The organism is Pseudoalteromonas sp. FUC4 (assembly GCF_008370255.1).
In the GTDB taxonomy this organism is placed as follows: Bacteria; Pseudomonadota; Gammaproteobacteria; order Enterobacterales; family Alteromonadaceae; genus Pseudoalteromonas.
The window spans coordinates 634,384-749,726 of the sequence record NZ_SEUI01000001.1 but is presented as its reverse complement, the minus strand read 5'-3'; the positions used below and the strand labels follow the sequence as shown (position 1 = coordinate 749,726).

The window sequence follows — 115,343 nt, the reverse complement described above, 5'->3', positions numbered from 1 at the left end:
GCTTGGCCTTCATTTCGTGTCATTGTATGTTCCTTAATCTATTACTGCTCAGGAGCAGAAATTTGTACAGCTATTCATTAGCGTGGAGTCAATCAAATTCTAACCCTTTTGCAGCTAATAAACAGCCTTTTCGATGAAAACATTTTAAGCATTTCAGCTATTTGGTCATCTATTCACAAATTGTAGATATAAATGGCCTTTACAGGCCATTTAGGAGCAAAATTATTCACATTATTTTTTCTGGTCAGTCCAGAGAAGACTACCAATCGCCGGTAATAACAACACTGCACCTAACATATTCACTAAAAACATGAAGGTTAATAGTATACCCATATCAACTTGGAATTTAAGATCTGAGAATATCCACGTACTCACACCAATAGCTAATGTAATCCCCGTAAACAATACAGCACTACCACGCTCAACAAGTGCATTACGATAAGCAATACTCAGTGGTACGTTTTGCTTAAGCTGCCCCATCATCGACGACAGTATATAAATACCATAATCAACACCAATACCAACACCTAACGCAATTACAGGTAAAGTAGAAACAGTTAAGCCTATTTCTAGTTGAACCATAAGTGCTTGTGCAAGGGTTGATACAATATAAAGCGGCAATACTACGGCGATTGTTGCTTTTACGCTTCTAAAGCTCATTAGGCATAAAATAATAACGGCACCATAAACGTAAAGCATCATGGGTATTTGTGCCTCTGCAACCGACTCATTAGTCGCTGCCATTACACCCACTGGGCCAGATGCTAATCTAAATGCTAGTTTTTCAGTGCCCTCTTCTTGGGCAAATTGCTTAACACTTTTAATGACGCTATCGATAGTCTGTGCTTTATGATCATCTAAGAATATAATCACAGGCATAACAGAACAGTCACCGTTGAGTAAGCCTGTACTAGTTTCAACTCGAGACGTTGACTGAACTAAACTTGCTGAATTTCGTGGCAAACTTTGCCATTTCAAATTGCCTTCGTTGTAGCCTGCGTTAACCGATTGCGCTACAGAGCTTAAGCTCACAGCAGACTGCACACCTGCTACATTCTCTACTTTGTATTGAAAACGGCTTATACGCTCCATCACATCATGCTCAGTACATGCTGCAGGATATGCCTCTACTATTACTTTTAAGATATCTGACGAAATAGTGTACTTATCCGATATTAAAAACGTGTCTTGGTTATAACGGGCATCTTGATGCAGAGATGGCGCGCCTGCGTGTAAGTCACCTATACGCATTTTATCGGCTTGCCAGTAGCCTAGAGCAAATAAAACAAGGGTAAAACCTATAATCATTTTAGCGATTTTAGGATCGGTTGCTTTTACTAAAATGTCTCTGATCTTATCAAGTATATTAGGCTTCTCAGCATCACCAGATTGAATATGTACACTGTTTTCAAAGTTCATGTACGACGCCCAAACTGGCAGCAAAATTAAATTTGTAAATATAATTACTGCCACACCTAAACTCGCTGTAATAGCAAGTTCGCGGATAATACCAATATCAATAGTAAGTAATGTTAAAAAGCCTACGGTATCTGAAAGCAGTGCAATACCACCAGGTATTAATAAAGCCCTGAAACTTGACTGACAACAAATTCGCGTACTTTTTCCTTCACCTACTTTTTTGCCAATCGCATTAATCATCTGCACACCATGGCTAACACCAATAGCAAAGACTAAAAACGGCACCAAAATAGACATAGGGTCTAGCCCAAACCCTAAGCTTGAAAGCAGGCCTAATTGCCAAATAACGGCAATAATAGAACACGCGATAGGCAAAATAGTTAGCTTTAAACTGCCACAAAATAGCCAAACCATAATAAAGGTAAAGGCGATAGCAATGGCAAAAAATAAGACTACCCCTTTTGCGCCTTCAGCTATATCACCAGCCATTTTTGCAAAGCCAATAATATGAATACTTACTTTGTCTGTACTTAAAGGCTCTCTTAAATCACTTTCTAGCTTTTGTGCGAAAGCTAACGTGTCTAATTTTTGTTGTGTTTGAGGATCTGTCTCTAAAAGTTGAGCCGTTACCATTGCACACGAGTAATCGCTGGCAATCATACGTCCTACCACTTTTGCTTTTTCGATGTTTTCTTTTACAACACCTAAACCACGGGTATCCGCTTTAAAGTTAGCAGGAATAATTGGACCGCCTGCAAAGCCATCTTCGACTACTTCAACAAAACGAGCACTGGGTGAAAATATAGAGTTAACTAATGGACGATTTACGCCAGGAATAAAATAAAGCTGATCGTGAACCGCTTTTAATTGAGTAAAGAACTCTGGATTAAATATATTGCCGCTGTCATCACACACTGAAATCAAAATACTGTTTGCACCACCAAACTGTTTTTCATGCTTAGTGTATACTTTCATATAGTCGTGATTTAACGGGATGTTCTTATTAAACGAGGCATCTAATTGAATTTGAGTTGCTTTGAATACGAGTAAACACGTTATAAGCGCAAAACTTATAAGCATAATTAAGCGATGTCTAAAAATCGCCTTTTCAATAAAATCGAGTAACTTATGCATTAAGGGGTTAACTCCTTCACTTTAATGCCATCTTCTGTAGCCATGATCAATCTATTATCTAAAATTACACCATCAAGAATCGCTTTACCGTCAGCAAGCTGCTCATGGGTGAGTAACCCATCTTGAAGATGAAAAATAACGCCACTATTAGCGAGCATGAGCCATTGTTTGTTATTATAATTAATGATGTTGTTAATCGTCGCTGTTTTAACATTTTCAAAATGCTGCCACTGCTTTTCGCCACTTTGCTTTGCAAAAACATTACCTCGTAGCCCTGCTACAATTTCTCGAGTGCTATCTGAGGCAACTGCAAAAAATGAACCGGGATAAACTTCTTCTATTCTTTGCCAACTTTTACCATCGTCAATGCTTCTGGCCATTAAACCCATTTCACCAACAAGCATTAATCCATTGTCTGTTTTTTCTATGCGATTAAAGTGCGGTAAAATAGAAGCAGTTTCCGCTTCGTATCCTTGTGGGTCATTTTCTTTTAAATCGTTTAAATAATCACGATCGTCACTAAAAAGTAGCGAATCTAAAAAGCGTTTTTGCCAATGTTTACCGCCGTCGGTGGTTTGATAAAACATGCCATATGCGCCCACTGCAAAACCTTTTAAGTCATCTTCAAATAAAATATCTAAACATGGTTTGTCTAATTCAGGTAATGCTTGTTGTAGCTGCCAATTAACGCCACCGTCAGTCGTATTTATGATTGTTGCATCGTGTCCACATGCCCAGCCATTATTTTCGTTACTAAAATCAACGGCAGTTAATAGCACTTGAGTTGGAACTAGCTCAGCTTGTTGCCATGAGTCACCCGATGTACTTTTAATAACAGTACCGTGTTTACCAACAGCAATTAAGCCATTACCCGTGTTAGTTATATCGGTGAGTAAGGTTTTAGCTGCATTTGTTGCACTGATTGCATAGTTAGGGGCTTCTTGTGCAACACTCGCACCGCTTATTATCAGGCTGGCATATACCAAATACTTCATAAATTTTAATCGCCTTGTACGAGAGAGTTGTTTGTCTTTTTACTAGGGAGTGCGTTGCGCGCTGTAAGACAAACGCGATGAGAAAGGAAAAAGCACTTAACATATATTGTTAAGTGCCTAGTTTAATACTATCTACCTGCGCGACGTAAAGCGCTTGAAGTAAATTCGTTATCGTTAAACGACTGTGAAAAATCGTACATTTTTTCTTGGTTATCTAAACCAATTGCTAAATAACGACGAGAATTCAAATCATGATAAACCTCAAGCGTACTCCACTGTGTAGGTACTTCGTAGTAGTTAAGGCCATAAGCCATGGCTACACGGTAAAGTTGGTCGCGGTTATCATAAATATCCGTAACCTGTACCTGCCAGCTATCTTCATCAATGTAAAACACACGTTTTTTATAGATATGGCGTGTATCGTCTTTTAAGTTAGCTTCAACAACCCAAACACGGTGTTTTTCGTAGCGTGTATGCTCTGGGTTTATGTGGCCAGGCATTAAAATGTCATCGTACTCTAGCTTATCACTATGAAGTTTATAGCTATTGTAAGGTATATATAACTCTTGCTTACCTTTTAACGTCCAGTTGTAACGATTTGGTGAGCCATTAAACATATCAAAATCATCGGTAGTGCGCAGGCTATCTGCAGCTGTGCCTGGTGCATCATATGCAACATTAGGTGCACGACGAACACGACGTTGTCCCGAGTTATAAGTCCATGCTTGGCGCGGCGTTAATATTTGGTCCATGGTTTCATGAACTAATAATGCAGTCCCCGCTAAACGAGCAGGCTCTGTTACACTTTGTTTAAACTTAAACAAAATATTTGAGTCTTGCAGCTCTGCTGGTGTTGCGCTTGGGTCTGAGTATTTAACTAATAGCTGCTCATCAAAGCCAACATAGTTATAAGAACCTGACGCTGTTGGCGCAGCTTGACCACCAAAACGTTCAATAGACTGACCACGGTAACGTAATAAGTGATTCCAAATTGCCTCTAAACCTGTTTTAGGAATAGGGAAAGGAATACCAATCGCCGTATTTTTAATACCGTTACCGCCTTCGATTAATTCAGCACTCGGTGCAAACTTTTTAGTCGCGTCATAAACAAACTGAGGGTACGAAGCTGAACGGCGAGTTTCATACACTGGCATTTTAAATGTGTCTGGATATGCTTCAAATAAAGCAATTTGACCCGGACTTAAATTTGCTTTGTACTTTTCGATATTACTTTTATCAATAGTGAAAAGCACTTTGTCAGTGGTATATGGGTCAAGGTGATGCATACCCGGTTCATAACCTGCTGGTGCAGATGTAATGCCATTATTCCATGCTGGAATAGAACCATCAGCATTCGCTGCTTTTTCAGCGCCTAATGGCGTTAAATTTTGACCTAATTGAGCAACTTCATCAGCGCTTAATTTAGCTAAAGCTGCGCTGCTTGCAAACAAGCTACAAAAAGCAGTAGCAATGAGGGTAGGTTTTTTAATCATAGTAATGTTACCCCTAAATAGAATATTTTAAGTTAAAAGAAACGTAATCGCGGTCTGAGAATGTATTAACACCGCCACCGCCCCAAAACGAGTTATAGCTCACATCAAGTGACCACGCATTTTGGTAGTTAAAGTTCATGGTTGCACCTAAAGATTTACGGTCTTCAATAAATAAGAACATAGGATCTGGTGTATTACCGTTTACGTCATGAGAAAATACAAAACGAGGAGAGAAGTTAATACCATTGTAAAGGTTATAATAATCACCTTTAGCAATTAAGCGATATCCCCAAGAAGATGCAGTAGCAAATGATTTTTCTTCAGCGCCGTTTGATAAACCAAGTTGCAGTGTTGAGTAATCAGTAGTACCAGGGCCTGTAATTGTGCCACTTCGGCCAGTACCGGATACATTTAAACGCGTTTCGTCATAGTCTGGCATGTTATGAATTTTTACAGCACCCACTTCACCAACTACAGCCCAACTATCAGCACCTAATGAAGGTCCAAATAAATGTGTTGCCGTGAATTGAATTTGTGATGTGTCGCGTTCAATATAGCCTTGAGCAACTTTACCCGCACCAACAGAACTAATATCATCGCCAAAACTCATTTGCGAAATACCCGCAAATTCAGGCCTTAATCCAGCAAGCGCTAATTGTTCTGGCATCGCTGTGTAGAGTAACTCTACGTCATCAATTTGTAGCGGTTCATCTTGGCGAAAAGCAAATTCACCCGCGAAGGCTGTTTCGCCGATAGTCGTATTAAAACTTAAACCATATAACTTAATATCTTCAGGGTAGTCATTTTCAGCTTTAGAAAAAGCAGTTAAATCAGCAACATTATCTGAGGTAATCTCTGTTGTCATGATCATCGCTAAATCTTGGGCAATTGCTGCCTGCGAAAAGTTTGATACGCGACCAGATATAAGCGGACGACGGCTATGGTAATTCACGTGATAGAGTGCAATTTCAGTATCATTAAATTCAGGTAAAAACACACCTAAACGTAAACCATACTGACCGCCATCTTCAGGTTCATTTTTACCATTATCCCCTTTACCTTTTAAAGCCACCTTAGTTGGATAAGCTAGATACATTTGAGCTAATAAAGCACTACCTTCTGCACTTGACGGATCAATACCTTGTGCAGCTGCAGCTAATGCAAAGTCAGATGTTAAGTTATTCAAGCTATCTGTTAAAAAAGCAACATCAATATCAGGATTAGACGTAAAACCTAATTGAACATTCTGCTGATAACCATTTTCTGCTGCAAAGTCATTAGTTGAAAAATACGTGCCTGCTGCTGGTAAACGCGTTTCTTGCCATTGGTATTGGTAGAAACCCTCAAGCGTGATGTTTTCAGTAATACCAAGCGATGCCCAAAGCATACCTACAGGTATAAATGCTTCTTTAAGCTCAGCGCCTGGGGCTTTCAATCGGTCAATATCAACTGGGTTTACGTTAATACCATGAGAGATTAGCGTACTTTCCCCCCAGTTAACTACTTGCTGACCTAAACGAACAGATAAAGGATTATTTCCGTCGTTTAAATCAAAATCGGCCCATACAAACGCATCTAGTAAACGTATGTCGGCACAACTTTGTGCTTTAGTGTCTTTATCATCACACGGATCCACACCCTGCCCAGATGTAGGATTTGAATAAGCGTGATAGCCATCCATTAATGCAAAGTCATAAAAATACATAAAGCGAGTGAACAAACCGTAGTTATCTTTATTTATTGAAAGGTCGTGTGTTCCCTTCAATAGTTTTGAGAATGAGTCACCACTGTCAAAATTTAAATTACCCGCATCACCATTGTTTGAGTAAGAGCCCGGTTGTGCCCATACATCTTGTGATGAGTAAATAGTGTTACTTAGCGCAGGGTTGTAACCTGTCCAGTCGAAAGCTGGATTATTACTTTTACCAATTAAGCTAAAGTCTCTATCTTCTACACGGACACTTTGCCCATATGAAAAGGTTGAATCGAAGGTAATATCAAACCCCCCAGCTTCAAATGTTACAGCTTGAGTACTGGCTGCAGATAAACCTAAACTAGCGGCTGCTAAACCTATAGCGATTTTATTTTTAACAAAAAGCGATCTTCTTATCATTTTGGTTCCCCCCTGTCGCGGGTCATTTTGTGTGATCAAGTTATTGTTTTTAGTGTAATCATAACGATAGAAGCGAATCTGCAAAATTACAAATACTCGCTCAAATCTGTCATATATTTTTATTCTGGTTGACGCTTACGTATTGGTAAGACGTCGTACCAGATAATTTATACACGTAATTTAACAATAGGACAAATTGAAATTAACAAAAATACAATATTTTTATGTATATATAACATAAAAACCGAGTGTCAGGCCACTCGCTCTAGGCGGATAAACTTGTTTTCGGGGGTTAATAAGAGTCTAAAACGGCCACGTACACCCAAGCTCGAAATGAAGGGCCTTAAATATGTAGCGGTAAAACGAATCGTTTTACCGCCATCCTCTACAACTTGTAATGAGCTAAAACGACCATGGTAGTAATCCATGCATTCGTTATAGCTCAATCTTAGGGTAAAATAATACTCAATCATTTATGCGAGCGCTTTTTCAACCTTTTCATACAAGTCAGCACTTAGGGCATCCAAATTGGCTAAGCGTTGTAATTGCAGTTTCATTGCTTGTGAGCGTACATCATCGTAACGCTTCCATGACATAAATGGTGTCAGCATACGCGATGCATTTTGTGGATTAATTGCATTAAGTTTTATCAGTAAATCACCTAATAACGCATAACCTTGGGCATCAGAGCGATGAAATTGCGCTGTATTAAAATGGCTAAAACTTCCTACAAGTGCACGTACACGATTAGGATTTGAAAAATCAAAACACGGGTGTTCGTAAAGTGCTTTAATATCATCTATAGCATTACTGCCTGATTGCATAGCTTGCAGTGCAAACCATTTATCCATCACTAGAACATCATGACGCCACTGACTATCAAAATGACTCAAAAGCTCGTCTCTAATAGGGTGTGAAGCTTTTACCACAGCGCTTAGGGCACCAAGTACATTAGTCATATTAGTAGAGCTTGCAGCTTCTTTAATGAAGGTTACAGCTTCTGGATTTTGTGTTTTAGCAAGGTAGTGCAGACATATTTGCTTTAAAGCACGATTCGCAACAGCGCTTGCACTTATACTGCCATCATCTTCAAGAGATTCGTAACAACTAAGCAGCTCATCAGCAAGTTCATCAGCAATTTGTTGCTCAAACTTTTCTGTTATTTTGATAATTTCATCAACAGGTATTACTTCAAATTCAGCGGCTAACGTGTCAAAACTTGGCAATTTAAACAGCTCTGCAATTAAAGCTAAATCGCCCTCTTTGGTATTTATAAGTACACGTAGCGCATTTATAATTTCGCTGCTTAACACGCTATTAGTTGTGTCGGTAATCTGAGATTTAATCGCTTTAATAAATAGCTGCTGTTGTGCATCCCAACGTGAAAAATCGCTACGTGCAAAACGCATAATATGTAATAGTTCGGGCTCTGTTGTTTGCTGATTTAAAATACAAGGTGCAGAAAAATCTTCGAGTAAAACCGCAACAGGCTTTTCTAACATATTATCAAAGCTAAATGTTTGAGTCGTACTTGTTACATCAAGCACATGATCTAGTTTTGTACCTTTGTATTGCAGAGTAATACTTTCTCCATTTGCGTCAAGTAGTTCAATAGCAAAAGGTATATGAAGTGGTTTATTGTCTGGCTGATTGACCGGTGCTGCTTGTTCTATTGTTAATGTATATGTATTTGAGCTGCTATCAAATTTTTGAATTGCATTTAAACGCGGTGTACCTGATTGGCTGTACCATTGTTTAAATTGCTCTAAATTAACACCTGATGCATCGCTCATTGCTCTTACAAAATCATCACATGTAACTGCTTGACCATCGTGGCGCTCAAAGTAAAGCGTTATCCCTTTTTGAAAGTTAGTTTCACCCAGTAATGTGTGCATCATACGGATAACTTCAGCACCTTTATCGTATACAGTTACTGTATAAAAGTTATTCATTTCGATAACTTTTTCAGGGCGAATTGGGTGAGCCATAGGGCCTGCATCTTCACTAAACTGATGGGTACGCATTACTTTAACCGCATCAATACGGTTAAGTGCACGAGAACCTAAATCACTACTAAACTCTTGGTCTCTAAATACGGTTAGCCCTTCTTTTAGCGATAACTGAAACCAATCTCTACAAGTAACTCGGTTACCTGTCCAGTTATGAAAGTATTCATGCCCTACAATGGATTCAATCGTATGATAGTCTTTGTCTGTCGCAGTTTCTTGATTGGCTAATACGCATTTACTGTTAAATACATTCAGCCCTTTATTTTCCATCGCACCCATGTTGAAAAAATCAACGGCTACAATCATATAAATATCAAGGTCATACTCTAAATTGAAACGTTCTTCATCCCATTGCATTGCTTTTTTAAGTGAGGCAATAGCATGGGGTGTTTTAGATAAATTACCTTTATCAACAAACAATGCTAACTCTACATCTCTGCCACTTTTAGTTGTGTAAGTATCTTTTAAAACATCAAAATCGCCTGCTACAAGTGCGAACAAATAACTTGGCTTTTTGAATGGATCTTGCCATTTCACAAAGTGACGACCATCTTGTGTTTCACCGCTATCAACTTGATTACCGTTAGAAAGTAATTGCGGGAATTTTTTATCAGCAATAACAGTCACATCAAATGTGGCTAGTACATCGGGGCGGTCCATATAATAGGTTATTTTTCTAAAACCCTGCGCTTCGCACTGTGTGCAATACGCACCTCCCGATAAATATAAACCTTCTAAAGAAGTATTCGTCTCAGGTGATATCTCTGTCACTATATTGAGTTGAAAACTATCCGGTAGGTTATTAATTATTAGCTGCTCACCAACAATTTCATAATCCGTTATATCAACTGTATCAACAGATAAAGACAGTAAACGCAAATCAATACCATCAAGCACTAAAGATGCTTTTTTATCACCAACACGGGTAAGTGTTAGTAAAGAGCTTACTTTGGTTGATAAAGGTTGTAAGTCAAAAGTTAGCTCTGTGTGGTCAATTAAAAAATCAGGAGCTTTATAGTCTTTAAGATATTGTGCTTGAGGTTTACTTGATTCAGTCATAGATACTCCAGAGCAGCTCCTTTTAAGTTAAAAGGAGCTGCTTAAAATTAGGCAGATTGTTTTGGTTTAATGCGTAAAATTTTAATACCTAAGTAGGCATAAACAACTGCTAAAACAGGGTTAATTAAATTAAAGAAAGCGTAGAGTGCATAATCGAAAGGGTTTATTAGTAAAACGCTTTGCATGTAAGCACCACAAGTATTCCAAGGAATAAGTGGGCTGGTAATTGTACCGCCATCCTCTAATGTACGAGATAAATTAACAGGCTTCAAACCACGTTTTTCATATTCATCTTTAAACATACGGCCAGGGACAACAATCGCTATATATTGATCGGCCGCTATTACGTTAGTTCCTATACAGGTTGCAATTGTTGCTGTAATTAATGAACCCGTACTTTTAGCTATTTTAAGTATGCTTTTAACAAAAATGTCCAGAAGGCCCGTTTTTTCCATGATGGCACCAAACATTAGTGCAGTCATAATCAGCCATGTAGTTGTAAGCATACCAGCCATACCGCCACCGCTGAGCAACGAATCCATTTTGTCATCGCCGGTACTGATACTAAAACCATCAAAGAAAGTAGTCCAAACAAGTTTGAAGTAGCCAACTAGCTGTCCTTGAGAAATATCAATTTGGCTAGCAATTAGATCAGACTGAAACAACATAGCCCAAACAGCGCCCACAACAGCACCAATTGAGATAGCTGGAAAAGCGGGCATTTTTCTAATTGCCAACACTAAAAGTACAATTAACGGAATGAGCATTTCAAAACCAATATTAAAGTTTTGTTGTAAAATAGCCGTTATTTCATCAATGCGCCCTGCTTCGCTTGAAGCCGTTGCATTAAACCCCATGAATATAAATATAATCAGTGCAATTACAAAACTCGGTACTGTCGTCCACAGCATATGTTGAATATGCTCAAACAAATCAGCGCCAACAACTGCTGGTGCCAGATTGGTTGTTTCTGACAACGGGCTTAGCTTATCACCAAAGTATGCGCCAGATATAACGGCACCTGCGGTTACTGTTTGCTCAAGTCCAAGACCCGTAGCAACGCCTAATAAAGCCACACCTATCGTAGCAGCCGTGGTCCAAGAACTACCAATACTCATTGCTACAATGCCACAAATTAAGCAACTCGCTGCATAAAACCAACTTGGATTTATAACTTGTAAGCCATAATAAATTAAAGTGGGTACAGTCCCAGAAAGTAGCCAAGTACCAATTAATGCACCTACCATAAGTAAAATTAAAATAGCACCAAGTGAAAGCGTTATGCCTTCGATCATAGCTTGTTCTAATTTTTTCCATGTGTAACCGTTTTTAAGGCCAATTAAAGCCGCTGCAAAAGTGGCAAATAAAAGTGCTATTTGGTTAGGACCTGAAGAAGAGTTATCACCAAATAAGTATACGGCTGCACCAAGCAAACAAATTAATACAGTGATAGGAATTAATGCATCAAAAAAAGAGGCGGGCTTGATTGGTTTATCATCCAATGGCTTCAAAATAGAGACTCCTACACACACTTGCTGTGTGTTTAATTATTATTTTTAGCACGTAAAGCGCATTAATTGAGCATGATTGATCTAGCTCAACTTTATGTAATCAAAGATTATAACAATTTAGTAAATTTTAGGTAGTAAAAAAGGCGCTAAAGCGCCTTTTTTATGGAGGTAAAACCAGTTGTTACTTCTTAGCTATACGACCATAATTAATATAATCTTGAGTAATTAATGCTGCTTCTTCCAAAAATGGGTCAAGCTCTTCAATTACTTCTGGTAAATCGTCTAAGTTTTCTACCGGCTCTTTACCTAAGCGCTTAAGACGTTCGTTAGTACGTACAAGTGCACGTGCTTCACCTTCGTCCTTTTCTTTAATACGGTCTGCTTCAACTAAAGAGATAGTTTTACGGTCTTTCTCTTCGTTATATAAAGTAATATCGCTAAATACATAACCAAATTCTGGCTCTGATTTAATTCGTACTTCGTGTTGTTTTTCAAGGTACGTAATAATAGGTGTTAAATTACCTAGTTTTTTGTATTTCGCTTTAACGATGCTATCCCATGGAAGTGCATTATCTTGCTTACTTTCGCCCCACTCTGCAGGGTCGATTGCTGATGGAAACGAAATATCAGGGATAACACCTTTATGTTGCGTACTACCACCGTTAATACGATAAAACTTAGCAATAGTATACTGTACGCTACCTAGCGCATTATCGTATAAATCGTAAGCACGGCCTAAGCCTTTGTGCTGCTGTACAGTACCTTTACCAAATGTTTGCTCGCCAATAATTACTGCGCGACCGTAGTCTTGCATTGCTGCTGCGAATATTTCAGAAGCAGAAGCACTGTAACGATCAACTAACACAGTTAAAGGGCCGTCATAGTAAGTTATACCATCACGATCTTTTTGTTCTTCAATTCGGTTATTTAAGGTATGAATTTGAACAACTGGGCCTTGATCAAAAAACAAACCTGACAATTGTGTTGCTTCGTATAAAGAACCACCACCATTTTGGCGCAAGTCGATAATAATACCATCAACTTTTTCTTCTTTAAGCTTAGCCAGCTCAACTTTTACATCTTTCGAAAGATTATTGTAAAAGCCTGGAATTTCAATCACGCCAACTTTACTTGTTAAATCAGAGTATTTTGCTTCAAATACTTCTGATTTAGCTGCTCTATCTTCAAGTCGAATTTTATCACGCGTGATTTCAACAACTTTAGGAGCACCGTGAGCGTCAACACCTTTTAAATACTGTAGACGTACTTTAGTCCCTTTAGGACCTTTAATTAAATCAACTACGTCATCTAAACGCCAGCCAATTACATCGACAAACTCTTCGCCATCTTGGGCAACACCAATAATGCGGTCATCAGCTTTAATTTGATCTGTTTTATCTGCAGGGCCTCCCGGCACTAAGCTGCGAATAACAGTGTAGTCTTCGTCAGGGCTTAGTACGGCACCAATGCCCTCAAGCTCTAAGTCCATATCCATTTTGAATTGCTCTGCACGACGTGGCGATAAATAAGACGTATGCGCCTCAATACTTCGTGCTAGCGAGTTCATAACAATTTGAAAAGCATCTTCTGAATTAGATTGTACTAAACGTTTTTCTGCATTTTTGTAGCGTTTGGTCAGCACCTCTTTAATGCCTTCCCAATCTTTACCTGTCATTTTTAAACGCAGTGCGTCGTATTTTACACGCTCGCGCCAAATTTCATCAAGCTCGGCTTGTGAAACAGGCCATGCTGAATCTTCACGGTCAAAAAAGTATTCATCTTCTTTATCAAACGTCATTTCTTTTTCAAGTAGAGTAAGTGAATACTCGTAACGTTCAAAACGGCGTTTAAGACTTAAGTTAAAAATATCAAACGTAAAGTCTAATTTGCCGGTAGTAATAGCGTTATCAAAGTCATCACGGTATTGCTCAAATGAGGCGATATCGCTGGCTAAGAAAACGCTTTTATTAAAATCAAGGGATTCGATATAACGATCGTACACTTTACTAGAAAGCTCATCGTTAAATCGAACCGGTGTATAGTGTGAACGAGCAAATAAGCTAGCCACTCGTTTGCTAGCAGTACCATGTTGACTCTCTTGCTTAAGCTGGGGTAAATCGTCAATGGTGACGGCTTCTACAGCAGCAAATAATGAACCTGAAAACAGGGCAGCAACTAACGGAATGAGCGTAAACTTTTTACTCATACACAACTCCTTAATTTATTGACAACTTAAACGATGTATAAGCTGTCAGCTTTGGTTTTAACTTGCATACCTGTTACTAACTCAACATGAACATCATCTTTGTTCACTTCAGTTATTACTGCATTTACAAGTGCTTGGCCAAGTTTAACCTTAACCTTATTATTAACCTTGACCTCAGTTGCTGGTAAAGGTTCAATTTTTCCTGAACGTTTAGCCGGCGCTGCTTTAGCAGGTTTGTTAGCTGCAGGTGCGTTTTTATCGCCTGTTTTGCTAGCATGAGCAGGTTTTTTCTTGAAAGATTTAGAATCTGAATCTTGACGTGGACGCTGTTGTTTTTTGCGTTTAGCCATTTTAGCGCGGCTTTCTTCCAATGCTTTTTGCGCATGGTCGATATGCTCTTGCTCAACTTTTTCACCTTGATTGCCATCAAGATCAATACGAAACTCTGACTTAGTCACAGCTTCCAAATAACGCCAGTTAGACGTGTATTTTCTAAGCGCTTGACGAACTTGAGTCTTACTTACTTTTTCAGACCCTTCAATACGCTCAGCAATATCTTTAAAAATACCGACTTTAAGCGGCTTGATGCCATCTTTTTGTTTAAAACATTGTGGAAATTCTTGATATAAAAATTCCAACACTTCATTAATATCTTTTAGCTTGTTTGTGGTTTCCATTTTAGAACCTATTTTTCACATCTTTTCATCAAGGGACGAATCGACGTAGTGTATTACCCAGTCGACCAACTCTTCGAAATCGGCTTCTATAACAGCCATATCACCTCGAAGGTGTTCCCAAATACCATTAATTGTTTCATCAATAAATTCACATTCTGAATCATCTGGAAGACGATCCCATGCAATATGAATCAAATCATTGAGCGTTTCCGCTACATGTTCTTCATCGCCTTCCCAGTCGCCAACATCTTGTACAGCAAATAGGTAGTCTTGAACATTTAGCAAATCTTTCATTACAAGCTCGCCTCTAAGCATTTTACTAATGCTTCTAGACCCGCTTTATCGTCAGCATCAAATCGGCCAATACTTGGACTATCAATGTCTAGAACTGCAAATACTTTACCATGTTTCATGATAGGTACAACTACTTCAGAGTTAGACGCTGCATCGCAGGCTATATGCCCGTCAAAAGCGTGAACATCTTCAATTAGTTGTGTCTCTGCGTTTGCAGCGGCAGTTCCACATACCCCTTTTCCAACTGGAATACGGATGCATGCAGGGTTGCCTTGAAACGGGCCAAGTACTAATTCAGTAGGAGAATCCATAAAGTAAAAACCCGCCCAATTTACATCTTCTAAAGAGGTAAATAACAGCGCGCTTATATTTGCCATATTGGCAATTACATTAGATTCACCAGCTATCAGCGATTGCGTTTGCTTAACTAATGACTGGTAAAAATCGTGCTTTTGCATACCAAACTACTTCTTATTAAACATACAGTAGCTAAAGGTACTCTTTGTCGTGAAAAATTGGAACCTTTTGGAGGTAAAAAAAAGGAAATCGCACCGTTTATCAGCGTGCTTGGTTAATAATGCTGCGATTATTTTTTTGCTGTTTTACGAAGACCAAACAAAAACAGCCCTGCAGCGAATGCTGACATTACACTATTGATCAAAAATATCTCGCCAGTTGTGGCACTTAATAAGTAACTAAATATCGCTCCGCCTAGTAATCCAAGAGTTAATACCCCTGAATAATTAACTTTAGAATACTTAAACATGAGTAAATACCCTGGCACAACAAAAGCAGCCATTGTTAAGCCTACTATGTGTGCATTTGATATAGCGGTCATTAATAAGGTAAGAAATATTGATACAAACTCGCCTTCAAGCGTAAGAGAGTAATAAACACCAAGTAAACTGCCTACAATAACAGGCGATAATAACGAAAGCCCTACGCTTTTTGCTAGCTGATGTTTCATTTAAAATCCTTAATACACAAATCTAAATTCTGTGTATAAAGCATGCACCAAGATCTAAAGGTTAGAAACAGAGACTATGGTCGTAATTTATGATGACAAAACGCACAATTTCTATTTGCACTTATTTATTTTACAGGCACAAAAAAGCCCGCTAAATTAGCGGGCTATTTTGTTATATGGTGGAGAGATAGGGATTTGAACCCTAGATGGGCTATAAACCCATGCCGGTTTTCAAGACCGGTGCATTCGACCACTCTGCCATCTCTCCGATACTGCTAAGTTAAAAGTAAGAGTGTACTAATAACTTTTAAATGAATGATAAATAAATTACCACACACTCATAAATAAGTGGTGGAGAGATAGGGATTTGAACCCTAGATGGGCTATAAACCCATGCCGGTTTTCAAGACCGGTGCATTCGACCACTCTGCCATCTCTCCGCACGGCCTGCATAATAGGGAAACCCATCCCTTTTGTGAAGCTTTTTTTTAAATTAATTGTTTAAGTGCTTAAAAAACAATTAATTTGTTTAAAGATAAAACAAAGTGTTTTTAATTTAGCCGTCAATATACTTTTATTTAAATATTTAACTCTATTGATCTACAAAGGTTTGCCCAAACATATAAGAGTTGGTAATCTAATTTTAGTTAAATTATCGAAACACACACGTTTCACTTAAAGGAGCTCTACAATGGCGTTTAATCAATCGTACAATACCGCGAAACCGGTAATGTCTACCATTGAAACAAACAAGGTACTTAAAAACACCTACTTTTTACTAGCTATGACACTTGCATTTAGTGCAGTTACAGCTGGTATTTCAATGGCACTGCAATTACCTTACTTTATGGGAATTGTGTTTACACTCGTTTCGTTCGGTTTATTATTTGTTGTAAATAAAAAAGCAGATACAGCATCTGGTGTATTTTGGGTGTTTGCTTTCACAGGTTTAATGGGGGCTGGCTTAGGTCCATTGCTTAACCATTATGCTGCATTACCAAATGGCCCAATGCTTATTATGCAAGCCTTAGGTTCTACAGCGCTTATCTTTTTTGGTTTATCTGCTTATGCACTAAACACTAAAAAAGACTTCTCATTCATGGGTGGCTTTTTAACTGTTGGCTTAATCGTTGTGATTGTAGCAAGCATCGTTAATATTTTTATTGGCAGTTCATTGATGTTTATGGTGCTTAATGCAGCAGTTGTACTGATTATGTCTGGTTTGATTTTATTTGATACAAGCCGAATCATAAACGGTGGTGAAACTAACTACATTCGTGCAACAGTGTCTTTATACCTAAGCGTATATAACTTATTTACTTCTTTGCTTGCTCTACTTGGCGCAAGTGATGACTAATTAAATAGTTCTGTTAAAATAGCCCCTTTATTGGGGCTTTTTTATTGGAATTGTTTTGGCACGCTTTGTTCTTTCATTACATACACCACCATCCGATCACGATACCACGCAACGCATAGTTAAATTTGCGAATGCATGTTTAGCCCAAGGGCACACCATTGATGCTATTTTTTTATACCAGCAAGGTATTTATCATGCATCTACCCACTTTGATTTATCCTCAGACGAACTTCAAATTTCAGCACTTTGGCAGCAACTCGCTGATCAAGAACTAAATTTAATGCTGTGTGTTACTGCCGCTGAAAAACGCGGGTTAGATATTAAAAACACAGGTGTATTTAAAGTCGCAGGGTTAGCTGAATTTGCAATGCTTGCAAGCGATGCAGATAAATGGGTGCAATTTAAATGATAAACGTATTAGTAATGAGTCAGTGCAGTCCATTTGACGATTTAAATATTCGTGATGCACTAGATATGACATTGATATTTGCTGCTGTTGACCAAAATGTAAGTTGGTTGTTTAGCGGCCCCGCCGTTTTGACTTTAAAAAAGCATCAGCAACCAAACAAAATTGGCTTAAAAGACTTTTTTAAAAATATTAAAACGCTCGAAATTTATGATGTTGAAAATATTTTTGTGTGTGAAAAATCATTGCTTGATTATGGTTTAAATAAACATGATTTACTCATAGAGGCAAAAGTCCTTAACTTTAGCCAACAACAAACACTAATTAAAGCGCAGCAACATGTGGTGAACCTATGAGTACGTTACATATTTTTTCAAAGCCGCTTAACTATTACTGCGCAAATCAGCTTGAGAATTTAATTTTATCAGGCGATAAGGTACTACTTGTTGGTGATGCCTGCTTTGCAAAAAAACAATTTAGGCAATTTGCAGATACACTGTTAATACTTGAACAAGACGCGCAAATACGTGCAATAAAATTAGCCGATAACGATAAAGCAATTAGCTATGAAGACTTTGTGGCACTCACTTTATCAACTAATCAATCCATTACGTGGTAACCCATGCTTGAATTTAACAACCAACAGATTGAAACTGACAAACAAGGCTACTTGCTCGACCATACTTTATGGTCAAAGGAGCTGGCGCCTGTAATTGCTACTCAAGAAAACATCACACTGAGTGAGCAACACTGGGAAGTCATTAATTTTGTTCGTGATTTTTACATTGAATATAACACCAGCCCAGCAATTAGAATGCTTGTAAAAGCAATGGCTAAAGCACTCGGTGAAGACAAAGGAAATAGCCTTTATTTATATAAATTATTTCCTAAAGGCCCAGCTAAACAAGCAACAAAAATTGCTGGATTACCAAAACCAGCTAGGTGCATATAATGAGATCTAAATCAGGCAATAATCAAGTAACTGAATCCAAGCCAAAAAGAAGTACAGGCCGAACTTATTCACGCAGTGCACTTAACAAAACGCCTTCAGGTAAAAGAGGAATAAAGCCGCAAATAGCATCTAAAGACAGAAAGATAGTGCTATTCAACAAACCATTTGATGTGCTATGCCAATTTACAGATGACGCCGACAGACAAACGCTTGCTGAGTTCATCCCTATTAAAGAAGTTTACGCAGCGGGCAGATTAGACAGAGACAGTGAAGGTTTATTACTTTTAACAAACTGTGGAAAATTGCAAAACACCCTAACAGCACCTGATAAAAAAACCAATAAAACCTACTGGGCACAAGTTGAAGGTGAACCAACAAGTGAATCAATTAACGATTTATGCAATGGCGTAAAACTTAAAGACGGGCTAACACTCCCTGCTAACGTTAAAATAATAGATGAGCCTACAATTTGGGCGCGTAATCCCCCTGTACGCGAGCGAAAAGCAATCCCTACCACTTGGCTAAGTATTACCATTAATGAAGGTAAAAATAGACAAGTTCGTCGAATGACCGCGCATATTGGCCACCCTACACTTCGCCTCATCCGCTATAGCATTGGCAACTATACGTTGGATGATATTAATTGTGGTGAATACAAAGTAATTAAGGGCGTAGTTGATGCATAAACCGCATGTTACGGTTGCAGCAATAGTAAAAAAGCAAAATGAGTTTTTACTTGTAAAAGAGCGCGATAAATTTACAAAGCAAATTTGTTACAATCAACCTGCGGGTCATTTAGAGAAAAATGAGACGCTTGCACAAGCTGCAAGCAGAGAGCTACTTGAAGAAACAGGCTTAGCGCTTGAGCCTATTGGCTTTTTAGGTGTGTATAATTTGCATGCCGATAACGCAGTGCACTATTTACGGTTCTGTTTTTTATTTGAAGCGCCTAATAATATAAAAGCACCAACACCAATGGATTCCGACATCATCAGCGCTAACTGGCATACATTAGAGCAAATAAAATCATTACCGCTTAGAAGCCCTTTAGTGCTCAAGTGTGTTGAAGATAGCTTAAGCAAAAAGGCTTTGAGATTAGATACAATTTACGACGACTAAATTATAGTTTCCTCAACTAACCTCTAGTTTATGTATTTTGAGGAATTTGAAAGTATTGTTTTTCATCAAAAAATCGATAAATAAATTTATACAATACTTCGTAAGGTTACTTTGCTATTTGTTATACAAATAAAATAGTGACAAATTATGTCCTTTGCCGCCCTACGCTCTTTAAGCTCAAACAAAATACATGCTATAATCGCGGCCTTTCCAAGTTAACAGCAATCTGTATAAGCGAAATTATTCATGAGCGAAAATAGTCACATTAAAGTCATTGTTGGCATGTCCGGCGGTGTTGATTCTTCTGTATCTGCATATTTGTTACAACAACAGGGCTACCAAGTAGAAGGCCTGTTTATGAAGAACTGGGAAGAAGACGACAATGATGAATACTGTGCTGCCGCTGATGACTTAAAAGATGCACAAGCCGTATGCGACAAATTAGGCATTGAGCTTCACACAGTAAACTTTGCTGCTGAATACTGGGATAATGTATTTGAATACTTTTTAGCAGAGTACAAAGCCGGCCGTACACCAAACCCAGATATAATGTGTAATAAAGAAATTAAATTTAAAGCCTTTTTAGAATTTGCGGCTCAAGCACTCGGTGCTGACTTTATTGCAACCGGACACTACGTTCGCCGTGAACTTCGCGATGACAAATACGTAATGTGTCGCGGACTTGATAACAATAAAGATCAAAGCTACTTTTTATATACCCTAAGCCATGAACATATTGGCCAAACGTTATTCCCTGTAGGCGATATCGAAAAACCAGAAGTACGCCGCATAGCAGAAGAACAAGACCTAATCACTCACGATAAAAAAGACAGCACCGGAATTTGCTTTATCGGTGAACGTAAATTTAAAGACTTTTTACAAAAGTTCTTACCAGCGCAACCTGGCGTTATCGAAGACACTGACGGTAACAACGTAGGCGAGCACGAAGGCTTAATGTACCATACACTTGGACAACGCAAAGGCTTGTTAATTGGTGGTATGAAGGAAGGTTCTGGCGAACCATGGTACGTAGTTGATAAAGACTTAGAACGTAACGTACTTGTTGTTGGTCAAGGTAAAGATCACCCTCGCCTATACAGTAATGGTCTTAATGCAAACCAATTACATTGGGTAGACCGCGTTGGCCCTAAAGGCACCACTCGCTGCACAGTTAAAACACGTTACCGTCAAGAAGACTTAAGCTGTACCCTACTTGTAGGTGAAGACGGCATGGCTCGTGTATTATTCGACGAACCACAAAAAGCAGTTACGCCAGGTCAATCTGCCGTATTTTATGCAGAAGATGTGTGTTTAGGTGGTGGTATTATTGACTCGGTGATTAAGTAATGAATGAATACCAAGTCATGGCGCTTGCCGCCATGTGCCAGGTTGCTAAACAAGTTCAAAAAATTGCCCAATACGGCAGCAACAACGAACACGATTTAGAAATCTTACTTTCAAGTATTATTCAAACATCTCCTGAATCTCCAGAGGACGTTTATCAAGGTACAGATAACCTACGTGATGGCTATAAAACATTAATGGCGCAGCTTACTGCAGGCGCTCAAAAAGATGTTGAAATAGTAAAGTACGTAGGTGGTTTAATGCAGCTTGAGCGTGCACTAAATGCAAACGACAAGAGCTTAAACGAATTAGGCAAACGAATTGATGATATTCATCGTCGTTTAGACCATTTTGCTATTACCGACGAGAGCGTTGTTGCCGGTTTAGCAGATATATACTCGTCGGTGCTGAGCCCCCTTGGGCACCGAATACAGGTTTATGGTAAACCCGAGTTATTAAAACAGCAGCTCACTCAAAATAAAATCCGTGCCCTATTACTAGCCGGTGTTAGAAGTGCAGTATTATGGCGACAAATGGGCGGTAAACGCCGTCACTTTTTCTTTTCAAAAAGAAAAATACTCGCCATTGCTAAAACAAAAATTTAACTATCGTTCAAACTAAAATTTAGGAGTTATTATGGAGCTTTCAGCGTTAACGGCTATCTCTCCAGTGGATGGTCGCTACGGCAGCAAAACCACTGAACTACGCAGTATTTTCAGCGAATTTGGCTTAATTAAATACCGCGTAATTGTTGAAGTGCGTTGGTTGCAAGCGTTAGCTGCAGCAAGCGATATAAAAGAAGTACCTGCATTTAGTGAGCAAGCAAATGCACTACTTAACGCTATTGTAGATAACTTCAGCGAAGCTGATGCACAGCGCGTTAAAGATATTGAACGCACTACAAACCACGATGTTAAAGCGGTTGAATATTTATTAAAAGAAAAAGTAGCCGATAACAGTGAGCTTCATGCAATCAATGAATTTATTCACTTCGCTTGTACTTCAGAAGATATTAACAATCTATCTCATGGTTTAATGCTTAGCGAAGCACGTAACAAGGTTTTACTCCCTTATTGCGATGAACTTTTAAGCGCAATTAAAGAAAAAGCGATTGAGTACAAAGCAATCCCAATGATGACTCGTACGCACGGGCAACCAGCTACACCATCAACGATGGGTAAAGAGTTTGCTAACGTATACATGCGTTTAAAGCGTCAACGCGACCAAATTGCACAAGTAGAAATGCTTGGTAAAGTTAACGGTGCTGTTGGTAACTACAACGCTCACCTTAGCGCATACCCAGATTACGACTGGCATACTCACGCAGATAAATTTGTATCAAGCTTAGGTTTAACACTTAACCCATTTACTACACAAATTGAACCGCATGACTATATTGCAGAGTTGTTTGACGCAATTGCACGCTTTAACACTATTTTGCTCGATTTTGACCGTGACATGTGGGGTTACATCGCACTTAATCACTTTAAGCAAAAAACAATTGCGGGCGAAATTGGCTCATCTACAATGCCGCATAAAGTTAACCCAATTGATTTTGAAAACTCAGAAGGTAACTTAGGTTTAGCAAACGCTATTTTTGCTCACCTTGCACAAAAATTACCAGTTTCTCGCTGGCAGCGTGACCTTACCGATTCAACGGTATTACGTAACTTAGGTGTAGGTATGGGCTATGCTATTATTGCATACCAATCAACACTTAAAGGTGTGAGCAAGCTTGAAGTAAACGAGCAACGTTTAGCAGACGAGCTTGATCAAAACTGGGAATTGCTAGCCGAGCCGATTCAAACCGTTATGCGTAAATATGGTATTGAAAAGCCATACGAAAAACTTAAAGATTTAACACGCGGTAAACGTGTAAATCAAGAAATAATGGCTGACTTTATCGATGGTCTTGACCTTCCAGAGCACGCTAAAGTAGAAATGAAAAAACTAACACCTGCTAATTATATTGGTCGTGCTGTTGAGTTTATTGATGACTTAGTTTAAAAACTAAATTACTCTTTTAAAAAGCGAAAGGATTATCCTTTCGCTTTTTTTGTTTTAACCCCATTGCACTAACTAGTAGGCATAATGTATGTATCAACTAAAAATAAATAATTTGTCTGAGCAAGAGTTTTTAAGCCATTTTTGGCAAAAAAAGCCGCTTTTAATCAAACAAGGTTTTGCAGATTTTCAAGACCCACTTGATGCTAATGAACTTGCCGGCCTCGCAATGGAAGAAAGCATAGAGTCACGTATTATTACCAATCATAAAAATGATTGGCAAACCTACCAAGGTCCATTTGAAGACTTTGAGCAGTTAACAGACGATCATTCTACATTACTCGTGCAAGCAGTTGATCACTGGCATAGCGAAGCTGCACAACTACTAGAGCCATTTAGATTTATTCCAAACTGGCGCATAGATGATTTAATGATCAGCTATTCAACGCCAAATGGTGGTGTCGGCCCACACTTAGACCAATATGACGTATTTATTATTCAAGGCGAAGGTAAACGTCATTGGCGCGTAGGCCTGCCCGATCCAACACTTAAGCAGTTTGCTCAAAACAAAAAATTACTGCAAGTAGAAGCATTTGAAGCCGTAATCGATTGCATATTAGAGCCTGGCGATATTTTATATATTCCACCAGGGTGCCCTCACGAAGGTTACGCCGTAGAAAACGCGCTCAATTATTCAGTTGGTTTTAGAGCGCCAAATCAACAAGATTTATTATCGAGCTTTGCCGATCATATTATTGATACCGAAAGCGGTCAAAAACGTTATACCGATCACAACATCACACTAAGAAAATCTAAAGGTGAACTTACAAGCCTTGAAGTTGATAAAGTTAAAACACTGATGGCAGCACTTTTAGAAAATGACGATTTATTTAAACAATGGTTAGGCTCAACACTTAGTCAGCCCAAACATGAAATGGATTTAGCGCCAGTAGAGCCTCCATTTACGTCAGAGCAAATAAGCGATGATTTAAGTGATGAAGAAACAGTATTTGAACGCTTAGGTGGCACACGCGCTATTTATCAGCAACTCGATACAGAAGTTTTACTAAGTGTAAATGGCGAAAATTACGCTATGCCGCTAACCGACTTAGCTGCGGTAAAACTACTTACCGATCATACTGAGTTTGAAAGTTCAGCATTAAATTTAACAAATCCAAGTTTAGTTTTTACTCAAACTTTTACTACACTTGTTAATGAGGGGATCTGGTTTAATATAGATCACGAGTAATAATGCCAATTATATTAATAATGATGAGCATTTTTCAGCGTAAAATATGATTTATACAGGTCAGTTAAAATTTTTAATTTTCATCTGATATTGGCTTGAATAACTTTGCTGTGATTGCTTACTCATTTTAATTTGGTATCAATAGGAGTTTGCAATGGGCTATCTGGTTGATAAGGTTGAATGGGATATAAAAAAAGATTTGCTACAAAAAATTCGAGAGCGAGTTTTTGTTTACGAGTTACATATCCCCAAGCATATCGAATTTGATAGCCTAGATAAAATTGCATTACATGTACTTGTTACAGACGATGCAAACTGCCCAATAGCAACAGGTAGATTATGTAAAGATGGCTTAATCGGCAGAATAGCTGTATTACCTGAGCACCGTAATCGCAAAGTATATACATCGCTTCTCAACTTTATTGTTGAATTAGCGTCAAACCAAGGTATTGAAGAAGTAAGCATTAATTGTATCTTAAATGAAGTAGAGCGTTTTAAGCTCAATGGCTTTATTCAGCAAGGGAATGTATTTATGGAGGCAGGAATTCCTAGGCAACGTATGCAATGCCCTGTTTCAGCGTTTAATACAACCCCCTTCACACTTGTCCATTAGATAAAGCAAAGGGCAATAAATAAGCTATCACCCTCTACATAGTTACTTAACCCAAACTGCAGCTACTTTGGTTCATTTGCCCAAAGCGGTTCATTATCATACATTTCGTACAAGCCATGTGCTCTATTTATAAGTAAGTTAGCAAAATCTACCTGCGTTTTATCACGCGCGCCTGTACTCATAATTTGATCCGCTTTTAATTGCCACTGCAAAGAAAAATAACGCATTGCATCGCGTGCATCTGTTGCTGCACTTACTTCAGCGTGATCAGTAGGTAACCGCCCTGTTACTACCCAATATGTTTTACCGTTCTGTGCTTTAAATTTCCACATTGCACAAAGTGGTGCTAAAAATCGACTGTCTTTATCAACTACTGCTTTTGGCATAATGCCCTTTTCGGCTAAATGCTTTTGCGCTGTTTGGAAACATTCGCGTTGCCACTGCATTCTTTGCTCATCAGTTATAACTTGTTCTTTTGCTGCTAACGGCTTTTTTTCTTGTTGTTCCATTTTAATAACCTTTTTACTTCTTTTTTTACACTCTAAGGGCTTAGTAAATAAGGTGCAAGTATAAAACAGTCGTTTGCACCTTAAAGCATTCTGTTTGCCGTGTTTTTAGACAAATTGCTATTTTATATTGTGATCAAACGAACCCACATCACCCGGAAAAACTACTGGCGACTCAATACCGTCTTTACTAACAGAGGCAACACCAAAGTAATAATTATCAATCACAACATTTTCAAGCGTATACTTTGAAACCCTACCAACGTATTTGCTGAACTGCCATTGCGGCTCGCTCGTGTAACGCCAATAAATTTTATAGCCAGCAACGTTTTCGTCACTGCTTTCTTGCCATGAAAACGACGTATCAGCTGTAACTGCTCCCTTTATTTTAACTTCTTTTGGCGGTGCAGGCGCCCACGCCATAGATGCCATCGTTACCGCATTAAGTGAAGTTAACTTAGCCGTATAATCAAAATCAACACCTTCAATAGTATCGCCATACTCAACGCCATTTTCAGTGCGTAGATCTTGATGCTGACGATCATAGTGCTCATTAGTTTCCATAATACGCACTGCTGCAAAACCTGCATCATTAAATGGACGATGATGCCCACCACGGCCAAATCTATCTAATCGATATACAAGCATTGTATCTAAGTTAGGAATGTATCTGTCAGCAATGGTATCTATGTAGCGAGCTAAATTTCGACTCGCCGAATCAACTTCACCACCCGTAAAGCGCCGAGTATTAGCTTGCTCTTTTGTTTCGACAACACGAGTACCTTCTGAAAATATACGCGCAGTTGTATTATCAGTTACCCCATTAATACCGGTAATATTACCAATCATATCGTTGTTTAAAACGCCATGAACTTGCCAGTCATGCTTTTGTGCATAAGCCGTTAATATTTTTCCGCCAAACAAACCCTGCTCTTCGCCCGAAAGCGCCGCGTAAACTACTGAGCCATTAAATTTGTATTTACTTAAAACACGAGCTGCTTCAATTACTCCTGCTACACCTGATGCGTTATCATTTGCCCCAGGTGAATCACTCGTAAAATCCATAACATCACTTACACGAGAGTCTATGTCCCCTGACATCATAACCATTCGATTAGGCTCGCTTGACCCTCGTTGAATAGCCACAATGTTAACCACTTCAACAGGATTAGGAATGCGTTTTTCGCCCGATATAGTGTCCTTTACTTCAATAATTTCTAGACAACCGCCACACTGCGCGGATATTTTTTCAAATTCTTTTTTTATCCAGCGCCTAGCCGCACCAATACCTCGAGTATCCGATTTAGTTTCTGAAAGCGTATGGCGAGTACCGAAATCCACCAGCGTTTGAATGTCACTACCAATACGTGCGGCTGATACTTGAGCTGCTATATCATGTAATTTTTGCTGTTCTGTGTATTGTAGTTGCGTTTCACTATGTGCTGATAATGCAAGTGTGCAGGCGCCTGCAATTGCAGTAAATTTAAGTAACGTTGTTGTGGTTTTCAAAGGTGTTTTAAGCATCTATTAGCTCCTAATTATTATAGTGTAACCATTACTTAACTAAGATTTTATGGCAATACATTTGAGGTAGATACAGAAAAGAGCACGCTAAAGCGCAGTTATAACAATAGTTAGAGAATTAATTGAGTCGCACAATTAACATAATGCCGGTCATAGGGATTAAACCAAACATCCAAAGTTTTATCCCTAAAATATATTTTTTAAAGCTCCCTTTATTTATACGAGCCCTAACTCTACTTCTATAACCGTTAAATTCACCCAAAATTAAAAACACGATTCCAAGTACTACTGCGTAAAATAAAGCACCGATAAGTAAAGGATTTTGCTTAAAAATACTGATTATTTTATCTAAGTGGCGAACATTGAAGGTCATCGCTAAAAGAAAAATATATAACGTTGATATCATCGCTAACAATGTTGCCGCATTAATGGCTGTATTTTTATTTCTTGAATCTAACTTTTTTATCCACTGAGCGCATACAAAATGTACTGCACAAATAAATGTTCTCATTTCCAATCCTTGAATAACGTCTAAGTAACTAATTGCTAATACAATATTATGTTTAGAGGTTAAATTACAAACCTTGTTACACAATAATCTATAAAAAAATGTGATTTTCGTGGCACACTGTAATTGTGTATACATTAATAGTTTAAGTTATGCGTCAGCTAAAAAAAGATACAATTAAAAGTAACCTTATTGAGTCGCAGCAAAGTGCATACGGCCCCGTATGCGTATATCAAAATAAAGAATATCGTTGGTTAACGCTTGCACAAAAAACCAATGAAGACATAACAATTCAAGGCGTTATGAACCTTATACACCCAGAACAAGTAATAGTACCTGTAAACCAGTGTATGATGTTATTTTTACTTAAACCGGTAGATACACTAAATATATTAAATTTAGGTTTAGGCACTGCAGGGTTTGAGCGAATTATGTATCACTTGCAAAGTAGTACGCCTTACATTAACACCATTAATACATTTAGTACGGTAGAAATAAACCCAAGCATTGCCTTAATTGCTGCCCAGCACTTTAAATTACCAATTAAGCACAGCAACTATTTACAGTGCGCCGAGCAATATATTACCCAATGCTCTGATCACTTTAACGTAATCACTATCGATATTTTTAGTGGTGAATATCATCAGCCTTTTTTAACCAGCGATAGCTTTTGGCAAAATATAAATCGCTGCAGTGAGAAAAATACGCAAGTAATCATTAATTTAAACCCACAAACTGGCCAAGAGCTGCAAATGCTTTTAGTGCTTTTAAGGCGACATTTTAAGTGCTTAGCGATAATAGAGTTTAACGAATACAAAAATATAGTGATCATACTAAGCCAACAAACATTAATGCATATAAACATTGATGAAATACAAAACTCACCTGTGTTTATAAACTTTGCGCCAACCCTTTATAAAAGTATTAACAGCATTTACCACATTGAATAAAACGCGTTACCGACCAGGTTCATGTTTTTCATAGCACGGTAAGCTTGTTTCGAGCAGCTCCCAGTTAGCTTTAGACGTAACAAAATTATGCGATAATACCTGCTCAGTAATATCGCTATCGAGTATTCCTAAACGAATTCGTATTCTGCTTTTGTCATCATTTTTGCTACTGTAAACAGGCGAGCCACAACATCTACAAAAATAACGTGTGTGTCCTGCTTTAAAACTATATTCGCTAAGTAGTGCTTGCCCTTTTGTTATTGTAAAGTCACCTGTATTTACAAAGCCATTGGTTGCAAATGCAGTCCCACTGTTTTTTCTACACAGTGAACAATGACAATGAATAATGCTGTACTGCCCGACACTTCAACGCTTATCTCACCGCACAAACACGAACCCGTATACATAAAACGTCCTATTAATTTATGCTCAGCGACAGTTTGCCGAGTTGTTTGAATGCAAAAGCTATATTACATTTTCAAGCTTTATCAAACCACACCTATTACTTTAATGATTGACATAAAAACATTAAATTGGTTACATATCTTTTACTTTAAAGTGATAGCCAAAAAAATAATTGGTTAACCAAAAAAAACTAAACTTACTGAGAGCCAATTATGCATTTTAAACACACGTTACTTTTATGTTTGTTAAGCACGTTAGCGTCGTGTTCAACCATTTCTAAAAACACGTCAAACAAATGGCTGCTTATTGATAATTTTGAAAACTCACTTAGCAATTGGCAAAGTGTTGATACACAAAATGAAACTAAGCCACAGGTTAAAAATCCACAAATAACAGTTATACAATCAGAGCAAGTAACGGCATCCACAAATCATTATTTACTAAAAAAGCCCGCACGCGATAGTATTGTTGGCAATCGTAAAGCGCTTTCTTATACAAAGCTTCCACAAGCGGTTGAAATTGGTGAAATCTACACTTTTTATATACGTATAAACGTAGCAGCTTTTCCTAATAACCATGCTTTTGGGTTGAGTAATCTTACTCCAGATCTCATTAATAAACATGCTTACGATGCGTTTGAACCCACACTTCGCGTAACCGATAAAACAGAATCAAACGGTCTTGTAAACGATGGCGCATTAATGGTTAAAACCGACAGCGGATATAGCAATATTCAAAACTACACTACAAAACAGTCAGCTAAACCTCTGCAAACAAATACCTGGTACGACGTATGGTACGTTGTTAATAACGCAGCAGCTTCAGAGCAAGGTCAGCAATATGATGTTTACGTAAGAGGTGGTGAATTTAAAAAGCAAACATTGGTATATAAAAATGCACAATTTAGAATGAAGCGCGAACAACCTCTTATATACTTTTTAGCAAACTGTAATACAGGCCCAATAAAAAAGCCTTACGGAAATGGTGGTCTCAGATATGACGATTTATACATGAGCGAAGGAATAAATCTAAGTAGCCCAACGCAATAAATAACAATAATACTCATAATTAATGCCCTACAAAACTGCATTTAAAAATACTTAAATGGTATGATACTCGTCATTATTTGCCATTTAAGTTTTTAAAATGTATCGATTATTTGAAAAAATGACAAAAGCATTTCCTGAGGACCAACCCACTCAGCCGCCTTCTACTTTGTTTGCTTTTTGTCGTCACTACACCAAAGGAATGGAACTGTCGTTGGTGCTAATGTCAATCAGCGCCGCCATGCTCGCTATTTTAGAGGTTTCTTTATTTAGCTATATGGGGCAGCTTGTTGATTGGTTAACGGCCTACACACCCGAAACCTTGTTTGTAGAGCAAAAATCAGAACTTATCAAAATGGCTGTCATGCTCTTACTGGTATTGCCCGTAGTCGTATTTTTTCATTCTGCTATTTTGCACCAAGCATTGCTGGGCAATTACCCTATGTCGATTCGCTGGTTAGCGCATCGTTATTTACTGCGCCAAAGTGTTAGCTTTTATCAAAATGAATTTGCAGGAAGAATAGCCACTAAAGTACTGCAAACTTCTTTAGCCGTTCGCGAAACAGTGACCAAGCTACTCGACGTATTAATGTATATCGTGGTTTACTTTGGCTCTATGGTATTTTTAGTTGCCGAAGCCGATTGGCGCTTAATGATCCCTTTATTAGTTTGGTTGGTTTTATACATTTGCGTACAGCTTTATTTTGTACCGCGCCTTAAAAAGATTGCCAGCTCACAAGCCGATGCGCGCTCAGAAATGACCGGTCGAATTGTTGATAGCTACACAAATATTTCTACTATTAAATTGTTTTCGTATACCCAGCGAGAAGAGCAATACGCAAAACAAAGCATGGATGTATTTTTACAGCCTGTGTACAAGCAAATGCGCTTAGTAACCAGCTTAAACTTTGTTATTCAAAGCTTAAATTACCTATTAGTATTTTCGGTTGCCGCTATATCACTTTATTTATGGTCACTTAGTGCAATTAGCGCCGGCGCCATTGCAGTTGCTGTTAGCTTAGCGCTCAGATTAAACGGTATGGCGCAGTGGATCATGTGGGAAATAAGCAGCTTGTTCGAAAACATTGGCACCGTAGCCGATGGCATGAAAACACTGTCAAACCCTATCGAAGTTGCCGATAAACCAAACGCTAATACGCTTAACGTAAGCCAAGGTGCCATTGAGTTTAACAACGTACACTTTAATTACGGTAAAGCTGCAAACGAGACTAATCGCAGCCCTGTAATGAACGGTTTAAACTTAAATATTAAACCTGGCGAGAAAATTGGTTTAGTTGGTCGCTCTGGCGCGGGTAAATCAACACTTGTTAACTTATTACTGCGCTTTTACGATACCGACTCTGGCAGCATAAAAATTGATGGGCAAAACATCACAGACGTCAGCCAAGAAAGCCTACGCAGATATATAGCCATGGTAACGCAAGATACCTCCTTGCTTCATCGCTCAGTAAAAGACAATATTTTGTACGGTCGTCCTGATGCAACCTACGATGAAATGATCAACGCGACCAAACAAGCTAAGGCGCTTGAGTTTATAAACGACTTGGTAGATAGCAAAGGCAATAAAGGCTTTGATGCACAAGTGGGCGAACGCGGTGTTACGCTTTCGGGCGGTCAGCGCCAACGTATTGCTATTGCACGTGTGCTACTTAAAAATGCACCCATACTTATACTCGACGAAGCCACCAGCGCACTCGACTCTGAAGTAGAAGCAGCAATTCAGGCAAGCCTTGATGATTTAATGACAGGTAAAACAGTTATTGCCATAGCGCACAGGCTATCAACCATTGCACAAATGGATAGATTAATTGTACTTGATGACGGCGGCGTAGTTGAGCAAGGCACTCATGAAGAACTAATAGCTAAGGGTGGAATATACGCAGCTCTATGGACACACCAAACAGGCGGGTTTATAGGCATCGATTAACCATTAATATTGCCCTACTGTAGACGTGGTTTATATTCCGCTGCTACTTAAACAAAAAAGCGAAGATGCCTTAGAGGCTCTTCGCTTTTTTGTTTATCGTTATAAATAAATTTTATAACTTTTTTATAAATTAAGAGATTAGCCTTAACCCTATCATTATCAGCATAACCACATTAGCAAGCACACCAATTAAAAAGAAGTAACTACGTGGGCTTGGGTTTTTCTCCGTTGCAATAGCGTAGTACAGCGCCATATGAATTAAACGCGCAATTAAGTACACCCAAATACACATTGCAAAAATCGGGCTTTGATAATTAATTATAAACGCAAATAACACCGTACCTATAAATAATGCACTGTTTTCAAGCGTATTATGAAACGTACGGTGTGCTCTAAATATAAAGCTTTCGTGCGATAAATCCTCGTCAATTTTACCTGGTACAGCATTTGGCTCTTTAGCTTTGCTAAACGTCGCCACAGCCCACTGTACAAGCAACATAATTAAATAGAGGTAAAATGCCAAATAGGCCGAAAGTGCAACTTCAGTCATTATTAAATCCCTTCTTTTGTTTTTAATTGGTACTATATAGCAAGTTTTAGGCCGCACTTAATTAATTGAAAAATATAAACTTAATTTAGTAAAGTTATTTATAAATGTAAGTAATTCCATCTATTTATAAAGATTACCTAGTACATAATCCCTATCAACCCAACGCGACTGATTTACGAAACCGCGATAACGCAAATATAAAAAATACACTTCCGATAGCAAATAAAGCCAAAAAATAAGGCCAAACTACATCCCAACCTGCCCCTCTGTACAAAATAGCTTGAGCAAATTTCACAAAATGAGTAGTAGGTGCAAATAGCATAATATTTTGTACTATATCAGGCATACTTTCACGCGGTGTGACTCCGCCCGACAACATTTGTAATGGCAATAATATAAGAATCATCAATAAGCCTAATTGCGGCATAGTCCGTGCTTGAGTGCCTAATAATATACCCAATGATGTTGTAGCAAATAAATGAATTGCCGCGCCCAGCAAAAATAGTGCTGCTGATCCATGAATCGGTACTTGTAAAATACCTTCAATCACAATAAAAAGTGAAAACGTGGTCAGTAATAAAATAACTAAACCATTAGCCCAAATTTTAGACATTACTATTTCAAATGGCGTTATGGGCATAACAAGTAAATGCTCCAGCGTGCCGTGCTCTCGCTCTCGTATAACCGCAGCTCCTGTTAAAATAATTGATATCATAGTAATTACGTTCATTAATTCCATAACACTTCCAAACCACACACTCGTTTTGTTTGGATTAAATAAGATGTGTGATGATTGCTCTATCGGCAGTGTATAGGTAGTTCGATAACCTTTTACAAACTCATTAATTTCAGCACTTATAATTGTTTGAATATAGTTATCACCAATAAATGCTTGAGACATGCGGGTTGCATCGATATTTACTTGTAACGTAGGTTGTTTACTAGCGAGTACATCACGTTCAAAATCTGGCGGAATATTTAGTACAAAAGTATAACTACCATTATCAAGTGTTGGGTCAACGTCTGTTAACAAAATTACATCTGGTGTTTTAAAATAAGGACCATAAAAGGCATTTATTATGCGCTTAGATAACTGTGATTGGTCACCATCTACAACAGCTACTGGTGCATTATTTAATTCTATAGATGTTGCTGAAGAGACAACATAAATTAACCCGGTAAAAGCAAAAAACACAAAAAGTAGTAGCGCTTTATCACGCCATAAACTGCGTAGTTCTTTAACACCTAAATTAAAAATATTTCCTCGACGCTGCATAATTATTTATCCTGCTTGGGAAGTAAAAATACACTGGCTAACGTCAATACCGGTATAAAAGCAAGTAAAGGTAGAAGCTGTGCTGATAATTCGTAGAAATTCAGCGCTTTATTAAATACACCACGGCAAGCTTCTAAAAAATAAGTTGTCGGGAATAGCTTTCCAATAATGGCACTGATGCCATCAAGTGATGAAACTGGATCAATAAGACCACAAAAATTTACGGCTATCATAAGTACAACTATTGTCGATGCAGCTAAAGCTGATATTTGTGTTTTTGTAAAAGCTGAAATTAGTAACCCAACACCTGTGGTTGCTGTAACGTATAGCAATGCCGCAACACTTAATGCCCAAAAACTTCCCTTTAGTGGCACACCAAATACCGTTATAGCAAGTGCAACTAAACCAAAAAAACTCACCATACTGACCAAAATATAAGGCAATTGTTTACCTATAATAAATTCAAGCCGAGTAACTGGCGTAACATATAAATTAGTTATTGAACCTAATTCTTTTTCACGCACTACACCAAGGGCCATTAGAATTGCAGGTATAAAAACCAATAAAAGTGGAATAACAGCAGGTACCATAGCTTCAATACTTTTGAAATCTTGATTATACCGATAGCGCGATTCTATATTCGCAGGTACTAAATTAGGCACAACACCATAAGTGCGCAATGATAGATCTGTTAAATAACTATAATACGAGCTGGTCATATAACCATTTATAGTTTCCGCCCTAAACGGCATTGACCCATCAATCCATACTACAATTTCGGGCTGGCGTCCGCGTTTTATTTTCCGTCCAAAGTTAGGTGGAATTTCAACTGCAACACTTAATTCACCACTTTGCATGCGTTTATCGAGTTCTGTAGGGCTTGTTATATCTGCTTTTTGAACAAAGTAGCGTGAACCAGCTATATTTTGAATATAATCACGACTTTCAGGCGTTTGATCTTGATCCATTACCGCAAAACTCAAATCTTCCACATCAAAGGTAATGCCAAAACCCAAAATAAACATTAGAATTATAGAGCCAAGCAATGCAAAAGTTAATCGAATAGGATCGCGCCATAATTCGATGCTTTCACGATGTGCATAGCCAAATAATCGTAATAAGCTAAAAGCTGGATTCGTTTTTTTCTTACCAATTAAAGGCGCTTTAATTACCGTATCAGTATTATTCCCCATTGATACGACTTCAGGTTTCTCTAATACAGGTTCAATTGCCGCTTCTTCTAGGTAAGTAATAAATGCATCTTCAAGTGTATCTACACCTCGTTTTTCACAAAGTGAAATGGGAGTGTCACTTGCGAGAACTTTACCTGCATGCATTAATGAAATTCTATCGCAACGTGCCGCTTCATCCATAAAGTGAGTAGAAATAAAAATAGTAACGCTTTGTTCACGTGAAAGTTCAATAAGTAACTTCCAAAAATCATCGCGAGCAACAGGGTCTACCCCTGATGTAGGTTCATCAAGTATTAGCATTTCAGGGTTATGCACAACAGCTACAGCAAGTGATAAGCGCTGTCTAATCCCCAAAGGTAAATCAGCAGGAAAGTCCTCACTGTATTTTTTTAGGTTAAAGCGCATAATTAGCTCTTTTACTCGCGACTTAATTTGATCAGCAGGTAAATGAAACAGTCGCGCATGTAACTCCATATTTTGCCTAACACTGAGTTCACTATAAAGTGAAAACGCTTGCGACATAAAACCAACGCGTTTACGGGTTTCTATATTGTTAGCATCAACAACTTGACCAAATAATTTTGCTTCCCCACTCGTTGCAGGCTGCAATCCAGTAAGCATTTTCATAGTTGTGGTTTTACCACATCCATTTGAACCTAAAAATCCAAAAATTTCACCTCGTTCAATACTTAAGCTAACATCACTTACTGCAGTAAAATCACCATATGTTTTAGTAAGCGCTGTTGCCATTATGGCAATGTCTGCTTTATTCGTATTTTGTTTTCGAGGGGGGACTACTAATGTATGGTGATCATGTCGCTTAGTATCGGGGAGTAATGATATAAACGCTTCATCAAGTGATTTTCGTCCTGTTTGGGTTTTGATGTTTTGTGGGCTGCCCGTGCCAATTACTTTGCCATCATCCATAGCAATTAGCCAATCAAAGTCATCAGCTTCTTCCATATACGCGGTAGCAACCAGTATGCTCATACACTTATTTTGAAGACGAATACGCTCAATCAATTGCCAAAACTGGCGACGAGAAAGAGGATCCACACCAGTTGTTGGCTCATCTAAAATCAGTAATTCGGGATCGTGAATTAAAGCACAACATAAGCCAAGTTTCTGTTTCATCCCACCTGACAGTTTTTCTGCAGGTCGGTCAGCAAACTCGGTTAGCCCTGTACTTTTTAATAAATTTTTGATTCGCTGTTTGCGCTCTTTTTTTTCTTGTCCAAAAAGGCGACCAAAAAAATCTATATTTTCAAAAACCGAAAGGCTTGGGTATAGGTTTTTACCCAAGCCTTGTGGCATATACGCAATACGTGGAGAAACCGAAGTCCTAAAATTGCTATTGCGCATACTGTCTTCTAAAACTTCAACCTCCCCATCTTGCACAGCACGTGCCCCCGCAATTAAAGCCAATAAGCTAGATTTCCCAACCCCATCAGGCCCTATAAATCCAACTATACTTCCTTTAGGTAATTCAAGATTAATACTATCAAGCGCCAAGTTATCACCATACCGGTGCACAACATTTGTAAGCTTTACAGCACAAGTAACATTGTGAGCTTTTTCATTATTATTTACATCAGCCATTATTCAGGCACTCTTACCTGTAATTGCGTAGGCCAATTAGTCTCAGGCGCAAGTAGAACATAAGCAAGTCCTGGTACACCTGTTTTTACTTGCTCAATATGATCTTTTAATAATTGTGCATCCAACTTAACTTTTACCCTAAACATCAGCTTGTCTCGCTCGTTTCGAGTCTCAACTGATTTAGGTGTAAATTGCGCCTGCGCAGACACAAATGTTACTTTCGCTGGTAATGTATATTGCGCAACCGCATCTATAATAATACGCGCCTCAGAGCCTATTGTTACTTTACCGGCTTGCGCTGTTGGCAAATAAATACTCATGTACACATCGGTTAAATCAAGCAAAGAAAAAACCTTCCCACCACTGCCAAGCACTTCACTTGGCTCTGCTAATCTATATAATATTCGGCCACTAATAGGCGCTTTAAGGGTGCTATCGGCAATATTACTTTGTAATCGCTCAATACGCGCTTGTGCTGCGTCTATTTCTGCATCCGACTGCACCACTTTCACATTTGCCGCTTTTAAAGCCGCTTGCGCTGTTGCAGCGCTTGTTCGTTGCTGATCAACTACTTCTTTTGAAATATGCCCTTGTTTGAGCAGTGCTACAGAGCGACGTAACTCGGTTTCTGCAAAAGTAAGTTCACTTTTATGTTGTTCTACAATTGCCAAAGCATATTTACGTGACTCTTTTGCAACACGTAACCCTGCATTAGCTTCACGCAGCTGCGCATTTAAATCATCGGTATCAATAATTGCTAAAGTTTGACCTGCCTCAACCATATCGCCTTCTTGGGCCAATACTTCAACTAAACGACCAGGCAGCTTTGTTGCAATATCGTATTCAGTGGCTTCTATACGACCATTTCCATAAGCTACGCTCTCTGGCAATTGTTCAGATAGCAGTGCTGGTTGCTGAGTTTGCCAAACATACCAACCACCCCCACCCAATATGATCACAGCAGCAATTGTACTGAGAGATTTGAGTGTCGATTTAATCGTCATGCGGTAAAACTCCATGTATATAAAAGTAGGTAAATGTAGCCAGTCTTGGCCTATTTATAAGATTAGGCTAATACTGCACTATTTTTGGTATTAACTATCACTGTATGAGTTAATTGTAATATAGGTGTGACTCTACTTTGTTACTTCACGATAGTAGATGATTTTAATGAATTTTAAATGTCAGTATCCCTATTAATAATCTATCATTACCGCCGCTTATAAGCTTGATTCAGATCAAAAAACATTCAACTCAATAATAAAGATTTCAAATAAGCTAACAACCAATCAAAATTGTTAATATTTTTAAACGAAAAAAATATAATTAAACAGCCCGATTATTTACGTATATTTTTTACCAATGCCCTTATCGAACTTATAATTTCTTCTATAAGTCTCAATATTTTTTAGCTTTTTTATAATTGAAATTAATCGTAACCATCTTTAATGCCAAGCCAATGGAAACACAGTAATCATGTATCATGAGTTTACAGCTAGTTCGATTATGAATACCCCGTGTTTACAAGAGACTCTGTAACTTGAGAAACTGAAGCTATGAAAAAATAAAACCGCTGTACATCAAAATTTCGTGAACGTGTAATTAAGCTAGTTACTACAACATGAGTATCCCTTCTCTTTGGGATGCGCTAGTAGGATCTGATTTGGTTACATAGCCTTTGTGAAAGACCGATTCTCACGGAACATCGTAGATTGGTGTGTATCAACGACGATGCACACAGTCCTTATTTTTGATGCAATTGAATATGCAAACTGAGAATGGGTAAGTCGGTTTAACAATCAACGGTTATATTGTTCAATAAAGTACGTTTTAACAACTCAATATGAGGAGAACTACTATGGCAATTTAAACCAGTCAGTTAAAGTGACCCGACTTAAATAAACTGGTCTGCGATGAACTTGGGGCTATTCACCATTTTATTAATTGATTTTTGACATCCCATAGCGTTAATCATGACTAATCAGCACTATATCTCAAGGAATGCTGCTAACGGCTAAGAATATTCTCCTTAAACAAAGGCATAAGATCATACCTTTAAGTCAAAGTATAGTTCGTAATCTTGCCTAATAGTACAGTTGCCATCCACATAGTTAATTGACCGTTTAAATAATATTAAATATACACGTTATTTATTTCGTTAAAGTAATTTACAGATTTCAAAACTCAGAATAACAAGGAAAAATAATGAATAAATTATCTGTACTACCACTTATCGCGGTTTCGCTATTATTTAATTCGCATATTACAAAGGCTAGTAATACCCAGTCACTTCAAGGCAGCTGGGCAGGCGAGCTAAAAATATCTGAAGATAAGAAAATGGAAGTTGTTTTTAACTTTAATAATGTAAAAACGGATATAGAAGCCACTATAGACATTCCTCAGCAACAACAATTTGGTTTAACGTTTAATAAAGTAGAATTTAAAAATAATAAAATTACTTTGGCAATGGATATGGCAAATATGAAGTACTCTGGACAGTTAAGTAATAAGAAAATTACAGGACTATATTCACAAGGTGGGTTTTCGGCTCCTTTAGATTTATTTCCTGTAACAAAAATCTTTAAGCGTGAGAAAAAACCACAAGATGTATCAAAAAATGTTCCATACACAATAGAGCACGTTAACTTTAAAAACCCTGATGGCTTACATTACCTAGATGGAACACTAACTTACCCAAAGACTGGCAATATAAACACTGTAGTCATTTTACTTTCTGGCTCAGGACCAACAACTCGAGATGCTGACGTATTCGGTCATAAGGTTTTTGCAGTACTTGCGGATCAGCTAACTAGAAAAAATATTGCCGTATTAAGATACGACGATCGAGGTGTAGGAAAATCCACTGGCAATTTTACTACTGCAACAAGTGAAGACTTTGCAAGTGATGCTAATGCCGCCTATGACTTTTTATCAAAGCATCATAATTTTGAAAATAGTAAAGTTGGTTTTATTGGGCATAGCGAAGGTGGTCTAATAGGTGCAATTGCAGCAGCTAAAAACCCTCTAATTGATTTTTTTGTAAGCTTAGCTGGACCAGGAGTTGACGGTGGGCAAATAATAATTGATCAGTCATATTACATACAAAAATCTAGAGGGCTTGAAATAAATAAACTTAACGAGGACAACACACAACAAAAACATATATTAAGTGAAGTTAGGGCTGGCATTTCTGAGCAAGATCTAACTGAATTACTGATTAAATATAATATTCCTAGTGAACATGCTAAAGCACAAGCTATTCAAATGACCTCACCATGGTTTAAGTATTTTGTTAAAACGGATCCAAAAGATTTTCTAGCAAAATTAAACATACCCATGCTGGCATTAAATGGTAGTTTAGATGCTCAAGTACTTGCAGAACAAAACATAGCTGGAATTAAACAGTCAGTTAAACCAAATAAACTTACAACAAAAATATATAACGGGTTGAACCATTTATTTCAACCGGCAAAAACTGGTTTACCTGAAGAGTACAGTAAAATTGATATAACCTTTTCTGAAACTGTAAGTGACGATATAAGCCGATGGATAAAAGAGCTAAACTAATTGCTTAGTACAACCTAAAAGGCTTTAACATTATTTAAAGCCTTTTTTACTTATAGCTCTTATTTATTTTATTAAAAAGAAAATAGAGATGAATATATTAAAAAAACACCACACACAAAACACGCAAGCAAACACATTATTTTGGATGATTCAAATTACTGGGTGGGGGTTATTCACTTTATTAAATTTAGCTACTCGGCAATATTTTGTATATTTTCATTTCTCAGAGCTAATTAATTCTGTAGTACTTGGATTATGTTTGTTAATTACAACCAGTGCACTAAGAAAATATTACCAATATAACTTGGTCAATAAAAGCGGTTTTTCTGGGCTTGTGCATATATTATTGGGCTCTGTCGTTGCTGGATTTTCAGCTATATTTTTGTATGCCCTAATTATAGTCCCTAATCAAGCTTATATATTTCAAACTGTTACGCCTGACTTATGGCAACAAATTTTATATAGCTCACCTGTAATTATGCTGCTATTACTTTTTTGGTCTGTGATTTATGCAATAGTAAAAAAACAACAACTTTTAAAGCAAACACACAACGATAAAGTTACACTTGAACAGTCATTAAAAACGGCCAAGCTTGATATTTTGTTAAGCCAAATTAATCCACATTTCATATTTAACGCAATAAACAATATACGCGCACTTATATTAGAAGACTCTGACAGAGCACGAGATATGCTAGCCCACCTTAGTGAAGTAATGCGTTACACAATGCAAATAGATAAAGAAAAACTTATCCCCTTATCAAACGAACTCGAAGTGGTTAAACAATATATAGCGCTTAATAAATTACAATTCGAAGATAAATTAGAGGTTGAATACAAACTTAATCCTGAAACCTTAGAGTTAGCAGTTCCTCCTATGATTTTACAGCTATTGATTGAGAACGCAGTCAAGCACGGTATAGGTAAACTAAAAAACGGTGGCACTATAATTATTTCAAGCCAAATCGTAGATACCTATTGGTTACTAAGTGTAGAAAACAGTGGTGTGCTATCCCCTGTTAACACAAAAAATTCAACTTCTGTTGGGCTAAATAACATTAAACAGCGCCTTTTACTTGTGTTCGCAGAGAAAAGTAGCTTTACACTTAGCTCTTCTAAGTTGGGTGTATTAGCAAAAATAAAGCTACCTTTACAAAAATAAAACACACTACTTCATACTAAAAATAATGAATGAGATCACCATGATAAAAGCAATAATTATTGAAGACTCCAGACTGGCACGATTAGAGCTGAAATCACAACTAAAAAATATACCTTATATTGAATGTGTAGCTGAAGCAGAAAACATTGAACAAGCTCTAGAAGTTTATAAATTATACCAACCCGAGCTTATTTTTTTGGATATAGATTTACCAGATGGCAGCGGCATTGACTTTTTAACCAAACTTGAACAACCGCCAACTGTAATATTTACAACAGCATTTGAAGAATACGCGCTAAAAGCATTTGAACAAAATGCTATTGATTACTTACTCAAACCCTACACCAAAGAACGCTTAGAGCATGCGTGCAAAAAAATAGAGACATTAACACTACCTAAACCCATTGAAAAACAAACTATATCTGATGTAACTATGACCCTGAACAGCCAATTTTTTGTTAAAGACGGGCACAATTGCTGGTTAGTTAAGCTTGCCGATGTAGAGCGATTTGAAGCGATGGGAAATTACACCCGAGTTTATTTTGAAAACAAAAAACCAATGATTTACAGGACATTAGCACAAATTGAGCCCAGATTGCCCTGTGATTTATTTTTTAGAATCAGCCGTCAAAATATTGTACAGCTAAATAAAATCGAATCAATAAATCCATGTAGTTCAGGAGGTTTAGAACTAACACTGTCAAGCGGAGTGATTGTCGATGTATCTAGGCGTCAAACGAGTTTATTTAAATCAACTCTTACACTTTAGTTGTTACGCCCTCAGTTTAAGCGTAACTAATACAATCCCGTGATCAGTACTTAAATCATCACGCTCGAACTCGGGATTTATCAAATGCCTGTTGTAAGTACTGTAGTCACTTACTTCAAAAAAACTGTCATCGCAACTAGTATCAAACTCACACGATAATAAAATGTAATCAAGTACTGAGCTACTAGCGCCATAATAATGTGTAGGTGCTCTTAACGGTGTTGCTTTTGTTGTTACTTCACTGTTAGAAACCTCATCATTGATTAGCTGCGATTTAACAAACAAATCCCATGAATCATTTAAACAATATTTTGCTAAGTAGGTTTTAGCATCAAATGCAGGCGCAAAGCGTAACGTACTCGTTAGTAAATGGCTTAATACGCCATCCGCAAGTTCATTATTAAAGTCCCCCATTAATAGCATGGGTTGTTGTGTAGCTTCGCGACGGGTAATCATTTGTATCATTAGTAATGTAGCTTCACTGCCACGTTGAATAGTTGAGCCCCACCCACCCGCTACATTCGCTTTTAAAATTTCAATTATGTTTTGCTCGGGTGTAAGCTCTTTATTATGCTCATCAACATTAATCATTGGGCGCTTAGATTTAAAATGCACCACGTAACAATCAGTATTGCCTATATGCGGCAGCGTTATAGTTGCTCTTAGTACTTTGCGACTAAAAGTAAACTCACTATTAAGGCCAAGCGCATTTGCAAGCTCACTATCGTGCTCAACCGCTGCTACTTCAACTATCGGGTATTTAGAGGCGATTGCCACTACGGGGCGTTTATAAATAAAGTCATCAATCACCTCTGGTGTATCAACTACAGCAAAGTCATTATAACCTTGCTCGCCTACTAGCTCTTTTAATGAGTCAATACTAAACACTTCCTGAAAACCAATCACATCAGGCGCATGTCCTGTTAAGTAATCAACAATCCAACGCTGCTTTTTAGCCCACTGCTGCGCGGTATAAATTTTCTCAAACTCATAGTATGCATTGGGCGGCTCAAGATAGTTAAACAGGTTAAATGTGGCTATTTTTAGTTGGGTGTTAATAATTCCAGATTCATCACGGTTTAAATCTGTATCTAACTGTTTAAGATCTTGATTGCTGATGGGGTTCGCCTAAGTAAAGTTGAAAGTGTTGCTGGCTTATAAACTATCATTTTTATTACATGTTTACGTAATAAATCAGCCAGCTTAATAACAATTTTATACAGTCTTTTAATTATGTATTTATTATATCCCTCAATAAATAGCATTAACGTGCTTAACCAGATAAAATTCGCGGCAATTAAATATGAGCGAAGCGACATTGTAATGAGTAGAAAGATTGAACTATTAGCCCCAGGCGGTGATGTAAACGCGGTAAAAGCCGCCATTGTAGCCGGTGCTAATGCGGTTTATTGTGGGTTAGATACCTTTAATGCACGTAACCGAGCGTCTAATCTTTCGTTTGATGAGCTTAACGGCGCACTTCGCCTAGCCCATGAATACGGCTGTGAAATATTTTTAACGCTAAATGTAGTTATATTAGAGCACGAAATGGGTGCACTCTTTAAGCTACTAAACCAGCTAGTAAATACCACGCTCGATGGCATTATTGTGCAAGATTTAGGGTTGTTCAATATAGTTAAAAAGCACTTTCCTACTTTACATATTCACGCATCAACTCAGTTAACCACGCATAACGAATCACAAGTTGAGTTTTTAGCGCGCATTGGCGCTACACGTGTAAATTTATCGCGCGAGCTTAACTTAACTGAAATTAAAATACTGACCGACGTAGCGCATAAATGCGATGTTTTAACCGAAGTGTTTGTACATGGTGCTTTATGTATCGCGTTTTCGGGGCAATGTTATTCAAGCTCAGTAAGTGTAGGTAACTCAGGTAACCGTGGTCGCTGCTCACAAGCATGTCGTGATGAATACGAGCCAACGGCTATGGGTAACAAGCATCCGTTAAACTTAAAAGATAATTCAGCCTATTTTGATTTACCGGAGTTGGTAGCCGCAGGTGTTGACTCATTAAAAGTAGAAGGTCGCATTAAAGGTGCTAACTACGTACATACCGTTATTGATAGCTGGCGCAAACAAATAGATACCTTTGTACAAACCGGTAACTTAATTGAAGACGATTCAAGCTTATACAAAGTATTTAACCGTAATTTTACTAATAAGTTTTTGCAAGGTGACATGACCAAAAACATGTTTACCGACAACCCGCGCGACCATAGCTTTGATCACGCTAACGAAAAGAGTAACGCGATTTCGGTTGTGCAAATTTACGATGCACAACAAGAGCTCGCCGCAGAAAAAAATGACATTGATACGTTAGTTAAAAAGAAGATTGAGTTTTTAGATATTTCAAAACGAGAACTACGCTTTGAGTTTGACGGCCAATTAAACCAGCCATTTACAGTAACACTGATAATAAACGATAAACACGACAACACCCTAGCAGAGCAAAGCGCTCTGCAACCTCAGCGCTTTGAAGTTCAATCACAAATGCCTATGCAAGCCGCTGATAAATCAATTGTTGATATAGCAGCTATTGATAAACGCTTTAAAAGCTTTAGTAATGCCAATTTTGAAATTAAAAATATGGATTACTCAAACTTAGGCGATAACTTGAGCATTCCGTTTAAAGAGCTTGCCCGTATTAAGAAGCAAGTCGCGTTTTTATTAAACGAAGGCAAAGACGTACTCGCCCCTGTTGAACTGCCAAACCTAGTAAACCACCCTAAAGCCGATAACAAAACAACACTCTCTATTTTAATATCGGACATAAAAGACGTTCACCTATGTGATTTAACAGGTGGCGATGTTTACTTTAAATTACCAGAGAGCTTTAGAACCGATAACGATAAATATATTAATGTATTTTTAAAGCACCCACAGTTAATTCCGTGGTTTCCGGCGGTGTTAATTGGTAAAGATTTTGAAGAAGCGGTACGTTTGCTCGAGGTTGTAAAACCTAAGCTTATTATTAGTAACAACACAGGCGTTGCATTTAAAGCAGTACAAATGGGTATTGATTGGATTGCAGGCCCGTTGTTAAACACCACAAACTCTTATGCATTACTAACACTACAAGAAGATTTAAACGCAAAAGGCGCGTTTATTTCAAACGAAATAAACAAACCACAAATGCGTAATATTAAACGCCCTAACAATTTTAAAATGATGTACAGCATTTATCATCCAATACTAATGATGACTAGCCGACAGTGTTTTTTCCAGCAAACAGTAGGATGTAAAAAACCACGCATTGACGCAAGCTGTATGCTGAGCTGTAAAAAAGAAACCACCGTTACCAATGTTAAAGGTATTAGCTTTGCTATTGATAAACAAAAAGGCGGCTACCCAAGTATTTATAACCATGAGCAATTTTTAAACATGGATATTGTGAGTGACTTTGCCGACAAATTTGACGAATTTATGATTGATTTAACCGACATTGGCTCAGGCGATAAAGAAAAACTGGATAAAGCCGTGTTACTTGCGCATTTTCAAGATTTAATCAAAGGGCAAACACAAGCGGTTGAACACTTAAATAGCTTGGTTAAAGTACAAACCCGTCAGCAGTATGTTGAAGGCCTAAACAGCTAAGGTAACTAACATGACATTGCCATTATTATATTCATTACAACACTGCCCATACGCAATGCGTGCACGAATGGGTATTTTAATGGCAGAGCAACACGTGCTACTACGCGCTATAAAAACTAAAAATAAACCGCCGCATCTTTTGCAAATATCGCCAAAAGGCACGGTGCCAGTTTTATTACTGCCGAATAATCAAGTTATAGATGAAAGCCTAGATATTATGCTGTGGGCTTTAAAGCAAAACGATCCGCATAATTTACTGCATACTCAAGACCCATTAGCACTTGAGCGGATGCTTGAGTTAATTAAGCTAAACGATACGCAATTTAAACCTGTGCTCGAAAAGTACAAATTTTATGCGCGTACAAAAGACATGGCACAAATTTATTACCAAAAAGCCTGCGAAGAGTTTATTAAGCAATTTGAAGTAAAACTAACCACACATAAATACTTAATAGGCGATGAAAAAAGTCTAGCCGATTATGCCCTGCTGCCATTTATTAGACAGTTTGCCCGTGTAGATAAACATTGGTACTTACAAAGTGAATACACGCATGTTCGCGCATGGTTAAACGAGTTTTTACACGCCCCCATGTTTACCAAAGTTATGGCCAAATTTGATTTGTATATGGACTGCGGCGAAGAGTTTTTGTACGGCGTTAAAAAGCCTTAACTTAGCCTTTGTTTTATAAAAAATTACATTGTCATAGCCAACTACAAAGCTAAGCATTGAATTATTCTCATCATCGAATTTAAGCCCTTTATTTACGCTATACTGCCCTCCCCATTACTAACAAACGCTATGTATTATGAACTACTCAAACTTTGGCACTAAATTTACACAACCCAACGGCATTACTCAGTTAATGGAAGATTTAGGCGGGGCTAAAAACAGTAACAATCCTAATATTGTTATGCTGGGTGGCGGTAACCCCGCATTAGTACCACAAGTAAATGAGGTTTTTTTAAGTGAATTACAAAATCTTGTTGCCAGCAATAAAGTATCGCAAGTATTTGGCCTTTACGATGGCCCAACCGGTAACGACGAGTTTAGAGCAGCATTAGCTGGCCAGCTAAGTAAAGAGTATGCATGGGATATTAGCGCCGATAACGTAGCACTGGGTAATGGCAGTCAAGCTAACTTTTTTGTGTTGTTTAATATGTTGGCAGGCGAAATGCCTGATGGCAGCCACAAAAAGATTTTATTCCCCCTCGCGCCAGAGTATATAGGTTATGCCGATCAAGGTTTATCTGCTGATATGTTTGTTGCCATAAAGCCTGATATCGAAACTTTAAATACAGGTAGTGCATCAAAACAGTTTAAATACGTCATTGATTTTAAAGCGGTTGAAAACACATTAGCAAACGACAGCAGCATAAGCGCGCTGTGCGTATCACGCCCTACCAACCCAACAGGTAATGTAATTACTGACGATGAAGTAAAACACCTTGATTTGCTTGCTAGGCAATATGGCATTCCACTCATTATTGATAACGCATACGGCGATCCGTTCCCAGGTTGTATTTACACCGATGCAAACCTAACGTGGAACTCAAACATTATTTTATGTATGTCACTTTCAAAACTGGGCCTACCGGGTTTACGCAGCGGTATTGTGGTTGCCAATAATCAGATTATTAAAGCAATTGGCCGCGTAAACGGCAGCATGGTTTTATCGCCAAATAGTATTGGTCCGAGCTTAGTGACACGCTTAATTAACGACAACGAACTACTGCCACTGTGCCGCAACGTTGTACTGCCTTTTTATCGTAATAAAGCACACATAGCAATTGAGTTGTTTGACGAAGTGTTTGCTGAACTGCCTGTTTATTTGCACAAAGTTGAAGGCGCCTTTTTTATGTGGCTGTGGTTTAAAGATGCAAAAATGACAAGCGAGGTGTTGTATCAAAAGCTTAAAGAGCAAGACGTTTATGTAATTCCTGGGCACAACTTTTTTATCGGCATTGACGACAGCTGGGCGCACAAGCACGAGTGTATTCGTATTAACTATGCTACCGATGCAGATACCCTAAAAAAAGGCTTAGAAGCGATTAAAAACCTAATAAAGTAAATATAATGATGCCGATATAAATATCGGCATCAGTTATTTAATTCGCTTATATATTCGTTTGAAATTCATGCAAACGCACTTTAACCCCTTTAAATTTATATACAAGTTGGTATCCTACGCAACCTTTTTTAATAGCAATTCGCTTAATTAAGTGATCTATTCTGAGGTGAGAAAATCGTGTCGATGACCAGGCAAAAATTTCGTTATTTAGTTGTTCTCAGCAATTGCTCCTGCATCCATGCAGTCGTATATCAGAAATTTTTAACGCAGTTAGCGTCAGATTTAGTCCCTCAAATTGATTAAGTATTATTGTGGATTGGTATAACTTATGCTTATTAAAAAAGAGCCAGTCAAGGGGCGACTATCGTTGCAGGGCACTTAGTTTAAGTGGCAGCAATAACACAATCGGCATCGCGTATAAATATTGGTTTTAAACGTTAGATGTAACTTTAAATAGCAACATGCAATAGCACTATTAAGGTCAATTATGCGATTAGGACCAGGACTACTTGTCACCGCCGCCTTCATTGGACCAGGGACTATTACTACCGCCAGCGTGGCAGGTGCAAACTTTGGTTTTGCACTTATATGGACATTACTGTTTTCAGTTATTGCCACTATATTATTACAATCTATGGCGGCGCGCCTTGGCGTTGCTACCGGGCAAGATTTAGCTCAAGCGCTCAGAGCACATATTCAAACGCCCTTATTTAAATCTTTAGCCATATTTTTAGTCATTAGCGCGATTGGTGTGGGCAGTGCAGCTTATGAAGCGGGTAACTTAAGTGGCGCTAGCATGGGGTTAATTGAAATATTCCCTCAAGTTAACTCCCAACTATGGACACCACTTATTGCTTTTTTAAGTGCAGCTTTACTTTATAGCGGTAAACATAAAGTGGTTGAAAACGCGCTAATTTTACTCGTTATTTTAATGAGCTTAGTGTTTATCTCAACACTTGTAATGGCCGCGCCTTCACTGGGTGATGTATTTGCTGGTTTTATTCCTAGTATGCCTGAGGGTTCGATTACAACCATACTCGCTTTAGTTGGTACTACCATTGTTCCGTATAACTTATTTTTGCACTCTGGCGTACTCGCTGCTAGACACGACAGTAACAGCGACATGCAAAAAGTGATTAAACAAACAAATGTTGATACAGGCCTATCAATCACTTTAGGCGGTGTGATCACTTTAGCTATTTTATCTACAGCTTCAGTTGCATTTTATGGCACCGATGCGGGGCAAATTAGTGCTGCTAACATGGCCGTACAGCTAGAGCCATTGCTTGGCGACGCCGCTCATTACTTTTTTGCTATTGGTTTATTTGCTGCAGGTTTAACAAGCGCGATTACAGCGCCACTTGCGGGTGCTTACGCTGTGTGTGGCATGTTAGGTTGGTCAAACGATATGGGTAACGCACGTTTTAAAGGCGTTGCTATTGTTATTTTATTGTTTGGTGCTGCGGTGGCATCACTCGGTTTAGACCCTGTCGCGGTCATTATATTCGCACAAGCGGCTAACGGGCTATTACTTCCTATTGTTAGCACCTACCTTGTATGGCTGGTTAATCAAAAAGGGGTTATGGGAAACTACACTAACTCTTTGATGTTAAACCTGGTAACCCTACCCGTTTTAATCCTAATTTTTGGGCTAAGTAGCTACAAACTAATTAGTTTAATTTTTTGATTAAATTCTAAAAACTATATTTAAAGGCCGCTGTTTACAATAAACAGCGGCCTTTATTAATCACCAAATAACGTATAAGCCGTACTTATATTCACACATCTAACACGCTTTTTGGTTTTTAGTTGCTTTAAATAATTGCGAAAACGCAAAACCACCTACCGCACCTGCAAGCAGTTGAGCATAAAAACCCCAGCCTCTTGCGCCCGCTATAATATGAATATTCATAATTGATTCAATGGCAATTAACACAATAGCAAATGCCACAATGCCAGCAATAACAAATAGCTGAGTACTGTATTTTTGAACCTTTTTATTAAGCTTTGCGGTAACAAAAAAAGCGATGGCAAGTGCTACGGCAATAATAGCGCCGTAGGTAGGTAATAGGCCTAACCAATCATCAAGCGTTAAACTAGCACGATCACTAAAGCCCACCACTACACCTACATTAACTAATTGATTGACAACGTATTGGCTATGAAACAAGCTAGCAAGTGTGAATGTAAGTAACCAAGAAACTAAAAATGAAGGCAATATACGTGTTAAAAACGACATGGTTATCTCAACTTAAAATAAAACTTTTTTCTTATACTAGCCATGCTAGCAAAGGCTTGCCCCGTAAACAATGTATCTCTTTTTTTACTCTGCTTTCGCTTTTTTCGTTTTCTGTTAATGCAGATGCTACGTTACCAAAAAAGCAATACAGTACAAAAACCCTTGCTACACAATTACAGTCTCCGTGGAGCATGGTTGAACTACCAAACGGCACATGGTTAATTACAGAGCGTGATGGCCACGTCGTTATAGTTAAAAACAACGCGCAATCAAGAGTTAAATTAAACCTAACAGGTTTATACGTTGCAGGCCAAGGTGGTTTACTCGACATTGTATTATCACCAGATTATAACGACTCCAAAGAAATTATTTTTACCTATGCCCAAGGTGATGCAAGCGAAAACAGGCTGGTTGTTGCGAAAGCCACGTTTAATGGCATTGACTTTTCAAAGCCTAACGTTATTTATAAAGTAGCGACTGATAAAAACACACCGCAACATTACGCAGGACGCGCCCTTGTCCTACCCGACAATACGTTATTAGTTTCAACGGGCGATGGGTTTGACTTTAGAGAGCAAGCACAAGTTATCACCAGCCAACTTGGTAAAATATTACGTATAAACCTAGATGGTACCATTCCAACAGACAACCCATTTATTAATCACGAAAACCTAAATGCACATGCTGTTTACTCACTTGGTCATCGTAACCCTCAAGGCTTAGTTTATGATTACGATACGCAGCAAATTGTTAGCCACGAGCACGGCCCTGCAGGCGGTGACGAGCTAAACTACTTAACCGCTGGCACTAATTACGGCTGGCCGGTAATCACCTATGGCAAAGATTACTCGCAAGCGCGTATTTCACCATTTACCGAATATAAAGGCATGCAAAAACCAAGCGTTGATTGGACGCCTTCAATCGCCCCTTCTGGTATGGCGTATTACGGCTCTAAACATACCGCCTTCCCTTCATTGCAACAACATGTGCTTATCACCACACTGGTCGATAAAAAACTCTACGCCGTTAATTTAGCAAATGGTGAATTTACGCAATCTCACGTATTTCCTGAGGCCGCAGGAAGATTAAGAGATGTGTTTGTTACAACTGAGGGGAATATTGCGATATTGACAGATGGTAAAGATGCAAAGCTAATGTTGATGACATCAAACTAATTCATAAAGCAAATAAAAGCCGCTGCGCTTTAAAAGTAACGTAGCGTCTTTATTATGTTCTTTATAACGTTCTTGTCTCCAACTGCCTTTGCATATACTTACTGTGCTTGTTATTTACCTGATTCTAATTGCTGTCTCAATAATTCAATAAGTTGAGTGTTAAGCCCTGTAATTTCGGCTTCTAGTACCTTCACTTTAGCCTGCGACTCTTCATCATCTTTACTGCGTAATAATGCAGCTTCTTGTAGTAGTTTTTCTATCTTTTCTTGTATTTCAGCAATCTGTTCATCAATAGGGTCACCTTCTGATTGTGATGCCTGACTTGCATCTTCATTGCCTGACAATTTACGTAACGCCTCTCGATTTTGATCTTCCAGACTTTTTTCTTTTCCTTCTTCGGATATATCCACTTGGTCACTTTGAACCGCTGCTTTGTGCACAGTCGCTTTTTCGGTTACTTCATCAGCCACCAACTTTAAAGTTTGTTTTTGCGGGTAAGTTTCTAAAGGTTTAGAGGTTATGTGAACTGACATTTTATCCATTTTAATATTCCTTGTTCCGTCAATTATTGGCGAGAAGTAGTTAACTATAAATATAATGCTTTATCAAAAGCCAATTGTAATAGCCCTTGTTTGATTCTTTATTAGATTACACTTTACTCACAAGCTTGCCCATTGCTGTTTTAAACCAACAAGGTGAACAATACCAAAAGATAAACAAATAATAGAACTCCAAACCCAAAACTCAGGCGAGCGCCCCATAGGGTTATTTATTAAAAAGAACCCTGCAACACCGCGGGCTAAATAAATAAAAGTTATTAATACAAGAGCTAGGCGGATGAATGGAAGTTTAAAAATAACACCTGCGGCTGAAAGTGCATACAATGACCAAGTTGATAGAATCAGAACAATTACACTAGTAATAAGGGTTGGCTGGATACTTCCTTGCTCAGAAAGTAATGCCATTTGCTCTCCTGCACCGAAGAACCGATACCAAGAACCTCCAAAATAGATACAACCCAAATGCAAAGTTGCTACAACAGCACTTAATGTACCTGCAATTATTAGAAGAACATTCATAGAGCGATAAAACCTTCGTGAGACATAGCGAACCTGTAAATTAGCTGCTTTATTTATCTTGATAAACAAACCATAGCCGGGTTTTTATCTGGGTACAATCGGTTGTTGAATGTTTACGCGTAATATCAAAGCTCGGCTTAGACTAGACAGCCACTCCAATTGTAAATTAATCTGGCTAATGGTGAGTTTACGCAGTCCCACATATTCCCAGAGACCGCAGGATGATTAAGAGATGTATTCATAACTGATAGAGGCAATGTAGCTATATTAACCGATGGGTAAGATCCAAAGCTTATATTGGTTATATCGAATTAATCTGCATGAAATAATCAATAATAAAGCTAATGGCAAAAAGAAAGACCTGACCCCATTATTTTTGTTATTGCCTGTATAAGAAAGTTAGTAGTGATCATAAATTCAATGGTGAGAGATGGTGTCATGTGGGATCCTAAAATGGTTTAAATTTAGGAATTGACACCATAGTCACTTGTTATACAAATTTTTCAACCACAGCTTGCATGGCTTTTTCTCTATATAAAGGATGTTCATGGCTTTGAGCTCTTGGGTGAGCAATTCTTATGCACTCAATCCCGTTAAACTCAAATCGCCAATATTTACCACTTACGACTTCTAATGAGTTGTAACCATTAAAGTAATCGTTACACATATTTTTAATTGTTTGATCATTATTTTTGTTACAGCCAGCAGCAAAAATTATAATATCAGGTTTACTGTACTTAATACTTTCACTGATAAGTCGAATAGATAAGTTCTGAATAGTATTAAATTCTGACATTCCTCTATTTACAGGTGATTTTCCGTTAAAGTCCCATGCAAATAAATTTTGATATATAAGAGCACGAGGGTCTAAATCAAGGCGCTTTGCGACATCTGCGTAAAAACGCTGAAACCAACTAGAAGACTTTTTCCTTATAATTCCGCCTTTCTTATCAAGTAAATGCCAAGAGTAGCGTTCAAAAGATTCACTTATCACTGAAGACAAGCTATTTGAAGCATTTGCTTCGACAATTCTAGATATAGTGTTTAGTTTATTTTTTGTATTCCAGCCAGCTGTTTCTCGGCCAACAATCATAACCCTTTTATCTGAAAGCCAATATTCATCGAAAGGTTGAGCCAAAAAAACTCCTGAATACAAATCTTTTCCCAAAATAAATTCTGATGAGGTTATTGAAGACAGAACTCCTTCATAATTACTTTTGAGTTGAGATAACTCCATGCCTTCTCCATTTGTATAACAACTTTGCGTCCGACATTTTTCGCTTTATAAACCGACAAATGTCCAAATATTACAAAGGCTCTAATTTAACCAGCTAATAAGCACTTGTAAACAACTAGTTAGCCGATATTTAAGTTTCCTTGATGCAGAAAAACACCAAAATGGTGGAGAGCAGTAATATTAGACAAAAAAGTAATACACTAATAAATAACAAAACATAGACTTTTTCCTTCGCCTTTTAGCTGTTACCTTTAAACTAAAAAAAGCCGCTATTCATTACAAATAGCGGCTTTCGTCTTAAGATTTACAAGCTTAAAGCTTGCTTAACTTAAACTTGATTTTATTGCTTACCAATTACTTCAAGTCCACCCATGTATGGGCGTAATATTTCTGGTACTACTACTGTGCCATCCGCTTGTTGGTAGTTTTCTAGGATGGCTACTAGTGTACGGCCAACGGCTAAGCCTGAACCATTTAGTGTATGTAGTAACTCTGGTTTTTTAACACCTTCACGGCGAAAACGTGCTTGCATTCTACGCGCCTGAAAGTCAGCCATGTTTGAACATGATGAAATTTCGCGGTATGTGTCTTGAGCAGGTAACCATACTTCTAAATCGTATGTTTTAGCTGAGCCAAAGCCCATGTCGCCCATACATAAAATTACTTTACGGTACGGAAGTTCAAGCGCTTGTAGTATTTGCTCTGCGTGACCTGTTAACTCTTCAAGCGTTGCCATTGAGTCTTCTGGTCTTACAAGCTGTACAAGTTCAACTTTATCAAACTGGTGCTGACGAATTAAGCCACGTGTATCGCGGCCATAGCTGCCTGCTTCACTTCTAAAACACGGAGTGTGAGCAACTAAACGAATTGGTAAATCGCTTTCGTCGTAAATTTCGTCGCGGGCGCTGTTTGTAAGCGGTACTTCAGCTGTAGGAATTAAGCTAAAGCCGGCTTGTTGTTCGCCGTCGTCATTTACAAGGCCTAATGTGTGGAATAAATCGCCCGCAAATTTAGGTAATTGGCTTGTGCCGTAAAGGCTTGCGCTATTTACTAAGTACGGTACATACATTTCTGTATAGCCGTTTTTGTCTGCGTGTGTATCTAGCATAAATTGCGTTAGTGCACGGTGCATACGCGCTACTTGGCCGCGCATTACAGTAAAGCGTGCGCCACTAATTTTAACGCCCATTTCAAAGTCTAAGCCGTTTAAGTCTTGCCCTACATCAACGTGATCTTTAACTTCAAAATCGAATTTTTTAGGCGTGCCCCACGTTAAAATTTCAACGTTGTCGTCTTCGTCTTTACCCGCAGGTACTGACTCGTCTGGCAAGTTTGGAATTGCTAAAGCAATGTCGTTAATCGCGGCTAATACTTCATCTTGCTCTGTTTTAGCGGCGTCTAGCTCACTGCCTAAGTTAGCTACTGCATCAAGTAATGGTTGTGCGTCTTCGCCTTTAGCTTTGGCTTGACCAATTGCTTTTGCGCTTGCATTACGTTGACTTTGAAGTTCTTGCGTTTTTACTTGTAATGTTTTGCGTTTTTCTTCAAGTGCCGTTACTGTCGCGACATCGAGTTCGTAACCGCGAGCTGCTAAACGTGCTGCAGTTTGTTCGATGTCTTGACGTAAAAATTTAGAATCTAACATGTTAGTTTTTTAACCTTTTTGCATTACTAGCTGAAGGCCCAGCCAAGCCATAAAAATACACACCATCACGTTTAAGATGATATTGAGGGCCATTTTAATAAAGTGACCTTGTTGTAATAACAACAACGAGTCCATTGAGAATGTTGAAAAGGTGGTTAATGCACCTAAAAAGCCAATACCGATAAGGGTTTTGGCGGGGCTTGCGGTGATAATTTCTTTATCTATCAAACCGTACAAAATGCCCATTAACAATGAACCCAGAATATTAACCGCCAACGTGCCAAAAGGGAATCCCCTACCGAGGAGTTTTAGCATGCTTTCGCTAATAAAAAACCGTAAACACGCACCTGAGGCTCCGCCAAGGGCGATCATCATATAAAGTTTAATCATTTTCGTATCGTTTAAGTGGGCTTTGCGCATCGCGCTCTTTTAGGTAATCAAGTTTTTGTTTAATTTTTTGTTCAAGTCCGCGCTCGCTCGGTAAGTAATATTCTTTGCCGTCCATTTCAGGTGGTAAGTATTTTTCACCTGCGGCAAATGCGCCTTCTTCATTGTGCGCATAACGGTACTCAGCGCCATATCCTAAGTCTTTCATTAAGTTGGTTGGCGCATTGCGTAAATGTTCAGGCACGGGATAACTTGGCTCGTTTTGAGCGTCTGCTTTGGCTTGATTAAACGCCATATACACTGCATTACTTTTAGGTGCGCTGGCTAAATATAGAGTGGCTTGTGCGATTGCACGCTCGCCCTCGCTTGGGCCAACACGTTGAAATATATCCCACGCATTTAACGCCACTTCCATCGCACGCGGATCGGCGTTACCTATGTCTTCTGTTGCAATGGCAAGTAAACGCCTTGCAACATATAAAGGGTCGCCACCACCGGCTAAAATTCGGCAATACCAATACAATGCACCATCGGGGGAACTGCCACGAACTGATTTGTGAAAGGCCGATATTAAATCGTAAAACTCATCGCCGCCTTTATCGTATTTAGCTAAGTGCGTTGGTAACACTTGGCTAAGTACGTGCTCATCTACGTTGTATTGACCGTTTTGCTCGGACGTTAAATCAACTGCTTGTTCAAGTAAATTTAGTACTTTTCGGGCATCGCCACCACTTGCTTGACACAATGCCTTTTTAGCGTTGTCGGCAATAGTTATGTGCTTTTGGCTTAACTGCTCGTCTTGTTTAAGTGCCCGTTCTATTACAGTGTATAAATCTGTATCGGCAAGCGACTTTAAAACATACACACGCGCACGCGACAATATAGCGTTATTAAGTGCAAACGATGGGTTTTCGGTGGTTGCACCTACAAATATAAAGGTTCCGTCTTCTATGTGCGGTAAAAACGCATCTTGCTGAGATTTATTAAAGCGGTGAACTTCATCGACAAACATAAGGGTGCGTTGGCCGCGGCTTTCTAGGTTATCACGCGCTTGCGTTACGCTGTCACGTATATCTTTTACGCCTGCGGTTACCGCCGACATTTGAATAAGTGAGGCATCAGCGTGGTTGGCAATTATTTGCGCAAGTGTTGTTTTACCCACACCCGGCGGCCCCCATAAAATTAAACTATGGCATCGCCCCGCGACAATGGCTTGATACAATGGTTTATCAGCACTTAATAAGTGCTGCTGACCAATGTATTCATCAAGCGTTGTGGGGCGCATACGCGCGGCAAGTGGGCGTACATCGGGCCCAAAGTTAAAACCTAAATTATTCACCGTTACTCTGATCGTCTATTTCAACACCCTCTGGCGGGGTAAATTCAAAGGTACTTGTTTCAAGCTCGGTATTTACTTGTGCATCGCTAAAACTAAATGATGAAAGCTGGCCTGAGTTATCTGTCACTACTAATTTAGCAAGGCCTTGCTGGTTACCTGCAAAGGTAATATCAAGTTGCTCTACTTGGCTTTCTACGCCTTTATTTGGCTTTACGCTAAAGCCTGTATTTGTTGCAAGCACGCTGTATTTTTCCCATTGTGCTGGGTCTTTTGATGTAAGTAGCACAAATGGTGTTGAGTCGATTAGGCTGCTGGTTTTCATAATCGTTACTTGCTCAGCAAAGCTGTCGAAGTAATAGGTTTTATCGCCGTTTGATACAAATAACGTATCGTCTGGATTAGTTTGCTGCCAGCGAATCATCATAGGCTGTTGAAGGGCTATTGTGCCCTCGCCTTGCATCACTGCTTGGCCTTCTTTGTCTGTTACTTGTTGTGCAAACTGCGCTTTAAAGCTTTTTAAAGTGGCAAGTCTGTCTTGTAATGCTTGGCTGTCGTCAGCAAAGCTTGGTGCGGCAATTACGCTGCCTAACACTAATAATAAGGCGTTAACTTTTTTCATGAATTTGCTCCATTAGGTACTAATACATCGCGAGCGCCGTTATGACCTGGTGAACTCACGATACCCGATGTTTCCATTTGTTCTACTAAACGTGCTGCGCGGTTATAGCCAACACGTAATTTACGTTGCACTGAGGATACCGATACTTTGCCGGTTTCAATTACAAACGATACAGCTTCGTCGTATAACGGATCAGATTCTTCATCTGCGTTTTCGCTAGCTTCACCCGGCAATAAAATATCTTCAGTAGCATCGCCATTGAGTATTTCGTCAATGTAATTTGGCTTAGCACGTGCTTTCCAATCGTTTACTACGGCGTGTACTTCATGGTCGTCTACAAACGCGCCATGCACACGCTCTGGTACGCTAGTACCTGGCGGTAAATAAAGCATGTCGCCCATACCTAGTAAGTTTTCTGCACCTTGTTGGTCAAGTATTGTCCGTGAATCTATTTTGCTTGATACCTGAAACGCCATACGTGTTGGTATATTAGCTTTAATTAAGCCGGTTATTACATCAACCGATGGGCGCTGCGTAGCAAGCACTAAGTGAATGCCTGCCGCACGTGCCTTTTGGGCTATACGTGCAATAAGTTCTTCTACTTTTTTACCTACAATCATCATCATGTCGGCAAATTCGTCAATAACCACTACTATACTTGGTAGTTTATCTAGCTCGTCTGGGCCTTCTTTCATGCCGTCGGTGTCTTTAAATAACGGGTCAAGAATTGGGTAACCCGCCTCCTTGGCTTCCATTACTTTTTGGTTATAACCTTTTAGATTACGTACACCTAATGCTGACATTAATTTATAACGACGTTCCATTTCGCCTACACACCAACGCAGTGCATTAGCGGCTTCTTTCATGTCGGTCACTACTTCACACAATAAATGCGGAATGCCTTCATATACTGAAAGCTCAAGCATTTTAGGGTCAATCATGATCATACGCACATCATCAGGACCCGATTTGTACAGCAAGCTTACTATCATGACATTAACGCCCACTGATTTACCTGAACCGGTTGTACCGGCTACCAATAAATGTGGCATTTTACCTAAGTCAGCACATACCGGCTGACCGGCTATATCTTTACCAAGCACCATGGTAAGTGGTGACGGGTTTTGCTCAAATTTAGGGGCGTTTATAACTTCAGACAAACGAACTATTTCACGGTGTTTATTTGGAAGCTCAATACCAACATAGGTTTTACCTGGAATAACTTCTACAACACGTACACTAATTGCCGAAAGCGAACGGGCTAAATCTTTAGCTAAGCCTGTAATTTTAGACACTTTAATACCTGGCGCTAAATCTAGCTCAAAACGTGTAACAACGGGGCCTGGGTATACCGCTACTACAGTTGCCTGTACATTAAAGTCGAGTAATTTTGTTTCTACTAGGCGCGATACGCTATCAAGCTCTTCTTGCGAAATTGGGTTTTTAGCTTTATCTGGTCTGTCGAGTAAATCAAGCGATGGTAATGGCCCTGGTGGTGGCTCTTGTGTTAATAATTGCTCAAACTTTTCTTTTGCCGTTGGTGGTGGTTGATATTGCGCTTTTGGTTTAGGCATTGGTCTTGCTGGCGATACCACCGTTGTAACTGGTTTTTCAGGTTCTACAACTGGGCTTTGATCAAGCGCATTTAATGCAGCAGCCGTGTCCATTGGTTCGTCGTCTATTGCGCTAAAACCAATTTCTTGATCGAGTATATCGTCAAGTTCATCAAACGGCATAAAGTCATCACTAACTTGTGGTTCACTAAACGGTGTTTGAGGTTTATCTATCGCTTTTTGTTTATCTGCTTTTTTAGCTGATGTAGGCAGTTCTATTTGTTCTTTTATATCGTCTTCAAAATGGGCGTCTACTTCATCGTTATTATTTACTTTACCTGCAGCGTGTTCTCGGTGCATCCAGCCTTTTGCATACGACACAACATAGCGGTAAAGCCTAACCATTAAATCGCCAAGGTAATCAACAAAATCAACCCACGATACCCCAGTCAATAATGTAAGCCCTGCAAAAAAGAAACACAGCAATAATATAGATGTACCAGTAAAGTTAAATGCAGGCATCATGGCTGATGCAATAACATCGCCCACTACCCCACCCGATGAAAAGTTATAAATATCGTCAAAATTGATACTACTAATAGCGGTAGCTGAGGTAATAAATAAAGCAAAACCAATAACACGCAGCGCTAAGGTCGTGTAATCAAGCTGTAAAATGCGGTGAGGTTGTTTAAATAGCAAGTAGCCAAATAGCTGAATGGCCGCTGGCACTAAGTAAGCCAACCAACCAAAGGTGAGTAATAAAATGTCGGCTATCCATGCACCGGCTGCCCCTGTGATGTTGCTTACTTCGCTAAAACTAGTTTGCGACCATGCAGCATCTGCTGGATCAAAGCTGATCAAGGCACATAAAATAAATATTGCCGTAAAGGTGCTGATGATCAGCCCTGTTTCTAATAGTCTTTGCACACCGTTTAGGCGCATAGTTCCCTATTCCTCTTTATTATTCTATTTCTATTCACACTTACTTAGTAGTGAAATACCTTAGCAGGAAATGCAATTTGTTGCACTTTATCTTAACCTTGATGGCCTGATTATGAACAAGTTTTTATAATTTGAGCTTACTATAAGCAAATGACGCAGCTAATATAAATAACCTCAAGTAATATAAGGGCGAATAATTACGCCTTCTTCACCTTTTACTTCTTCCATTACTACATAAGTTCGGCTTTCACTTACGTTTGGCAATTTCAATAGTATGTCGCCTAATACGCCACGGTATTCTGACATATCATTTACGCGCGTTTTAAGTAAAAAATCAAAATTACCCGATACCAAATGACATTCGATAATTTCTTCGTGCTTTTTAACGGCCGCACTAAACTCATCAAATACGTCGGGAGATGTTTTAGTAATTGTTACTTCTACATACACCGATAAACCTTGCCCAAGTTTAGCGGGATCGACCACGGCTTTATAGCCAAGTATGTAGCCTTCTCGTTCTAGCTTTTTCACTCGCTCCAGACAGGGCGTGGCGCTTAGGCCAACTCGTCTGGCCAGTTCTACGTTCGACAAGCGCCCATCGTGCTGTAATTCCATTAAAATTTTACGGTCAATTCTATCTAATAACTGATGCATAGTGCCAACTAGTTTTTTATGCTGTTTATTTTTGTTATATAGATGATAACACTAGATTTGACTTTAAAAAAGGTGAGACACACGGGCTTATGATGAATATAATAGTGGAAAATGTTAATCCGTTCTTAATAAGGCAAAAGTTATGATTATTGGTGTTCCTAAAGAAATTAAAAACCATGAATACCGTGTAGGTATGGTTCCTGCAAGTGTTCGTGAATTAGTAAACCACGGTCACCAAGTGATTGTAGAAACTGATGCAGGCATGGGCATTGGTTTTACTAACGAAGATTACACACAAGCAGGTGCTGAAATTTTAGCAACTGCTGCTGATGTTTTCGCTAAAGCAGACATGATTGTAAAAGTAAAAGAGCCACAAGCTGTTGAACGTGCAATGCTACGTGAAGACCAAATTCTTTTCACTTACTTACACCTTGCACCTGATCTTCCACAAACTGAAGACCTTGTAAAAAGCAAAGCTATTTGTATTGCATACGAAACTGTAACTGACTCTCGCGGTGGTTTACCGCTTCTTGCTCCTATGAGCGAAGTTGCTGGTCGTATGTCTATTCAAGCTGGTGCACAAGCGCTAGAAAAATCTAACCACGGTCGTGGCATGCTACTAGGTGGCGTACCAGGCGTTGAAGCGGCTAAAGTTGTTGTAATTGGCGGCGGCATGGTTGGTCGTAGCGCAGCTCAAATGGCTGTTGGCCTTGGCGCTGAAGTTGTTGTTCTTGATCGCAACATCGACGTATTACGTGCACTAGACGCGCAATTTGGTAATAAAGTTAAGGCTATTTACTCAACTGCTGATGCACTAGAAAAACACGTACTAGAAGCTGATTTAGTAATCGGTGGTGTACTAATCCCTGGTGCAGCTGCGCCTAAACTAGTAACAGCTGAGCACATTAAAGCAATGAAACCTGGTTCTGCAATTGTTGACGTTGCAATCGACCAAGGTGGCTGTATTGCTACTTCTAAAGCAACGACACATGCTGATCCTACTTTCATCGTTGATGAAGTTGTTCACTACTGTGTTGCGAACATGCCAGGTGCTGTTCCACGCACATCTACGTTTGCACTTAACAATGCAACATTGCCTTTCATCATTAGCCTTGCAAACAAAGGTTATAAAAAGGCGCTACTAGATGACGCTCACTTCTTAAAAGGCTTAAACGTAATTAAAGGCCAAGTAACTTATAAAGAAGTAGCTGAAGCGTTCAACATGGAATATGTTGACCCACGCACAGCGGTAGAAAACGCGTAACCACTATTGTTACCGCTTATACTTAAATAATTATTTAGGTATAAGCATTAAAAAAGCAGCTAATTAGCTGCTTTTTTTATGTCTGATTTATAGTAAATTTATATGAAACGCTTAATTATAAAATCTACTTTTACGCGCTTAGCTTGGCCCAGTAGTTTTTTAACTGGCTGCGGATAATCATCCATGGTTTCTAAATCATCTGGGCCTGTTAAACGGCGGCAGTGTTGTAAAATTTCCTGCTTTTCGTTATCAATAGCATCCATAATTGTTTGCTCTGGATCTTCTATTAAAATACCGTTTTCGATATCAAGACCCCATGCACGCGGATTTAAGTTATGCCCACTCAGTAAATGTTTTGTTCTATCTGAGCAAATACCTTTTAAATGAAACGAATTACTTTCATCTTTCCACAGATACACATTTAAATTACCGTTATCGATGTGGCGTTTTTGCGTTTTTACAAACTTATGCAAAATAGTTTCGTATAAATAAGGCAACGCCCCTATTTTACTAAACGGCTCGCTTGGCGGTAAATAAAAGTCATTGGCTGTTTTATCGCCTACCACAATCGTAACTTGCTTGCCTTGCTTTAATAATCGGCGCAGTGATCGCATCAGTGGCGCCGGAAAATTAAAGTATGGCGTATACAACACAAGTTCTTGCTCTGTGGTATCAAATAACGCTTTTATTAAACGATTTAATTCGTTATTACGACGACCAAGCCCTAAAAACAAACGAATACCTAATGCTTGCGTATTTAGTTGCTCTGCTGCGTTGTAACTTGCGACTTTTAAATCACGCATTAATTGCTTTTGATCAAGTTTAAAATCGTGTAAACGCTTAAGTGGTCGTGTGTCTATGCGTGGCACAGCAACGGAGCTAATTAGTTTTGTCTCAATAAAATCAACCACTGAGTCACACAGCTCGCTCTGCGTTATTAAAAAGTAGCGATCGAGTCTGTAACGCTCGTTATACTGCAAATACACGTTGTTTAAGCTTGCGCCGCTGTAAAGTAAGGTATCGTCAATGACAAAACCCTTTAAATGTAATACGCCAAATAATTCTTTAGCTTTTACAGGTACACCATAAACTTGTACGTTCGATTTAAACTTTTCTAAATCGTCACAGTATAAACTTGCGTTACCATCAGATTTCTCTGCACCAATTAAACCACGTTGCGCACGATGAAAATCCACAAGCACTTTTACATCAAGCGCAGGGTTCTCTAATGATACTCGATGCAGGGCTTCTAAAATCTCGCGGCCTGCTTCGTCATCCTGTAAATAAAGCGCTGTGATATAAATTCGTTTTTTTGCATTAGCTATCAAACGTAGCAATTGCGTTCGGTAATCTTGCGCATTGGTTAAGACGTTAACGTCTTTTGAAGTCAACCCGAATGCGGGTTTTTCCTGCCAAAATAACATAGTTGCCTATTCGCTTAGGTCACATAATCTATCAGTGACAAATAAAATTAGGTAAAACATAACAAAAAAAATCAAAGGGGTCATGAATTAACGCTGTTTTGTTGCCTGTTAGTCTATTTATTGAGCTACTTGGGTGTTTTAACTGTAAAAGTACTGAGCTCTAGTACACAATACTGCACAGCTTTTCGATTTGATAAAAAAAATAATCGCGGATTTTGTTTACATCTGCCTTGTTTTTCTTAGAATCGAGCGCATTAAAGACCGTATTAAACGTTTAGGAAAAAATAATGACTGAAGCAAAACATTGTAAGCTACTAATTTTAGGCTCTGGCCCAGCTGGTTATACTGCCGCAGTATATGCAGCACGTGCAAATTTAAACCCTGTTTTAATTACAGGTATTCAACAAGGTGGTCAATTAACAACCACGACTGAAGTTGAAAACTGGCCTGGTGATGCACACGGCTTAACGGGCCCTGCATTAATGGATCGTATGAAAGAGCACGCTGAGCGCTTTGAAACTGAAATCATATTCGATCACATCAATAAAGTAGATGTATCTAAGCGCCCTTTCACACTAACTGGCGACCAAGGTACTTACACATGTGATGCGTTAATCATTGCAACAGGTGCTTCTGCTAAATACTTAGGCTTAGAGTCTGAAACTAATTTCCAAGGCCGTGGCGTTTCAGCCTGTGCTACATGTGATGGCTTTTTCTATAAAGGTCAGAAAGTAGCGGTTGTTGGTGGTGGTAATACAGCGGTTGAAGAAGCGCTTTACTTATCTAACATTGCTGACGAAGTGCATGTTATTCACCGTCGTGATAGTTTCCGCAGTGAAAAAATACTTGCAGACCGTCTTGCTGAAAAAGCAGCTAACGGTAACGTTGTTTTACATTACAACCGTACGCTTGACGAAGTATTAGGCGACCAAATGGGCGTAACTGGCATTCGTATTAAAGATGCACACTCTGATGCAACAGAAGAGCTAGATTTAGCCGGTGTATTTATTGCTATCGGTCATAAGCCAAATACAGATATGTTTGAAGGCCAACTAGAAATGAAAGATGGCTACTTAGTTGTAGAGTCTGGTCTTCACGGTAACGCGACTCAAACAAGCGTAGAAGGCGTTTTTGCTGCAGGTGATGTGTCAGACCACATTTACCGTCAAGCAATCACATCTGCGGGTACAGGCTGTATGGCTGCCCTTGATGCTGAACGTTTCTTAGATAATTTATAAGCAATTAAATAAATTATAATAGGGCTGATTATTCAGCCCTTTTTTTATGTCTAAAATATAGTTACACTTTTACGATAAATTATAAAATAAGTACTGTATGAGAAATCAGCTATACCAATTAAGTGAAACCGATATAGCATTCCCCAATCCGGAATACGCATTAGAATCTCCTGATGGCTTGTTAGCAATTGGCGGAGATTTAAGTTTGCCTCGCCTAAGTAATGCCTACAAAAGCGGAATATTTCCTTGGTTTAGCGAAGATGAACCTATTATGTGGTGGTCGCCAAGCGAGCGAGGCATTTTTGAACTGGATGATTTTCATATAAGTAAGAGCCTGCGTAAGCATTTAAAAAAACACCCTGTAAAAGTAACCATTAATAATGCCTTTGAGGAAGTAATAGAAGCTTGTCGCGATCAACGCCTTGATACCGATGGTACCTGGATCACCTCTGACATGCTCAACGCTTACGTTAATGCACACAATGCGGGCATTGCACACAGTTTAGAGGTGTGGAGTAACGGAGAGCTTGCAGGTGGCCTATACGGTATTATGCAAAATGGTGTTTTTTGTGGCGAGTCGATGTTTCATCATCAAACCAATTGCTCCAAACTTGCTATGTGGGCACTGGTAAATTGGCTTAAACGTCATAATGCGCATTTTATTGATTGCCAGTTAGAAAACCCTTATTTAATGACTTTAGGTGCACAAGTAATCCCCCGCTCAACATTTTTGACTAAACTAAAAGCTGCACATAACTATATTATTAATCCTATTATGTGGGAGCCACAAGAACTTGACGCAATCTATGAATGAGCAACTTCCTTCACGTGTTGGTTTAACCCAAGAGTTTGACTGTAGTTATTTACCCAACAGACAAGAGCAACTTTTAGTTATTCTAGATCCTAGTTGCTACAGCACAGACAAATTTGAGTCATTATTAGGCTTAGGGTTTCGTCGCAGTGGTAACCAAATATACCGTCCACACTGCCCAATATGCAGTGCCTGTAATTCTGTACGTGTATTAGCACAAGACTTTATCCCTTCAAAATCGCAAAAACGTAAACTAAACAAAGCAAAAAATCAGTTTGAAGTGAAATACTCGACGCAAGAACGCCCTGAGTATTATCCGCTGTATAGTAAATACATAACGATGCGCCATCAGGATGGAAGTATGTATCCTCCTGAAAAAGAACAATTTCAAAGCTTTTTACTTTGCAGTTGGCTCAAAATCACATTTATTGAGCTATGGCACCAAGATACTTTAGTTGCAGTTGCCGTAACTGATTGTATGAACAGCTCTATTTCTGCAATTTATACTTTTTTTGACCCCGACTTTGAACACTATAGTTTAGGCTCTGTGATGATATTAGAGCAGCTTAAATTTGCAAAAGAGCAAAATAAGCAATACGTGTACTTAGGCTATCAAATTGATGAATGCGATAAAATGAAGTACAAAACTCAGTTTTTACCAGCTCAAAAACAGCTTAATGACGAGTGGGTGGCTATTTAATTTGCAAATATAGCCCCTGCGCCTTTACTTATTGGTGTATTTTGGGCAAAATCTGCAGCGTTTAACTATTAAAGAGGTGTTACGCTAAACATGGCGAAAGAAGACGTAATCGAAATGCAAGGGACAGTCCTTGATACTTTACCAAATACAATGTTCCGAGTTGAGCTAGAAAATGGTCACGTAGTTGTGGCTCATATTTCAGGCAAAATGCGCAAAAACTATATCCGTATTTTAACCGGCGATAAAGTAACGGTAGAAATGACTCCTTACGATTTATCAAAGGGTCGTATCGTATTCCGTGCTCGCTAAGTAAGTGCGTAAACGAGATTTAGTTTTTGGCTAGTATTTTACTAGCTTTAAGCGTTTATTAAATGTAATTGATAGACATTGACTAGCAATTACATTTAATAAACAAAAAACCCAGTTTTTACTGGGTTTTTTGTTGCCTATAAAAATGGCAAAAAAATGGCCCGCTATTATTTAGCGGGCCATTTTTATTTAACTTAATTATGTAATTAACGTTTACGCTGGCGTTAAATTGCTCTCGTAATCAAAGCGAATTTTCTTGTCTTTAACCGATACTTTAACCGTACCGCCATCAACAAGTTCACCAAACAGTATTTCATTAGCTAATTGCTTTTTAAGCTCTTCTTGAATAACACGTGCCATTGGTCGTGCACCCATAGCCTTGTCATAACCTTTATCTGCGAGCCATTCACGCGCTTTAGGTGTAAGCTCAAGATTAACTGATTTTTTATCAAGCTGAGCTTGCAGCTCCACAATAAATTTATCAACCACCAGTAAAATAACTTCACGTTCGAGGTGATTAAACCAAATGATGTTATCTAAACGGTTTCTAAATTCTGGCGAGAATACTTTATTAATTTCGCCCATTGCATCATGCGTGTGATCTTGCTCTGTAAAACCAATCGACTTACGTGTGGTTTCTTGCACACCAGCGTTAGTTGTCATTACCACAACTACATTTCTAAAATCGGCTTTACGACCGTTATTATCAGTTAACGTACCGTGATCCATTACTTGTAGTAAAATGTTGTAAATGTCTGGATGCGCTTTTTCAATCTCATCTAGTAGTACAACTGCATGTGGGTTTTTAATCACAGCTTCTGTTAATAACCCGCCTTGCTCAAAACCAACATATCCTGGTGGAGCACCAATTAGTCGGCTGATTGCGTGGCGCTCTACATACTCAGACATATCAAAACGAATAAACTCAACACCCATACATTTAGCAAGTTGCTTAGTTACTTCTGTTTTACCAACACCTGTTGGGCCTGCAAACAAGAACGAACCCACTGGTTTTTCTTCGCTTGATAAACCTGAGCGAGATAAGCGAATAGCCGATGTTAGCGCATCAATAGATTGATCTTGTCCAAACACAAGCATCTTAAGATTACGGTCTAGATTTTTAAGCGTCTCTTTATCTGTTGAAGACACATTTTGTGGTGGAATACGTGCCATCTTCGATATTATTAGCTCTATATCAGCCACACCAATGGTTTTTTTACGTTTAGAACTAGGCTGTAAACGTTGGTTAGCACCCGCTTCATCAATTACATCAATTGCTTTATCTGGCAAGTGGCGCTCATTAATGTATTTAGCACTAAGTTCAGCAGCTGCTTTTAATGCTTTTTGAGTGTAGCGAATACCATGGTGCTCTTCATAACGCTCTTTTAACCCATTTAAAATTTTAGTGGTATCGGCAACACTTGGTTCAAGTACATCAATTTTTTGAAAACGGCGTACTAATGCACGGTCTTTCTCAAAAATATTTTTATACTCATTGTAAGTGGTTGAGCCCATACAACGTAACTTACCACTTGAAAGAAGTGGTTTAAGTAAGTTTGATGCGTCCATAACACCACCAGACGCTGCGCCAGCACCTATTATGGTATGTATTTCATCAATAAATAAAATAGACCCAGGTTGTGCTTGTAGCTCTTTTAATAAACTTTTGAAGCGCTTTTCAAAATCGCCACGGTATTTAGTACCGGCAAGCAATGCCCCCATATCTAGAGAGTACACAACGGCATCAGCAATTACTTCTGGTACTTGCTCATTCACAATACGGTACGCTAAACCTTCAGCAATGGCTGTTTTACCAACGCCCGCTTCACCAACAAGTAATGGGTTATTCTTTTTACGACGACACAATACTTGTACCGTGCGCTCTACCTCGCTGTCGCGCCCAATCAGTGGGTCAATATTACCTTCACGAGCCTGAGCGTTTAAGTTAGTTGTAAAGCTGTCTAGCTTACTTGCTTCTTCGTTTTGAACTTCTTGCACTTCTTCATGTATATCATCGCTGTCGTCGCCTAGTTCATCATCAGCTTTAGAAATGCCGTGCGAAATAAAGTTAACAATATCTAAGCGCGATACATCATGCTTTTTAAGTAAATAAACGGCTTGGCTCTCTTGCTCAGAAAAAATAGCAACCAGGACATTGACACCCGTCACTTCGTTTTTTCCTGACGATTGCACATGAAACACAGCACGTTGTAATACACGCTGAAAACCAAGCGTTGGCTGAGTTTCACGTTCTTCTTCTAAATCTGGGATGACGGGTGTTGTTTCGTCAATAAATTCTAATAATTCGGTTTTTAAGCCTGAAAGATTAACACCACACGCGTTTAATGCTTCTCCTGCAGAAGGATTATCTAATAGCGCAAGTAAAAGGTGCTCTACGGTCATAAACTCATGACGGCGAGTGCGCGCTTCACGAAACGCGGCATTTAAAGTGAGTTCTAAGTCTTTGTTTAGCATTGGCAACCCCTTACTGAGATAATAATTTATACCACAACAATCGGATGTTTGATCACCCTAATTGGTATTTATACCAATTGTATTAAATTGGTATTATTCCTGCTCACAACTACAAAGCAGTGGATGCTCGTTATCCCGTGAGTAACGGTTAACTTGTTCAACTTTGGTGTGGGCAACATCGGCGCTGTAAACACCGCAAATACCCTTACCTTTTTCATGAACCTGAAGCATCACATCGGTTGCTCTATCGCTATCCATATTAAAAAACGTCGTTAAAACTTCAATTACGAAGTCCATCGGCGTGTAGTCGTCGTTATTTAAAACAACTTTATATTTTCGCGGCGGCTGTAGCTTTTGCTTTTCACTGTCGCGAACTGTGTCGATAACACCTGAATCTTTCATACCACTCATAATTAAATATAGTCTTGTCTTTGTAACTCAAGCAAACTTGAATAAAAAATAAATAAAATGTTAAAAAATAACTCAAAACACTTGACTGGTTGGCTAAATAAACTACAGTCAAACATAGATTGATTAAACCTTAGTCAGTCTAGCAAATTATACGGTTTAGAATAACTAAATTAGTCAACTTATTGAAGGATGTAGAAGTATGGCTTGTGGTAAAGTTAAATGGTTCAACAACGCCAAAGGTTTTGGTTTCATCGTAGAAGACGGCTGCGAGAATGATATCTTCGCTCATTACTCAACAATTGTAATGGACGGCTATAAAACGCTTAAAGCTGGTCAAGATGTAACATTCGAATTAGAACAAGGGCCTAAAGGCCTACACGCTAAAAATATTGCCCCAGATGGTGACATTATTGAGTGACGATTGTTTTGTTCGACTAAAGCGAGCGACCTTTTAAGATCCTCGCTTAATTCCTTAAGCATACTAACTTATCTCTTCTTCCCTTATTTATTGCCTCTTTTCATTCAAATTCAACCCTTTTCCTTGAATTTATTTTATATACCCCAATGTTCTAAGAGTTGATTGTTTAACTGCTTATTGGGCATGCTCAAACTCTAGGGTCTGTTGATTTTTCAAGGTTGAATTTGCAGCAGTCTGTTTGGTATTTAGGCAAGGCAGAGCCTATGCAGTGTGGTTATTCCCCATTAATGGGCGATAACGTAGCATTAATGCCAAACAGGCGCTGCCCAGAGGGTTCTTCCTAGGGACTATTTACTCTTTGTTGCTCGGTTTTTACTTAGCCCACTAGGTTACAAATCTCGCGCCGCGATTAAATAGCCCCTAGTTTGAACAAATTTCAATCCGCAAAGATCAACAGACCCTAGCCCTTTTTATTTAAGCTTGTTACACTCTTGGTGCTAAAAATTGCGCATAACACCTTATCGCCTCTTTTATATGTACTAGGCTAAAGGCTGATTTATTTTTGTTAATTTTTTAGCTATAAATACGATTTCAGTTCGTCAGGTGTGACTATTCTGCTTTTATAAAAGAGCAACGCTGAGTACCAACACCTAACAAACTATTCATTACGAGCGTACGTGTTCATTAACTTGTTTAATACTATGTACTCACTCATAAGTAATGATTTTCTTTGCATTGTTGAATAAGACCTTATCGGTCGACTATCTAGGAATGATGATGACATCAAAAATTATCTATACAAAAACGGACGAAGCTCCGGCACTAGCAACTTATTCGTTGCTACCGATCATCCAAGCATATACAAATGCGGCCGGTGTTGAAGTTGAAACTCGCGACATTTCATTAGCAGGTCGTGTAATTGCTAGCTTCCCTGATTATTTAACACAAGAACAACGCATTGGTGATGCACTTGCTGAACTTGGCGAGCTTGCTAAAACACCAGAAGCAAACATCATCAAATTACCAAACATCAGTGCATCTGTACCACAGCTTCGCGCTGTAATTAAAGAGCTTCAAGCAAAAGGCTACGCTCTTCCAGAATACCCTGTTGAACCTAAAAATGATGAAGAAAAAGCAATTCAAGCGGTTTACGACAAAATTAAAGGCAGTGCAGTAAACCCTGTACTACGTGAAGGTAACTCAGATCGTCGCGCGCCAGGCTCTGTAAAAGAATATGCACGTAATAACCCACATTCAATGGGTGCGTGGAGCAAAGATTCTCAGTCTTACGTTGCAAGTATGAACGAAGGCGATTTCTTCGGTTCAGAAAAATCAGTAACTGTTGATACAGCCACTGATGTGCGTATCGAACATGTTGCAACTAACGGTGACGTTACTGTTCTAAAACAAAGCACACCTCTTTTAGCTGGCGAAGTTATTGATGCATCAAGCATTAGCGCTTCTAAGCTTCAAGCTTTCTTAGCTGCAGAAATTGATGCTGCTAAAGAAAAAGGTGTTTTGTTCTCGCTTCACATGAAAGCGACAATGATGAAAGTATCTGATCCAATCATCTTCGGTCACGCTGTAAAAGTATTCTACAAAGATGTATTTGCTAAACACGGTGAGCTTTTTGAAGAGCTAGGTGTTGATGTAAATAATGGTTTAGGTGACGTATATTCTAAAATTCAAACATTAGACGTTGCTAAGCGCGAAGAAATTGAAGCAGACATTCAAGCTGTTTACGCTAACCGCCCTGCTATTGCTATGGTTGATTCTGACCGTGGTATTACAAACTTACACGTGCCAAGTGACGTGATCATCGATGCATCTATGCCTGCTGCAATCCGTTCAAGCGGTCAAATGTGGAATAACGATGGTAAATTACAAGACACTAGCTTTGTAATTCCTGATCGTTGTTACTCAAGTGTTTACCAAGCAACTATCGATTTTTGTAAAGAAAATGGCGCGTTTGATCCAACAACAATGGGTAGCGTTCCAAACGTTGGCCTTATGGCTCAAAAAGCTGAAGAATACGGTTCACACGACAAAACATTTGAAGCTAAAGCGGACGGTTCTATCCGTGTTGTTGATGCAAATGGTAATACATTACTTGAGCACAGTGTTGAGCAAGGCGATATCTGGCGTATGTGCCAGGTTAAAGATGCACCAATTCAAGATTGGGTTAAGCTTGCAGTAAACCGTGCACGCGCAACAGGTGTTCCAGCTATTTTCTGGTTAGACAAAAACCGTGCACATGATGCGCAGCTAATCAAAAAAGTAAATAAATACCTACCAGATCACGATACAGCTGGCCTAGATATTCAAATTTTAGCACCGCTTGAAGCAACATTGTTCTCATTAGCGCGTATTAAAGAAGGTAAAGACACTATCTCTGTAACAGGTAACGTTTTACGTGATTACCTTACAGATTTATTCCCAATTTTAGAGTTGGGTACAAGTGCTAAAATGCTTTCAATTGTTCCGCTTATGAATGGTGGTGGCTTATTTGAAACTGGCGCGGGTGGTTCTGCACCTAAGCATGTTCAACAATTCGAAAAAGAAAACCACTTACGTTGGGATTCTTTAGGTGAATTTTTAGCACTTGCTGCATCACTTGAACACTTAAGCGTAACTGCTGGTAACAACAAGGCACAAGTACTTGCTGATACCCTAGATAAAGCAACAGGTACGTTCCTTGCTGAAAACAAATCGCCGTCACGTAAAGTGAAAGAAATTGATAACCGTGGTTCTCATTTCTTCCTATCTTTATTCTGGGCACAAGAACTTGCTAAGCAAAATGATGACAGTGAACTTAAAGCACAGTTTACTCAAATCGCTAGCGACCTTGAGTCTAATAAAGAGCAAATCGTAAGTGAGCTTAACGATGCGCAAGGTCCTGCAGTTGATTTAGGCGGTTACTTCCAGCCTAACGATGATGCAGCCTTTAAAGCGATGCGTCCAAGCACTACATTTAACGATATTCTTGCTAAATTAGTATAAATATTAGTTTAAATTTAAAAGCCGCTTACTTGTAAAAGTAAGCGGCTTTTTTATGTCTAAACTTTACAAAAAAAGGCCGCTATCATTAGATAGCGACCTTTTTGATTAACCAAAACTATTTAAGTTATTTAAACTCTGATTACTTAGTATAAGCTCGTGGCATTTTTGAATCTGTCGTATAACGGTCACGCAGTTTATCTTGGCGAGATTGTGTAGATACCTCAACGCCATTAATAAACATTTTATTCACGTGGCTGCTAAGTTCAAACGGGTCATTACTCCACATTACTACGTCAGCTACTTTACCTACTTCAAGGCTACCTGCATTAATGCCAAATACATCAGCAACATTTGATGTAACCGCTTTTAACGCGCCTTCTTGGCTCATACCGTACGATACAGCATTACCAGCATCAAAACGTAGCTGGTAAATGTTGTGGCTTGCATCGCCACCTACCGTTAATAATACTTTAACGCCCGCTTTTTCAAGCACACTAGCATTATCTAAACTTGCATGAAGCGAATCAAAGCTCCCTGGTAAGCTATCCATTGCACTAATAATCACTGGAATATTTGCTTTAGCAACGCGCTCTTTTACTACTACAGCATCTTGTGCGCCGTTAAGTACTAAGTTAATACCAAATTGCTCTTTTACTTTAATTAGCTCAATAATATCTGCCGCACGCGAAACGCCAACCACTAATGGCATTTCACCACTGAGTACTTTAGCCATTACTTTATCTTCAGTACTTGGCTTGTCGTCATCTTTTTTCGCTTTTTTACCGACTTTAGTTTTGTGCTCATCAAGCTTATTAATCAGTGTTTGCAAAGTAAAAGCACGTGAGCCTTTACTACGCTCACCTAAGTAAACAATTAAAGCCGCTTGTTTTTGCATGTCGCTGTCAAAACTACCACTTAAATCAACAACACTCGCAAGGCCTGAAAAAATGCTATCGCCGCCATGAGGAGTAATTACATCGCGTGTTACGCCGCCTTTACGAGCATAAGGAATTAAGCTCGAATGTGCGTTGTAAGCCAAGCTTACATCAAAATCAATACCTGCTTTTTCCTCGCCTGCATCGCGAGAACCTGCAACGGCACTTACTTCAACTAAACCAAGTTGATTAATACTTGCTATAAAGCCAGGAGTTACAATTTGGCCCTTTGCATCAATAATTTGATCTGCTTTAATTTCAGTTGGGTTAATCGCTGTAATTTTACCATCTGTCATTACAATGCTTGCCGCTTCTAATACACCTTGATCAGATGACGTATGTAATGTTGCATTAATAATTGCTAGTGATTGTGCGCTTACAGCACCAGATGCTAATAATCCTGCAGCAACCAGAGAAAGCGAAAACGAACGTGATAAATTTTTCATTCTGGGTGCTCCTTATTGTTGACCTAACATAAAATCACTTGTTGCTTGGTACGCGCCATCGTTTCTATCGTAAACTTTTGCACCATCAACAAACACTTGTTCAGCTTTAGCATAGACACTAAATGGGCTTTGATTCCAAATAACCACATCGCCCTGCTTACCGGCTTCTAGTGAACCTGTTTTGTCATCAATACCTAGTGATTTAGCAGCGTTAGACGTGATCCATTTAATTGCGTGTTGCTCAGAAATATCAAAACCATTTTCGTTAGCGCGGTACATTACCTTGCCGGCTTCTTGGTTTAAACGCTGAATAGTAGTATCTGAATCTGAGTGAACAACTGCACACGAGTTTTTAACCGCATCAACAATAGCCACGTTTTCTTGAACCATGTCGTAGGCTTCCATTTTAAAGCCCCACCAGTCTGGCCAAAGTGCAGCACACGAACCATTTTGCGCAAGTAAGTCAGCAATTTTATATGCTTCTACACCGTGATGAAAAGTACCCGCGTGGTAACCAAATTCTTTTGACAGGTCAATCATCATTGCCATTTCTTCAGCTTTATAACAATGATTATGAATACGTACTTCGCCTTCAAGCACACCGCGTAGCGTATCGTGTTTAATATCACGTACTGGTGCTTCTGGGTTTAAACCGGCTTCATAATCGGCGTCGTACTTATCCCACGCACGTTTGTATTCAGCGGCCTCAGCCCACGCCATACGGTAACCAGCCATATTACCCATACGGGTTGAAGGCAATACTCCTTGACGACCATAAACACGTTTAGGGTTTTCACCACACGCCATTTTTAAACCATACGGCGCCTCTGGAAATTTCATCCCTTGCATAGTGTGTGCAGGTACGTTTTTAAGCGTAACGCCGCGTCCACCAAATAAGTTAGCTGAGCCTGGTAAAATTTGTAGCGAAGTAATGCCGCCTTCGCGTGCACGATTAAAGCCTGGATCTTGTGGCCAAACAGAATGTTCAACCCACACTTCTGCAGTGTTAGGGCTGGTCATTTCGTTACCATCTTGATGCGACTCAACCGACGGGCTTGGGTATGCGCCTAAATGTGAATGCACGTCAATAATACCCGGTGTTACCCATTTACCTTGTGCATCAATTGTAATATCAGCAGTGGCTGTTAAGTCTTTACCGACTTGTTGTACTTTACCGTCGACAAGTAATACATCAGCCTCATCTAAACGCTCACCAGTACCTGTAAGTACTGTTGCATTTGTAATAAGAGTGCTTGATGTAGAAATTGGCTGATAAGTACTTGGGTAAGGATTTTTGTTAATTGTTATTTTATCGTCTTGCGGGCCGCTTTCTTGGCAACCTACAAGTGCAGCAGCTAAGCCAACCGCTAATAAAGAAGGTGCAAATTTTTGCATGTTGTTTGGATCTCCTGTTTTTTTGCTACTTTAGCGAAACCTAAAGGATAAAGCCAAAAAAACAGGTGAAAACGCAGTTAATTAAGATGAATTTCTGTAATTATTTCTTTATATAATTGTTATACAACTTTTCAAGCGCACCTTCGGTGGTAAGCGAGAGATCTTTACTGATAAAGTGCTTAACCGTACGCGTTACAAAATCAGAATTTTGCTTATGTAGCTTAGAAAAATCTTTAATAAGTGTATTACCGTCTTTAGCCGCAGTTACTTTGTCATGACGATGACGATACTGGCTCAATGCTTTATTAAAATCGCCTTGGTAGTCTTCAACCAAAATTTTATAAAAGTCGCTTTTTTGAACATTTAAATCGTTAATGCAGTAATTTAACGCTTCTTTAAAGTCGGTAAATATCATGCCCTCTACATCAAACTCTTTTGTTTTTTCGCGCACGGCTACTTTGGCATCTTCTGTGGCATAGCTAAAACCCGTAAAGGCTAAACGCTCAGCGGCTTCTTTTCCTAATTTCATACCCGCTTGAATACTATGGGCAAACTCGTCGCTCATGTCGCCAAGTTCGCTTTCTTCCCACATGTTATAAACGCGCAGTGGTTTAGCATATTTATTTGAGAGCTTTTTTTTAAGCTTGGTAAAGCGCTCATCAATCGTCATCAGCCTTTCGTTATGTAAAAGTGCGTGGCACTCATAACACGCAGGGATAGAGATAAAGTCAGCCTCTTCACCTAAATCAACAATACTTTGTAGCATATGCAGTGGCGGACAATGATCGCGCTCTGTTGCTTCACAGCCACAATAAAAACACTGATTAAAATGCTGCTGATCGCACGCGTATGCTTGCTGATAATAACTGGCTAACGTTTTGCTCACCGTTGCTCCTAAAAAACACGACTAAATTATGGGGGCGATAATAACAGTCTGAAAAAATAAGTCAGCCGCAAAAAAGCATTTAATTTAATTATTTTACAGATATCACTTAACACAAAACAGCGCTTAAATAAGCGCTGCAATTAAACCAAATAAACCACCAAACACACCGCCCCATACTACAAGCCAGCCTAGGTGCTCGCGGATCATGGTTTGAATAATCTCTTTAACCATTTTAGGAGTAAGCTCATCTAAGCGCTCATCAACTAGTTTAAGCACCGTTTTATGTAGGCTTTCTGCGCTATTACCTTGTGAAAGTGTTTGGCTTACTAATGCTTTAAAGTCGTCAGTTTGAGAAATCTCACTAAGCGACAATTGCATTTTTTCAATAAATTTTTCACGCATTGGCTCTATTGCCGCTGTGCCACCAAACATTCCTAACATACTACCAAACTGAGACTGCTCTATTACCTCTAACAAATTGTCGAATGCAGGGTTTAAATTAACATTGCTGATTATTGGCTCAAAGTCGATATTGGGCTGCGCTTTATTAAGTAAATTATTAATTTTTTGCTCTGAAAAAAACTCCGTTAATATCAGGTTTCGTATAGCGACTTTAAAGCTTTCAAATTTAAGCGCTATAACACCTGAACCATATAAAAACGGGACCTTTTCAAATAACATATGAATCGCTAATAAATTAGTTACCGCGCCAGAAAGTGCAAATAAACCAACAGACAACACAATTGCTTGGTTAAACATAAAACCTACAACAACACATAAACCCGCTAGCAAATTGGTTATTAAACTTTTGTTCATTTTAACTCCACTACAGTAAGTGTAATTTTATTCAATATAGCCGTTAATTTTACAACGTTTAGATTGTTAAATTAATACCTTTTTGCCATAGTTTAAGTATCTGTTTAAAAGGCGAGCAATTGTTATGTGGAAAACAGTAAATGAGCACATCAGCCGAGCCATCAATTTTGACTTTAAGCACACCTATAAACGCCAATTACAAAGTACAAACACCGACAAACTATTTCATATTACTAATGGTACGCATAACTACTTCGTTAAAATAGCACTAAAAAGTGAGCTCGAGCGTTTAGAAAGTGAATTTATTGGCTTAAAACTTTTGGCGCAAAATAGTGATTTTAAAGTACCTGAATGTATTACAACTGGCGCAAATATAGAGTTTTCGTTTATTGTTTTACAGTGGCTTGTTTTAGATAAACAACCCCACGACACGTGGACTAATATGGGACGAAACCTCGCTAAAATGCATCAAAAACATGACCAAGCTATGTTTGGCTTTGATGTAGACAATTACCTAGCCACAACCATACAGCCAAACCGCTGGCACAAAAAGTGGGATGTATTTTACGCCGAAGAACGTATAGGGTGGCAACTACAGCTACTCGCTGAAAAAGGCATTAACTTAATTGAGCCCGAACGCTTAATTAATACCGTAAAAGAGCAACTACATAGTCATCAAGTACAACCTTCATTACTGCATGGCGATTTTTGGCGTGGAAATATGGGCTTTTTAAAAGCAGAACCAACGGTATTTAACCCGGCTTGTTATTATGGTGATCGGGAAGTAGATATTGCAATGAGCGAACTATTTGCCCCCCTGCCTAAAGACTTTTATAGCGCCTATAACACGCACTACCCGCTTTCTCAAAATTACGAAAAACGTAAGTTAATATACCAGCTATATCCTATTTTAAATCACGCCAATATCTTTGCAGGTCACTATCTTACTGAAGCTAAACAACATATAGAAAAGCTGGTATTTGAAGGTATAAAATAAGTGCCATAAGCTGCATTTCAACACTATATTTAATGAGTAAGTAGGGGTTCATCTGTAAGCGATTAAGTTGAACCTAACTTAATTATTTATAACTGGAGTGATTATGAAAGATTTTTTATCACAACGAATAACGTGCCCACACTGCGGTCACCACATACATCTAGACCTAGACGCAAGCAGCGGCGATCAAGATTATATAGAAGATTGCACTGCCTGCTGTAACCCAATTCATTTAAATATGCATATAGACCATGCTAACAATAAATTGGAGCTACACGTAGGCAGTGACGACGAACAAATATTTTAACTTAAGCCTGATGGCGTAAGTAGTTCTCTACCGTATTTACAATAGTGTAAGTTTGCTGATCAACTTCAATATTAAACTTGTCACCCACTTGCGCTGCACCAATATTTGTAATGGCGAGCGTTTCCGGAATTAGGTGTAACCAAAAACCTTGTTCATCAACTTCGCCTACGGTTAAGCTTGCGCCATTTATCGCAACAAAACCTTTATATAACACATACTTTTGCCACTCTTTTGGCAGACTTAACTGAATTTTACAATTGTTCTCAAGCTTCACTATTTGAGAGATTTGTGACGTACAATGAATATGCCCAGACACTATATGCCCACCAAGCTCAGTACCAAACGTAACAGAGCGTTCGTAATTTACTAAACTACCTAGCTCAAGCAGGCCTAAATTAGTTAACTTTAGCGTTTCGTCAATCACATCAAAATGCACTTGCGCCACCACATCATGATTACTTAGCTCAACTTGCACCACCGTTAAACAACAGCCATTAATAGCAATGCTTGCGCCTAAATCTAAATGCTTAACGTACTCATCGCTCACCGATACAACTAAGCGTAACACACCATCAGTTTGAGTTTTAGAGACCACTGTTGCTTGTGTTTGCACTATTCCTGTAAACATAAAATCACTTAAAATTATTACAAAGTGCTAGTTTAACGTATCAACTCATAAAATCATTCACTACTATGATTTTTATTTGAAACGCAATGGATTACAATTGTCGCCTGTTTTATTCAGTAGCTTTTTTTATGACCTTTTGCAATTGGGAAGCCAAGCGTTTACTTTCCCTAGCCTTACCTGTTTTTTTAGCACAAGTTACACTTATTTTAATGTCGGTAGTCGACACAATTATGGCTGGCCAAGTTAGCCCTACTGACTTAGCTGCACTTTCTATTGCAACAGGGATATGGAACCCATTATTACTGGCTCTGCAAGGTATTTTATTAGCGCTCACTGGTATTATTGCGCAGTTTTCGGGCAGCGATGACCGCAAAGGCATTAGCCACTATTTTCAACAAGCGCTTTATTTAACCGCTATTTTAAGCTTTACAGGTTTTGGTATTGCCCATTTAGCAGATGCCATTATTTTAAAGCTCGATACAACGCCTGCTATTGCAAGCCTTGCTATTGACTACATCCATTTTGTGAAATGGGGTGTGTTTGGATTTTTAATTTTTACGGTATACAGAAACGTTACCGAAGGCATGGGGATGACCAAACCCGCCTTTTACATAAGCCTATTAGGTTTAGCCGTTAATATTCCAGTAAATTATATTTTCATAAATGGCTTATTTGGTTTTCCCGCTTATGGCGGCGCAGGCTGTGGCATTGCCACAGCAATTGTTTTAACTGTTATGGCAATAGCACAAGTCACTTACTGCCAAATAAGTAAAAAGGTAGATGCTAAAGGCCTTCTTTCATCATTCGAAAAACCTAATTTCACTACCATTGGTATTATTACTAAGCTAGGTATACCAATTTCACTTGCTACCTTTTTTGAAGTCACTTTATTTGCGTGTATACCGCTATTTATTGCGCATTTAGGTGCAGTGGCTGTATCGGGGCATCAAATAGCAGCGAGTGTAACTACATTGCTGTTTATGATGCCGCTGAGCCTCTCTATCGCTATAAGTATTCGTATTGGTAATCTATATGGTCAAAATAATTTACAGCAGTTAAAAGTTGCCGTATCGACTAGTTACATATTAGCTATTGTAATTGCACTATTTTTGGCACTTATTACTTTTACAGGTCGTGATCTAATTAGCCAACTTTATACCGACAGCCCTGCGGTTATGGCTCTGGCTTCATCAATTATGATATTAGCGTGTGTCTACCAATTACCCGATGCATTACAGGTTGCTGCAAATGGCATACTCCGTGGTTTAAAATACACCACGCCTATATCGTATATTACGTTTATATCGTATTGGTTAATCGGCTTTTGTTTAGGTTACGTATTGGCAAGAACAGACATAATTGTGCCAGCTATGGGGCCACATGGCTTTTGGGTTGGAATAATAGTAGGCCTTAGTGTCGCTGCTATTTTATTAATGCTAACAGTAAGAAAACGTCTAAAATATGAATTTGTTAACAGTGATGCACTCAATCAAAACTAATAAGCTCAGCCTTAAAACATTACCAGCTACTTTGCTGGTAATGTGTTTTTTAATACTTACTGGCTGCAACAAACCACAAAGTACTGTAAACACTACTTATATTGAGCGCTTAATTAGCACAGTTGATACAAGCCCAACACAGCCTGAGCCGCTCAAGCAACTCCCCTTACTGCAGCCTCCCCCGATAGCACAAAGCGACTTAACACTGAGTATTGTTGAGCTTGCAGGCATTAGCCAATGTAAGCTTAACGTACTTATAAGTGAGCACAACAACCAATTAGGAAAAACCGCCAGCGCTGCTGGGCAATTAAAGTATCAAATAAACTTTATTAAAAGTGCGCAGGTTTGCTTAAATACGCTTGATAAAAATAGCCCTAGTTACACAAAAATACGTGCAGCCAAAACTTACAAAGAAACACACTTAATACACTTTTTTAACGCCATGCTATTTAAAGAGCCCGAGCTTAATAAAACATGGCTGTTAACATCAAACGAGCTAAGTAGCGAACCCGCAGGCTTCAGCGATACCTTGCAGGCGCTAAAGCAACTTGTACTTATTAAACAGCAAATTAAGGCTAAAGAATTTAGTGAAATTAATAGCGACTCTATTTTTAGCGCACTCGAACAGCTTAATAAATTTCAATTTAACCAAGCACTCATTCAATCAGTCCGCATGCAGGTGGTGTTAAACAACAACGCCACACAGTTTGTAAAAAAACTAAACTTTAATACGCTGTGCCCTCAGGGTAAAAATAATAAAAACGCAAAAATCATAAGCAACGTATTTCAAAAGTTTTACCTAAAAGAAATTCAGCCCTATCAAGCGCAATTAACTGGTTATCTAGAGGTACTACAACCGCTTTATAACGAACTTTGGTTTAACGAAAGTATCTCAAGCCCTCAAATTAATAACTTAGTCAAAACGGGCTCGACAAGTAACTTACTGAACTTACTTAAAAGCTCAGCTAAAAAACATGTGGTTTGGTGGCAAGGTTTTTATAAAACGTGTGAAATAAGCCCAATATGAATAAAAAAACGGCAAATAAACTCAAAAACAACAAACTTGCTTGATTCACCAACCGCCACGCTATATATTAGCCGCCGTTGTTAAGCAATTAACACCTACTTAAATAAAGTAATACGACTGTAGCTCAGTTGGTTAGAGCACTACCTTGACATGGTAGGGGTCGGTGGTTCGAATCCACTCAGTCGTACCAACATTTAAGTAAAATAAATAAAAGTACATCTAAAGGAAAGAGCACTACCTACTCTTGACCAACCGGTCCAAGGGTCAGTAACTCGAATCCACTCAGTCGTACCAACATTTAAGTAAAACCTCAAAAATTGTACGACTGTAGCTCAGTTGGTTAGAGCACTACCTTGACATGGTAGGGGTCGGTGGTTCGAATCCACTCAGTCGTACCACTTCAAAGCAATAATAAATTCAAAGAAAAAGCACTACCCATTCTTGATCACCCGGTCCAAAGGTCAGTGATTCGAATTTACTCAGTCGTACCAATTCAAAGTAATAAAAACCAAAGAAAAATACTACCCACCCTTAATCACCGTTCCAAAAGTCAGTGATTTAAACCCTCTCGTCGTACCAATTCCAAGTAATAATAAATCCTAAGAAAAAAACTAACGTAGCCCATAGAGCTGCTACTTTGTACCGTTTTGACATAAACCTATATGAAAAATTAAGAGAATTTTGTTTACGTTTGAGTTTTAAATAATTTGATTTTTGTTTTACCGTAAAACCAAAATACACGTATAGGTTAGCTGTACAACGTAATTTAAAAGCGTTTGCTAACCTACAGAACCTCATTGTATCAACATGAAAATTCGACTGTAATCTCTCCTAAACCTTCGTACTTTATTGATGTTTTTTTATTTATATCTAATTGCATTAGGCCGTTATAAGATCCTGTAATAAAAATATGGCCTGCTTTTAATTCAAACCCATTCGCCGTTAAAAAGTTAACAGCCCAATATAAAGGAAGTTGTGGTAAACCTGCAGGATGCTTCCCTGCATAGCTTTGTAAATCTTCGCCCTGCTTAACATCAATATTTATATCACTGCTTTCGTATGCTTTTCTAACGTCTAATTTAGGGCCTAAATATACACCTTGATTAGATAATCCATCGGCCAATTTTTCATAGTGTGTTGCTTGATAACCCTCTGGAAATCTGTTTTGAATAAGCTCCAACGCTAAATGTGCGCTATCAATGGCATTATCTATTTCCTCATCTTTATATTCTTCATAGCTTGCTAGGTCTTTGTTTAGCACAAATGCAATTTCTGGCTCAATGAGCGCTTTATTATTTTTTGTAAAAAGAGCACAACGCCTCATAGATTTAACCGGTGCATGCAAAAGTGGCGCGAGAGCAATCGTGCTATCACCTGATGGAAGCATACATTTCCAACCATACACTTTTTGGTTATTTAGCTTAATCATCAACTTCTGAACTGCTAAAACGTCGTCTATGGAATTAAGCGGTATATCTGATGATAAGTCAGGTATCGCAATGCCTTGCTCTCTTTTATTTAGTAAATACTTAGCGATATGTTCAAGCAAGATTGAGTTATCCACTGTAGTTCCTTTTTTGCTATTGAAAGTTATTTGCATAGTAATAATAACAGTGTTCTTGACAATTAAACATATGATGTTTAGATTTATCGAATGTTAACTTTTTTGCGAATTTACTTCTTGTTAAGTGAGTAAACTCTCAAAGGTTGAACTTTATCTGACGACACGACACACAAATATATGGAGATCACTATGCGTTCAAAGAAAAAAATTGCACTCGGTGTTTTAGCCGCTCTCTCAAGCTGTTCATTTGCTCAAGCTGCTACAAACGATAAAGTAAAAGACGATACTGAAGTTATTGTTGTAACGGGTGTTCGTTCAAGTCTCGAGGCCGCATCATCTCTAAAACGTTACAGCGATAGTGTTCAAGATAGTATTGTTGCTGAGGATATTGGTAAGTTTCCCGATCAAAATGTGGCTGAGTCTTTACAACGTGTTCCTGGCGTTTCAATTAACCGTGTAAATGGTGAGGGCTCAAAAATAACCGTTCGTGGTTTTGGCCCAGAATTTAACGTTGTTACATTAAACGGACGTACATTAGCCACTTCTGAAATTGGTCGTTCGTTTGATTTTCAAGTATTAGCAGCAGAGCTAATATCGGGTGCTGATGTCGTTAAGTCGCCTACGGCTAAAACGCCTGAGGGCAGTATTGGTGCTTATGTAAACGTTAAAACAGCACGCCCATTAGATAACCCCGGATTGCATGTGTTGGGCTCTATAAATGCTAAATACAGTGAGCTTTCTGGCGAAACAAGTCCTGAATACTCTGCGTTATTTAGCAATACGTTTGCTGATGAAACATTTGGTTTTAATATTGCCCTTTCACAACAAAAAAGTGATAACCGATACGATTCAATGGGTACAACCCGTTGGTTATTGCTTAATAATGAGCCTGGTGTTATTGAAGGCGATATTCATAATCAAAATGGAGATGTGGTTACGCCAACTATGCTTCGCCATGCCGGGCGAATTGAATACGCATTAGGGCAAGAGCATCGCGAACGTACAGGCATTAATACCAGTTTTCAGTGGGCACCAGATTCAAGCTTTACCAATACCTTTGATTACATGTATACGGATCTCTCAGTAGAAACTCAAACTCAAGGTTTGCAAGCCGGTTTACAGTATCCTAATTGGCGAAATGTGGTTGTATCAGACAACGGTACTATTTTATCAGGCACTAAGTTTTCGGGTAAAACACTGGGCGGAACTGGTGAAAATGTAGATTTTAGAATTGATGGTTTATTTCAAGAGCTGGAGTCAAAATCAAAAACACAGGCATTTGGGTTTAATTCTATAAAAGAATTTGATGTATTAACGCTTGAGTTTGATATAAGCCATTCAACATCAAAATCAACGCCGCGTAGCGACTTATTAGTTCCTAATTATATTTCACCAGAGCGAAACGATAGTTTAAATTTTGATTTTAGAAACACTGATACCGTTAATTTAGACACAACCATTGATTATGCTTCGCCGACAAGCGTGAGAGCACATTGGAATCAAGTTTCACATTACGAATTAGAAGACACGATTACGGAGCTACAAACAAAAGGGAAATACCTACTCGATTTAGAGTTCGCTGAAAGCCTAACCTTAGATTCAATCGATTTTGGTATTGCGTATTCAGATCGTAAAAAAGTAAGAGATCGTTTTGAAACATTCCATGAAGATAACTGTGGTTTAGTGGCACCGAATGCCGATATTTGTGGCGAACTTAGAGATATGCCTGATGACATATTTTCAGCGAGTCCCTATTCAGATTTTTTAAGTAGTGAGCCGGGTAATTTTCCGCGTGACTTTTTGTTTGCTGATATAAATAAATACCATAGCGCTATTCGTGATATGACCAAAAATCCAAATTGGCCAAACGAGCAATATAACGAAATCGCATCATCAAGCGTCACCGAAGAGAAAATAAGTGCTTATTCGCAATTTAATCTCAGCGGTTTAATTGGTGATTACGATTGGCGCGGTAATGTGGGAGTCCGTTATGTAAAAACGGATACAAGTTCAAGTGGTTACGGAAAAAGGCGCCTAGGCTATACGGGCGAGCTTGATAATGGCCAACCTTTATTAGTTGTTGATTACACAGACTCAGGAAGCCTTAAAGCCAAAAATAGTTACACTAACTGGCTACCTAGCGCTAATTTTAGTATTAATTTAAGTGATAACTTATTGGTAAGAGCCGCAGCGGCTAAAGTTATGTCGCGCCCTGCCATTGACGACATTGGCGTACAAACAACGTATACCGATATGCAAGCAGGTAGCTTTTCTCAAACAGGTGGCAATCCTTATTTGGCACCTTATAAAGCTAATCAATACGATTTATCTTTTGAATATTATAGTGATAGCGGCGATTCTTACGCGGTTAACTTTTTCAAAAAGGATATATCTAGCACAATTGCACAAATAACTTATCTAGATAATACGCCTGATATTTGGGATGGGTCGCAATACGTTGATTCATCAGTAAGTATTGATGGGTACGGCAATGTAAACGAAACTATTAATACTAAACAAAACCAATCAGGCGGCTCAATTACTGGAGTAGAACTTGCTGTACAACATAATATGGATTATTTACCGAGCTTTTTAAATGGCTTAGGTGTGCAAGCAAACTATACATGGGCTGATACTACAAATAAAAACACACAAAAAATAGAGCTTCCAGGTGTGACCGACCCAGGTGATAAATTAGAGGGATTTGCCGAAAACTCTTATAACATTGTTGCATACTACGACAAAAATGCATTTCAAGCGCGTTTAGCCTACAACTGGCGAGATGACTTTTTAAGTAGCCGAGCTGGTATACGCAGTGGTGGATTACCAGAGCATACTGCGGCTTATGGTCAGCTCGACTTTAGTATGTCTTATGCGGTTAACGATAACTTTACGCTAACAGGCGAAGCAATAAATATAACTGATGAACGTACCTATCAATATGCCGATGTAAAAGAGCGCATTATTAATACCCAATATACTGGTCCGCGTTACCGTATAGGTATACGCGCTAAGTTTTAACGCTTAATTGAAATAACCCAAATTGCTATAAAGATCGCTCATCAGCGATCTTTATTATATTCCCACTATGTCAGTTTTAAACATATAAACAACGATTAAAATTAGTTACCACTCCCCCTTATTTTGTGCACATTACATTGACCAGCCAAACATAATATGTTTATATTTAAGATATGAGCGAACTTATATATTACGACCTAAAACAAACATCAGGAATGGCAGCAAGCCTTTCTGTTCAAGTGGCTAAAGAAATTGGCAGACGCATTGTGTCTGGATCATTTGAAGCCGGGAGTTTAATTGATGATGAAGATGCACTCGCTAAACGCTACCAAGTAAGCCGCGTAGTAGTACGCGACGCAGTAAAAATCTTAGTAAGCAAAGGCCTACTTGATGTACGCAGAGGTATTGGTACGCGTGTACTACCTCGTGATAGATGGAATATGCTAGACGATGACGTATTAGCATGGCATTTGTCAGCACCACCTAATCGTAAATTTTTAGAACAACTAATGGACGTGCGCCTAGCCTTTGAGCCAAAGGCAGCACGTTGGGCAGCTGAACGTGCGCGCCCTGAGGATTTAATTGAAATTGCAGCCGCATGCGAGCGCATGGCTAAAACAGATAACAGCGCAGAAGATTTTATTATTGCTGATTCTTTATTTCATAAGGCAATTATAAGAGCAGCACAAAATAGCTTTTTAGCTTCTATGGAAGGCGTTATTTATTCTGCACTTTTGGTTAGTATTAAAGTAACAAATAAAGACCCTCGCGATAACGGTGCATCTATTCCGTTTCATCGTGAAGTGTACGAAGCCATTGCTGCAAAAGATGGCGATAAAGCCGAATTCCTCACCGAAAAACTCCTAAAAGATGCCAGCTTTCGTCTTTCTGCGACAGTAAATAACAAATAGCCATTGTTTATTGTCGCAAATTCATATAAATAGTACGTATAAATAAATAATACGGACACTAAGATACTATGAGCGAATTAACATACTATGATCTAAGACGCAGCAGTGCCATGTCACCTAGCTTACCGGTACAGGTAGCTAAAGAATTAGGCCGTAGAATTGTTGCTGGCACATATACTCCTGGCACACTGATTGATGATGAAAACCGTTTAGCTGAACGTTTTCAAGTAAGTCGAGTTGTTGTTCGTGACGCAGTAAAAATTCTTGTTGGTAAAGGGCTTTTAGATGTACGCAGAGGCATTGGCACTCGCGTAAAAACCCGTGATAACTGGTCGTTGCTTGACGATGATGTTCTTGCGTGGCATTTAAGCGCCCCACTTAATCCTGAGTTTTTAACTCAATTAATGGAGTTTCGCTTAGCCTTTGAACCAAAAGCCGCAAGTGTTGCAGCTCAGCGTGCAACTCCTGAAGATATTAAAGCCATAGAAGATGCGTTGAATGAAATGCAAAGCTCAGTAAGCGATTTAGATAAATTTGTTATTGCTGATGCACATTTTCATGGCGCTATTTTACGCGCTTCTCATAATGAGCTATTTATTTCGATGGAATGTGTTATTTTTTCAGCGCTACTAGTAAGTATTAAAGTAACTAACCAAAGCGCAGAAAGTAATCATGCTTCTATTCCGTTTCACCGAGAAGTATTTGATGCAATTGCCACCGGTAATAACGAAAAAGCACAATCCCTTACAGAAAAGCTTTTAGCAGATGCTAAAGCAAATTTAGCTAAGTTAATGGATATTTAATTTATTTTAAATAGCACCGCTAACTCATCATTTAATGTGAGAGGAATGATGAGTAGCGATGCAAGCACAACAACGTTTTATCGCAATTTAATTAAAGATAATATTCAGCATAATTTTTAGCATTAGTTGTAAATTCTTCTAAACCCATTCCGGCTTTATACAAGCCGCTTCCTAAACCAAAACCCGATGCCCCAGCATTAACAAATTCATCCTGGTTTTGAGGCGATACACCGCCCACAGGGTAAATATCAATACCCGAAAGCACTGTTGTAATTGCTTTTAAGCCTTTTGGACCTGCTGTATCTGCTGGAAAAAACTTAAGTGCGTCTGCACCGGCATGCAATGCAGCAAACCCTTCAGTGGGTGTATAAAATCCTGGTACGCAGTACAATCCTTTTAATTTACTAAAACGGATCAGCTCTACATCGCTATGCGGAGATATAATAATACGACCGCCTGCTTTAATTACCTGATCAACTTCGTCTTTAGTAACAACCGTGCCTGCGCCAATAATGGCTATATCTGCGTATTTATCACTTAATAACTTAATACTTTTTAATGCATCAGGAGAGTTAAGTGGTACCTCTATAACGCGGTAGCCAATATCAATAAGTACCTTTGCATAATCAATCACTTCACTTGGTGTAATGCCGCGTAAAATAGCAACCAGTGGTAGTTGCTTCATAGCATGTGTTAACGAAATTAATGACATAATTGAGTTTCCTTTTCAGTGACTAAACCGGCCTGTACAGCTAGTGTAAACATGCCTTTAGTCGATGCAGTTGCACTGCTTAAAATAGAAGAAGTAAAGCCGAGTTCTTTTAATGCTTCACAATACAGAGTGTTTAAACTTGAGTTACCAATTAAAAAAACATGCTTAATGTCGTTTAGCTTACTTTTAATACCCGCAAGCTCAGCGCCAATAAGTAAACCAGATAAGTAACTAGGTACGTTTTGCAGCGTTAATTGTTTATCTAGCTTTAAAGTACGCGCACTAAATAATGCACTTAATAAACTGCTTTGAACTTGACTCACACCAACGCCTTTTAGAAAACTTGGCATATCTGTTGGTGTTTTATCTAGTGACTCTAACCCTTCACCTAAAATGCTTTGTTTAGTCAATAAATCAAACATTTCGCCGGTCATGAACGTACTAAGACTTGTAATAACCGTTTTTTGATCAGTATCTTTTGCAACTTGGACCCACTTAGAGTGAGTACCGGGTAAGCAAAACATAGTCTCACTTAAGGTTTGACTACTTAGCTCACCCGCTGTTTTCTCTACATCTAATACGGCACCAAATACTTGTACTTCTTCACCGCGCATTACATCGCAAACATTATTTTCCATAACGTATTTAACACCCGGCACAATACTAATTTGTAAGCCTGCTTTATTATTTGCTTTACAAAGGTTTACGCTCATACTACCGAGATTAGCTGGCGCATTTACATAGCCTGTATCTTGCCAACCAATAGCACCGCCTACCATACCCGCCATAATAATCGGCGTTTTATGTTTTGATAACCAGCCTGATATATAACTAAGTAATACGGTTTCTAAACAGTTGTTTTTAATACAAAGTACGCCCTGCTCACCATTAACAGTATCTAAAATGCTGCCTTTGCCATCGACTAAAAAAGCTCTAAAGTTAGAGCTCCCCCAATCAACCACAATTAATGCTGGTAAGTTGCTTTTGTTATCGCTCATAAGCTTTGCCCTTATTTATTAAATTGATACTTCGTAATGTTTAATAAAATCAAGGTCGGGCTCAATACCAAGGCCTGGACCTTGTGGTAGCGCAACAGTTCCGTTGTTATTTTTAACTTGCTCATTAATGTTTAGAGACTCTTGCAATAATTGCTCTCTAAATAAGTTTGGCGTTGTATCGTACTCAAGCATAGGTTGTACTGGGTGTGCAGCACCTGGTAAATCAGGTAATGCGGCCAATAGGTGTAGGTTTGTGCCAACCGCAATAGCCGAGCCCCATACATGGTTTATTACAGGCACAAAATGCGCGTGTGCCATGGCTAATACTTTTTGATATTCGGTAATACCACCGAGTGCACACACTTCTGGCTGGAGTAAATCAACGCAGCGGTTTTTAATTAAATCTCTAAAGCCCCAGCGAGTAAATTCTGCTTCGCCACCGGCAATACTCATATCAAGTGCTTCACATAAATCGCGATAGCCTTGATGATCCTCTGGTGCAACTGGTTCTTCAAACCAGTACACGCCTAAATTTTGCAGCTCTCGACCTAGCGGAATAGCTTCGCGCGCTGTATATGCATGGTTAGCGTCAACCATTAGGCGCATATCGCGGCCAATACCTTTGCGTACAGCTTCAACAAGCTTTATATCGCGGTCTGGCGAAAGGCCTATTTTCATTTTCATGGCCGTGAAGCCCATTTCTTTAATACGTTGGCTTTCTTCAGTAAAGCGCTCTTCCAGGTTTGGAAACTTTTGTAGCATCATGCCGTAACCATAAGCCGGAATACGGTCTCTAAAAGCCCCCCCTAACAACTTATAAACGGGTTGATCTAAAAACTTACCTGCGATGTCCCACAGAGCAATATCTACACCAGATAAAGACTGAATAGGCATGCCTTTTTGGCCATGATCGCGCAATAAATTATAAACTTTATGCCAAATCACTTCTCTGTCGAGTGGATCCATGCCCAAAATCATAGGCTGAATCACATGCTCAACAATTGTTTTATTGGCAAACGCAACGCCGCCACCGCCAAAACATTCGCCCCAACCTGTAATACCTATATCGGTACGAACTTCAACTAAATGTGCGGTACGTTTAGCGTAATACTGCTGCGAATAACCAAGTTCTTCTTCTAGGTCGTACTGTAAAATGTGGCTAATAATTTGTGTGATTTTCATAGTCTGTTCCTTAAACCTTTAACGCGCGAGAAACACGTTTATATGCAAGGTAGTCATCTAAAGCTAACAACGAACAATCAACACCCACGCCCGATTGCTTAATACCAAAATGAGGTAAATTAATGCTATATTTAATGCCGTTAACCTGTACTTCGCCAAAGCGTAAATGTTTAGCAAAGTAAGAAATGGTCTCTTCGTTACTACTAAAAATAAATGAACTTAAACCAGCTTCCGTGTCATTTGCATCGCTAAGCACTTGTTCGTTATCACTAAATATAATAATGCTAATAACGGGGCCAAATATTTCGTCTTTGTATATTTTCATGCTCGAATCAACATTTGTGAGCACGGTTGGTTCGTAAAAATAGCCATTAACACTGGCAGGTTTTTTACCACCTAATTGCAATTGTGCGCCATTTTGCTGAGCATCTTTCACTAGCTCATCAATACGTTGCCATGAGTTAGCATCCATAACGGGGCCCATATCAATAGCCTCGTTTTTATCAAAACCAACTTTTACTGCTTTTGCACGAGTAAGTACTTTTTCAATAAATTCATCTGCAACGCTTTCGTGTACAAATACACGATTTGGGGTAACACAAATTTGCCCTGCGTTGGCAAACTTAACACCACAAATTACATCGGCTGCGTTATCTAAATTCGCATCGCTGCATACAATGGCAGGTGCGTTACCACCAAGCTCCATTGAATAACGCTTGATTGACGTAGCACCTGTTGCAATTACATGTTTGCCCACATTAGTAGAACCAATTAAAGTAAGTACAGAGGGAATAGTTGACGCTGAAATGGCATCGCCTACGGTGCTATCCGTGCCCGAAAGTATGTTAACCACACCTGCTGGCAAGCCGATTTGTTCACATAATTCGCCTACGGCATAAGCAGACAAAGGCGTTTTACTTGATGGTTTTACTACAAGCGGACAACCCGCAGCCATTGCTGGGCCTAATTTATAAGCCAAGTTTAATAATGGAAAATTCCATGCTAAAAATGCAGCCGCTACACCAACAGGCTCACGCGAAAGAACGTGGCTGTGCGTACCTTCATTATCTTTTAATTCTTCATCGGCGATATTAACAATGGCATCGGCGTAAAAATTAAGGCTATCAACTAACATTTGAAAGTCGTCAGCGGTTGACTGCCATGGTTTAGCCATTTCTAAATGCACGCATTCACGTAAGTGTTGCTCGTTTGCAATTACTGCATCACGCAGTTTAAGCATCCATTGAGCACGCTCTGTTGCAGGCGTTGTTGACCAACTTGAAAATGCTTCTTGCGCAGACTCTAAGGCCATGTTTGCTTCATTAATACCTGCAGCCGAAATTTCGCCTACAACTTCGAGTGTTGCAGGATTGATAATTTCGGTCGTTGCGTCACTCGTTATTAATTTTCCACCGATATACAGTTGTTTAGAAAGCATTCTGTCGCTCCATTATTATCTACAACACCCTAAGGGCTAAATGACTAAAGTAAGACACACCGGCCTCAATACATAATAACTATTTAAACATATGATGTTTGATTGAGCAAACACAAAATACATTTAGTTAACAAAAAAACTCATATGCCAAGATTTATGAGCATTGCCTTTAATTAACCCTTCCTCTTCACTCGCCATGGCTTTATGTAAAGAATCGCTATTGCCTATGCAAGGTTCTATCCCAAGTACAAAAGGGGGTAGCTGCTCATTGGCAGACCAACCGTTGTAATTAAACCAAAGCCCTAAGTGACTTATGTTTGTTGATGAAAATTCAAACCCGCAGCTTTGCTGAGCTTTATCATCAACCAGTTTTACAATTATATTTTGATCTTTATGAGTGCCCGTATTTAAGTGTTTGCTAAAAACCTTACTTGCAAAACTACTGTTATAGGGCATAACTTTATTTAGCGGAGGGACTTTAGTTGATAACTCACTCCAGTTAATAAAGGCGCTATTAACGTTATAAAAACAACTAAGCCCTTCATCAACTTTAAACTCCATATGTTTATTATTTATTAAAATACGCATCTCTGGTTTTATGGCAAAAATAGGATGCGCTGACCAAACAAAAGGGAGATTGTGAGTTGTGTTATTTTTTACGTGGTAATCAACAAGCAGCCGCTTACTGTGTTTTTTTAAGGTAAACGTTCTTATAAATGTAAAAGTAGAGTCAAAAACCTCAGCTTGTAAGCTAAGTATTATTTCTTCATCGCTAATGTGGGTATTAGTTATTTGCCATGCTTGGCACCACAACTCACCATGATCATGTGAAAAATTCGTTTTATTGGGGATATGTTCGTACAGCTGAGGAGAAATACCCGGAAAACATTCATCCCAACCACCGCTATCATGCTCAGAGAAATCATTGTTTTTTGCAGGTTTTAAAGTGATTTGTTTATCATGAGCAAGCCACTCTCTATTGTGTTTTAAGCTTACAATAGAGATGACTTTTGCACCCAACTGAGGAATGACTGTAATAGCAAGCTCACTATTTTTTAGCAAAATAGCCTCAAAACCATGAGCCTTACAGTGTGTTAAGTTAAGCATTTTAATCGTGATAAATTACAGAACGGCCACCATCAATGATTAAGCTTTGCCCTGTCATAAAACTCGAATCTGAACTAGCTAAAAACACGGCTGGGTAAGCAATTTCTTCAGTTGTTCCATTTCGTTTTAGAGGATGTACATCGCCCATTGCTTTACGTGAAGCTTGCGGATCGTCTGTTTGCTCCCACGACTTAAACGCCATAGGTGTTTCTATCATGCCTGGGCACAATGCGTTTACTCGTATGTTGTGCTTTGCGTATTCAACGGCTAAGTTTTTAGTTAACCCTATAACCGCATGCTTAGTTACCGCATACGGAAAATACCCTGGTACAATTTTATAAGAATGCACAGAACCTACATTTATAATGCTACCACGGCCTAACTCTTTCATATGCTCAAGTACGGCTACAGCACACTGCCACATTCCTTCAACATTAACCGCAAAACTATCACGCCACATTTGTGGAGTAACGTCATTTACGTTTCGCCCGGGGCTAATTAAAGCGGCGTTATTAACTAAAATACTGGGCTTACCGAGCTCATTAACTACTTTTTCAACCATGTTTTTTATAGCCGTTTCGTCGCTAATATCGGTATGAGCAAAAATAGCATCAAACTCTTTGCTTTTTAGCTCTGCTACAACACTTTCGCCCATTTCTTTATTTATATCAGCAACACACACTTTAGCGCCTTGCTCACAAAATACGCGTGCTACTGTTTTTCCAATTCCATCGGCTGCGCCAGTGACAATAGCAACTTCGTTTAATAATCGTGATGACATAGTTATATTCCTTATTTATTGAGCTCAGGGACCAAATCGCGTTCAATGGCCTCAATAGACTTGCCCTTAGTTTCGGGAAGTATGAATGCCATAACGATACAGCCTACAACAGCGACGCCTCCGTAATATAAAAACGTATTTGCTGCGCCCATGTTCTCTAATTGCCAAGGGAAAAACTGCTGAATACTCCAGCTAGAAATACTCTGTACTAAGGCGGCAAAGGGTAGCGCAACACTGCGTACTCGGCTTGAAAATATCTCCGAGAATATCACCCACATTATTGGCCCTATCGACATATTAAAAGCGGCTAAAAATGCAAATAATCCAAATAGAACATACGCAGGGCTAATATTTATAGAAGCATTAATAATTGCACCGGTAACAACTGGTAGCTCTTTTTTACTGTAAATAGTGGCTAAATCTGCTTTTAGCGCAACATCAGTGCTGTATATTTTATTTTCGAAAACGTGCAGCTTTGTAATATCTACTTTTTGATCTGCAACTTTGGTTATTGCTTCACTGTTGAGTGAGTAGGTGGCATTTTCAAAGCCATACCAAATTGATACATGCGCAACAGCAATAAGCAGTAAACCGCTAATGGTTAATGTTCTTCTGCCGAGTTTTTCAACAAAGAATATGGCGACCAATGTAAATAATACAGATACTGCACCAAGTACTATTGTTTGTAAAAATGAGTTTTCGACACTCATACCTATTTGTTCAAACACGGTAGGCGCATAAAACAGTACGGCGTTCATGCCGGTTGCGCCCTGCACTACCGCGTAACATACAGCAAGTAATACAACAAAACGCATAGGCTTACTAAACAATACTTTAAGTTGCTCTAGTGCACTGTTTTTTGAATCTTCTTGAATGGTTGCTTTAATATCATTGAGTACTACTTCTGTATCGGCGTTATTAATTCCCATACCTTTGAATACAGCGCGTGCTTTTTCATCACGTTTTTTGCTCATTAACCAGCGCGGCGATTCAGGAATTGTCATTAATAACGAAAACCAAATAATATTAGGCACAATTTCAAAGCCAAGCATATAACGCCAAATATTGGCTTCATTTAACCATTCAATTGAGCCCATGTTTTTAACAAAAAAGTAATTAACAACAAACGCAAATAAGCTGCCCAAGGTTATAAGCAACTGATTAACTGATACAAATTGGCCGCGTTTATTAGCGGGTGCAATTTCACCAATATACATGGCTGAGACGGTTATGGAGGCAAATGCGACCCCTCCTATAAAGCGTCCAACAACCAGCATGGGGTAACTTACCGCAAGAGCAGAAATAACTGTAGAGAGTGAATACGTTAAAGCAATGCCAATAAGTACCTTTTTACGACCAAATTTTTGGCATAAAGTACCTGTAAAAAACAGCGCGATGATTACGCCAACTATGGCGCAACCCACTACATTACCTGTTTGTAAACTGGTTAGCTCAAACTGCGAGCTAACATAGCGTAACGCCCCCGATATATTGGCCGCATCTAGGCCAAATACAAATCCACCAAATGCTGCAATGAGGGAGTACTTAATTGCTTTTGTTGATTGTGTGTGTGTGTCTTTCAATGTATTACCCTTAGTTTTATTTTTATACTTTTACTGTGTTGCTAATGAGTGCTCTACAACATATAAAAGAATAACATTGATAGAATTAGTAAAAACAATATAAACATATGATGTTTGTATGTGCAATGTGTTTTTCCTCTCACATCTAATTAATGTAAGAAGAAAAAACACAAAATTAATATTTAAAGTGAATACGTAAAATTAAAAGCCGTCTATTTTAACACAAGGCTCAAATACGCCTTTTACCGCATTTTTAAATGCAAGCGTAGCGCCGTGAGGCATAGCATCAAATGGGGTATCTTCTAGGCCACATTGTGCTGACGTTACGTAAAGTGTTGTACCGTCATCGCCAAACGCTGGGCAGGTAGGGCGAGGTGTTTGAGTCGCTAAGCTTTGAATTACCTTTGCTTTGGGCGATATGCAATCTACACGTGCGCCATCCCAAAGTGCAATCCACATGTTGCCTTCGCTATCAATTACAGCGCCATCAGGTGATACAGCTGAGCTTGAATAGTCAAAAAACAACACACTCTCCCCTATTGGCGAACCCGTAAGTGAGTCGACGTCAAATCGGTAAATTTTTTGCGTTTTTGAATCTGCGTAATAAGCTCTAGCACGCGACTTATCAAAACAAATACCATTGGGTATGGTTAAATCACTAACAACTTGAGTAAGTACGCCGTTGTGAAAACGATATATTGCCCCTTCGTTTTCGTGAGCATCGCCGTGCATTGTGCTTATCCAAAACCCACCCCACGGATCGGCACGCCCATCGTTACTGCGGTTGTCAGGTTTATCTGCTTCAACGCTGCACAAAAAACTTTGCTTATGCGTGCTGGTATTATAGGTATTTAGGCCTTTGTCACTTGCTAGTAATAAGGTTTCATTGTTTACCCAAGCCAGAGCGGTAACCATATTATTTAAGCGTTGCTCAACTTTATGGTCGCCTTTTTTGCTGTGCAAAATGTGGTTTGGAAAATCAACCCAATAAAGCGTTTGTGTGATCGGATGCCACAAAGGCCCCTCGCCTACAAAATTTAGTGTGCTGTCAAAAACAGTCGCTGTAAGTGTATTCATTTAATTCTCTAAACAAGTTACCAGTTAGTATGAGAACCATCACGCTTTGATAAATGCGGCGCTTCGGTTTCTACAGGGGTTGCCAATCTAAACGCGGCTTCATTCACTTCAACACCTAAACCAGGTACTTCAGGAATAGTAAACTTATTGCCTGTTAACACATGCTGCTTAGGAAAAAGAAGTGGATCATGAGCGCCAAACTCACTAAACGGACCTTGGTGTGTTTCCATTAAACCTAAATTTGGCAGCGCTGCTGCAAAGTGATTTGTGGCTGCTGTACACACAGGGCCAAGCGGGTTATGTGGCATAACATCTATATAATGTGCCTCAGCCCAACCAGCCACTTTCATCGCCTCTGTTAAGCCACCAATATTACACACATCTACACGCAAATACTGAGTAAGCCCCTGCTCTATATAAGGCTTAGCTGCCCATTTAGAACTAAACTCTTCACCAATAGCAAAAGGAATATGCGTTAAAGTACGCAGCGTTTTATACGCATCAGGAGATTCATGACGAATCGGTTCTTCAATAAAATCGAGTGTATCGGGCTTTAAACGTTGGCAAAACGAAGCGGCTTCAGCCACGCTTAATCTGTGATGGTAATCAATACCGAGTGTAATATCAGGCCCAAGTACTTTACGCAGCTCATTTAAGCAGCGAGCTGTGCGCGTTATAGATTCTTGTGGTTCAAAAAACTGTAAATCGTCAAAACGGCTCGGTATCACTCTTATTGTAGTCCAACCAAATGCAATAAGTGCTTTTGCTTCTTTAACTAAATCGTCAAATTTATCCGGATCGGCTTCTGTATAACAACACGCAAAACACTCTATATGCTCGCGTTGTTTGCCCCCTAACAACTGATAAACAGGCACTTGTAGTGACTTACCTAAAATATCATAAAGAGCAATATCAATGGCTGAAATAGCAGCCGTAATTACACGGCCCCCTTCAAAGTAATGGCTGCGGTATAATTCTTGCCAAATACGGCCAATTTTACGTGGATCTTGCCCTTTTAAAAATCCAGCAAAGTGATGTATCGCGCCAATAACTGCTTGCTCTCGATTTGATAAGCCCGATTCGCCCCAGCCAACTATGCCACATTCGGTTACTACTTTTACTAATAGCTGATTACGTTTTCCTACGCAGCCTAAAAGCGCTTCAACAGATTCTATTTTCATTATTATTACCTATGCGTTATTAAGGTTGAGTTGCTGGTAAACGGTATTTATCCATGCGGTCTATATCGTATTTTTCGTATTTTCTTTTTAATAACCAGCGCGGACGCTCTAACGTCAATTCCCATTCAAACAATGATTTAAACATAGTTTTAACACGTTCAGGATTTTTTGCTGCTAAATCTGTTTGTTCACTAATGTCTGTGCTTAGGTCGTATAGCTCTGCTGGGCGGTCTGGGTAACGAATAAGTTTCCAATCGTTATCGCGTATTACAGCTCTGTTTTCTTTTTTCCAGTACATCACTTTATGTGGGCGTGCTGTATTTTTACCTTGAATATAAGGGAGTAAGTCAACGCCATCAATATCATTAACTAACGCTTTACCTTGTGCGGCACTGTAAAAAGTAGGCAGTAAATCTAGTGTGCTTACTGGGTAGTCGTAAGTCGAGCCTGGTTTAATATACTTTGGCCAGCTAATTAAAAATGGTACACGAATGCCCCCTTCTAACTGGTTTGATTTAGTCCCTGCAAGTGGTGCATTATTTGAGGCGTTTTTATCAGATGGGCCACCGTTGTCGTTTGAAAAAACCACAATAGTATTATCATCTAAGCCTAGCTCTTTAAGTTTATCAAGTACATAACCACTGGCTCTGTCTAACCCTAGGGTCATTGCAGCAAGCTCTTTACGTTTGCCCGTTAAGTTTGGAAACTTAGCTAAATCTTTAGGATCTGATTCAAGCGGAGTATGTACTGCGTTAAAAGCTAGATAGATAAAAAAGGGTTCATCTTTGTTTTGTTCAATGTACTTAGCGGCTTCTTTACCTAACTCGTCAGTTAAGTACTCTTTTGGCTCTTCGTAATTACCAAAGTCGCGCTCTAATTTTTTATCAAAAAAATGTTGGTTTCCATTTTTCATTTCTTGTTCTGAATAGTTAAAGTAGCTTCTGTCGCCACCTCTAAACCCTAAAAAGGTATCAAAACCACGCTTTAAAGGATGAAACCTGTCGGCGTCACCTAAATGCCACTTACCAAATACCGCTGTTTTATAACCTTGCTCTTTAAGGTAATCTGCCATCGTTTTTTGATCTAGCGGCAAGCCCATATCTGCACCTTTAAGTGCTGAGTTATCGCTCATAAAACCAGGTACGTTAATTTCTTCGTAACCAAAACGTTGCTGGTACTTACCCGTCATTAAACCTGCGCGTGAAGGGCCACAAGTAGAATCACTTACGTAACCTTGAGTAAAACGAACACCGCTTTGGGCAAGTTTATCTAAATTAGGTGTTTTGAGCTGCGTACTACCTTGAAAGCCAAAATCACCAAAACCTGCATCATCAGCAAAAATTAAAACAATATTAGGTTTTTCTGTTTGTGCTTTTGCCATTGCATTAGTACTAACGCAAAGGCCTAAACATACAGAAAGAAGAACAAGTAGCTTATTCATCACAGTTTCCTATTTAATATAATAGTTAAGCACATAGCTAAAAAATATTAATTACACCATAGCTAACATATTGGTTATATTAGACTATTACGGCTAGTTAATTTAATGGTTGAGTTGTAAATAGTGCGTTTATAAATCACAATATCGCTACACTAAACAAAACATAACAATATTGCAAACATATGATGTATGATATTTTAAAATTAATTTTTCAATTTCTCACTATTACTTAAGCCTAATAACAGTGTCAGTTTAAAGACAAAGGCTATTTACTGTGTGCTTAGCTGCGGCCTGTTATTTAGTTTTAAGCATGCATTGGTGTGCTATTAAAGGTGGATTCTAAAATGATAAATATAATAAAACACTTATTTAGTATTCTTTTTTTATGCAGTTGTTTTTCAGCGATTGCAAACGAGGAATGCCAGTCTTGTCATCAACAACAAACCCTCGATTGGAAGCAGTCAGACCATGCAAACTCAATGGCTTTAGCCAATAAAGATACCGTGCTTGGTGATTTTAATAATATAACCGCGACCCATTTTTCTCAAAAAGCCGTTTTTTATAAAGAAAAAGATGCCTTCTTAATTGATTTGACCGAGCAAGGTACCAAAAAAACGTACACCGTAAGTTATGTATTTGGCTTTGACCCATTGCAGCAGTATTTAATTGAAGTTGAAAAAGGCAAATACCAAGTATTTCCTTTTGCATGGGATAGTCGCGCTAAATCACTAGGCGGAAAGCGTTGGTATGCTAACTACGCTAACGAGGATGTAAAACCCAACGACCGCCTCCATTGGTTGCAACCACTGCAAAACTGGAACGGCATGTGCGCCGATTGCCATTCAGATAATTTAAAGCGTAATTACATTACAGAAAAAGAAAGCTTTGATACGCACTTCTCGAATATAAATGTGGGTTGTAAATCGTGCCACAGTGAGATTACTGACGAACACAAAACTAAAAAAGTGACTAAATCGCCTGAAACAAGCCCCACCAATATGTCGCAGTGGAAAATAATCGGTGATGACACCATTGCCACGTGGCAAGGTGAGCCCCGCGATAACAGCTTTATGCAAGGTTGTTATGCATGTCACTCGCTTAGAAGCCCGCTGACTGATGGCTTTGATAACAGCCAAGCGTTTTTAGACCAATTTAGCCCTTCATTTTTAGAACCTAATTTGTATCACGCCGATGGCCAAATTAAAGAAGAAGTGTATGTGTTTGGCTCTTTTGCACAAAGTAAAATGTACAACGCCGGGGTTAACTGTGTTGACTGCCACGATAAACACACCATGAAAGTTAAAACAAAAACGAATGGGCTGTGCTTACAGTGCCACAGTGCCAGCGAATATAACAAACCAGAGCATCATCGCCATAAAGAACAATCAACCGGGGCGCAATGTGTTAACTGCCATATGCCAACCAACAGATACATGGGCGTTGATGACAGGCGCGACCACAGCTTTAAAATTCCGCGCCCTGACATATCAATAAAATACGATACACCCAATGCGTGTGTGCAATGCCACGACGGCCAAACAAACGAATGGGCAGCAAGCACACTTGAAAAATGGCATGGTAAAGCACCGGCTTTGAGTGCAAGCGAGCACAGTATGCTTGAACTGCGCTCATTAAAAGCGATATCGCAAAATGCACATATGAGCTTAATTAATGACTTTTCGTTAAATGAAATAGACCGTGCCAGTGCAATTGCATATCTAGGCAACTCAGGTGCTGAGCTAAACGATGCCACAGTAAAAAGTTGGGTTAATTCGCCGCTTCCGCTTATTCGTTTAGCTATTGCTAAAGTGGGCTTTTTACTCCCCGAAGCAGAGCGCTTAAAAAGCTACAAGCAACTATTAACCGACAAATTAAAGTCGGTGCGTGTTGCTGCAGCGCAAAACCTAAGCCAAACAACAGCGCAGTTAAACGGGCTTAATCAATCAATTATAGAGCTTGCACACGCCAATACCGTCAATACATGGCGCGGTGAAGGTAACATTAATCAAAGTATGCTCGCGCTTAATAAACAAGACATAAACGGTGCTATAAAGTCGTTACAAAAAGGTATTAGCGTTGACCCTTACTTTGATGCGAGTTATGTCAATTTAGCCGATATTTATTATCGCCTTGGTCAAACAGCGAAAATGCAAAGCACGTTAAACAGTGGTTTAAACGCAGTACCTACGTCTGCGTCGCTGCACTATGCAAACGGTATGGCACTTATCAGAAGCGGTAACAAACCCGCTGCGGTTGATTCGTTTAAACACGCAATGGCACTTGAGAGTAATAACGTGCAATACGCTTATTTATACTTTTTAGCACTAGATAGCATTGGCTCAACAGCGCAAGCCGTGAGTGAATTAAAGCTCAAAATCGGTGCTTATAATAATGCGCAGCAGCTTAAAACCTTAGGAATGAGCTTTGCACAAAAGCTGAAAAATTCTGAGGATTACCACTTTTTTGCTCGTTTAAAATAATTTTTAAAAATTGAATTATTTTTTCAACCTAAATTTGTAATTTAGATTAGAGATTAAAATTCAGTCACTTAACTTAATAATCTTGTGTTACTTAAACAGCAATACAAGGTTACAACCTCAATATTACAAGCAACATTTAATAAACAAGTAATCAACACATTGCACTTACAAACATCATATGTTTAAATTGTTAGAATGAATCGTTCGTGGTTATTTACACTTCTTGATTGCTTATAGCTTTATCGCAATTAAGAGTCGCTGTTTAATTAGCCTGATTCTAAATAACAGATACTGCCGTTGCATTATCTGCACACACAGTAATTATGAAGAAACGGAGTGGTTAAAATGCTTAAACACAGTAAATTGCATACAGCAATATTACTTGCATGTTGTTCTTTATCAGCTTTCACACACACTGCATATGCACAAGAAGAAACAACCGCAAAACAAGCTAAAAGCAATTCAGACGATTTTGAAGTTATTTTAGTGAGCGCACAAAAACGCGATCAAGCATTAAAAGAAGTTCCCTCTTCAATCGAAGTGCTAAGCGGTGATTTAATTGAAGAAATTGGTATAGATAATGGGTTTGATCTAGTCACCTACTTACCTGGTTTTGGCATTGATGACAGCAGTGAAATACGAACTACAACATTAAAAACACGTGGTATAGGCACTTTTACAAATTCAATTGGCTTACAGTCTTCAAACCTAGTCGTTATAGATGGTGAAGTATTACCTCGCCAATCAATGCTTAACTTACCTATTTCAGATGTACAGCGTGTAGAAGCAATGCGCGGCCCACAAGGCACTTTATTTGGCCAAAACACATCAACAGGCCTATTGCATTATGTAACTAAAAAGCCGCAACTAGATGACCGAGTTTCAGGCACGGTTAGAGCACAAGTTACTGAGTTTGATGGCACTGATTTTAGCGGCACCGTAAATGTACCACTTAACGAAAACTGGGCAGCTCGATTTAACGCACAATACAGTGATATTGATGGTTGGATAAAAAACACCATGCCTGGTGAAGAAGATTACACTATTGGCGCAAAAACAACGAAAGCTGGTCGCGGCCAACTTTTGTACGACAACGGTGAAGAGCTAAACGTACTATTTCGCTTAGAATATTCAGAGACAGACACAAATTGTTGTTCTCTTACTCGTTTAGGAGGAATAAACCCAGATTTTGGCCCTCGTCCAATTGTTAATGTAAAAGATGATGGCACTATTGAAGGCACTACTTATAACCGTGTTAATCCTGAGTCTACTTTTGAAGAAGCCGGCGGCCCGGTTACATCACGTAATGCAGAAGGTAACTTTGGTAGAACAGAAAATTTTGGCTTTTCAATATCGGCTGATTACTACCTAAATGATGAAATTACACTTAGCTATAATGGTAGCTACAGAGATTTTGATTTATATAACAGTTCAGCATTTTTCACTATTAACTTTCCTGTAGAGCGAACCGCTTTTGGTGGTAACGAATCGGTTGATGTTCTTCAACAAGAGTTTCGTATTTCGTCATTTAATAATGAAAAATTTGATTGGGTATTAGGTCTTTTTTACCATGATACCGACGGTCAGCGCTCTGAAATACGTGACGGCTGTATTGCAGGTAACCGTGGCTTTATTGAAGGCGGCGAATTAACAGGGTGTTATTCAAAGCAATCTACCGATGCTTTTTTAGCTAACTATGTAACTACTGGCGATGACGACCGCTCATTACTAACGCCTTCTCGCTTACTAAATAGTGGTGATTTTACAACTGGTTTTGAAAACGTCGCTATTTTTGGACAACTTGAATACCAAATAACTGAGCAATTAGATGCTACTTTTGGTTTTAGATTATTACACGAAAAAAGTGATGCAACCTTTGCTCGTACAGATTTAGCAACACCTTCTACGGGTGTTGGAATGGAAACATTCAATGAAGTATTAGAACTTGCTCAAACAGATCCATCGCTTATTTTACGCCAAGATGCGCCAACCAAATTTGATAACTCAGACACCGCATTTATTTACAAAGCGGTTGTAGGTTATGACTTTACTGATGATATTCGCGGTTATGTGAATTATTCTACCGGCTATAAAGGGGCATCTTACTTTGTAACAACAAATACAGACCCTGCCGATGCAGACAACTTCCCTACCGATCCTGAAAACTCTTCAAACTTTGAAGTAGGTCTGCGTTCAGCGTATTTTGATAACGATTTACTGTTTAACTTTACGTACTTTGATATGAAAGTTGACGATTATCAAGTGCGTGCCAGCCGTGTAATAGATGAAGAAAATAACATTATTTTTGCAGGCTATGTAAACGCAGCACAAGCCCGCTCAACCGGTATTGAAGCCGATGTGGTGGTTAAAATATCAGATAAATTAAAGTGGTCTTTTAACTACGCTTATTTTGATGCACGCTACGAGGACTTTGCTGATACACCTATTAATTGTCCTGCAGATGATGGTGGGTTACTTGCTTCTCGCTGTACAACTGATTCAACAGGCCGTCAGAGCTTTGATCAAACGGGTTTATCTTTCCCTAATAATGCTGAGCAACAATTTTTAAGTACTATTTCATATAATACACAAATTGCTGATACAGGCTGGAATGCTAATACACGTGCGGTTTGGCGTTATAATGGCAGCCATACACAATCAATTAACGAACTTGCCTTTGGCGAATCAGCTAACCCATCGTCAAGCATTTGGGATGGTTACTTAAGCGTAAGCAAAGATAACCTGCAGTTTAGTGTATTCATTAAAAACTTATTTGATAAGTCGTACACTACTCGCCAACGCATAAACTCTGAAGGTTTTGGGGAAGCATTTTATCCTCGTGACTGGAGTCGTTATGTGGGTGCAAGTGTGCAATATAGCTTTTAGTAAATAACGAAAAACTAAATACAAAAAAATAGCGCTTAATAAGCGCTATTTTTTTCTTAACTTTATTACTTACAGCGGCTCTTTTCTTCCAACTAACTCCCCGTTAGCATCATTTATAACCGTATTGCTAATATCTACATGTTCATTATTACTCCAACGAATCGATACATTATTTATCTGTGTACACGTACCTAAACCAACGTGTAGCTTGCTGTTTTCGCTTTGTGAAAAGCCGGCACCTGTTGCACCTACAACTCGTTTATAAATTTGCCCACATGCTTTTATAGTCGCAGTAGCTCCCAATGACGACACACCTGCTTTAGGCGAGTAACCAATATTAGTGACTAAAAAGTTATGCTTCGCGTCTAAAGCTGTGTTGTTGGTGAATAAATGCCAACGGCCGCGCTCATTTGAGTAAATTAAGTCAAGGTCGCCGTCATTGTCGTAATCAAAGGCCTGTGCACTGCCCCCTGTTGCTCCAAGTTCAGTTGAAATAACACCATGATTTTGTATAGCCTCAAAGCCTTTACCTTGCTGATTTAAATACAGTACCTGCTCGTTAGCTTTTGCAGGATTTCCGTAACGTAATACAAATAAATCGCTCCAGCCATCATTATTAAAATCCCCGGCTACAGCACTAGTTGTAGGTTCGCTTAAATTAATATTGAGCTTGGCTGTTGCATCAACAAACTTACCTTGTCGGTTTTCTAATAATACCGCTGGTAATGCTTCAAGCCCTTTTACTTTGGGTGAATTAGTCACTCTTTTAATAACACCAGCGGTCGGCGATTTAGTATCGCCAGCTACTCGCCAAGTATCGTTACCTAAGTAACCTATATATAAACCTTTGTTACTTAGCTTTTTAGGCCAGCCAGCAGCTTGTTCTTTTGCTACCTGTACCGTACGTTCACTACCGCCATGACCTTTAAGTTTTAACGGCTCACCATTTTTACCAATAAACACATTAAAATGAGGATATGCCATTTGCAGGTTTTCTATTTCAAAATTACCTTCGATTTTAAAATCTTCAAATTTAAATGCTTCGTTACGAGTAAAGAAAGCAAAATTTTGAGATTGAGCATCATAAAAGGTGTGTTGTTCAAATTGATGTTTAGCGCGGGTTAAAAATAAATCGAAGTCACCGTCATTATCAAAGTCGATTTCTGTCATGCTGCTTACATGGCTAGTATTACGATTATTCCCTAATACAGCCTTACTTTTATTTTTATAACCTAAATCAGATTTACTCTGCGCTGCAACAATGTCATCTCCGCCGTAAAAAAATAAATCATCGTGCCCGTCATTATCAAAATCACTAACTAAGGCCTTATATCCAAGCCATTTTGCAGTAGGTAAGTAATCGACAAACTTAAACTGATTATGTCCTTCGTTTTTATATATGTGGTTGGCTCCCTTTTTTTGCTTCTTAAGCGGAAAAGCTGAGAGCATTAAATCTAAGGTGCCACTGTTATTGCCATCTATTAATTTAACTGCACGTCCGCGCGTACGTTCAAAATCATTAAACGTTTCTCCACCTTCAACAGTCCGGTCGTGATTTATTTGAAACGATACAGGTAAACGAGGCTTTAAGCCGCCGCCACCGCCTTGAGCTATTATTAAATCCATTCTTCCATCAAGGTCATAGTCAGCAACAGCGACGCCGTGAGTGTCGCCTTTAATAATTATCTGAGGTGCTGAAAAGGTATTGTCTTTGTTATTCCAAAAAATTTTTACTGCGTGGGTGTGCTCAGTAATTAATACATCTTGATAGCCGTCTTTATCAAAGTCTGCAATCAATGCGCTGTCCCATTTACGTCTCGACAAAGGTTCAAAAGGAATAACATTTTTAGTTTCCGTGAACATATTCTCCTTTGTGAAACTATTTTTGTAGGGGTCAACTTTCATATAGCTGCAACCGCCAAGGACAATACTTGTAGCAATAAAAGTTAAGCAAAAAGTTTTATTTACTGGCTTATAATTATTTTTCATTTCTTTAATCCTTAATTAGCTAATTGAGCCGGCTTTTTCTGCCAAACACGGACATACTCAATTTCAAAATCAACCACGCCATCCTCTTTTTTTCCTTCAGGGCTATTACGCTCAAGCTCCTCTTTGCTAGTCGGTACACCATGCCAAGGAAATGTTTCCTGATCGAACCATAAAAATAAAGGCTTAGTGGCTACATAACCTTTATCAACCCCACGATGCTCTTTAGCCCATGCATCTGCTTGTTCTGCGCTAACTTCACTAAATAACTTGCCATCAACATAATACTTAATCCCATCAGCACTCCAATCAATTCCATATACATGAAAGTCATCAGCGACTCTAAATCCTAAATCTTTGCGCTCTGTATAAGTGGGCTTACCCATTACCTCTTTATTCCAATCGCGAATTGACCACCATAGTTCACTGTCTATATGGTCTTTTTTAGGGTCAAGGGAGTCTCCAAACAGTTCAAAAAAATCAACTTCTAGCTTTTCACCCATCGACCAAAATGCACTGCTTATCTGCGCATCAGCGGCTTTACTTTTAATTTCTATATATCCGTACTGAAAAGACTTTCTGCCAATAAAACACGCTGTTGTTATATTTTCGTATTTAAGTGCATCACCAAAAACAGGTTTGTGAATTTTTTCTTCAAAAGGAAAATCGGGCTCCCAACGGGTCTCAAGTTTTAATTTTCCATCTTCTAAGCGATAGTTATTACCCGAAAACTGCGAAGGTGCTCGGCCTTTCCATACTTTTTTATTTGGCTTATCTGGGTGCTTATAAACGGGTTTACCGTTTTCTAGTTTACCCACAATGTACCAACGCTCTTCATCGATGGTACTGCCTTCAAATTCATCACTTACTTGGGTGTTAAGTACCCACTTACCTGTATTTTGCGGATCTGTTAAAGGCAATAAGTTATTTTTAGTTTGGGGAAGCTTTTGCATGTTAGTCGTCGCATCGCTGCTACAACCGCCAATGGTTATTACCGACAATAATGCTGCTGTGAGCGTTAATTTATGTGTTTTTATATTTTTTTGCGTGTTGTTCATGATGTCTCATTATTTTGTATGTAATACCAATTCCAATAAATAGCTGATCTACTTTACTTGCTAAAACAACCCATTTCTTTGTTATAAATTTCGCAAAGGGAACACCATTTACATCAATTTATGCCTAGAACTGAATTATTTTTTCGGCGTAAAATTTAGATCATATACTTAATGGAATTGGTATAAGTTTGTGTGAAAGTTAAAAATTAAAACGTAAATAAATAGATTTTTTAGTGGCTTATAAGCAAACAAAACGACTTTAAACCTATTTAGTTTAAAGCCGTTTTAATTAATATTATGCTATGCGTCTAGTGCTCGCTTAAATATCGGTACGTGTAACGGCGTAATCGTCAATCAAGATTGAATCACCCGTTGGCAGTCCATACACTTCCCAAAGGGTAAACACATCGGTAATTGAGCTCCATGTAGCTGGAATAGCCCAGTCCCGTTGATTAGTTGAATCCTCTACAAACTCGATGTATTGCCACTGCGTAGTAGCTGCGAGTGCTGCGCTAAATAGGCCCGCTTCTGAGTAACGACCTGTAAATCCATTTGCATCCTCAGGTATGCCGTCATAAACCCACGGTACAACCACATGGCGTAACGTAACGGGTTCAACAGGCACTTGATTTAACTTAACCCACACGGCATAACGGTATGTTTTACCAACAGACTCAGCACCACGCCCATAGTTGGCGCTATACCAGTTGCGTTGTTTATTCCAAACTTGCTGAGTTGCAAAAGAGTACGGTGTATTCGCTTCACCTTGAGTAGCAGTACCCGCTGTAATTTCAAGCGATCGACCATTACCCGACACAGAGGTTGCCGATACGCTATAAGTAGCATTGCCTTTATAAGGTGCGCCTTCACCATTGAGGTTAAAGTCGGTGTTAAAACCTGCTTCGTGTTCAGACACACCCGGCTCACACATTTGGTTATTAACGGTATTAACCGTAATACTTTTTTGCGAAATAAGTGATAAAGGTGTACTTGCTGTATCGCCATCAATAAGCTCAACCGTTACCGTATTTGAGCTGTCTATTGTTGTAGGTGCTTTAATGGCAAGTACTTCTCCAAAGCCGCTTTTTGCGGTTAAGCTTTTCGTAAATGAAACTTCATCGTTAAGTGTCCAATCAAAAGTATATTCGCCGCTTAACTCTGCGTTTAGTAAAGCCGGCTGTACTTCTACACCACTGGCCACACAGATTGGAACGTCCTTGTTACCTGAAGAAGCGCCTAACTCGTTTTTATCGTCGTTTGTTATTGCAAGACTAAAAGCACCTGTCACTGTAAGTGTGGCGCTTGCTGAAGCTTCGGGGTTATCAACACTTGTGGCTGTAATAGTCGTTTCACCGGTATTTTTAGCGCTAATAAGGCCATTTTCATCAATGGTTGCAATATCTTCATCTGCAATTGAATAAATAAGTGCGGGGTTACACGCGTAACTTGGTATCGCTGATGCGAATACACTTGCTTGACCACCAGCAGGGATTTCAATCGGCGATACATTTACCTCAGTTACAACATCATCAATCGCATTGACAGTTAATTGTAATGTACGTGTAGGCAGTGCGCCGCCCGCAGCAATAGCTGCACCATTATTGATAGAATATGTAATGTTATAAATAACTTGGCTTGGAAAATCTAAATTTCCATCCGCAATGGGATTACCATCGCCATCTAATGCGCCTCTTATATCGGTTAGGTCGCATTGTCTTAATGCCGCCGAAAACGCATCGGTATTTACAACTAATTTAGTGCTATCACTTGATTGCGTGAAAGGTGAAATTCGGTGCGATGCAATAGTATTAGCACTTGTTTGTGGGGTAGTGAAATTATTATTAACAACAAACTCTAACTCACTCACGTTTATGGTTGCACCTGACTCAGAGGCTGGTTTACCGTCAATTGTTACGCCTTGCAGTAAATCAATTTCTTGAACTCCGGTCTCTTCATTTAATGTGCTCGTGATCACTGCGGTATCGATTACAAGTGCTAAATCAGATTTAAACTGCGGATCATAACCTTCATCCGTTCCACCGCACCCTGTTAATACTGAAAATATAACACCGCTAATTGCTGTTTTTATTAGTAAGTTATGTTTCATCTTACTCTCCAAAATTTGTAAGACAGCACGCCTAATGTGGCCCGCTGCTAATAGTTTCTCAATTAAAAGGTACCGCGAAGACCAACACGGAACTGACGCCCTGTTTTCCAAACTGATGCTGTACGTGAAGTAGTTACACTGCCATCTTCAATTGCATTACCTTCATCAAGCACAACCTCTTGCGAGTTAGCTTCAAACGCATTACGACTAAATGAACTGGTGTAATAAATTCGGTTAGTTTCATCAGTTAAGTTAAGTGCCTGAAAAGTTAAGCTAAAGTTTTTATTAATTTTATAACTTGAGCTAAAGTCCAAACGATGGGTTGCCTCTTGCCATGTAGCGCCGCCAACTAAACCTCGGTTAACTAATTGATCCCCGGTGTAGCGACTCGCTAAACGTAATTGAATCCCTTTTTGTTCCCAATACAGTGTTGTATTTAGGGAATGCTTTGGAGTGAAAGGTTGTGGTAGTGGTTTTAAAAATATATCGGTATTACCTACCTGCTGACGATCAGATTCTGAATCTTGGTAGGTATAGTTCATGTTTAAACCTAAGCCACCCCAATAACTTGGTAAAAAGTCATAGTTTTGGTTGTAACCTAGTTCAACACCTTTAATATCGGCGCCTTTACCATTGGTTACTGTGGTTACGTTTACAACGTCACATTCAATGCGCCATTGGTCAAAAAAGCCCGCAACTTGCCTAAGTGGCATACAATCTTCTTCGCCACCTGGTGCTCTATTCTCATCGTAATCAAGTAATAAATCGGCTGTTTGTAAATCGTATTCGGTCCTAACATCTTTGTAGTGATACGGAACAACAACCGTTTCTTCAAAGTCTTTCATATCTTTGTAAAAGAACGCAGCTGAAAGTAAACCTGAATCGCTAAAGTACCACTCATAAGACAAGTCTAGATTGGTTGATTTAAGGGGTTTTAAATTTGCATTACCTGCTGAGCCATTAGCAGAGTCCCATTGCTGCTCAAAAATTTGTGTACGTGGGTTTAATGAATCAAAACGAGGACGCGTCATTGTTCTACTAACAGCAAAACGTGCAATCATTTCGTCGTTAACTGCATAATTTAAGTTTAAGCTAGGTAAATAAGCGTCATGTCCGCCCTTTTTAGTTACCCATGCAACGCGGTCTTGTACTTCACGTCCGCTACCTTGTGTTCCTGTAAATGAGGTTGTTCTGTCTAAAAATGGCCAAATTTGTCCGTTACTTGCAAAGTGTGCCCATGCATTAGCAGAGGTAGGAACCAGGTTCCCGTTGCTGTCGTAAATTAAAGAAGGCAATGCATTGTTAGCTATAATGTTGCCATTTTCATCTACAAACACTTGCTGATTTACACCCAGTCCGGTGTTGCCATCAGCCCCGGGAATTACAAACTGACCCGTTTGCGGATCAACAGGGAAAGTAGCTGGGTTTGAGCGGTTATACGCATGAGTGATTTGCCATGCCCAACAGTTTTGTAGCTCAGCATCGTTTGCTGGTGTGTAACGATGATCAGGCTGACCCGTGTCAGAGACCCCCATAACAGCTGCCGGGCAGGCATCTAAATTTGTATTTGCTAAACCACGCTCAACTAACAAATTATACGCATCAACCATTTGTGGAAAACGCGTATAGTTAATACCGCCTACGCCTATTGCTGTTGTGTCATCTTTTACATACCTAAGGCCTAAGTTACCTGTTAGCTTGCCATCCATCAGCTCAAAGTTTGCTTTAAAATAAGCGGCTTTTGTTTCGGTTTCAATATTACGACTGCCTGTAATGGTTTCGCGTATACCTACTTCGCCTGCATCTTTACCTGAAACAATCTCAAGCGCTTTTTCGGCATCAAGTAACGGCCAGCCATTAAAAAACTGTGCAGAGCGGTCTGATTGAATATCTTCACCAAAATTATCGTAAGGATAGGCGCTATCAGCCACTATATCGGCTAAGCGAATTGTACCAAGCCCACGTACTTCAAACGCTTGATCAGGGTCTTCTAAATCTATTAAGTCACTGCCATTTGTGGTTGCTCTATTTTGAATAGAGACATCTTTTTTACGATTTGACCACTTAACCCCAAACTCGAGCGATCTAATAAAGTCACCATCAAGCGCATAGTCAAAATCAACAAAAAGCGACTTGTTTGTATCCGCTAATTTATTTTTACGAAGCACTAAACTACCTAAGTGATTGTGCTGCATGTCATACGGATTAAAACGGCTATATACCGCATTAGACGTACCATCAAAGGCATCAAACTCCCCCGGTGTAACACCAGTTGAGTAACTACATTCTCCATTACTGCCACAGTCGTAGCCAACCATTTCGTGGCTGCCATCGGGCATTGATTCAACTATCTGACGACCTGCCGTGCCCCATGTAGCTGTACTAATAGAGATGTAACGGTCTTTTTCATCATCGTCTGGTGTTTCATCTGTCGTTTTAGAAAAACCTGCGCGCACATTCATATTTAATGAATCGGTAACCTGATAATCAATATCGAGTGACGCTACATTAGTATCAATTTCTCTAAGTCCGTAGGAGCGAACAAAGTTACCACCTGTAGAGCGGCTACTTGATTGCTGCAAGGTATTGGTCGATAAATCAACCCCGTTTAGTGCTGTATTGTCGTCACCGGCATAAATTAAAGGTGTTACAGGTCCCATGTTTAAACGCAGCCGTTGACTGTCGGTTAATACATCCTGCTCTGTGTGGGTAATATCAAGCTGAATATCGAGTGACTCTGTTGGTTGGTATTGAAAACCTGTAGACACTGATAAGCGATCTCGTTGGTCATTATTTAATGTAAAATCAATAACCTCACGCGCTAAAACAAATAAATCACCTTCATGTAATATTTGCGTTTCAGGGTCGTAATTATTAAGTGAACTCAGTGGATTTAATAATGCTTCTCCATTTTCACCAAAAAGCTTATTTCCATCAGCATCACGTTGATTGCCAAGTACCCTGATTGCTTTGCCTGTAACGGTGTCATGTGCTGTACGGCCCGTTGCATCATCTAAATCAACAATAGGAATTGCGCCGTTAGACCAATCAGTATTAATACGATCTTGTCGTGTTTTTTGTGTATCTTTAGAGGCGGTTATAATAAAGCCAAAGGTGTCGTCGAAGTATTTATCAGAAAAGCTAAAATTAATGCGTGAGTCATTTTCATCAGAAAACTCGTTGTAGCGCCCTTCAACCGTAAAAGAACGACGTGGTTTGTTTAAATTTAGCGGTTTTACAGTTCTAAGCACAACACTTGCGCCGAGTGAGCCTTCATCGTTATCAGCAGAAGATGTTTTAATTACATCGATAGATGACAATATATCTGACGAAAAAGAGCTTAAATCAACACTATTATCGTTAGTAGCACCCGCACTAGAGCCATCGGTACTTAGTCCGCCTGTAAGTGCTACACCATTCATTGATATTTGATTTAAAGAAGGTCCGGCACCACGAATTGATATACGAGTTCCTTCACCGCCTTCTTCTTGAATGCTCACCCCTGTTACTCTAGATAGTGCATCAGCGATGTTTTGATCTGTTGATTTACCTACATCTTCAGCATGAATTGAGTCACTTACGTTGTCGGAAAAGCGCTTTGCGTTTACCGCTTTTCGTAAGCTACTTTTGATCCCTTGGACTTCAATTATTTCGATATCTTTTTGTAGTTTTATTTTCTCTTTTTCTTCATCTTCTTGTGCGAAAGCAGATGATGAAATAAGCGAAGCAATAATAGCTGCAGAGACTGCTGATAACCTAAAGTTATGCTGCATTGTGTGCTCTCCTGTTTATCGGCATCGTTTTTCTCAATGCCAGTGTGTGATGATGTCGTCTGTTTTTATTGTTAGTTAAGCGTCACAGATAAAATGAATGAACGTCCTGGTATCCTAATTTCGTTTCAGAGCGCTGCTTAACTTGCGATCAAGTTAAACATATGATGTTTGTATTTACAAGTCGTTTACTTTGATTTTTACATTTTTGTTTCTTTTTCAAACGAAGTAATTTAAACCGCTGTTTTTAAACAATTTAAATTCATTAATATTTAAGTAAAAGTAACGTAGATATTTTTATTTTTAATACAAAACAAAAAAAGAGACCCAAAAGCCCCATTAATAAATAAAGAATGTTGTTCAAAATGATTAAAATTGAGTTGTTCAGAAAGAAATTTACGAGGGTTTATAATATTAATTTATGCTCATTAGAGTATTTACAGCTTTCAAAAACTGCCAATCAGCAGTTTTGAAAGCGGTAAACCAAATGTATTGCTCATAAATCTAAAGCTCAAACATACACGGCAATACACACGATTTTAATTTAAGAACCTAATTTAAGCGCTTAACTTAAATTAAAACCTTACTTATTGTGTAACTTAATTTCACTTACCGTATAAGGTTTGCCATGCCCAGTATTGGTAATGCCTGGACCTGTAAGCAAGTCAAAATTCGATATAAGCAAAGAGCCTTTATAATAAATAATATCGGCGGGTTGGTCTAATTCACCATTTTCTGAATTGTTATCGGGGTACGATGCAATAACGGTTACATTTTGGTTTGTATCAATTTTTATAACTTGATTAGTTAAAAAACCTGCAGCGTATAAATTGCCTTGAGGGTCTATAGTTAAGCCATCAGGTCCACTTCCTTTTGGAAGTGTTGCATAGGTACTTTGGCTAAGCAGGTTGTTGTTTGTATCAAACGTTAATTTATAAATTAAGTCGTCACCTAGGTTAGTTACAAACAAGTTACCCTGTGAGTCGAACACTAAGCCATCAAGTCCAAATTTACGTTGCTTATTAATTGTTTTAGCCAAAAACAATAAATGCGGATCATCTGTACTGTTAGTCACTAATATATTGGTATCTGTGGCCTTAAAACGATATATCCCACTGAGAGTCTCGGTCTTATTTTTACTTGGCACACGCAGTTGAGTTACGTAAATATAGCCATTTTGATAGCGCACACCATTTGGCGAACTCATACCTTTGGCAACGACTTGAGTGTTAATAACTGCATTATTTTTTAAGGTAAGTTTAAGTAATCGGGCTTTGCCAGCACCTTGGTTATCGGCTACAAATAACGCACCATCAGGAGCATAGGCAAGGCCCATAGGACGACCCTTCCCTTTATTATTTGGCCCCGACAACTGGGCTATTTTAGTAAACGTTTTGTCATTATTAATATTAACCAGCACACCCGCTTGTAGCCCTTTATTGGCATAGTTAACACACGATAAAGTAAGCTCTCCTGTAGGAGAGGCAGCAAAAGCGTCTGGGGTTGGGCAATAGTCAGGGAGTAATGCAAATAAACTCGCACTCTCAAGCAGTGTATTAGACGTTTTAACAGACGCTAAAGATGCACTTACTCCCCCTTTATTTATGCTTTGATTATTGCTTTGAGCCGTGTGGGTACTACAGCCAAACACAGTAAATAAGCACACTAAACCCGCTAATTTATTTTTATTCATTATTGCTCTCTTTTATTCTTAATTTTTTGCGAAAAAAAAGCAAGGCTTGTTACCAAACCTTGCTTTTTACCTCTCATAGTTAACTTTGTCGTAATCAAACG

At 38.9% G+C, this 115,343-nt stretch carries 94 protein-coding genes, 4 tRNA genes and 2 pseudogenes (1 of these 100 running past the window's edge); 42 read left to right on the top strand and 58 right to left on the bottom strand.

The window, feature by feature from the left end; translation table 11 throughout:
- The 15 genes from EU510_RS03380 to EU510_RS03310 form a co-directional block, all read right to left on the bottom strand.
- On the bottom strand, positions 1-23 hold the beginning of the coding sequence (locus EU510_RS03380; RefSeq protein ID WP_149592254.1) for an NAD-glutamate dehydrogenase. It extends 4,819 nt beyond the left edge of the window; 23 of the gene's 4,842 nt are visible here — the first part of the coding sequence; the start codon lies at positions 21-23; its stop codon lies off the left edge, out of view.
- Between the two features lie 208 nt (positions 24-231).
- Positions 232-2,553 (bottom strand): efflux RND transporter permease subunit, encoded by a 2,322-nt coding sequence (locus EU510_RS03375; RefSeq protein WP_149592253.1) that lies wholly within the window; start codon positions 2,551-2,553, stop codon positions 232-234.
- Entirely contained in the window at positions 2,553-3,548 is a 996-nt protein-coding gene (locus tag EU510_RS03370) for a WD40/YVTN/BNR-like repeat-containing protein (protein ID WP_149592252.1), read from the bottom strand. The genes EU510_RS03375 and EU510_RS03370 overlap by 1 nt, the downstream gene beginning before the upstream one ends.
- Before the next feature lie 128 nt (positions 3,549-3,676).
- Positions 3,677-5,041 carry a DUF1329 domain-containing protein gene (locus EU510_RS03365; protein ID WP_149592251.1) on the bottom strand — a complete coding sequence of 455 codons (1,365 nt, stop codon included), beginning with the start codon at positions 5,039-5,041 and terminating at the stop codon, positions 3,677-3,679.
- Positions 5,042-5,054: 13 nt separating this feature from the next.
- The gene (locus EU510_RS03360) at positions 5,055-7,154 is read right to left on the bottom strand and encodes a DUF1302 domain-containing protein (RefSeq protein WP_149592250.1); all 2,100 of its coding nucleotides are present in this window, start codon (positions 7,152-7,154) and stop codon (positions 5,055-5,057) included.
- Between the two features lie 251 nt (positions 7,155-7,405).
- Entirely contained in the window at positions 7,406-7,627 is a 222-nt protein-coding gene (locus tag EU510_RS03355) for a DUF2835 family protein (RefSeq protein ID WP_149592249.1), read from the bottom strand.
- Positions 7,628-10,222, bottom strand: a complete 2,595-nt coding sequence (pepN, locus tag EU510_RS03350) for an aminopeptidase N (RefSeq protein WP_149592248.1) — start codon at positions 10,220-10,222, stop codon at positions 7,628-7,630.
- 47 nt (positions 10,223-10,269) lie between these two features.
- Positions 10,270-11,733: a Na+/H+ antiporter NhaC gene (gene nhaC, locus EU510_RS03345; RefSeq protein WP_188085395.1), complete on the bottom strand. Its 1,464-nt coding sequence runs from the start codon at positions 11,731-11,733 to the stop codon at positions 10,270-10,272.
- Between the two features lie 181 nt (positions 11,734-11,914).
- Positions 11,915-13,939 carry a carboxy terminal-processing peptidase gene (prc, locus tag EU510_RS03340; protein ID WP_149592246.1) on the bottom strand — a complete coding sequence of 675 codons (2,025 nt, stop codon included), beginning with the start codon at positions 13,937-13,939 and terminating at the stop codon, positions 11,915-11,917.
- 26 nt (positions 13,940-13,965) lie between these two features.
- A complete protein-coding gene (proQ, locus tag EU510_RS03335) occupies positions 13,966-14,616 on the bottom strand; it encodes an RNA chaperone ProQ (RefSeq protein ID WP_149592245.1) in 651 nt (216 codons plus the stop codon).
- Between the two features lie 15 nt (positions 14,617-14,631).
- On the bottom strand, positions 14,632-14,910 hold the full coding sequence (locus EU510_RS03330) for a hypothetical protein (protein ID WP_149592688.1): 279 nt from the start codon (positions 14,908-14,910) through the stop codon (positions 14,632-14,634).
- Positions 14,910-15,368 (bottom strand): GAF domain-containing protein, encoded by a 459-nt coding sequence (locus EU510_RS03325; protein WP_149592244.1) that lies wholly within the window; start codon positions 15,366-15,368, stop codon positions 14,910-14,912. Before EU510_RS03325 ends, EU510_RS03330 begins: the two co-directional genes overlap by 1 nt.
- 128 nt (positions 15,369-15,496) lie before the next feature.
- Complete coding sequence (locus EU510_RS03320) at positions 15,497-15,877, bottom strand: hypothetical protein (protein WP_002961912.1); 381 nt, start codon at positions 15,875-15,877, stop codon at positions 15,497-15,499.
- A gap of 177 nt (positions 15,878-16,054) precedes the next feature.
- A tRNA-Ser gene (locus tag EU510_RS03315) sits at positions 16,055-16,145 on the bottom strand.
- Between the two features lie 81 nt (positions 16,146-16,226).
- Positions 16,227-16,317 (bottom strand) — tRNA-Ser (locus EU510_RS03310).
- A gap of 251 nt (positions 16,318-16,568) precedes the next feature.
- On the opposite strand from EU510_RS03310, the gene EU510_RS03305 reads away from it, so the two are divergent.
- The 12 genes from EU510_RS03305 to EU510_RS03250 all read left to right on the top strand — a co-directional run bounded on the left by EU510_RS03305 (position 16,569) and on the right by EU510_RS03250 (position 24,921).
- On the top strand, positions 16,569-17,234 hold the full coding sequence (locus tag EU510_RS03305) for a Bax inhibitor-1/YccA family protein (protein WP_008133668.1): 666 nt from the start codon (positions 16,569-16,571) through the stop codon (positions 17,232-17,234).
- A gap of 55 nt (positions 17,235-17,289) precedes the next feature.
- Complete coding sequence (gene tusD / locus EU510_RS03300; RefSeq protein ID WP_149592243.1) at positions 17,290-17,643, top strand: sulfurtransferase complex subunit TusD; 354 nt, start codon at positions 17,290-17,292, stop codon at positions 17,641-17,643.
- A complete protein-coding gene (gene tusC, locus EU510_RS03295; protein WP_149592242.1) occupies positions 17,640-17,996 on the top strand; it encodes a sulfurtransferase complex subunit TusC in 357 nt (118 codons plus the stop codon). Before tusD ends, tusC begins: the two co-directional genes overlap by 4 nt.
- The gene (locus EU510_RS03290; RefSeq protein WP_149592241.1) at positions 17,993-18,259 is read left to right on the top strand and encodes a DsrH/TusB family sulfur metabolism protein; all 267 of its coding nucleotides are present in this window, start codon (positions 17,993-17,995) and stop codon (positions 18,257-18,259) included. The genes tusC and EU510_RS03290 overlap by 4 nt, the downstream gene beginning before the upstream one ends.
- A 3-nt stretch (positions 18,260-18,262) precedes the next feature.
- Positions 18,263-18,592 (top strand): TusE/DsrC/DsvC family sulfur relay protein, encoded by a 330-nt coding sequence (locus EU510_RS03285; protein ID WP_007375712.1) that lies wholly within the window; start codon positions 18,263-18,265, stop codon positions 18,590-18,592.
- On the top strand, positions 18,592-19,278 hold the full coding sequence (locus tag EU510_RS03280) for a pseudouridine synthase (RefSeq protein ID WP_149592240.1): 687 nt from the start codon (positions 18,592-18,594) through the stop codon (positions 19,276-19,278). The genes EU510_RS03285 and EU510_RS03280 overlap by 1 nt, the downstream gene beginning before the upstream one ends.
- Positions 19,271-19,711, top strand: coding sequence for an NUDIX hydrolase (locus EU510_RS03275; protein WP_149592239.1), 441 nt, complete (start codon positions 19,271-19,273; stop codon positions 19,709-19,711). Before EU510_RS03280 ends, EU510_RS03275 begins: the two co-directional genes overlap by 8 nt.
- A 246-nt stretch (positions 19,712-19,957) precedes the next feature.
- The gene (gene mnmA / locus EU510_RS03270) at positions 19,958-21,058 is read left to right on the top strand and encodes a tRNA 2-thiouridine(34) synthase MnmA (protein WP_002962705.1); all 1,101 of its coding nucleotides are present in this window, start codon (positions 19,958-19,960) and stop codon (positions 21,056-21,058) included.
- Positions 21,058-21,660 (top strand): high frequency lysogenization protein HflD, encoded by a 603-nt coding sequence (gene hflD / locus EU510_RS03265; RefSeq protein ID WP_024594681.1) that lies wholly within the window; start codon positions 21,058-21,060, stop codon positions 21,658-21,660. The genes mnmA and hflD overlap by 1 nt, the downstream gene beginning before the upstream one ends.
- 31 nt (positions 21,661-21,691) lie before the next feature.
- Positions 21,692-23,062 (top strand): adenylosuccinate lyase, encoded by a 1,371-nt coding sequence (gene purB / locus EU510_RS03260; protein ID WP_002962710.1) that lies wholly within the window; start codon positions 21,692-21,694, stop codon positions 23,060-23,062.
- Between the two features lie 88 nt (positions 23,063-23,150).
- Positions 23,151-24,308 carry a cupin domain-containing protein gene (locus EU510_RS03255; protein WP_149592238.1) on the top strand — a complete coding sequence of 386 codons (1,158 nt, stop codon included), beginning with the start codon at positions 23,151-23,153 and terminating at the stop codon, positions 24,306-24,308.
- Between the two features lie 154 nt (positions 24,309-24,462).
- The gene (locus EU510_RS03250; protein ID WP_149592237.1) at positions 24,463-24,921 is read left to right on the top strand and encodes a GNAT family N-acetyltransferase; all 459 of its coding nucleotides are present in this window, start codon (positions 24,463-24,465) and stop codon (positions 24,919-24,921) included.
- Positions 24,922-24,983: 62 nt separating this feature from the next.
- Here the strand turns inward: EU510_RS03250 and EU510_RS03245 are convergent, their stop codons facing one another.
- From EU510_RS03245 to EU510_RS03235, 3 genes are all read right to left on the bottom strand, one after another.
- The gene (locus tag EU510_RS03245; protein WP_149592236.1) at positions 24,984-25,430 is read right to left on the bottom strand and encodes a DUF4826 family protein; all 447 of its coding nucleotides are present in this window, start codon (positions 25,428-25,430) and stop codon (positions 24,984-24,986) included.
- Positions 25,431-25,547: 117 nt separating this feature from the next.
- Entirely contained in the window at positions 25,548-26,951 is a 1,404-nt protein-coding gene (locus EU510_RS03240) for a M28 family peptidase (RefSeq protein ID WP_149592235.1), read from the bottom strand.
- Positions 26,952-27,069: 118 nt separating this feature from the next.
- The gene (locus EU510_RS03235; protein WP_149592234.1) at positions 27,070-27,462 is read right to left on the bottom strand and encodes a hypothetical protein; all 393 of its coding nucleotides are present in this window, start codon (positions 27,460-27,462) and stop codon (positions 27,070-27,072) included.
- A 149-nt stretch (positions 27,463-27,611) separates the two neighbouring features.
- On the opposite strand from EU510_RS03235, the gene EU510_RS03230 reads away from it, so the two are divergent.
- A complete protein-coding gene (locus tag EU510_RS03230; RefSeq protein ID WP_149592233.1) occupies positions 27,612-28,409 on the top strand; it encodes a hypothetical protein in 798 nt (265 codons plus the stop codon).
- Between the two features lie 6 nt (positions 28,410-28,415).
- Here the strand turns inward: EU510_RS03230 and EU510_RS03225 are convergent.
- Positions 28,416-28,816: pseudogene (locus EU510_RS03225) on the bottom strand (GFA family protein).
- Positions 28,817-29,026: 210 nt separating this feature from the next.
- Here EU510_RS03225 and EU510_RS03220 point away from each other — a divergent pair.
- Both EU510_RS03220 and EU510_RS03215 read left to right on the top strand, forming a co-directional pair.
- Positions 29,027-29,863: a hypothetical protein gene (locus tag EU510_RS03220; RefSeq protein ID WP_149592232.1), complete on the top strand. Its 837-nt coding sequence runs from the start codon at positions 29,027-29,029 to the stop codon at positions 29,861-29,863.
- Positions 29,864-29,960: 97 nt separating this feature from the next.
- Complete coding sequence (locus tag EU510_RS03215) at positions 29,961-31,808, top strand: ABC transporter ATP-binding protein (protein ID WP_149592231.1); 1,848 nt, start codon at positions 29,961-29,963, stop codon at positions 31,806-31,808.
- Between the two features lie 130 nt (positions 31,809-31,938).
- Here EU510_RS03215 and EU510_RS03210 read toward each other — a convergent pair whose 3' ends face one another.
- From EU510_RS03210 to EU510_RS03195, 4 genes are all read right to left on the bottom strand, one after another.
- Positions 31,939-32,358 (bottom strand): MAPEG family protein, encoded by a 420-nt coding sequence (locus EU510_RS03210; protein ID WP_149592230.1) that lies wholly within the window; start codon positions 32,356-32,358, stop codon positions 31,939-31,941.
- A 154-nt stretch (positions 32,359-32,512) separates the two neighbouring features.
- Positions 32,513-33,634, bottom strand: coding sequence for an ABC transporter permease (locus EU510_RS03205; protein WP_188085394.1), 1,122 nt, complete (start codon positions 33,632-33,634; stop codon positions 32,513-32,515).
- Positions 33,635-33,636: 2 nt separating this feature from the next.
- Entirely contained in the window at positions 33,637-36,426 is a 2,790-nt protein-coding gene (rbbA, locus tag EU510_RS03200; RefSeq protein ID WP_149592228.1) for a ribosome-associated ATPase/putative transporter RbbA, read from the bottom strand.
- Positions 36,426-37,430 (bottom strand): HlyD family secretion protein, encoded by a 1,005-nt coding sequence (locus tag EU510_RS03195; RefSeq protein WP_149592227.1) that lies wholly within the window; start codon positions 37,428-37,430, stop codon positions 36,426-36,428. The genes rbbA and EU510_RS03195 overlap by 1 nt, the downstream gene beginning before the upstream one ends.
- Before the next feature lie 1,201 nt (positions 37,431-38,631).
- Between EU510_RS03195 and EU510_RS03190 the strand changes: the two genes are divergently transcribed.
- The 3 genes from EU510_RS03190 to EU510_RS03180 all read left to right on the top strand — a co-directional run bounded on the left by EU510_RS03190 (position 38,632) and on the right by EU510_RS03180 (position 41,924).
- Positions 38,632-39,993 carry an alpha/beta hydrolase family protein gene (locus EU510_RS03190; protein ID WP_149592226.1) on the top strand — a complete coding sequence of 454 codons (1,362 nt, stop codon included), beginning with the start codon at positions 38,632-38,634 and terminating at the stop codon, positions 39,991-39,993.
- An 88-nt stretch (positions 39,994-40,081) separates the two neighbouring features.
- Positions 40,082-41,155, top strand: coding sequence for a sensor histidine kinase (locus tag EU510_RS03185; RefSeq protein ID WP_149592225.1), 1,074 nt, complete (start codon positions 40,082-40,084; stop codon positions 41,153-41,155).
- 40 nt (positions 41,156-41,195) lie between these two features.
- A complete protein-coding gene (locus EU510_RS03180) occupies positions 41,196-41,924 on the top strand; it encodes a LytR/AlgR family response regulator transcription factor (RefSeq protein WP_262501186.1) in 729 nt (242 codons plus the stop codon).
- A gap of 3 nt (positions 41,925-41,927) precedes the next feature.
- On the opposite strand, the gene EU510_RS03175 is transcribed toward EU510_RS03180, so the two are convergent.
- The gene (locus EU510_RS03175; protein WP_149592223.1) at positions 41,928-42,950 is read right to left on the bottom strand and encodes an endonuclease/exonuclease/phosphatase family protein; all 1,023 of its coding nucleotides are present in this window, start codon (positions 42,948-42,950) and stop codon (positions 41,928-41,930) included.
- Between the two features lie 297 nt (positions 42,951-43,247).
- Between EU510_RS03175 and EU510_RS03170 the strand changes: the two genes are divergently transcribed.
- From EU510_RS03170 to EU510_RS03155, 4 genes are all read left to right on the top strand, one after another.
- Positions 43,248-45,539 carry a peptidase U32 family protein gene (locus EU510_RS03170; protein WP_149592222.1) on the top strand — a complete coding sequence of 764 codons (2,292 nt, stop codon included), beginning with the start codon at positions 43,248-43,250 and terminating at the stop codon, positions 45,537-45,539.
- Positions 45,540-45,549: 10 nt separating this feature from the next.
- A complete protein-coding gene (locus EU510_RS03165; RefSeq protein WP_149592221.1) occupies positions 45,550-46,209 on the top strand; it encodes a glutathione S-transferase in 660 nt (219 codons plus the stop codon).
- Positions 46,210-46,345: 136 nt separating this feature from the next.
- Complete coding sequence (locus EU510_RS03160) at positions 46,346-47,608, top strand: valine--pyruvate transaminase (RefSeq protein ID WP_149592220.1); 1,263 nt, start codon at positions 46,346-46,348, stop codon at positions 47,606-47,608.
- A 487-nt stretch (positions 47,609-48,095) separates the two neighbouring features.
- The gene (locus tag EU510_RS03155) at positions 48,096-49,295 is read left to right on the top strand and encodes an Nramp family divalent metal transporter (protein WP_149592219.1); all 1,200 of its coding nucleotides are present in this window, start codon (positions 48,096-48,098) and stop codon (positions 49,293-49,295) included.
- Positions 49,296-49,394: 99 nt separating this feature from the next.
- On the opposite strand, the gene EU510_RS03150 is transcribed toward EU510_RS03155, so the two are convergent.
- Entirely contained in the window at positions 49,395-49,847 is a 453-nt protein-coding gene (locus tag EU510_RS03150) for a hypothetical protein (protein WP_149592218.1), read from the bottom strand.
- Here EU510_RS03150 and EU510_RS03145 point away from each other — a divergent pair.
- A complete protein-coding gene (locus tag EU510_RS03145; RefSeq protein ID WP_149592217.1) occupies positions 49,832-51,022 on the top strand; it encodes a PQQ-dependent sugar dehydrogenase in 1,191 nt (396 codons plus the stop codon). The genes EU510_RS03150 and EU510_RS03145 overlap by 16 nt on opposite strands.
- 110 nt (positions 51,023-51,132) lie before the next feature.
- Here the strand turns inward: EU510_RS03145 and EU510_RS03140 are convergent, their stop codons facing one another.
- Both EU510_RS03140 and EU510_RS03135 read right to left on the bottom strand, forming a co-directional pair.
- Positions 51,133-51,555, bottom strand: coding sequence for a hypothetical protein (locus tag EU510_RS03140; RefSeq protein WP_262501185.1), 423 nt, complete (start codon positions 51,553-51,555; stop codon positions 51,133-51,135).
- Positions 51,556-51,681: 126 nt separating this feature from the next.
- The gene (locus EU510_RS03135) at positions 51,682-52,101 is read right to left on the bottom strand and encodes a hypothetical protein (RefSeq protein ID WP_149592215.1); all 420 of its coding nucleotides are present in this window, start codon (positions 52,099-52,101) and stop codon (positions 51,682-51,684) included.
- Positions 52,102-52,266: 165 nt separating this feature from the next.
- Here EU510_RS03135 and EU510_RS20130 point away from each other — a divergent pair.
- Positions 52,267-52,383: pseudogene (locus EU510_RS20130) on the top strand (PQQ-dependent sugar dehydrogenase); the annotation flags it as partial.
- A 208-nt stretch (positions 52,384-52,591) separates the two neighbouring features.
- Here EU510_RS20130 and EU510_RS03125 read toward each other — a convergent pair.
- The 7 genes from EU510_RS03125 to lrp all read right to left on the bottom strand — a co-directional run bounded on the left by EU510_RS03125 (position 52,592) and on the right by lrp (position 60,477).
- Complete coding sequence (locus EU510_RS03125; RefSeq protein ID WP_149592214.1) at positions 52,592-53,338, bottom strand: hypothetical protein; 747 nt, start codon at positions 53,336-53,338, stop codon at positions 52,592-52,594.
- 340 nt (positions 53,339-53,678) lie between these two features.
- Positions 53,679-54,983, bottom strand: a complete 1,305-nt coding sequence (gene serS / locus EU510_RS03120; protein ID WP_149592213.1) for a serine--tRNA ligase — start codon at positions 54,981-54,983, stop codon at positions 53,679-53,681.
- 9 nt (positions 54,984-54,992) lie between these two features.
- Entirely contained in the window at positions 54,993-55,373 is a 381-nt protein-coding gene (crcB, locus tag EU510_RS03115) for a fluoride efflux transporter CrcB (RefSeq protein WP_149592212.1), read from the bottom strand.
- Positions 55,366-56,709 carry a replication-associated recombination protein A gene (locus EU510_RS03110; RefSeq protein ID WP_149592211.1) on the bottom strand — a complete coding sequence of 448 codons (1,344 nt, stop codon included), beginning with the start codon at positions 56,707-56,709 and terminating at the stop codon, positions 55,366-55,368. Before EU510_RS03110 ends, crcB begins: the two co-directional genes overlap by 8 nt.
- Positions 56,702-57,328 carry an outer membrane lipoprotein chaperone LolA gene (gene lolA / locus EU510_RS03105; protein WP_149592210.1) on the bottom strand — a complete coding sequence of 209 codons (627 nt, stop codon included), beginning with the start codon at positions 57,326-57,328 and terminating at the stop codon, positions 56,702-56,704. The genes EU510_RS03110 and lolA overlap by 8 nt, the downstream gene beginning before the upstream one ends.
- A complete protein-coding gene (locus EU510_RS03100) occupies positions 57,325-59,823 on the bottom strand; it encodes a DNA translocase FtsK (protein ID WP_149592209.1) in 2,499 nt (832 codons plus the stop codon). Before EU510_RS03100 ends, lolA begins: the two co-directional genes overlap by 4 nt.
- Positions 59,824-59,997: 174 nt before the next feature.
- Positions 59,998-60,477: a leucine-responsive transcriptional regulator Lrp gene (lrp, locus tag EU510_RS03095; RefSeq protein WP_007582985.1), complete on the bottom strand. Its 480-nt coding sequence runs from the start codon at positions 60,475-60,477 to the stop codon at positions 59,998-60,000.
- Between the two features lie 142 nt (positions 60,478-60,619).
- On the opposite strand from lrp, the gene ald reads away from it, so the two are divergent.
- The gene (gene ald / locus EU510_RS03090) at positions 60,620-61,741 is read left to right on the top strand and encodes an alanine dehydrogenase (RefSeq protein ID WP_149592208.1); all 1,122 of its coding nucleotides are present in this window, start codon (positions 60,620-60,622) and stop codon (positions 61,739-61,741) included.
- Positions 61,742-61,839: 98 nt separating this feature from the next.
- On the opposite strand, the gene pssA is transcribed toward ald, so the two are convergent.
- Positions 61,840-63,165, bottom strand: coding sequence for a CDP-diacylglycerol--serine O-phosphatidyltransferase (gene pssA, locus EU510_RS03085; protein ID WP_002962483.1), 1,326 nt, complete (start codon positions 63,163-63,165; stop codon positions 61,840-61,842).
- A gap of 287 nt (positions 63,166-63,452) precedes the next feature.
- On the opposite strand from pssA, the gene trxB reads away from it, so the two are divergent.
- From trxB to infA, 4 genes are all read left to right on the top strand, one after another.
- On the top strand, positions 63,453-64,403 hold the full coding sequence (trxB, locus tag EU510_RS03080; protein ID WP_149592207.1) for a thioredoxin-disulfide reductase: 951 nt from the start codon (positions 63,453-63,455) through the stop codon (positions 64,401-64,403).
- A 97-nt stretch (positions 64,404-64,500) separates the two neighbouring features.
- Complete coding sequence (gene aat / locus EU510_RS03075) at positions 64,501-65,217, top strand: leucyl/phenylalanyl-tRNA--protein transferase (protein ID WP_024595507.1); 717 nt, start codon at positions 64,501-64,503, stop codon at positions 65,215-65,217.
- Positions 65,210-65,914, top strand: coding sequence for an arginyltransferase (locus EU510_RS03070; RefSeq protein WP_149592206.1), 705 nt, complete (start codon positions 65,210-65,212; stop codon positions 65,912-65,914). The genes aat and EU510_RS03070 overlap by 8 nt, the downstream gene beginning before the upstream one ends.
- 90 nt (positions 65,915-66,004) lie before the next feature.
- Complete coding sequence (infA, locus tag EU510_RS03065) at positions 66,005-66,223, top strand: translation initiation factor IF-1 (RefSeq protein ID WP_002962494.1); 219 nt, start codon at positions 66,005-66,007, stop codon at positions 66,221-66,223.
- Positions 66,224-66,436: 213 nt separating this feature from the next.
- On the opposite strand, the gene clpA is transcribed toward infA, so the two are convergent.
- Both clpA and clpS read right to left on the bottom strand, forming a co-directional pair.
- Positions 66,437-68,698 carry an ATP-dependent Clp protease ATP-binding subunit ClpA gene (gene clpA / locus EU510_RS03060; protein ID WP_024595509.1) on the bottom strand — a complete coding sequence of 754 codons (2,262 nt, stop codon included), beginning with the start codon at positions 68,696-68,698 and terminating at the stop codon, positions 66,437-66,439.
- A gap of 93 nt (positions 68,699-68,791) precedes the next feature.
- On the bottom strand, positions 68,792-69,100 hold the full coding sequence (clpS, locus tag EU510_RS03055) for an ATP-dependent Clp protease adapter ClpS (protein ID WP_002962498.1): 309 nt from the start codon (positions 69,098-69,100) through the stop codon (positions 68,792-68,794).
- Between the two features lie 208 nt (positions 69,101-69,308).
- On the opposite strand from clpS, the gene cspD reads away from it, so the two are divergent.
- Complete coding sequence (gene cspD, locus EU510_RS03050) at positions 69,309-69,527, top strand: cold shock domain-containing protein CspD (protein ID WP_002962500.1); 219 nt, start codon at positions 69,309-69,311, stop codon at positions 69,525-69,527.
- A gap of 777 nt (positions 69,528-70,304) precedes the next feature.
- The gene (locus EU510_RS03045; protein ID WP_149592205.1) at positions 70,305-72,527 is read left to right on the top strand and encodes an NADP-dependent isocitrate dehydrogenase; all 2,223 of its coding nucleotides are present in this window, start codon (positions 70,305-70,307) and stop codon (positions 72,525-72,527) included.
- Between the two features lie 139 nt (positions 72,528-72,666).
- On the opposite strand, the gene EU510_RS03040 is transcribed toward EU510_RS03045, so the two are convergent.
- The 4 genes from EU510_RS03040 to EU510_RS03025 all read right to left on the bottom strand — a co-directional run bounded on the left by EU510_RS03040 (position 72,667) and on the right by EU510_RS03025 (position 77,005).
- Complete coding sequence (locus EU510_RS03040; RefSeq protein WP_149592204.1) at positions 72,667-73,908, bottom strand: amidohydrolase family protein; 1,242 nt, start codon at positions 73,906-73,908, stop codon at positions 72,667-72,669.
- A 12-nt stretch (positions 73,909-73,920) separates the two neighbouring features.
- Positions 73,921-75,303 carry an amidohydrolase gene (locus EU510_RS03035; RefSeq protein ID WP_149592203.1) on the bottom strand — a complete coding sequence of 461 codons (1,383 nt, stop codon included), beginning with the start codon at positions 75,301-75,303 and terminating at the stop codon, positions 73,921-73,923.
- Between the two features lie 100 nt (positions 75,304-75,403).
- Positions 75,404-76,189, bottom strand: a complete 786-nt coding sequence (locus EU510_RS03030; protein WP_149592202.1) for a hypothetical protein — start codon at positions 76,187-76,189, stop codon at positions 75,404-75,406.
- Positions 76,190-76,312: 123 nt separating this feature from the next.
- The gene (locus tag EU510_RS03025) at positions 76,313-77,005 is read right to left on the bottom strand and encodes a DUF445 domain-containing protein (RefSeq protein ID WP_149592201.1); all 693 of its coding nucleotides are present in this window, start codon (positions 77,003-77,005) and stop codon (positions 76,313-76,315) included.
- Positions 77,006-77,129: 124 nt separating this feature from the next.
- Between EU510_RS03025 and EU510_RS03020 the strand changes: the two genes are divergently transcribed.
- Both EU510_RS03020 and EU510_RS03015 read left to right on the top strand, forming a co-directional pair.
- Complete coding sequence (locus tag EU510_RS03020) at positions 77,130-78,002, top strand: fructosamine kinase family protein (protein WP_149592200.1); 873 nt, start codon at positions 77,130-77,132, stop codon at positions 78,000-78,002.
- A gap of 103 nt (positions 78,003-78,105) precedes the next feature.
- Positions 78,106-78,309, top strand: coding sequence for a CPXCG motif-containing cysteine-rich protein (locus tag EU510_RS03015; RefSeq protein WP_149592199.1), 204 nt, complete (start codon positions 78,106-78,108; stop codon positions 78,307-78,309).
- A gap of 1 nt (position 78,310) precedes the next feature.
- On the opposite strand, the gene EU510_RS03010 is transcribed toward EU510_RS03015, so the two are convergent.
- Positions 78,311-78,937 (bottom strand): riboflavin synthase, encoded by a 627-nt coding sequence (locus EU510_RS03010; RefSeq protein ID WP_007585130.1) that lies wholly within the window; start codon positions 78,935-78,937, stop codon positions 78,311-78,313.
- 128 nt (positions 78,938-79,065) lie between these two features.
- Here EU510_RS03010 and EU510_RS03005 point away from each other — a divergent pair, with 128 nt between their 5' ends.
- The 4 genes from EU510_RS03005 (at position 79,066) to EU510_RS02990 (ending at position 81,861) form a co-directional block, all read left to right on the top strand.
- The gene (locus tag EU510_RS03005) at positions 79,066-80,436 is read left to right on the top strand and encodes an MATE family efflux transporter (RefSeq protein WP_149592198.1); all 1,371 of its coding nucleotides are present in this window, start codon (positions 79,066-79,068) and stop codon (positions 80,434-80,436) included.
- Positions 80,417-81,463: a DUF3080 family protein gene (locus EU510_RS03000; RefSeq protein WP_149592687.1), complete on the top strand. Its 1,047-nt coding sequence runs from the start codon at positions 80,417-80,419 to the stop codon at positions 81,461-81,463. The genes EU510_RS03005 and EU510_RS03000 overlap by 20 nt, the downstream gene beginning before the upstream one ends.
- A 113-nt stretch (positions 81,464-81,576) precedes the next feature.
- A tRNA-Val gene (locus EU510_RS02995) sits at positions 81,577-81,653 on the top strand.
- 131 nt (positions 81,654-81,784) lie between these two features.
- A tRNA-Val gene (locus tag EU510_RS02990) sits at positions 81,785-81,861 on the top strand.
- A gap of 404 nt (positions 81,862-82,265) precedes the next feature.
- On the opposite strand, the gene EU510_RS02980 is transcribed toward EU510_RS02990, so the two are convergent.
- Positions 82,266-83,027: a 2-keto-4-pentenoate hydratase gene (locus EU510_RS02980; protein ID WP_149592197.1), complete on the bottom strand. Its 762-nt coding sequence runs from the start codon at positions 83,025-83,027 to the stop codon at positions 82,266-82,268.
- Between the two features lie 189 nt (positions 83,028-83,216).
- On the opposite strand from EU510_RS02980, the gene EU510_RS02975 reads away from it, so the two are divergent.
- From EU510_RS02975 to EU510_RS02965, 3 genes are all read left to right on the top strand, one after another.
- Positions 83,217-86,048: a TonB-dependent receptor gene (locus EU510_RS02975; RefSeq protein ID WP_149592196.1), complete on the top strand. Its 2,832-nt coding sequence runs from the start codon at positions 83,217-83,219 to the stop codon at positions 86,046-86,048.
- A gap of 173 nt (positions 86,049-86,221) precedes the next feature.
- On the top strand, positions 86,222-86,959 hold the full coding sequence (locus EU510_RS02970; protein ID WP_055255552.1) for a FadR/GntR family transcriptional regulator: 738 nt from the start codon (positions 86,222-86,224) through the stop codon (positions 86,957-86,959).
- Positions 86,960-87,027: 68 nt separating this feature from the next.
- On the top strand, positions 87,028-87,762 hold the full coding sequence (locus EU510_RS02965) for a FadR/GntR family transcriptional regulator (RefSeq protein ID WP_188085393.1): 735 nt from the start codon (positions 87,028-87,030) through the stop codon (positions 87,760-87,762).
- A gap of 91 nt (positions 87,763-87,853) precedes the next feature.
- Here the strand turns inward: EU510_RS02965 and EU510_RS02960 are convergent, their stop codons facing one another.
- The 10 genes from EU510_RS02960 to EU510_RS02915 all read right to left on the bottom strand — a co-directional run bounded on the left by EU510_RS02960 (position 87,854) and on the right by EU510_RS02915 (position 99,262).
- Positions 87,854-88,474: a 2-dehydro-3-deoxy-6-phosphogalactonate aldolase gene (locus EU510_RS02960; RefSeq protein WP_149592195.1), complete on the bottom strand. Its 621-nt coding sequence runs from the start codon at positions 88,472-88,474 to the stop codon at positions 87,854-87,856.
- Positions 88,465-89,472, bottom strand: coding sequence for a 2-dehydro-3-deoxygalactonokinase (locus EU510_RS02955; RefSeq protein ID WP_149592194.1), 1,008 nt, complete (start codon positions 89,470-89,472; stop codon positions 88,465-88,467). Before EU510_RS02955 ends, EU510_RS02960 begins: the two co-directional genes overlap by 10 nt.
- An 18-nt stretch (positions 89,473-89,490) precedes the next feature.
- Positions 89,491-90,654: a mandelate racemase/muconate lactonizing enzyme family protein gene (locus EU510_RS02950; RefSeq protein ID WP_149592193.1), complete on the bottom strand. Its 1,164-nt coding sequence runs from the start codon at positions 90,652-90,654 to the stop codon at positions 89,491-89,493.
- Positions 90,655-90,664: 10 nt separating this feature from the next.
- Entirely contained in the window at positions 90,665-92,092 is a 1,428-nt protein-coding gene (locus EU510_RS02945; protein ID WP_149592192.1) for an NAD-dependent succinate-semialdehyde dehydrogenase, read from the bottom strand.
- A gap of 123 nt (positions 92,093-92,215) precedes the next feature.
- The gene (locus EU510_RS02940) at positions 92,216-93,199 is read right to left on the bottom strand and encodes a hypothetical protein (RefSeq protein WP_149592191.1); all 984 of its coding nucleotides are present in this window, start codon (positions 93,197-93,199) and stop codon (positions 92,216-92,218) included.
- 1 nt (position 93,200) lies between these two features.
- Entirely contained in the window at positions 93,201-93,980 is a 780-nt protein-coding gene (locus EU510_RS02935; RefSeq protein ID WP_149592190.1) for a glucose 1-dehydrogenase, read from the bottom strand.
- A gap of 11 nt (positions 93,981-93,991) precedes the next feature.
- The gene (locus tag EU510_RS02930) at positions 93,992-95,563 is read right to left on the bottom strand and encodes a sugar porter family MFS transporter (RefSeq protein WP_149592189.1); all 1,572 of its coding nucleotides are present in this window, start codon (positions 95,561-95,563) and stop codon (positions 93,992-93,994) included.
- Between the two features lie 201 nt (positions 95,564-95,764).
- The gene (locus EU510_RS02925; protein WP_149592188.1) at positions 95,765-96,640 is read right to left on the bottom strand and encodes an SMP-30/gluconolactonase/LRE family protein; all 876 of its coding nucleotides are present in this window, start codon (positions 96,638-96,640) and stop codon (positions 95,765-95,767) included.
- A 17-nt stretch (positions 96,641-96,657) separates the two neighbouring features.
- Positions 96,658-97,821: a mandelate racemase/muconate lactonizing enzyme family protein gene (locus EU510_RS02920; protein ID WP_149592187.1), complete on the bottom strand. Its 1,164-nt coding sequence runs from the start codon at positions 97,819-97,821 to the stop codon at positions 96,658-96,660.
- Positions 97,822-97,840: 19 nt separating this feature from the next.
- A complete protein-coding gene (locus EU510_RS02915) occupies positions 97,841-99,262 on the bottom strand; it encodes a sulfatase (protein ID WP_149592186.1) in 1,422 nt (473 codons plus the stop codon).
- 344 nt (positions 99,263-99,606) lie between these two features.
- Between EU510_RS02915 and EU510_RS02910 the strand changes: the two genes are divergently transcribed.
- On the top strand, positions 99,607-101,742 hold the full coding sequence (locus EU510_RS02910) for a multiheme c-type cytochrome (protein ID WP_149592185.1): 2,136 nt from the start codon (positions 99,607-99,609) through the stop codon (positions 101,740-101,742).
- Positions 101,743-102,087: 345 nt separating this feature from the next.
- Entirely contained in the window at positions 102,088-104,628 is a 2,541-nt protein-coding gene (locus EU510_RS02905) for a TonB-dependent receptor (protein ID WP_149592184.1), read from the top strand.
- Between the two features lie 69 nt (positions 104,629-104,697).
- On the opposite strand, the gene EU510_RS02900 is transcribed toward EU510_RS02905, so the two are convergent.
- From EU510_RS02900 to EU510_RS02880, 5 genes are all read right to left on the bottom strand, one after another.
- Positions 104,698-106,491, bottom strand: coding sequence for a CRTAC1 family protein (locus EU510_RS02900; protein ID WP_188085392.1), 1,794 nt, complete (start codon positions 106,489-106,491; stop codon positions 104,698-104,700).
- A gap of 137 nt (positions 106,492-106,628) precedes the next feature.
- The gene (locus EU510_RS02895) at positions 106,629-107,672 is read right to left on the bottom strand and encodes a family 16 glycosylhydrolase (protein ID WP_149592182.1); all 1,044 of its coding nucleotides are present in this window, start codon (positions 107,670-107,672) and stop codon (positions 106,629-106,631) included.
- Between the two features lie 319 nt (positions 107,673-107,991).
- The gene (locus tag EU510_RS02890) at positions 107,992-109,779 is read right to left on the bottom strand and encodes an Ig-like domain-containing protein (RefSeq protein WP_149592181.1); all 1,788 of its coding nucleotides are present in this window, start codon (positions 109,777-109,779) and stop codon (positions 107,992-107,994) included.
- A gap of 62 nt (positions 109,780-109,841) precedes the next feature.
- A complete protein-coding gene (locus EU510_RS02885) occupies positions 109,842-113,552 on the bottom strand; it encodes a TonB-dependent receptor (protein ID WP_149592180.1) in 3,711 nt (1,236 codons plus the stop codon).
- A gap of 580 nt (positions 113,553-114,132) precedes the next feature.
- On the bottom strand, positions 114,133-115,242 hold the full coding sequence (locus tag EU510_RS02880; protein ID WP_149592179.1) for an SMP-30/gluconolactonase/LRE family protein: 1,110 nt from the start codon (positions 115,240-115,242) through the stop codon (positions 114,133-114,135).
- Positions 115,243-115,343: the final 101 nt, after the last annotated feature.

Excerpts from the sequence above, each read along its gene's own strand:
- EU510_RS03375 (WP_149592253.1), bottom strand. The coding sequence starts at position 2,553 with ATGCATAAGTTACTCGATTTTATTGAAAAGGCGATTTTTAGACATCGC.
- EU510_RS03370 (WP_149592252.1), bottom strand. The coding sequence starts at position 3,548 with ATGAAGTATTTGGTATATGCCAGCCTGATAATAAGCGGTGCGAGTGTT.
- EU510_RS03365 (WP_149592251.1), bottom strand. The coding sequence starts at position 5,041 with ATGATTAAAAAACCTACCCTCATTGCTACTGCTTTTTGTAGCTTGTTT.
- EU510_RS03360 (WP_149592250.1), bottom strand. The coding sequence starts at position 7,154 with ATGATAAGAAGATCGCTTTTTGTTAAAAATAAAATCGCTATAGGTTTA.
- EU510_RS03355 (WP_149592249.1), bottom strand. The coding sequence starts at position 7,627 with ATGATTGAGTATTATTTTACCCTAAGATTGAGCTATAACGAATGCATG.
- pepN (WP_149592248.1), bottom strand. The coding sequence starts at position 10,222 with ATGACTGAATCAAGTAAACCTCAAGCACAATATCTTAAAGACTATAAA.
- prc (WP_149592246.1), bottom strand. The coding sequence starts at position 13,939 with ATGAGTAAAAAGTTTACGCTCATTCCGTTAGTTGCTGCCCTGTTTTCA.
- proQ (WP_149592245.1), bottom strand. The coding sequence starts at position 14,616 with ATGGAAACCACAAACAAGCTAAAAGATATTAATGAAGTGTTGGAATTT.
- EU510_RS03330 (WP_149592688.1), bottom strand. The coding sequence starts at position 14,910 with ATGAAAGATTTGCTAAATGTTCAAGACTACCTATTTGCTGTACAAGAT.
- EU510_RS03325 (WP_149592244.1), bottom strand. The coding sequence starts at position 15,368 with ATGCAAAAGCACGATTTTTACCAGTCATTAGTTAAGCAAACGCAATCG.
- EU510_RS03320 (WP_002961912.1), bottom strand. The coding sequence starts at position 15,877 with ATGAAACATCAGCTAGCAAAAAGCGTAGGGCTTTCGTTATTATCGCCT.
- EU510_RS03305 (WP_008133668.1), top strand. The coding sequence starts at position 16,569 with ATGGCGTTTAATCAATCGTACAATACCGCGAAACCGGTAATGTCTACC.
- tusC (WP_149592242.1), top strand. The coding sequence starts at position 17,640 with ATGATAAACGTATTAGTAATGAGTCAGTGCAGTCCATTTGACGATTTA.
- EU510_RS03290 (WP_149592241.1), top strand. The coding sequence starts at position 17,993 with ATGAGTACGTTACATATTTTTTCAAAGCCGCTTAACTATTACTGCGCA.
- EU510_RS03285 (WP_007375712.1), top strand. The coding sequence starts at position 18,263 with ATGCTTGAATTTAACAACCAACAGATTGAAACTGACAAACAAGGCTAC.
- EU510_RS03280 (WP_149592240.1), top strand. The coding sequence starts at position 18,592 with ATGAGATCTAAATCAGGCAATAATCAAGTAACTGAATCCAAGCCAAAA.
- EU510_RS03275 (WP_149592239.1), top strand. The coding sequence starts at position 19,271 with ATGCATAAACCGCATGTTACGGTTGCAGCAATAGTAAAAAAGCAAAAT.
- mnmA (WP_002962705.1), top strand. The coding sequence starts at position 19,958 with ATGAGCGAAAATAGTCACATTAAAGTCATTGTTGGCATGTCCGGCGGT.
- hflD (WP_024594681.1), top strand. The coding sequence starts at position 21,058 with ATGAATGAATACCAAGTCATGGCGCTTGCCGCCATGTGCCAGGTTGCT.
- purB (WP_002962710.1), top strand. The coding sequence starts at position 21,692 with ATGGAGCTTTCAGCGTTAACGGCTATCTCTCCAGTGGATGGTCGCTAC.
- EU510_RS03255 (WP_149592238.1), top strand. The coding sequence starts at position 23,151 with ATGTATCAACTAAAAATAAATAATTTGTCTGAGCAAGAGTTTTTAAGC.
- EU510_RS03250 (WP_149592237.1), top strand. The coding sequence starts at position 24,463 with ATGGGCTATCTGGTTGATAAGGTTGAATGGGATATAAAAAAAGATTTG.
- EU510_RS03245 (WP_149592236.1), bottom strand. The coding sequence starts at position 25,430 with ATGGAACAACAAGAAAAAAAGCCGTTAGCAGCAAAAGAACAAGTTATA.
- EU510_RS03240 (WP_149592235.1), bottom strand. The coding sequence starts at position 26,951 with ATGCTTAAAACACCTTTGAAAACCACAACAACGTTACTTAAATTTACT.
- EU510_RS03235 (WP_149592234.1), bottom strand. The coding sequence starts at position 27,462 with ATGAGAACATTTATTTGTGCAGTACATTTTGTATGCGCTCAGTGGATA.
- EU510_RS03230 (WP_149592233.1), top strand. The coding sequence starts at position 27,612 with ATGCGTCAGCTAAAAAAAGATACAATTAAAAGTAACCTTATTGAGTCG.
- EU510_RS03220 (WP_149592232.1), top strand. The coding sequence starts at position 29,027 with ATGCATTTTAAACACACGTTACTTTTATGTTTGTTAAGCACGTTAGCG.
- EU510_RS03215 (WP_149592231.1), top strand. The coding sequence starts at position 29,961 with ATGTATCGATTATTTGAAAAAATGACAAAAGCATTTCCTGAGGACCAA.
- EU510_RS03210 (WP_149592230.1), bottom strand. The coding sequence starts at position 32,358 with ATGACTGAAGTTGCACTTTCGGCCTATTTGGCATTTTACCTCTATTTA.
- EU510_RS03205 (WP_188085394.1), bottom strand. The coding sequence starts at position 33,634 with ATGCAGCGTCGAGGAAATATTTTTAATTTAGGTGTTAAAGAACTACGC.
- rbbA (WP_149592228.1), bottom strand. The coding sequence starts at position 36,426 with ATGGCTGATGTAAATAATAATGAAAAAGCTCACAATGTTACTTGTGCT.
- EU510_RS03195 (WP_149592227.1), bottom strand. The coding sequence starts at position 37,430 with ATGACGATTAAATCGACACTCAAATCTCTCAGTACAATTGCTGCTGTG.
- EU510_RS03190 (WP_149592226.1), top strand. The coding sequence starts at position 38,632 with ATGAATAAATTATCTGTACTACCACTTATCGCGGTTTCGCTATTATTT.
- EU510_RS03185 (WP_149592225.1), top strand. The coding sequence starts at position 40,082 with ATGAATATATTAAAAAAACACCACACACAAAACACGCAAGCAAACACA.
- EU510_RS03180 (WP_262501186.1), top strand. The coding sequence starts at position 41,196 with ATGATAAAAGCAATAATTATTGAAGACTCCAGACTGGCACGATTAGAG.
- EU510_RS03170 (WP_149592222.1), top strand. The coding sequence starts at position 43,248 with ATGAGTAGAAAGATTGAACTATTAGCCCCAGGCGGTGATGTAAACGCG.
- EU510_RS03165 (WP_149592221.1), top strand. The coding sequence starts at position 45,550 with ATGACATTGCCATTATTATATTCATTACAACACTGCCCATACGCAATG.
- EU510_RS03160 (WP_149592220.1), top strand. The coding sequence starts at position 46,346 with ATGAACTACTCAAACTTTGGCACTAAATTTACACAACCCAACGGCATT.
- EU510_RS03155 (WP_149592219.1), top strand. The coding sequence starts at position 48,096 with ATGCGATTAGGACCAGGACTACTTGTCACCGCCGCCTTCATTGGACCA.
- EU510_RS03150 (WP_149592218.1), bottom strand. The coding sequence starts at position 49,847 with ATGTCGTTTTTAACACGTATATTGCCTTCATTTTTAGTTTCTTGGTTA.
- EU510_RS03140 (WP_262501185.1), bottom strand. The coding sequence starts at position 51,555 with ATGTCAGTTCACATAACCTCTAAACCTTTAGAAACTTACCCGCAAAAA.
- EU510_RS03135 (WP_149592215.1), bottom strand. The coding sequence starts at position 52,101 with ATGAATGTTCTTCTAATAATTGCAGGTACATTAAGTGCTGTTGTAGCA.
- EU510_RS03125 (WP_149592214.1), bottom strand. The coding sequence starts at position 53,338 with ATGGAGTTATCTCAACTCAAAAGTAATTATGAAGGAGTTCTGTCTTCA.
- serS (WP_149592213.1), bottom strand. The coding sequence starts at position 54,983 with ATGTTAGATTCTAAATTTTTACGTCAAGACATCGAACAAACTGCAGCA.
- crcB (WP_149592212.1), bottom strand. The coding sequence starts at position 55,373 with ATGATTAAACTTTATATGATGATCGCCCTTGGCGGAGCCTCAGGTGCG.
- lolA (WP_149592210.1), bottom strand. The coding sequence starts at position 57,328 with ATGAAAAAAGTTAACGCCTTATTATTAGTGTTAGGCAGCGTAATTGCC.
- EU510_RS03100 (WP_149592209.1), bottom strand. The coding sequence starts at position 59,823 with ATGCGCCTAAACGGTGTGCAAAGACTATTAGAAACAGGGCTGATCATC.
- lrp (WP_007582985.1), bottom strand. The coding sequence starts at position 60,477 with ATGCATCAGTTATTAGATAGAATTGACCGTAAAATTTTAATGGAATTA.
- ald (WP_149592208.1), top strand. The coding sequence starts at position 60,620 with ATGATTATTGGTGTTCCTAAAGAAATTAAAAACCATGAATACCGTGTA.
- pssA (WP_002962483.1), bottom strand. The coding sequence starts at position 63,165 with ATGTTATTTTGGCAGGAAAAACCCGCATTCGGGTTGACTTCAAAAGAC.
- trxB (WP_149592207.1), top strand. The coding sequence starts at position 63,453 with ATGACTGAAGCAAAACATTGTAAGCTACTAATTTTAGGCTCTGGCCCA.
- aat (WP_024595507.1), top strand. The coding sequence starts at position 64,501 with ATGAGAAATCAGCTATACCAATTAAGTGAAACCGATATAGCATTCCCC.
- EU510_RS03070 (WP_149592206.1), top strand. The coding sequence starts at position 65,210 with ATGAATGAGCAACTTCCTTCACGTGTTGGTTTAACCCAAGAGTTTGAC.
- infA (WP_002962494.1), top strand. The coding sequence starts at position 66,005 with ATGGCGAAAGAAGACGTAATCGAAATGCAAGGGACAGTCCTTGATACT.
- clpA (WP_024595509.1), bottom strand. The coding sequence starts at position 68,698 with ATGCTAAACAAAGACTTAGAACTCACTTTAAATGCCGCGTTTCGTGAA.
- clpS (WP_002962498.1), bottom strand. The coding sequence starts at position 69,100 with ATGAAAGATTCAGGTGTTATCGACACAGTTCGCGACAGTGAAAAGCAA.
- cspD (WP_002962500.1), top strand. The coding sequence starts at position 69,309 with ATGGCTTGTGGTAAAGTTAAATGGTTCAACAACGCCAAAGGTTTTGGT.
- EU510_RS03045 (WP_149592205.1), top strand. The coding sequence starts at position 70,305 with ATGACATCAAAAATTATCTATACAAAAACGGACGAAGCTCCGGCACTA.
- EU510_RS03040 (WP_149592204.1), bottom strand. The coding sequence starts at position 73,908 with ATGAAAAATTTATCACGTTCGTTTTCGCTTTCTCTGGTTGCTGCAGGA.
- EU510_RS03035 (WP_149592203.1), bottom strand. The coding sequence starts at position 75,303 with ATGCAAAAATTTGCACCTTCTTTATTAGCGGTTGGCTTAGCTGCTGCA.
- EU510_RS03025 (WP_149592201.1), bottom strand. The coding sequence starts at position 77,005 with ATGAACAAAAGTTTAATAACCAATTTGCTAGCGGGTTTATGTGTTGTT.
- EU510_RS03020 (WP_149592200.1), top strand. The coding sequence starts at position 77,130 with ATGTGGAAAACAGTAAATGAGCACATCAGCCGAGCCATCAATTTTGAC.
- EU510_RS03015 (WP_149592199.1), top strand. The coding sequence starts at position 78,106 with ATGAAAGATTTTTTATCACAACGAATAACGTGCCCACACTGCGGTCAC.
- EU510_RS03010 (WP_007585130.1), bottom strand. The coding sequence starts at position 78,937 with ATGTTTACAGGAATAGTGCAAACACAAGCAACAGTGGTCTCTAAAACT.
- EU510_RS03005 (WP_149592198.1), top strand. The coding sequence starts at position 79,066 with ATGACCTTTTGCAATTGGGAAGCCAAGCGTTTACTTTCCCTAGCCTTA.
- EU510_RS03000 (WP_149592687.1), top strand. The coding sequence starts at position 80,417 with ATGCACTCAATCAAAACTAATAAGCTCAGCCTTAAAACATTACCAGCT.
- EU510_RS02975 (WP_149592196.1), top strand. The coding sequence starts at position 83,217 with ATGCGTTCAAAGAAAAAAATTGCACTCGGTGTTTTAGCCGCTCTCTCA.
- EU510_RS02970 (WP_055255552.1), top strand. The coding sequence starts at position 86,222 with ATGAGCGAACTTATATATTACGACCTAAAACAAACATCAGGAATGGCA.
- EU510_RS02965 (WP_188085393.1), top strand. The coding sequence starts at position 87,028 with ATGAGCGAATTAACATACTATGATCTAAGACGCAGCAGTGCCATGTCA.
- EU510_RS02960 (WP_149592195.1), bottom strand. The coding sequence starts at position 88,474 with ATGTCATTAATTTCGTTAACACATGCTATGAAGCAACTACCACTGGTT.
- EU510_RS02955 (WP_149592194.1), bottom strand. The coding sequence starts at position 89,472 with ATGAGCGATAACAAAAGCAACTTACCAGCATTAATTGTGGTTGATTGG.
- EU510_RS02950 (WP_149592193.1), bottom strand. The coding sequence starts at position 90,654 with ATGAAAATCACACAAATTATTAGCCACATTTTACAGTACGACCTAGAA.
- EU510_RS02945 (WP_149592192.1), bottom strand. The coding sequence starts at position 92,092 with ATGCTTTCTAAACAACTGTATATCGGTGGAAAATTAATAACGAGTGAC.
- EU510_RS02940 (WP_149592191.1), bottom strand. The coding sequence starts at position 93,199 with ATGCTTAACTTAACACACTGTAAGGCTCATGGTTTTGAGGCTATTTTG.
- EU510_RS02935 (WP_149592190.1), bottom strand. The coding sequence starts at position 93,980 with ATGTCATCACGATTATTAAACGAAGTTGCTATTGTCACTGGCGCAGCC.
- EU510_RS02925 (WP_149592188.1), bottom strand. The coding sequence starts at position 96,640 with ATGAATACACTTACAGCGACTGTTTTTGACAGCACACTAAATTTTGTA.
- EU510_RS02920 (WP_149592187.1), bottom strand. The coding sequence starts at position 97,821 with ATGAAAATAGAATCTGTTGAAGCGCTTTTAGGCTGCGTAGGAAAACGT.
- EU510_RS02915 (WP_149592186.1), bottom strand. The coding sequence starts at position 99,262 with ATGAATAAGCTACTTGTTCTTCTTTCTGTATGTTTAGGCCTTTGCGTT.
- EU510_RS02910 (WP_149592185.1), top strand. The coding sequence starts at position 99,607 with ATGATAAATATAATAAAACACTTATTTAGTATTCTTTTTTTATGCAGT.
- EU510_RS02905 (WP_149592184.1), top strand. The coding sequence starts at position 102,088 with ATGCTTAAACACAGTAAATTGCATACAGCAATATTACTTGCATGTTGT.
- EU510_RS02900 (WP_188085392.1), bottom strand. The coding sequence starts at position 106,491 with ATGTTCACGGAAACTAAAAATGTTATTCCTTTTGAACCTTTGTCGAGA.
- EU510_RS02895 (WP_149592182.1), bottom strand. The coding sequence starts at position 107,672 with ATGAACAACACGCAAAAAAATATAAAAACACATAAATTAACGCTCACA.
- EU510_RS02890 (WP_149592181.1), bottom strand. The coding sequence starts at position 109,779 with ATGAAACATAACTTACTAATAAAAACAGCAATTAGCGGTGTTATATTT.
- EU510_RS02885 (WP_149592180.1), bottom strand. The coding sequence starts at position 113,552 with ATGCAGCATAACTTTAGGTTATCAGCAGTCTCTGCAGCTATTATTGCT.
- EU510_RS02880 (WP_149592179.1), bottom strand. The coding sequence starts at position 115,242 with ATGAATAAAAATAAATTAGCGGGTTTAGTGTGCTTATTTACTGTGTTT.